Source organism: Bacillales bacterium (assembly GCA_035700025.1).
In the GTDB taxonomy this organism is placed as follows: Bacteria; Bacillota; Bacilli; order Bacillales; family DASSOY01; genus DASSOY01.
In genome coordinates, this window is sequence record DASSOY010000048.1 from 1 (window position 1) to 115,343 (window position 115,343).

The 115,343-nt window shown below is 49.0% G+C and carries 105 protein-coding genes, 1 tRNA gene, 1 pseudogene, 2 riboswitches and 4 other annotated features (1 of these 113 running past the window's edge); of the genes and pseudogenes, 97 read left to right on the forward strand and 10 right to left on the reverse strand.

From position 1 onward, the window contains the following. Positions 1-88: 88 nt before the first annotated feature. The 7 genes from VFK44_07650 (at position 89) to VFK44_07680 (ending at position 8,407) form a co-directional block, all read left to right on the forward strand. The gene (locus tag VFK44_07650; protein ID HET7628248.1) at positions 89-847 is read left to right on the forward strand and encodes an RNA methyltransferase; all 759 of its coding nucleotides are present in this window, start codon (positions 89-91) and stop codon (positions 845-847) included. A 53-nt stretch (positions 848-900) separates the two neighbouring features. Next, positions 901-1,131, forward strand: a binding site (T-box leader). A 44-nt stretch (positions 1,132-1,175) separates the two neighbouring features. Continuing rightward, positions 1,176-2,213: a phenylalanine--tRNA ligase subunit alpha gene (gene pheS, locus VFK44_07655; protein HET7628249.1), complete on the forward strand. Its 1,038-nt coding sequence runs from the start codon at positions 1,176-1,178 to the stop codon at positions 2,211-2,213. 13 nt (positions 2,214-2,226) lie between these two features. Continuing rightward, positions 2,227-4,653, forward strand: coding sequence for a phenylalanine--tRNA ligase subunit beta (gene pheT / locus VFK44_07660; protein HET7628250.1), 2,427 nt, complete (start codon positions 2,227-2,229; stop codon positions 4,651-4,653). A gap of 94 nt (positions 4,654-4,747) precedes the next feature. After that, complete coding sequence (locus VFK44_07665) at positions 4,748-5,140, forward strand: GntR family transcriptional regulator (GenBank protein ID HET7628251.1); 393 nt, start codon at positions 4,748-4,750, stop codon at positions 5,138-5,140. Further along, positions 5,140-6,213 (forward strand): DUF5808 domain-containing protein, encoded by a 1,074-nt coding sequence (locus VFK44_07670; protein ID HET7628252.1) that lies wholly within the window; start codon positions 5,140-5,142, stop codon positions 6,211-6,213. The genes VFK44_07665 and VFK44_07670 overlap by 1 nt, the downstream gene beginning before the upstream one ends. Positions 6,214-6,226: 13 nt before the next feature. Then, entirely contained in the window at positions 6,227-6,997 is a 771-nt protein-coding gene (locus VFK44_07675) for a YhfC family intramembrane metalloprotease (protein HET7628253.1), read from the forward strand. A 228-nt stretch (positions 6,998-7,225) separates the two neighbouring features. Further along, positions 7,226-8,407, forward strand: coding sequence for an IS256 family transposase (locus VFK44_07680; GenBank protein ID HET7628254.1), 1,182 nt, complete (start codon positions 7,226-7,228; stop codon positions 8,405-8,407). A 298-nt stretch (positions 8,408-8,705) separates the two neighbouring features. On the opposite strand, the gene rnhC is transcribed toward VFK44_07680, so the two are convergent. Further along, complete coding sequence (gene rnhC / locus VFK44_07685) at positions 8,706-9,644, reverse strand: ribonuclease HIII (protein HET7628255.1); 939 nt, start codon at positions 9,642-9,644, stop codon at positions 8,706-8,708. A 110-nt stretch (positions 9,645-9,754) separates the two neighbouring features. Here rnhC and VFK44_07690 point away from each other — a divergent pair, with 110 nt between their 5' ends. The 11 genes from VFK44_07690 (at position 9,755) to VFK44_07740 (ending at position 23,478) form a co-directional block, all read left to right on the forward strand. Then, positions 9,755-10,393: a CvpA family protein gene (locus VFK44_07690; protein HET7628256.1), complete on the forward strand. Its 639-nt coding sequence runs from the start codon at positions 9,755-9,757 to the stop codon at positions 10,391-10,393. 40 nt (positions 10,394-10,433) lie between these two features. Then, positions 10,434-12,164, forward strand: coding sequence for a DNA polymerase/3'-5' exonuclease PolX (gene polX, locus VFK44_07695; protein HET7628257.1), 1,731 nt, complete (start codon positions 10,434-10,436; stop codon positions 12,162-12,164). Positions 12,165-12,208: 44 nt separating this feature from the next. Next, the gene (locus VFK44_07700; protein ID HET7628258.1) at positions 12,209-14,572 is read left to right on the forward strand and encodes an endonuclease MutS2; all 2,364 of its coding nucleotides are present in this window, start codon (positions 12,209-12,211) and stop codon (positions 14,570-14,572) included. Positions 14,573-14,586: 14 nt separating this feature from the next. Further along, positions 14,587-14,994 (forward strand): DUF350 domain-containing protein, encoded by a 408-nt coding sequence (locus tag VFK44_07705; protein ID HET7628259.1) that lies wholly within the window; start codon positions 14,587-14,589, stop codon positions 14,992-14,994. A gap of 243 nt (positions 14,995-15,237) precedes the next feature. Further along, the gene (locus VFK44_07710; GenBank protein ID HET7628260.1) at positions 15,238-16,956 is read left to right on the forward strand and encodes an AMP-binding protein; all 1,719 of its coding nucleotides are present in this window, start codon (positions 15,238-15,240) and stop codon (positions 16,954-16,956) included. 107 nt (positions 16,957-17,063) lie between these two features. Then, positions 17,064-17,657 carry a TetR/AcrR family transcriptional regulator gene (locus tag VFK44_07715; GenBank protein ID HET7628261.1) on the forward strand — a complete coding sequence of 198 codons (594 nt, stop codon included), beginning with the start codon at positions 17,064-17,066 and terminating at the stop codon, positions 17,655-17,657. Positions 17,658-17,721: 64 nt separating this feature from the next. Further along, the gene (locus VFK44_07720; protein HET7628262.1) at positions 17,722-18,495 is read left to right on the forward strand and encodes an electron transfer flavoprotein subunit beta/FixA family protein; all 774 of its coding nucleotides are present in this window, start codon (positions 17,722-17,724) and stop codon (positions 18,493-18,495) included. A 102-nt stretch (positions 18,496-18,597) separates the two neighbouring features. Next, complete coding sequence (locus VFK44_07725; protein ID HET7628263.1) at positions 18,598-19,575, forward strand: electron transfer flavoprotein subunit alpha/FixB family protein; 978 nt, start codon at positions 18,598-18,600, stop codon at positions 19,573-19,575. Between the two features lie 102 nt (positions 19,576-19,677). Beyond that, entirely contained in the window at positions 19,678-19,992 is a 315-nt protein-coding gene (trxA, locus tag VFK44_07730) for a thioredoxin (protein HET7628264.1), read from the forward strand. A 124-nt stretch (positions 19,993-20,116) separates the two neighbouring features. Beyond that, a complete protein-coding gene (uvrC, locus tag VFK44_07735; protein ID HET7628265.1) occupies positions 20,117-21,904 on the forward strand; it encodes an excinuclease ABC subunit UvrC in 1,788 nt (595 codons plus the stop codon). A gap of 65 nt (positions 21,905-21,969) precedes the next feature. Then, positions 21,970-22,144: riboswitch (Lysine riboswitch) on the forward strand. 95 nt (positions 22,145-22,239) lie between these two features. Then, positions 22,240-23,478 (forward strand): aspartate kinase, encoded by a 1,239-nt coding sequence (locus VFK44_07740; protein ID HET7628266.1) that lies wholly within the window; start codon positions 22,240-22,242, stop codon positions 23,476-23,478. Here VFK44_07740 and VFK44_07745 read toward each other — a convergent pair. After that, positions 23,475-23,945 carry a YslB family protein gene (locus VFK44_07745; protein ID HET7628267.1) on the reverse strand — a complete coding sequence of 157 codons (471 nt, stop codon included), beginning with the start codon at positions 23,943-23,945 and terminating at the stop codon, positions 23,475-23,477. The two genes, VFK44_07740 and VFK44_07745, sit on opposite strands and share 4 nt — an antisense overlap. Before the next feature lie 197 nt (positions 23,946-24,142). Between VFK44_07745 and VFK44_07750 the strand changes: the two genes are divergently transcribed. From VFK44_07750 to sdhB, 3 genes are read left to right on the forward strand one after another with little or no spacing between them, the layout of a single operon-like run. Then, a complete protein-coding gene (locus VFK44_07750; GenBank protein ID HET7628268.1) occupies positions 24,143-24,775 on the forward strand; it encodes a succinate dehydrogenase cytochrome b558 subunit in 633 nt (210 codons plus the stop codon). A 13-nt stretch (positions 24,776-24,788) separates the two neighbouring features. After that, positions 24,789-26,540: a succinate dehydrogenase flavoprotein subunit gene (sdhA, locus tag VFK44_07755; GenBank protein HET7628269.1), complete on the forward strand. Its 1,752-nt coding sequence runs from the start codon at positions 24,789-24,791 to the stop codon at positions 26,538-26,540. A gap of 14 nt (positions 26,541-26,554) precedes the next feature. Continuing rightward, a complete protein-coding gene (sdhB, locus tag VFK44_07760; protein ID HET7628270.1) occupies positions 26,555-27,322 on the forward strand; it encodes a succinate dehydrogenase iron-sulfur subunit in 768 nt (255 codons plus the stop codon). 85 nt (positions 27,323-27,407) lie between these two features. Here the strand turns inward: sdhB and VFK44_07765 are convergent, their stop codons facing one another. Further along, complete coding sequence (locus VFK44_07765) at positions 27,408-27,632, reverse strand: response regulator transcription factor (protein HET7628271.1); 225 nt, start codon at positions 27,630-27,632, stop codon at positions 27,408-27,410. Between the two features lie 303 nt (positions 27,633-27,935). On the opposite strand from VFK44_07765, the gene VFK44_07770 reads away from it, so the two are divergent. From VFK44_07770 to VFK44_07885, 24 genes are all read left to right on the forward strand, one after another. Further along, positions 27,936-28,322, forward strand: a complete 387-nt coding sequence (locus VFK44_07770; GenBank protein ID HET7628272.1) for a MarR family transcriptional regulator — start codon at positions 27,936-27,938, stop codon at positions 28,320-28,322. 14 nt (positions 28,323-28,336) lie between these two features. After that, positions 28,337-29,161 (forward strand): glutamate racemase, encoded by an 825-nt coding sequence (gene racE / locus VFK44_07775; GenBank protein ID HET7628273.1) that lies wholly within the window; start codon positions 28,337-28,339, stop codon positions 29,159-29,161. A gap of 121 nt (positions 29,162-29,282) precedes the next feature. After that, positions 29,283-30,368 carry a GerMN domain-containing protein gene (locus VFK44_07780; protein HET7628274.1) on the forward strand — a complete coding sequence of 362 codons (1,086 nt, stop codon included), beginning with the start codon at positions 29,283-29,285 and terminating at the stop codon, positions 30,366-30,368. A gap of 102 nt (positions 30,369-30,470) precedes the next feature. Then, on the forward strand, positions 30,471-31,220 hold the full coding sequence (gene rph, locus VFK44_07785; GenBank protein HET7628275.1) for a ribonuclease PH: 750 nt from the start codon (positions 30,471-30,473) through the stop codon (positions 31,218-31,220). Between the two features lie 31 nt (positions 31,221-31,251). Next, positions 31,252-31,851 (forward strand): XTP/dITP diphosphatase, encoded by a 600-nt coding sequence (locus VFK44_07790; GenBank protein HET7628276.1) that lies wholly within the window; start codon positions 31,252-31,254, stop codon positions 31,849-31,851. A gap of 78 nt (positions 31,852-31,929) precedes the next feature. After that, a tRNA-Gly gene (locus VFK44_07795) sits at positions 31,930-32,003 on the forward strand. Positions 32,004-32,051: 48 nt separating this feature from the next. Then, the gene (locus VFK44_07800) at positions 32,052-32,183 is read left to right on the forward strand and encodes a hypothetical protein (GenBank protein HET7628277.1); all 132 of its coding nucleotides are present in this window, start codon (positions 32,052-32,054) and stop codon (positions 32,181-32,183) included. Positions 32,184-33,024: 841 nt separating this feature from the next. Then, positions 33,025-33,924, forward strand: a complete 900-nt coding sequence (ilvE, locus tag VFK44_07805; protein HET7628278.1) for a branched-chain-amino-acid transaminase — start codon at positions 33,025-33,027, stop codon at positions 33,922-33,924. A gap of 21 nt (positions 33,925-33,945) precedes the next feature. After that, positions 33,946-34,215: a binding site (T-box leader), on the forward strand. Between the two features lie 94 nt (positions 34,216-34,309). Next, complete coding sequence (gene ilvB / locus VFK44_07810) at positions 34,310-36,025, forward strand: acetolactate synthase large subunit (protein HET7628279.1); 1,716 nt, start codon at positions 34,310-34,312, stop codon at positions 36,023-36,025. Continuing rightward, entirely contained in the window at positions 36,022-36,543 is a 522-nt protein-coding gene (gene ilvN, locus VFK44_07815; protein ID HET7628280.1) for an acetolactate synthase small subunit, read from the forward strand. The genes ilvB and ilvN overlap by 4 nt, the downstream gene beginning before the upstream one ends. A 27-nt stretch (positions 36,544-36,570) precedes the next feature. Next, positions 36,571-37,593, forward strand: a complete 1,023-nt coding sequence (ilvC, locus tag VFK44_07820) for a ketol-acid reductoisomerase (GenBank protein HET7628281.1) — start codon at positions 36,571-36,573, stop codon at positions 37,591-37,593. Then, positions 37,580-39,112: a 2-isopropylmalate synthase gene (locus tag VFK44_07825; protein ID HET7628282.1), complete on the forward strand. Its 1,533-nt coding sequence runs from the start codon at positions 37,580-37,582 to the stop codon at positions 39,110-39,112. The genes ilvC and VFK44_07825 overlap by 14 nt, the downstream gene beginning before the upstream one ends. An 85-nt stretch (positions 39,113-39,197) precedes the next feature. Then, entirely contained in the window at positions 39,198-40,310 is a 1,113-nt protein-coding gene (gene leuB, locus VFK44_07830) for a 3-isopropylmalate dehydrogenase (protein ID HET7628283.1), read from the forward strand. Positions 40,311-40,324: 14 nt separating this feature from the next. Next, positions 40,325-41,746: a 3-isopropylmalate dehydratase large subunit gene (gene leuC / locus VFK44_07835; protein HET7628284.1), complete on the forward strand. Its 1,422-nt coding sequence runs from the start codon at positions 40,325-40,327 to the stop codon at positions 41,744-41,746. Then, the gene (gene leuD / locus VFK44_07840) at positions 41,746-42,312 is read left to right on the forward strand and encodes a 3-isopropylmalate dehydratase small subunit (protein HET7628285.1); all 567 of its coding nucleotides are present in this window, start codon (positions 41,746-41,748) and stop codon (positions 42,310-42,312) included. The genes leuC and leuD overlap by 1 nt, the downstream gene beginning before the upstream one ends. A 112-nt stretch (positions 42,313-42,424) precedes the next feature. Continuing rightward, complete coding sequence (locus tag VFK44_07845; protein HET7628286.1) at positions 42,425-43,375, forward strand: hypothetical protein; 951 nt, start codon at positions 42,425-42,427, stop codon at positions 43,373-43,375. Positions 43,376-43,497: 122 nt separating this feature from the next. Beyond that, positions 43,498-44,841, forward strand: a complete 1,344-nt coding sequence (gene tig / locus VFK44_07850) for a trigger factor (protein ID HET7628287.1) — start codon at positions 43,498-43,500, stop codon at positions 44,839-44,841. 267 nt (positions 44,842-45,108) lie between these two features. Beyond that, positions 45,109-46,380 (forward strand): ATP-dependent protease ATP-binding subunit ClpX, encoded by a 1,272-nt coding sequence (clpX, locus tag VFK44_07855; GenBank protein ID HET7628288.1) that lies wholly within the window; start codon positions 45,109-45,111, stop codon positions 46,378-46,380. 208 nt (positions 46,381-46,588) lie between these two features. Then, positions 46,589-48,268 carry an ATP-dependent protease LonB gene (lonB, locus tag VFK44_07860; protein ID HET7628289.1) on the forward strand — a complete coding sequence of 560 codons (1,680 nt, stop codon included), beginning with the start codon at positions 46,589-46,591 and terminating at the stop codon, positions 48,266-48,268. Between the two features lie 30 nt (positions 48,269-48,298). Next, the gene (lon, locus tag VFK44_07865; GenBank protein ID HET7628290.1) at positions 48,299-50,632 is read left to right on the forward strand and encodes an endopeptidase La; all 2,334 of its coding nucleotides are present in this window, start codon (positions 48,299-48,301) and stop codon (positions 50,630-50,632) included. A gap of 73 nt (positions 50,633-50,705) precedes the next feature. Next, positions 50,706-51,287 carry a ribosome biogenesis GTP-binding protein YihA/YsxC gene (yihA, locus tag VFK44_07870; protein HET7628291.1) on the forward strand — a complete coding sequence of 194 codons (582 nt, stop codon included), beginning with the start codon at positions 50,706-50,708 and terminating at the stop codon, positions 51,285-51,287. 157 nt (positions 51,288-51,444) lie between these two features. Further along, complete coding sequence (locus VFK44_07875) at positions 51,445-52,260, forward strand: transporter substrate-binding domain-containing protein (GenBank protein HET7628292.1); 816 nt, start codon at positions 51,445-51,447, stop codon at positions 52,258-52,260. 56 nt (positions 52,261-52,316) lie between these two features. Further along, the gene (locus VFK44_07880) at positions 52,317-52,970 is read left to right on the forward strand and encodes an amino acid ABC transporter permease (protein HET7628293.1); all 654 of its coding nucleotides are present in this window, start codon (positions 52,317-52,319) and stop codon (positions 52,968-52,970) included. A gap of 10 nt (positions 52,971-52,980) precedes the next feature. Further along, the gene (locus VFK44_07885; GenBank protein HET7628294.1) at positions 52,981-53,721 is read left to right on the forward strand and encodes an amino acid ABC transporter ATP-binding protein; all 741 of its coding nucleotides are present in this window, start codon (positions 52,981-52,983) and stop codon (positions 53,719-53,721) included. A 49-nt stretch (positions 53,722-53,770) separates the two neighbouring features. On the opposite strand, the gene VFK44_07890 is transcribed toward VFK44_07885, so the two are convergent. Then, complete coding sequence (locus tag VFK44_07890) at positions 53,771-55,084, reverse strand: ArsB/NhaD family transporter (GenBank protein HET7628295.1); 1,314 nt, start codon at positions 55,082-55,084, stop codon at positions 53,771-53,773. A gap of 251 nt (positions 55,085-55,335) precedes the next feature. Further along, positions 55,336-55,537, forward strand: a riboswitch (cobalamin riboswitch). A 127-nt stretch (positions 55,538-55,664) separates the two neighbouring features. On the opposite strand from VFK44_07890, the gene VFK44_07895 reads away from it, so the two are divergent. From VFK44_07895 to VFK44_07940, 10 genes are all read left to right on the forward strand, one after another. Further along, on the forward strand, positions 55,665-57,863 hold the full coding sequence (locus VFK44_07895) for a ribonucleoside-diphosphate reductase subunit alpha (GenBank protein HET7628296.1): 2,199 nt from the start codon (positions 55,665-55,667) through the stop codon (positions 57,861-57,863). A gap of 22 nt (positions 57,864-57,885) precedes the next feature. After that, a complete protein-coding gene (locus tag VFK44_07900) occupies positions 57,886-58,923 on the forward strand; it encodes a ribonucleotide-diphosphate reductase subunit beta (protein HET7628297.1) in 1,038 nt (345 codons plus the stop codon). A gap of 377 nt (positions 58,924-59,300) precedes the next feature. Continuing rightward, the gene (gene hemA / locus VFK44_07905) at positions 59,301-60,668 is read left to right on the forward strand and encodes a glutamyl-tRNA reductase (GenBank protein HET7628298.1); all 1,368 of its coding nucleotides are present in this window, start codon (positions 59,301-59,303) and stop codon (positions 60,666-60,668) included. A 15-nt stretch (positions 60,669-60,683) separates the two neighbouring features. After that, positions 60,684-61,511 (forward strand): cytochrome c biogenesis protein CcsA, encoded by an 828-nt coding sequence (ccsA, locus tag VFK44_07910; GenBank protein HET7628299.1) that lies wholly within the window; start codon positions 60,684-60,686, stop codon positions 61,509-61,511. A gap of 28 nt (positions 61,512-61,539) precedes the next feature. Further along, positions 61,540-62,469, forward strand: a complete 930-nt coding sequence (gene hemC, locus VFK44_07915) for a hydroxymethylbilane synthase (GenBank protein HET7628300.1) — start codon at positions 61,540-61,542, stop codon at positions 62,467-62,469. A gap of 2 nt (positions 62,470-62,471) precedes the next feature. Continuing rightward, on the forward strand, positions 62,472-63,248 hold the full coding sequence (locus VFK44_07920) for a uroporphyrinogen-III synthase (GenBank protein ID HET7628301.1): 777 nt from the start codon (positions 62,472-62,474) through the stop codon (positions 63,246-63,248). Next, a complete protein-coding gene (gene hemB / locus VFK44_07925; protein ID HET7628302.1) occupies positions 63,245-64,234 on the forward strand; it encodes a porphobilinogen synthase in 990 nt (329 codons plus the stop codon). The genes VFK44_07920 and hemB overlap by 4 nt, the downstream gene beginning before the upstream one ends. Beyond that, positions 64,231-65,523, forward strand: coding sequence for a glutamate-1-semialdehyde 2,1-aminomutase (hemL, locus tag VFK44_07930; protein HET7628303.1), 1,293 nt, complete (start codon positions 64,231-64,233; stop codon positions 65,521-65,523). The genes hemB and hemL overlap by 4 nt, the downstream gene beginning before the upstream one ends. A 117-nt stretch (positions 65,524-65,640) precedes the next feature. After that, complete coding sequence (spoVID, locus tag VFK44_07935) at positions 65,641-66,855, forward strand: stage VI sporulation protein D (GenBank protein ID HET7628304.1); 1,215 nt, start codon at positions 65,641-65,643, stop codon at positions 66,853-66,855. Positions 66,856-66,940: 85 nt separating this feature from the next. After that, positions 66,941-67,909 (forward strand): hypothetical protein, encoded by a 969-nt coding sequence (locus tag VFK44_07940; protein HET7628305.1) that lies wholly within the window; start codon positions 66,941-66,943, stop codon positions 67,907-67,909. 19 nt (positions 67,910-67,928) lie between these two features. Here VFK44_07940 and VFK44_07945 read toward each other — a convergent pair whose 3' ends face one another. Next, the gene (locus tag VFK44_07945; GenBank protein ID HET7628306.1) at positions 67,929-68,117 is read right to left on the reverse strand and encodes a hypothetical protein; all 189 of its coding nucleotides are present in this window, start codon (positions 68,115-68,117) and stop codon (positions 67,929-67,931) included. Between the two features lie 138 nt (positions 68,118-68,255). Continuing rightward, positions 68,256-68,480 (forward strand) — a binding site (T-box leader). Positions 68,481-68,525: 45 nt separating this feature from the next. Between VFK44_07945 and VFK44_07950 the strand changes: the two genes are divergently transcribed. The 3 genes from VFK44_07950 (at position 68,526) to VFK44_07960 (ending at position 74,401) form a co-directional block, all read left to right on the forward strand. Next, positions 68,526-71,153 (forward strand): valine--tRNA ligase, encoded by a 2,628-nt coding sequence (locus VFK44_07950; protein HET7628307.1) that lies wholly within the window; start codon positions 68,526-68,528, stop codon positions 71,151-71,153. 58 nt (positions 71,154-71,211) lie between these two features. Next, positions 71,212-72,519, forward strand: coding sequence for a folylpolyglutamate synthase/dihydrofolate synthase family protein (locus tag VFK44_07955; GenBank protein HET7628308.1), 1,308 nt, complete (start codon positions 71,212-71,214; stop codon positions 72,517-72,519). A gap of 181 nt (positions 72,520-72,700) precedes the next feature. Then, on the forward strand, positions 72,701-74,401 hold the full coding sequence (locus VFK44_07960) for a sensor domain-containing diguanylate cyclase (protein HET7628309.1): 1,701 nt from the start codon (positions 72,701-72,703) through the stop codon (positions 74,399-74,401). Positions 74,402-74,441: 40 nt separating this feature from the next. On the opposite strand, the gene VFK44_07965 is transcribed toward VFK44_07960, so the two are convergent. Continuing rightward, positions 74,442-75,170, reverse strand: coding sequence for a Bax inhibitor-1/YccA family protein (locus tag VFK44_07965; protein ID HET7628310.1), 729 nt, complete (start codon positions 75,168-75,170; stop codon positions 74,442-74,444). A 134-nt stretch (positions 75,171-75,304) separates the two neighbouring features. Between VFK44_07965 and VFK44_07970 the strand changes: the two genes are divergently transcribed. The 19 genes from VFK44_07970 to VFK44_08060 all read left to right on the forward strand — a co-directional run bounded on the left by VFK44_07970 (position 75,305) and on the right by VFK44_08060 (position 92,212). Further along, the gene (locus tag VFK44_07970; protein HET7628311.1) at positions 75,305-76,060 is read left to right on the forward strand and encodes a prepilin peptidase; all 756 of its coding nucleotides are present in this window, start codon (positions 75,305-75,307) and stop codon (positions 76,058-76,060) included. A 45-nt stretch (positions 76,061-76,105) separates the two neighbouring features. After that, the gene (locus VFK44_07975; protein HET7628312.1) at positions 76,106-77,200 is read left to right on the forward strand and encodes a hypothetical protein; all 1,095 of its coding nucleotides are present in this window, start codon (positions 76,106-76,108) and stop codon (positions 77,198-77,200) included. A gap of 215 nt (positions 77,201-77,415) precedes the next feature. Next, positions 77,416-78,042: a Maf family protein gene (locus VFK44_07980; GenBank protein ID HET7628313.1), complete on the forward strand. Its 627-nt coding sequence runs from the start codon at positions 77,416-77,418 to the stop codon at positions 78,040-78,042. 194 nt (positions 78,043-78,236) lie between these two features. Then, positions 78,237-78,908, forward strand: coding sequence for a DNA repair protein RadC (radC, locus tag VFK44_07985; protein ID HET7628314.1), 672 nt, complete (start codon positions 78,237-78,239; stop codon positions 78,906-78,908). 101 nt (positions 78,909-79,009) lie between these two features. Next, on the forward strand, positions 79,010-80,041 hold the full coding sequence (locus VFK44_07990; GenBank protein HET7628315.1) for a rod shape-determining protein: 1,032 nt from the start codon (positions 79,010-79,012) through the stop codon (positions 80,039-80,041). A gap of 27 nt (positions 80,042-80,068) precedes the next feature. Beyond that, entirely contained in the window at positions 80,069-80,941 is an 873-nt protein-coding gene (gene mreC / locus VFK44_07995; protein HET7628316.1) for a rod shape-determining protein MreC, read from the forward strand. Beyond that, positions 80,938-81,495, forward strand: a complete 558-nt coding sequence (gene mreD, locus VFK44_08000; protein HET7628317.1) for a rod shape-determining protein MreD — start codon at positions 80,938-80,940, stop codon at positions 81,493-81,495. Before mreC ends, mreD begins: the two co-directional genes overlap by 4 nt. A 57-nt stretch (positions 81,496-81,552) precedes the next feature. Next, positions 81,553-82,221, forward strand: a complete 669-nt coding sequence (locus tag VFK44_08005) for a septum site-determining protein MinC (protein HET7628318.1) — start codon at positions 81,553-81,555, stop codon at positions 82,219-82,221. Positions 82,222-82,241: 20 nt separating this feature from the next. Then, positions 82,242-83,039: a septum site-determining protein MinD gene (minD, locus tag VFK44_08010; GenBank protein HET7628319.1), complete on the forward strand. Its 798-nt coding sequence runs from the start codon at positions 82,242-82,244 to the stop codon at positions 83,037-83,039. Between the two features lie 145 nt (positions 83,040-83,184). Further along, positions 83,185-83,958 (forward strand): M23 family metallopeptidase, encoded by a 774-nt coding sequence (locus VFK44_08015; protein HET7628320.1) that lies wholly within the window; start codon positions 83,185-83,187, stop codon positions 83,956-83,958. Then, on the forward strand, positions 83,951-84,781 hold the full coding sequence (locus VFK44_08020; GenBank protein HET7628321.1) for a site-2 protease family protein: 831 nt from the start codon (positions 83,951-83,953) through the stop codon (positions 84,779-84,781). The genes VFK44_08015 and VFK44_08020 overlap by 8 nt, the downstream gene beginning before the upstream one ends. Positions 84,782-84,842: 61 nt before the next feature. Continuing rightward, positions 84,843-84,937: a sequence feature (ribosomal protein L21 leader region), on the forward strand. 12 nt (positions 84,938-84,949) lie between these two features. Beyond that, on the forward strand, positions 84,950-85,258 hold the full coding sequence (gene rplU, locus VFK44_08025; protein ID HET7628322.1) for a 50S ribosomal protein L21: 309 nt from the start codon (positions 84,950-84,952) through the stop codon (positions 85,256-85,258). Between the two features lie 11 nt (positions 85,259-85,269). Beyond that, on the forward strand, positions 85,270-85,608 hold the full coding sequence (locus VFK44_08030; protein HET7628323.1) for a ribosomal-processing cysteine protease Prp: 339 nt from the start codon (positions 85,270-85,272) through the stop codon (positions 85,606-85,608). A gap of 1 nt (position 85,609) precedes the next feature. Beyond that, positions 85,610-85,906 (forward strand): 50S ribosomal protein L27, encoded by a 297-nt coding sequence (gene rpmA, locus VFK44_08035; GenBank protein ID HET7628324.1) that lies wholly within the window; start codon positions 85,610-85,612, stop codon positions 85,904-85,906. 545 nt (positions 85,907-86,451) lie between these two features. After that, the gene (locus VFK44_08040) at positions 86,452-86,979 is read left to right on the forward strand and encodes an ATP-binding cassette domain-containing protein (protein HET7628325.1); all 528 of its coding nucleotides are present in this window, start codon (positions 86,452-86,454) and stop codon (positions 86,977-86,979) included. Beyond that, complete coding sequence (locus VFK44_08045) at positions 86,976-89,108, forward strand: hypothetical protein (GenBank protein ID HET7628326.1); 2,133 nt, start codon at positions 86,976-86,978, stop codon at positions 89,106-89,108. The genes VFK44_08040 and VFK44_08045 overlap by 4 nt, the downstream gene beginning before the upstream one ends. Before the next feature lie 756 nt (positions 89,109-89,864). Continuing rightward, a complete protein-coding gene (locus VFK44_08050) occupies positions 89,865-90,455 on the forward strand; it encodes a Spo0B C-terminal domain-containing protein (protein HET7628327.1) in 591 nt (196 codons plus the stop codon). A gap of 4 nt (positions 90,456-90,459) precedes the next feature. Beyond that, the gene (gene obgE / locus VFK44_08055) at positions 90,460-91,752 is read left to right on the forward strand and encodes a GTPase ObgE (protein HET7628328.1); all 1,293 of its coding nucleotides are present in this window, start codon (positions 90,460-90,462) and stop codon (positions 91,750-91,752) included. Between the two features lie 13 nt (positions 91,753-91,765). After that, on the forward strand, positions 91,766-92,212 hold the full coding sequence (locus VFK44_08060) for an ACT domain-containing protein (GenBank protein HET7628329.1): 447 nt from the start codon (positions 91,766-91,768) through the stop codon (positions 92,210-92,212). Between the two features lies 1 nt (position 92,213). On the opposite strand, the gene VFK44_08065 is transcribed toward VFK44_08060, so the two are convergent. Further along, a complete protein-coding gene (locus tag VFK44_08065; GenBank protein HET7628330.1) occupies positions 92,214-92,759 on the reverse strand; it encodes a transcription repressor NadR in 546 nt (181 codons plus the stop codon). A gap of 234 nt (positions 92,760-92,993) precedes the next feature. Between VFK44_08065 and VFK44_08070 the strand changes: the two genes are divergently transcribed. From VFK44_08070 to yajC, 11 genes are all read left to right on the forward strand, one after another. Continuing rightward, complete coding sequence (locus VFK44_08070; protein ID HET7628331.1) at positions 92,994-94,226, forward strand: LysM peptidoglycan-binding domain-containing protein; 1,233 nt, start codon at positions 92,994-92,996, stop codon at positions 94,224-94,226. 94 nt (positions 94,227-94,320) lie between these two features. After that, positions 94,321-95,070 carry an NAD(+) synthase gene (nadE, locus tag VFK44_08075; protein HET7628332.1) on the forward strand — a complete coding sequence of 250 codons (750 nt, stop codon included), beginning with the start codon at positions 94,321-94,323 and terminating at the stop codon, positions 95,068-95,070. Between the two features lie 68 nt (positions 95,071-95,138). Then, complete coding sequence (locus VFK44_08080; GenBank protein ID HET7628333.1) at positions 95,139-95,786, forward strand: YhcN/YlaJ family sporulation lipoprotein; 648 nt, start codon at positions 95,139-95,141, stop codon at positions 95,784-95,786. 109 nt (positions 95,787-95,895) lie between these two features. Beyond that, positions 95,896-96,633, forward strand: a complete 738-nt coding sequence (locus VFK44_08085) for a YebC/PmpR family DNA-binding transcriptional regulator (protein HET7628334.1) — start codon at positions 95,896-95,898, stop codon at positions 96,631-96,633. A gap of 64 nt (positions 96,634-96,697) precedes the next feature. Next, a complete protein-coding gene (locus VFK44_08090) occupies positions 96,698-97,228 on the forward strand; it encodes a BofC C-terminal domain-containing protein (protein HET7628335.1) in 531 nt (176 codons plus the stop codon). Positions 97,229-97,322: 94 nt separating this feature from the next. After that, positions 97,323-97,922, forward strand: a complete 600-nt coding sequence (gene ruvA, locus VFK44_08095; protein HET7628336.1) for a Holliday junction branch migration protein RuvA — start codon at positions 97,323-97,325, stop codon at positions 97,920-97,922. Between the two features lie 15 nt (positions 97,923-97,937). Further along, positions 97,938-98,945 (forward strand): Holliday junction branch migration DNA helicase RuvB, encoded by a 1,008-nt coding sequence (gene ruvB, locus VFK44_08100; GenBank protein ID HET7628337.1) that lies wholly within the window; start codon positions 97,938-97,940, stop codon positions 98,943-98,945. Position 98,946: 1 nt separating this feature from the next. Beyond that, a complete protein-coding gene (locus tag VFK44_08105; GenBank protein ID HET7628338.1) occupies positions 98,947-99,138 on the forward strand; it encodes a DUF2905 domain-containing protein in 192 nt (63 codons plus the stop codon). A gap of 14 nt (positions 99,139-99,152) precedes the next feature. After that, entirely contained in the window at positions 99,153-100,199 is a 1,047-nt protein-coding gene (gene queA, locus VFK44_08110) for a tRNA preQ1(34) S-adenosylmethionine ribosyltransferase-isomerase QueA (protein HET7628339.1), read from the forward strand. Then, positions 100,196-101,335 carry a tRNA guanosine(34) transglycosylase Tgt gene (tgt, locus tag VFK44_08115; GenBank protein ID HET7628340.1) on the forward strand — a complete coding sequence of 380 codons (1,140 nt, stop codon included), beginning with the start codon at positions 100,196-100,198 and terminating at the stop codon, positions 101,333-101,335. Before queA ends, tgt begins: the two co-directional genes overlap by 4 nt. Positions 101,336-101,360: 25 nt before the next feature. Further along, on the forward strand, positions 101,361-101,639 hold the full coding sequence (yajC, locus tag VFK44_08120; GenBank protein ID HET7628341.1) for a preprotein translocase subunit YajC: 279 nt from the start codon (positions 101,361-101,363) through the stop codon (positions 101,637-101,639). A 34-nt stretch (positions 101,640-101,673) separates the two neighbouring features. Here the strand turns inward: yajC and VFK44_08125 are convergent, their stop codons facing one another. Continuing rightward, positions 101,674-102,057, reverse strand: coding sequence for a TIGR04086 family membrane protein (locus tag VFK44_08125; protein ID HET7628342.1), 384 nt, complete (start codon positions 102,055-102,057; stop codon positions 101,674-101,676). Between the two features lie 171 nt (positions 102,058-102,228). Between VFK44_08125 and VFK44_08130 the strand changes: the two genes are divergently transcribed. Next, on the forward strand, positions 102,229-103,518 hold the full coding sequence (locus tag VFK44_08130) for an ArsB/NhaD family transporter (GenBank protein HET7628343.1): 1,290 nt from the start codon (positions 102,229-102,231) through the stop codon (positions 103,516-103,518). Positions 103,519-103,599: 81 nt separating this feature from the next. Beyond that, on the forward strand, positions 103,600-104,280 hold the full coding sequence (locus VFK44_08135) for a DUF421 domain-containing protein (protein HET7628344.1): 681 nt from the start codon (positions 103,600-103,602) through the stop codon (positions 104,278-104,280). Between the two features lie 8 nt (positions 104,281-104,288). Here the strand turns inward: VFK44_08135 and spoVB are convergent, their stop codons facing one another. After that, positions 104,289-105,857: a stage V sporulation protein B gene (spoVB, locus tag VFK44_08140; GenBank protein ID HET7628345.1), complete on the reverse strand. Its 1,569-nt coding sequence runs from the start codon at positions 105,855-105,857 to the stop codon at positions 104,289-104,291. A gap of 190 nt (positions 105,858-106,047) precedes the next feature. Between spoVB and VFK44_08145 the strand changes: the two genes are divergently transcribed. From VFK44_08145 to dtd, 7 genes and pseudogenes are all read left to right on the forward strand, one after another. Continuing rightward, positions 106,048-106,359, forward strand: a complete 312-nt coding sequence (locus VFK44_08145) for a post-transcriptional regulator (GenBank protein HET7628346.1) — start codon at positions 106,048-106,050, stop codon at positions 106,357-106,359. A 70-nt stretch (positions 106,360-106,429) separates the two neighbouring features. Further along, a pseudogene (secD, locus tag VFK44_08150) lies at positions 106,430-108,644 on the forward strand (protein translocase subunit SecD). 81 nt (positions 108,645-108,725) lie between these two features. Then, positions 108,726-109,055 (forward strand): lipopolysaccharide assembly protein LapA domain-containing protein, encoded by a 330-nt coding sequence (locus tag VFK44_08155; protein ID HET7628347.1) that lies wholly within the window; start codon positions 108,726-108,728, stop codon positions 109,053-109,055. Between the two features lie 100 nt (positions 109,056-109,155). After that, positions 109,156-111,516, forward strand: a complete 2,361-nt coding sequence (gene recJ / locus VFK44_08160; protein ID HET7628348.1) for a single-stranded-DNA-specific exonuclease RecJ — start codon at positions 109,156-109,158, stop codon at positions 111,514-111,516. After that, complete coding sequence (locus tag VFK44_08165; GenBank protein HET7628349.1) at positions 111,513-112,031, forward strand: adenine phosphoribosyltransferase; 519 nt, start codon at positions 111,513-111,515, stop codon at positions 112,029-112,031. Before recJ ends, VFK44_08165 begins: the two co-directional genes overlap by 4 nt. A gap of 167 nt (positions 112,032-112,198) precedes the next feature. Next, positions 112,199-114,376: a bifunctional (p)ppGpp synthetase/guanosine-3',5'-bis(diphosphate) 3'-pyrophosphohydrolase gene (locus VFK44_08170; protein ID HET7628350.1), complete on the forward strand. Its 2,178-nt coding sequence runs from the start codon at positions 112,199-112,201 to the stop codon at positions 114,374-114,376. Between the two features lie 17 nt (positions 114,377-114,393). Next, positions 114,394-114,831: a D-aminoacyl-tRNA deacylase gene (gene dtd / locus VFK44_08175; protein ID HET7628351.1), complete on the forward strand. Its 438-nt coding sequence runs from the start codon at positions 114,394-114,396 to the stop codon at positions 114,829-114,831. 79 nt (positions 114,832-114,910) lie between these two features. Here the strand turns inward: dtd and VFK44_08180 are convergent, their stop codons facing one another. Next, positions 114,911-115,343 carry the 3' portion of an N-acetylmuramoyl-L-alanine amidase gene (locus VFK44_08180; protein ID HET7628352.1) on the reverse strand. Its footprint extends 659 nt past the window's final position, so only the last 433 of its 1,092 coding nucleotides appear in the window; its start codon lies beyond the right edge, outside the window — the gene reads right to left on this strand; the stop codon is at positions 114,911-114,913.

The following is a 115,343-nucleotide window of genomic DNA, read 5'->3' on the forward strand; positions in this document are numbered from 1 at the left end:
CCTTAAGGATCGTATCCTTATTTTGGTCTCGGCGTGAAATATTATGTATCATACATGTTGGAAGCGAAAGGCTGCAGGAGGTGCCGAGATGAAAATCGAATCGAACAAAAACGCGAAAGTGAAACGATGGAAGAAGCTGCATACGAAAAAAGGGCGAAAAGAAACCGGCCGATTCATGCTTGAAGGTTGGCATTTAATCGAGGAAGCTTTGGCAGCATCGGTGTCGATTGTCGAATTGATTGTTGCCGAAGGCGTGAAACTTCCCGATCATGAAAACATACGGGATCTTCCGCAATACGAGGTTCCTCGGTCAATAATGAATGTGATCACGGAAACGGAGACGCCGCAAGGCATTGCTGCGGTATGCGAGCCAATTGTGGTTGATGCGGAAAACGTTCCGTTAAAAGGCGGATTTTTATTCGTTGATGCTGTGCAAGATCCGGGAAATGTCGGTACGCTCATTCGTACAGCTGACGCTGCAGGATTGACAGCGGTCGTACTCGGTGAAGGGTGTGCCGATTTATATAACGGAAAAGTGATTCGTGCCACGCAAGGTTCCTTGTTTCATTTGCCGGTGTTTGGCGGAGATTTGCGCGAGTGGACGAGCCGGTTTCAAGCGGCTGGCATTCCTGTGTATGGTTCGGCGCTGACAAATGCCGTGAGCTTTGTCGAAGTTGCTCAAACCGCTGATTTTGCACTTATCGTCGGCAATGAAGGGAGCGGTGTGAATCCGAAATTGCTGGAAGCCGCTGATCAAAATTTGTATGTGCCGATCACGGGAAAAGCTGAGTCGTTAAACGTATCTGTGGCGGCAGCGATTTTAATGTACCGACTGAAGCACGGTTAGCACAGTTGCACGAAACAATTTTTTTCCTTATAATGAAACGCAACTGAACATCATGAAACACTGTGAAGGAAAATAGTAAGCTGCCGCTCGCCGGATCAGGGAGAAACGCCGACGACTGAAAGCGTTTTGCGGAAGATGCAGCTGAATTCGCTCCGGAGTGGAGCCCGGGAGCCGGTCGTTGAAATCGGTGAAAGGGTGTACGGGTAATCCGTTAAATGAAATGAAGTGATCGGCTCGCGATTGAGCCGGTAATTTGGGTGGTACCGCGAATCCTCGTCCCTTTATAAGGGGCGGGGTTTTATTTTTTTCTTCGATTGGAGGATTTGACATGCAGGAACGATTGCAGGAATTACAAGAGCAAGCCTTGGCGGAAATTGAATCCGCGGCAGGATTGCGTGAGTTGGAACAAATACGCGTGACGTATTTAGGGAAAAAAGGACCGATAACTGAGATTCTTCGCGGCATGGGGAAATTGCCGAAGGAAGAACGGCCGAAGGTCGGGCAAATGGCGAACGTCGTACGCGAAGCGATCAGCGAGCGGCTCGAAGCGAAGCAGCAAAAGCTTGAGGAAGCTGAAGTGGAACGCCGTTTGGCTGAAGAAACGATTGACGTAACGCTGCCGGGACGGCCGGTCGGCCGCGGTAATGCTCATCCGTTGACGGCGGTCATTGAAGAAATTGAAGATTTGTTTCTCGGCATGGGCTTTCAAATTGCCGAAGGACCGCAGGTCGAAACCGATCATTATAACTTCGAGGCGCTGAACATCCCGAAAAACCATCCGGCGCGCGACATGCAGGACACTTTTTATTTAACGGAAGATTTACTGCTGAGAACGCATACGTCGCCGGTGCAGGCGAGAACGATGGAAGCACATCAAGGCAAAGGTCCGGTGAAAGTTATTTGTCCGGGCAAGACGTATCGCCGCGATACAGACGATGCGACACATTCGCATCAGTTCATGCAAATTGAAGGGCTCGTTGTCGATGAAAACATTCGTTTGAGCGATTTGAAAGGCGTCTTGACCATTTTTGCGAAAAAATTGTTTGGGGATGAACGTGAGATTCGGCTGCGCGCCAACTTCTTTCCGTTCACTGAGCCGTCGGTCGAAATGGACATCTCGTGCTTTAACTGTAAAGGGGAAAAATCTTGCCGCGTTTGCAAAGGTTCCGGTTGGATCGAAATCTTGGGCGCAGGCATGGTGCATCCGAACGTCTTACGTGCTTCTGGCTTTGATCCAGAAAAGTATACCGGATTTGCATTCGGCATGGGTCCCGAACGGATTGCGATGCTGAAATACGGCGTTGAGGATATCCGTCACTTTTACAGCAGTGATGTTCGTTTCTTGAAACAGTTTCAAAGAGTGTAGGGGGTAATCAGTCATGCGTGTTTCTTATAAATGGTTGAATGAATATGTGAATACAGACGGCTATGATGCTGATGTGTTGGCCGATAAAATTACGAATGCCGGGATCGAAGTCGATGCCGTTCATGATTTGAATGACGGTGTGACCGGTGTTGTCGTCGGCCATGTAAAAGTTTGCGAGCCGCATCCAAATGCCGACAAGCTCAATCTATGCCAGGTGGATGTTGGTGAAGAAGAACCGCTGCAAATTGTGTGCGGTGCGCCGAACGTAGCTGCTGGACAGAAGGTGCCTGTGGCGGTGCCGGGAGCGGTTTTGCCTGGAAATTTTAAAATTAAACGGACGAAGCTGCGCGGAGAATCTTCAAACGGTATGATTTGCTCGCTGCAAGAGCTTGGCGTAGACGAAAAACTCGTGCCTCGCGAAGTGAGCGACGGCATTTATGTGTTCGAGGAAGATGCGAAAGTCGGCGAAGATGCGCTCGGGTATTTGAACTTAGACGACCGTGTGCTTGAATTCGACTTGACACCGAACCGTGCCGATGCTTTGAATATGCTCGGCGCCGCTTACGAGACGGCTGCCATTTTGGATCGCAAAGTGCGCTGGCCGGAAGTCACGCTTCAGGAAACGGCGGAACAAGCATCAGATTATGTTTCGATTGCGATAGATGATGAAAAAGACAATCCATACTACGGCGCACGCATCATTAAAAATGTGAAGATTGGACCGTCGCCGCAATGGCTGCAAAACCGTTTGATTGCTGCAGGCATTCGTCCGATCAGCAACGTCGTCGACATTACGAACTTTGTGCTGCTCGAATACGGCCAACCGCTTCATGCGTTCGACTACGACCGTTTTGGTTCGAAGCAAGTGCTGACGCGGCGCGCGCGTGAAGGCGAAGAGATCGTGACGCTCGATGGAGCGAAGCGCAAGCTTTCGGCGGAGCATCTTGTCATTACGAACGGTGAAGAGCCGATGGCGGTTGCCGGCGTAATGGGCGGCGAGAAGTCGGAAGTTCGCGGCGATACAACGACGATTTTGCTTGAGGCCGCATACTTTGCGCCGGCGCGGATCCGGAAGGCGGCGAGTGACCTCGATATTCACAGCGAAGCGAGCCGCCGCTATGAACGCGGCGTCGACCCGAACCGGGTCGCGGCCGCTGCGGATCGCGCGGCACAGCTGATGGCGGAGATTGTCGGAGGTGAAGTGCTCGCCGGTGTGCCGGAAGCGGGCACGCGCGAGGTGGCGCCGAAGCGGGTGAGCGTTGCGACGGAGAAAGTGAATCGTGTGCTCGGCACGGACATTTCGGAAGACGAAATGGTTGCGATTTTCGGACGTCTGCAATTTCCGGTCGAATTGGCAGACGGACAATTGCATGTGACAGTGCCGACGCGGCGCATGGACGTGATGATCCAAGAGGATTTGATAGAGGAGATCGGCCGTATCCACGGCTACGAGCACTTGCCGACGACGCTGCCGTTCGGACCGACGACGCCTGGCCGGTTGACGGAGCGGCAAAGCAAGCGCCGGCAAATCCGCCGCTTCCTGGAAGGTGCCGGATTAAATGAGGCGATTACGTATTCGCTGACGACCGCGGATAAAGCGATGTTGTTTGCAGAAGAGTCCGTTGAGTCCCATCCAGTGACATTGCCGCTGCCGATGAGCGAAGAACATTCGACGCTGCGCTTGAGCCTCGTGCCGCAGCTGTTGGATGCGGTGAATTTTAACTTGAACCGCCGCATCTCCGACGTTGCTTTGTTTGAGATTGGACCGGTATTCCAGTCGGAAGAAGAAAAGCTGACGAAACAGCCGGAAGAGATCGAAAAATTGGCAGGCGTATTCACGGGTACGTGGTTTGAACAGCCGTGGCAAAAAGAGAAAAAGCCGGTCGACTTCTTTGTCGCCAAAGGCGTGATCGAAGGCTTATTCCAAGAACTCGGATATGGTGCGCGCGTGAAGTTTGTGCAAACGCAAAAAGACGGACTCCATCCGGGAAGAACGGCAGCGATCGTGCTTGATCATCGCCCGGTCGGTTACATCGGTCAAATTCACCCGACTTACGAGAAGCTGTTCGATATTGGCGAAACATATGTCTTCGAACTAAATCTCGATGCATTGTTCCAATCGACACCGGCACCGGTCGCATATCGTCCGTTGCCGCGTTATCCATCCGTCACACGCGATATTGCGCTTGTTGTTGACGAAGAAGTCGCCGCAGGCAACATTGAAACGGTGATTCGCACGGCGGGTGGGTCACTCTTGCAAGAAGTGTCGCTCTTTGACGTTTACGACGGCGAGCACATGGAAGCCGGCAAGAAATCCCTCGCTTATTCGCTCACTTATTTCGATCCGGAAAGGACATTGACGGACGAAGAAGTGATGAAAGCTCATGAAGCCGTTTTGAATCAAGTAAAAGAAGTGTTCGGAGCAGAACTGAGAAGCTAACGGAAATCAGCCCCAACGCGGGCTGATTTTTTTATTGCTTTATTGTTTTAACTGTTATATATTATTTATAACAAACGAAAAAGAAGGGTTTCCTATGATCATTGAGCTTGATTTGGAGTCGGAAACGCCGATTTATTTGCAGTTGAAGCAACAAATCATTGAAGGCATCGCGCTCGGGGAGCTGGAGCCGGGAGAGCCGCTTCCTTCGGTACGCGCGTTGGCATCTGACTTAGGCATCAACATGCACACGGTGAACAAGGCGTATCAGCTGCTAAAGCAAGACGGTTACATTCTCATTCACCGGCAAAAGGGCGTCGTCATTCATCCGGATGGCATGCCGGAAGCGGACGAGACTTTCAATGCACATATAAAAAATGGATTGAAGCCGTTGATCACCGAATCGATGTGCCGGCACATGGATGAGAAAGATTTTTTGCAAATGTGCCAAGCGGTTTTTGAAGAACTGAGGGGAAAGGGGCAAGCGTAATGATCTTTTCAATTTTTCTATTCATCCCAATCATGCTGCTCATGGCTGCGATGCCTTATTTAACGCGGAAAACAGAGAGTTTTGGCGTTGGCATTCCTTCGGATGTGTATGACAGCGAAGCTTTGCAAAGGATGAGAAAGCGTTACGGCTGGCAAACGCTCGCACTCGGCATTGTTTTCATCATCATCGCATCATTTTCAACAAAGTCTGCTTTTTACATTGTTTATCCGATCACGTTGTGCGCTTTTATCGTCGGATCTTTTCTTATTTATCTCGCTTACCATCGAAAAATGAAGGCATTGAAGACGGAAAGCCGTTGGACCGAGCAGATGAAAGCTGTCGTTGCCGTAGACACGCGGTTTCGTCATCAAAAAATGACCGTTTCCCACGCATGGTTTTTCATTCCGTTCGCGATTGCTGTCATCACTTTCGTGTTGACGTTTATTTTTTACGATCAGTTTCCAGCGAAGTTCCCGATGCATTATGATTTTGACGGAACAGTGACGACTTGGGCGGATAAATCGTATCGGACGTTGCTGTTGTTTCCTCTTTTGCAATTGTTCATGACGGGCCTGTTTTTGTTTATCAATGTCATCATTGCGAAAAGCAAGCAGTCGCTCGATCCAACCGATCCGAAAGCGTCCGCTTATCAAAACATTACTTTCCGCTATCGCTGGTCGATGTATTCGTTTCTATCCGGCACGATGATCGTCTTGCTGTTCGCGTTTGCGCAACTGTCTTTTGCAATCTCGATGCCTTCCGCGATCGTCATGAGTGTGCCATTTGTTGTCGTTACGTTCATCGTTTGCGGGGCGTTTGTGCTTTCTTTTACGACCGGGCAAGGCGGGAGCCGAGTTCATTCGACTCCAGAGGAAAAGTCAGGCAAGATGCAACGCGATGAAGATCGTTATTGGAAGCTCGGACAATTTTATTTCAACCCGAACGACCCGGCCATTTTTGTCGAAAAAAGATTCGGCATCGGTTGGACAGTCAATTTTGCACATCCTGCTGGCTGGGGTTTTCTTGCGGCTATCATCGTCGTCATTGTTTTGCTGCAAATTTTTGTGAGTTAGGGGGAGTGCTCCGTTGGTCAGTCCTTTAACGATTGTTTTTCTCATTTTAACAGGTATCGTATCGCTCGCTTTGCCGATCGTGGTTCTCATCTATGTGCGGCAAAAATGGGGCGTATCGTGGAGGGCGATGATCGTCGGTGTACTCGTGTTCATCGTTTTTTCGCAAGTGCTTGAGAAAGCGTTGCATGTTTATGTGCTGATGATCAACGACACGACGGCTGAATGGCTGAAAAATCCTTACTGGTATGCGTTGTACGGCGGTTTGGCGGCTGCGCTTTTTGAGGAGTTCGGTCGGCTCGTCGGATTTCGATATTTTTTAAAAAATCAACGCACTTTCACGGATGGACTTTCGTATGGAATCGGCCATGGAGGCATTGAGGCATGGCTCGTCGGTGCTTTGGCGACCGTACAATTCACCGCTTTCGCGATTCTTATCAATACCGGCGGTTTTGCGCCGCTCGTTGCCTCCGCAGGACCTGGCGCCTCACAGCTGCTTGCCGTCAAGGATCAATTGCTTCATACGTCACCGTTTACCGCTTTGCTTGGTGCATTCGAAAGAATTTTCGCGTTCACGCTGCAGCTCGCGCTCTCGTTGCTCGTTTTGAAAGCGGTGCGCACGCGGCGAAAAGTTTATTTTGCGGCAGCTGTCCTCATTCATGCGGCCGTCGATTTCATTGCCGCACTCGGCCAAAAGCTTTCCTTCAGCCTTTGGCTGATCGAAGGTTTTTTGTTCATCGTCGCCGTTGTCGCTGCGCTGTGGATCAACTCCGAAAAAACAAGCTGACAACTAAGAGGTTGTCCCCAAAGCCATATAGGACAACCTCTTTTGATCGTTAACAAATAACATTAATTTCCATTTATTTTTTCTAACGAACATTTAATCAGCTTAGCGCCGCTTTTCACATCGATTTTGATAGAGTCCATATAATTGTGTAAAAAGACAAGACGGGTCATTCCCATTCCCATGTTACAATGTTTTCGACCAAGAAAATACGAACAGGAGGAATGGATAATGACCCAACTCAATCTTACCGTAAGCCTTGAAGATTTAAAAGACCAGGTAGCCAACTCCGAATTAGATGCTGTCATGAAATCATCTCTCGTTCTCGTTCTTAATGAATGCATGAAGAAAGAGCGAGATGAGTACTTGAATGCAAAGGCGTATGAAAGAACAGATCGTCGCTTCGATTACCGGAACGGCTACTATGAGCGTGATTATCTGATCTCCATGGGCAAGATTAAGTTATCTGTGCCACGCACGCGAAATGGCGAATTTTCTCCTTCTGTGTTTGAACGATATAAACGTGCGGATCAGGCCATCGTCCTTTCGATGATGGAAATGGTCGTCAACGGCGTTTCAACACGGAAAATCACTAGAGTCATAGAACAACTATGTGGGGAAAACGTATCAAAATCCTTTGTATCAAACGTCACGAAGAAACTTGATCCGATCGTGAATGAATGGGCGAATCGACCGCTAAACCTCATGTACTATCAATATATTTACACGGATGCGATGTACATAAAAGTCCGAGAACATCAACGCGTAGTTTCAAAGGCGGTTTACGTAGCGATAGGCGTCAATGCTAAACACAAACGGGAGATTATTGGTCTGAATGTCAATCACGGTGAATCGAAAGAAGGGTGGACACAGTTTTTTGATAAGTTAAAGTCCAGAGGGCTTCAATCCCCAAAAATGATCATTTCAGATGCTCATAAAGGCTTGAAAAAGGCGATTCATGAATCGTTTGTCGGAGCCAGTTGGCAACGCTGCACCTTTCACTTCAAACATAATATTGTGAACCAGATGCCGAAGAAAAATACAGAAGAAGCCAGAAATGCGCTGAAACGAATATTTGAGGCACCGAACATGGAGACGGCTCGAGCATTAAAGGATGAATTCATCGAAACGTATGAAGATCAAAAAGGATTCCAAAAGGCGATTGAAATTCTAGATGAGGGATTTGAGGACGCGATACAATTCATGAACGAGCCGATCAGTTATCATGTTCAGTTACGTACGACGAATAATCTGGAGAGATTGAATGCTGAAATTCGGAGAAGGGAAAAAGTGATTCGGATTTTTCCAAATACGCAATCCGCTTTCCGTCTCATTGGGGCTGTGTTGATGGAATATGAAAAAGAGATGGATAAGGGGAATCGAAAATTTTTACAGAGAAGGAATCAAGCTTGATTCCTTCTCTGTAATCCACCTTACCCAATAAATAGGTCGAATTCATTGTAATAGGATTTTACACAAAACTGTGGACTTGACTTCGATTTTTGTTCTAACGAACATTTTCGGCGCTTAGCGCCGTTTTCGCCGTATTTTGGATCGGTTTGGGCGTCTAAGGATCTTTTATGTTCGTTACATTTGGCAGATGCACATTTTTCCCCTCTAAGGGTCTTTCATGTTCGTAAGAATGATTAATGTCTTAAGGCTGACTCGTTCGGTCGTTTTTAACAATCTTTTGAGTCAGCTTCTTTTTCATTCACTGACGCGTTAACTCAAAAGCTTTTTGGGTATTCGCAAAATGCAGCTTGGCGACGTCACGAAGCACATCTTTGCCTTGCTCCCGGATGAGCTGCGCTGCCGCAGCATCGACCTGTGCGCCGGCGCCTTTCGGCAACCCCATGCCGACTTTTTCGCTTAACGCATCCATTTCTTTCACGAATGCTTGGCGCGCGATGATCGAGGCGGCTGCCACCGAAAGGTGAAGCCCCTCCGCTTTCGTCTGGAACCAAACACGATCGTTGATGATCTCCGGCTGTCCTTTTAAATAATTGTAGTAAACGCCGGGTTTTGCAAACTGGTCGATCAGGATGCCGTCATACGGCGTCCCTTCTTCTTTTAACTGATGAATGACGTGGCGGATCGCATGATTATGAAGCATCGCTTTCATTTTTCCTTGGTTCATGCCGCCTTCAAACAATTCATTGTATTTTCGGTTCGCCAGCGTCAGCTGCTTATAAGTAATAAGCGGCTTGATCGTCTCCGCTAGTGCGTCAATTTGCAAATCGGAAAGTTGCTTCGAATCTTTCAATCCGACGCTTTGCAACTCTTTCAGCTGATCACTTGCAATGAATGCGGCTGTCACGGTCATCGGTCCGAAATAATCTCCGGTCCCCACTTCGTCCGAGCCAATCACGGAAAGTGTCGCTAAATTTTTCGGCGGCAGCCATCTCGTATCTCCAGCAGTCGGTGCCTTCTTTTTTGCAGCGGTACTTTCTCCTTGCCAACGTGCAGCTTCCGTTTCACACGTTTTTCCTTGAAACAACACTTTTCCAGATAAATAGGCGGTGACGGCGCACCCGGGCGGTTTGGCGAAAAATAAGCTTGCTCCCGGTTTTTTTGACTGTATGTAAGGCCCGTAATGAGCTTTCATGCGTTCCAACGTCTGTTTCGAACATTTTAATACCGTTTGTCTCACTCGTTCTCCTCCTTTATGCGCCTTCATTATAACGGAGAATCTCCGGCTTGGCGACCTGCATCGGACAAATAAAAATGCGAGATTCCCACGGGGGATGTTTTTTTGTTAAAATGAATGTGCGTATGCCGTCGAAATTTTTGCGAGGGCTCGTGAAACGACAATATCAATACGTGTTCATAAAAAAAGGAAAGTCGAGGAATGTGCAGATGCTGACGTTGATTATTTTGGTTGTCTTGATTGCCGGGTTTTTCATCGGTCTCCGGCGCGGTCTCATTTATGAAATCATCCATTTGACCGGTTTTGTTGCCGCCTTTATTGTCGCTTATCTCTATTTTGACGATATTGCTTCGCGGCTGCGGCTGTGGATTCCGTATCCCGGTTCCGGAGCCGGAGAGGGCGTCGCTTTTTTTTCGGACGCTTTGAATTTGGAAGAAGCGTATTATCGGGGGATCGCTTTTGCGATGTTGTTTTTCGGGACGAAGATCATTCTACATATTCTCGGAACGATGCTTGATTTTCTCGCCGAACTGCCGCTGCTGCGGACGGTGAATCGCTGGCTTGGCGGCGCTTTCGGCTTCGTCGAAGTATACTTGCTCGTATTTTTGCTTCTGTCCTTTGCCGCGTTAGTCCCGCTCGATTTTATCCAAAACGCGGTCGGTCAGTCCGGGCTGGCGCAAACAATTGTCCAACATACACCGATATTCTCGGCGCAAATCAAGGAGCTCTGGATGTCCCCGGGCGGGGTTTAAGGACATGCGAACCCAAGTATGACGAAGGCAGGTGGTTGCCGTGAATAAGAAAGACATCGTGAAAGCGCTCGAAACGATCGCCGTTTATCTTGAGATTCAAGGTGAAAATTCATTTAAAGTGAGTGCTTACCGAAGAGCTGCACAAGCGCTTGAAAGCGATGAACGGAGTCTCGCAGCCATCGGCGACGTATCCCGGCTGAAAGGAATCGGCAGCGGCACCGCTGCGGTGATCGACGAACTGAAGGAAACCGGCCGGTCTTCGCTGCTCGAGCAATTGACGGAAGCCATCCCGAACGGGTTGCTTCCGTTGTTGCATCTTCCCGGACTTGGCGGGAAAAAGATTGCGAGGCTGTATGGGGAGCTCGGCGTGACAGATCTCACGTCGTTGGAGAAAGTTTGCCGGGAAGGCCAAGTGCGCGGGCTTTCCGGTTTCGGGAAGAAATCGGAAGAAAAACTATTGGCGGCGATCGAGGAGGTCGGGAAGCGGCCGGACCGATTGCCGGTGGCGTACATGCTGCGGGCAGCGGAGGAAATCGAGCGGCAATTGCGGGAGATTCCGTCGGTGCAACGATTTTCACGGGCCGGAAGTCTCCGTCGGCTGAGTGAAACGGTGAAAGATTTGGATTTTGTGGTGGCGACCGAAGATCCGCAAGCTTGTCGAGCGGCGATTTTGGCGCTTGCAGGCATATCGGAAATCGTCAATCAAGGCAACACGAAATTAACCGTTGCATTTGCGTTCGATTACGAGGTGCAAGCCGATTTCCGTCTCGTTGAACCCGATGCATATGCGACGGCTCTGCATCATTTTACTGGTTCGAAGGAACATAATGTGAAGATGCGTCAGCTGGCGAAAGCGCGCGGGGAGAAAATCAGCGAATACGGGATCGAAACCATTGAAACAGGAGAAGTGTCAACGTTTACTGACGAAGCCGCGTTCTTTGCCCATTTCGGGTTGAAGGAGATTCCGCCCGAATTACGCGTCGGCGGCGAAGAAATCAACAAGTTTGAGACGGACGTACGATTGATTTCCGAGTCTGATGTTCGGGCTGATCTTCACATGCATACGACATGGAGCGACGGGGCTTACACGATCGAAGAGATGGCCGAGGCCGCGCGGCAGCTCGGTTACGAATACATTGCGATAACGGATCATTCGAAATCGCTCGTCGTCGCTAAAGGGTTGGATGAAGAAAAACTGGCGCGGCAGCGGGAAGAAATTTGCCGGTTAAATGAGAAATATGATGATTTTACGCTATTTTCCGGCACGGAGATGGATATTTTACCGAACGGGCGTCTCGATTTTGAAGACGAAGTGTTGGCGAAACTCGATTTCGTCATCGCCTCGATTCATTCTTCGTTTTCGCAAAGCCGTAAGCAAATTATGGAACGCTTGAAAACCGCGATTTACAATCCGCATGTTGATTTGGTTGCCCACCCGACCGGACGGCTCATCGGGCGCCGGAAAGGGTATGACGTCGATGTGGCGCAGTTGATCGAATGGGCGCGAGAGACGGACACGGCCCTTGAATTGAATGCGAACCCGAACCGTTTCGACTTGGCGGCGAATTGGCTGCGGCTGGCTCAAGAAGCCGGTGTGAGGCTTTCAGTCAATACAGACGCCCATTACAAAGAAAACCTGACTTACATGAAGGTCGGCATTTCCTTTGCGAAAAAAGGCTGGATTCGGCCGGAGACCGTCATCAATACGTATACAAAGCAGCAATTCCTCGCTTTTTTGAATCGAAATCGAGGGGAACCTCGTAGTAGTTGATTAAACCGTTACAGCGGATACCGTTCAGTCAGGAGTGTTTAATTGTGGAACGGGCGATGAGAGTACTTGAATTCAATAAAATGATTGACCGGTTGAAGCGTCACGCGGCGTCTTCGCTCGGTCTCGAAAAAATTGAACAACTCAAGCCTTCAACCGATTTCGAACAGGTGAAACAGTGGCTCGATGAGACGGACGAAGGGGCAAAAGTGCTCCGATTGAAAGGAAGTGTGCCGTTCGGAGGCATTCACGATATCCGGGCGTCGTTGAAACGATCGCTCATCGGCGGGCATTTAAATGCCGCCGAATTGCTGGATATTGCCGAAACGATCTACGGAGGGCGGCGCTTGAAAGCGTTTATCGAAAAAATGGTCGAGGATGACGTCAAATTGCCTCTTTTGCACGGCATCGTTTCGCAATTTAATCCGGCCGGAGAGCTCGAACAGTCGATCAAAGCATGCATCGATGAATTCGGAGAGATTGTCGATTCGGCAAGCTCCGCTTTGCAACGGGTTCGCCGCGAAATTCGGAGCAGCGAAGGAAAAGTGCGCGAGAAACTGGAACAGCTCACGCGTTCCAGCAATACTCGAAAAATGCTCTCGGACGCGGTGATCACCATTCGCAACGACCGTTACGTCATTCCGGTGAAGCAAGAATACCGCGGCAGCTTCGGCGGCATGGTGCACGACCAGTCTTCTTCCGGCGCGACGCTTTTCATTGAGCCGGCTTCGGTCGTGGAAATCAACAACCGCTTGCAAGAAGCGAAAATGAAAGAAGCACGGGAAATTGAAAAAATTCTCGGGGAGTTGAGCGCTGAAACGGCTCAATATGCGGACGATTTGCTCGCCAATGTTGAACGGCTGCAGCATCTGGAATTTATTTTTGCAAAGGCGCATTATTCACGGGAATTGCGAGCCTCGAAACCGAAAATGAACTTGGACGGCATCATCTCGTTCACGAAAGCGCGGCACCCGCTCATTGCTGAGGACGAAGTTGTACCGATCGACATAATGCTCGGAGGCGACTACACGTCGCTGATTATTACCGGACCGAACACGGGCGGCAAAACGGTAACGTTGAAAACCGTCGGTTTGCTTACGTTAATGGCGCAATCCGGGCTCCACATTCCGGCGGAAGACGGCTCATCGGCCGCATTGTTCCAGTCTGTGTTTGCCGACATCGGCGATGAGCAATCGATCGAGCAAAACTTAAGCACGTTTTCGTCGCATATGACGAACATTGTCGATATTTTGAAAAACATCGATCGTCACAGTCTCGTGTTGTTTGACGAGCTTGGCGCAGGGACCGATCCGCAAGAGGGCGCGGCACTGGCGATCTCCATTTTGGATCATGTTCACGCTATCGGCGCCAAGGTTATTGCAACGACGCACTATAGTGAGCTCAAGGCTTATGCGTATGAACGAGAAGGCGTACTGAACGCAAGTGTCGAATTTGATGTCGAGACGTTGAGACCGACGTACCGGTTGCTGATTGGCGTTCCGGGCCGAAGCAACGCATTCGAAATTTCGCGAAGGCTCGGCATGAGAGAAAGCATGATCGATGACGCAAAGCGGCAAATCGCGAGTGATTCGAACAAGGTCGACCGGATGATCGCGTCGCTCGAAGAGAATAAGAAACAAGCGGAACAGGACCGAGCGGCGGCGCAAAGCTTGTTGCGGGAAACAGAACAATTGCAGCAAGAGTTGCAGAGGAAGATTGCGGCGCTGGAGAATGAGAAGCGGAAAGTGCTCGAGGATGCCGAACGGCGCGCGAAGGAAGCGGTGTCAGAAGCGAAAGTTCGCGCGGAGGCGATTATCGAGGAGCTGCGCGAAGCGGCGAAGCGGGAAGGCGGCGCCGTGAAGGAGCACGAATGGATCGCAGCGCGGAAGCGGCTCGAGGAGGCGGCGCCGCAGTTGAGCGGGGAGCGGCCGGCTCGGCCGGCCGAGCGCGGAGGCGAGGCGCAACGGAAATTTGCCGCAGGTGATGAAGTGAAGGTGATCAGCCTAGGGCAGAAAGGGCATATCGTCGAGCAATTGGACGATGATGAATACCTTGTGCAGCTCGGGATCTTGAAGATGAATGTAAATGCGGATGATTTGCGGAAGGTGAAGGCGGAGAAGCCAAAGTACAGCGAGGCCGTGACGACGGTGCGGAGCAGCGATTCACACGTGAAAACGGAGCTGGATTTGCGCGGGAAACGGTATGAGGAAGCGATGCACGAAGTGGAGAAGTATTTGGACGATGCGCTGCTTGCCGGCTACCATCAAGTGTCCATCATACACGGCAAAGGGACGGGCGCATTGCGAAAAGGCGTGACGAAGTGGCTGCAAAACCATCCGAACGTGAAAAGTACGAGGATGGGGGCCGCGGGGGAAGGTGGAAGCGGGGTCACCGTCGCGCAATTAAAATAACGGAGGTCGAGGCGATGGATCATTTCTGGGAGAATCCTTACATTCGTGATGCGGCCGACTACAGCGTAGTGATTTTATGCCTGGTCGTTTTTCTCGCGATTTTCGAGCTGTTGACCCGTTATCGCAATTGGTACGAAATCAAACGAGGCAACTTGTCTGTTGCAATGGCTACGGGCGGAAAAATTTTTGGGATCGCCAACATTTTTCGGTTTTCGATTTTGAACAATGACGACGTGTTGACGATGGTAGGCTGGGGCGCGTTTGGTTTTGCCTTGTTGTTGATCGGCTATTTCATATTTGAGTTTCTTACCCCGACGTTTCGAATCGACGATGAGATCGCAGCCGACAACCGGGCAGTCGGTTTTACGGCGATGATGATTTCGATCGGCCTTTCCTACGTCATCGGCACGGGGATCGGCTAGGAGGACAACACGTGAAAACGTTAGCGAAACTTTTAATTGTCTGCTGTGTCTTGTTTTTTGCGGCGGGGATCGTCTACTTGACATTTTTTTAATAATGGACAGGATAAATCTGTTATAATCAAACTAAATAGGCATTTGTAAGCGGAAACAAGTCCCATTCTGTTGCAGAATCGTCTGGAGCCGTCAAGTTGGATTACGTGACTGGGCGTCCTTTTCAAGGACGAACGTTAAGGAGGCATTGCAATGGCAAATGGTGATCGAAAGCCGTGGTTGAAACTGTATCCCGAAGAAATTCCGGCCCGCCTCGATTATGAAGAACGTCCATTGTTTCATTTTCTGCAACAAGCAGCGATCAAGCATCCCGACAAGACGGCGGTGGATTTCCTCGGAAAAGAACTGAGTTACGCCGAGTTGTACGAAAGTGCGGTGAAAGTCGCCCATTTCTTTCATTCGCTCGGCATTCAAAAAGGCGAACGGGTTTCCGTCATGCTGCCGAATTGTCCACAAGGTGTCATCAGCTATTATGGAGTTCTGTTGGCAGGCGGCATTGTCGTGCAAACGAATCCGTTGTACACCGAACGCGAATTGCACCATCAACTTGCCGATTCAGAAGCGAGGTTTATCATTTGTCTTGATTTGGTCTATCCGAAAGTCTTGAAAGTGATGTCGTCACTGAAACTTGAACATGTCATCGTCACCGGCATACAAGATTTTCTTCCTTTTCCGAAAAACGTGCTGTATCCGCTCGTGCAAAGAAAACAAAAGAAAAGTTTGCTCGTCGACGTAAATTATCGTCATCCGTTCGTCCATTCTTTCCCTTCCATTCTTGAACATACGGAAGCGATCCAACCGGAAATCGACGTCGACCCGAAAGAAGACCTTGCTTTGCTGCAATATACGGGAGGAACGACGGGGCCGGCGAAAGGTGTTATGTTGACGCATTACAATCTTGTCGCCAATACGATGCAATGCCGGGCGTGGATGTACAAAATGAAATACGGGGAAGAACGGGTGCTTGGAATTTTACCATTTTTTCACGTTTACGGCATGACGACAGTAATGAATTTGTCGGTCATGTACGCTGCGGAAATGATTATTTTGCCAAGGTTCGATGTGAAACAAACGTTGAAAACGATCGAGAAAAAACATCCGACATTGTTTCCCGGTGCACCGACGATGTATATCGGACTGTTGCATCATCCTGACATCGAAAAGTATGATTTGTCTTCCATTAACGCTTGCATCAGCGGCTCTGCTCCGCTTCCGGCCGAGGTGCAAAAACAGTTTCAAGAGAAAACGAACGGTAGGCTTGTCGAAGGCTACGGGTTGTCGGAAGCTTCTCCCGTGACGCATGCGAATTTGATTTGGAACGATCGGAAAACCGGGAGCATCGGGTTGCCGTTTCCTGACACGGATGCCGCCTGTCTATCGTTGGAGACCGGTGAGATCGCCGGCGTCAACGAAGTCGGTGAACTGATGGTGAAAGGCCCCCAAGTGATGAAAGGGTATTGGAGGCGTCCGGATGAGACGGCGGCCGTCTTTAAAGACGAATGGTTGTTGACCGGGGATGTCGGGTACATGGACGAGGATGGGTATTTTTATATCATCGACAGGAAAAAGGACATGATCATCGCAGGAGGGTTCAATATTTATCCTCGTGAGGTTGAGGAAGTTCTATACGAGCACGAGGCGGTTCAGGAGGTCGTCGTTGTCGGAGTTCCGGACGCTTATCGTGGGGAAACGGTTAAGGCTTACGTGGTGCTGAAGAAAGGGAAAACATGCGGGGAAAAAGAGTTGGATGACCATTGCCGCCAATCGCTTGCTGCTTTCAAAGTGCCGCACCTGTATGAATTTCGCGACGAGCTGCCGAAGACGACTGTCGGAAAGATATTGCGACGGACGTTGTTGGAGGAAGAGAAGAAAAAAGCGCAGGCTGCCGCAGGGGAATCGCAATCGAATTAATGCCGTCAATGGTCGACGTAACCGGTTGGCGATTTTCGTTGACATGAAAAAAGAAATTTCGATATGATAACAATGAATGAACGATCATTCATTGATGGGAGTCTGACATGACGAAACGAAATCAACCGAAATATGGGAAAATCATCGACGCCGCAGTGGTAGTCATCGCTGAGCACGGATTTGAACGTGCGCAAATCTCGAAAATTGCCAAGCAAGCCGGGGTCGCGGACGGCACGATCTACTTATATTTTAAAAACAAGGAAGATTTGCTGCTTTCCTTGTTCCGTGAAAAAATGGGGCAATTCATTGAAAGCATTGAAAATGAAATCGCCGGCAAAACGCGAGTCCGGGATCGATTGTTTACGCTGATTGACATGCATTTTCGGCAATTGGCCGCGGACTATTCGCTTGCGATTGTCACGCAGCTTGAATTGCGCCAGTCGAATAAAGGTTTGCGAGCCAAAATAGGGGAAGTTCTCAAGAGGTATTTGAAGCTTATTGATGATATACTGGTGGAGGGGATGGACCAGGGCGTGTTCGATGCCGATTTGGATGTGCGTCTGGCGAGACAGATGATTTTTGGAACTTTGGATGAAACCGTTACCAATTGGGTATTGAACGAAGGAAAGTACGATCTGGCGGCTCTTTCTGCCGATGTGAATCGGCTGTTGATTCGCGGGTTGAGCGGCGGCAATTGCTGAACGGCCGGCGAGGACGCAAGCACGAACACGAAACTCGTTATCATTCTTTGGAGGTGGGCATGCAGTGAACTTATTCGTCATTATGAAAAGAACCTTCGATACGGAGGAGAAAATCGTCATCGCGGACGGTCGAATCCAGGATGAAGATGCCGAATTCATCATCAATCCATACGATGAGTACGCGATTGAGGAAGCGATTCAACTTCGAGACGAACATGGAGGAGAAGTGACCGTCGTAACGGTAGGCAGCGAGGACGCTGAGAAAGAATTGCGAACGGCGCTGGCGATGGGCTGTGACAAAGCGGTGTTGATCGACATCGAGGAAGATGTCGACCGACGTGATCAATATACGACTTCGCAAGTGTTGGCTAAGTTTTTCGAAGACAAAGACTACGATTTGATCTTGGGAGGGAATGTCGCCGTTGACAACGGCACAGGCCAAGTCGGTCCGAGGCTAGCAGAATTGTTGGATATTTCTCACGTGGCGACGATTACCGACATCCAGGTCGACGGCGAAACAGTATCGATTGTCCGCGACGCCGAAGGCGACGAAGAGAAAATCGAAACCCATTTGCCGTTGCTCGTGACAACACAGCAAGGGTTGAACGATCCGCGTTATCCGTCTTTGCCGGGCATCATGAAGGCGAAGAAAAAGCCGTTGGCGACGATTGAATTGGACGATCTCGATCTCGAAGAAGAAGACGTAGAAGCGAAAACGGAAACGATCGAACGTTTCTTGCCTCCGAAAAAAGAAGCCGGCCGGATTTTGGAAGGCGAGTTGGACGATCAAGTTAAGGAACTCGTCCGCTTGCTGAAATCCGAAGCCAAGGTCATTTGAGTGCGGCGTAAACAGCCGTAACGGAAATGGCTTTCCCGTATCGACACGGAGGAGAACAGATACCCATGAACATATGTTTATGGAATGAGGAGGAGAATACCAATGGCTGGGAAAACACTCATATTGGCTGAAGCGCGTGAAGGCGAGTTGCGTAACGTTTCTTTCGAAGCGATCGCGGCGGCAGGCCAAATCGCCGACGGCGGCGAGGTCATTGCGGTGCTTTGCGGAAAACATTCGAAGGAAACCGGCGAACTCCTGATTCAACGGGGCGCAAACAAAGTGCTGCTTTTGGAAAACGATCAATTGGAAAACTATACAGCGGTTGCCTATAAACAGGCGCTGTTGCAAGTCATCGAAGCGGAAAATCCCGATGCGGTTGTGTTCGGCCATACGGCAATCGGCAAAGATCTTGCCGCTCGCCTGGCTGCCCGGCTCAACAGCGGTCTCATATCTGATGTGACGGAAATCGAAGGAAGCGGAGACGAAGCGGTTTTTGTTCGTCCGATTTATTCGGGCAAGGCGTTTGAGAAGAAGAAGATTTCCGAAGGCAAGCGGTTCGTTACGATCCGTCCGAACAACATTGCTGCATTGGAGAAAGACGACAGCTTGACAGGCGAAGTTTCGACGTTCGACGTTGAGATTAAAGATTTGCAAACGGTCGTTAAAGAGATCGTTCGGAAATCAAGCGGGGACGGCGTCGATTTGGCGGAGGCGAAAATCGTCGTTTCCGGCGGCCGCGGCGTGAAAAGCGCCGAAGGGTTTGAACCGCTGAAAGAGCTTGCCGAGGTTCTCGGCGGCGCTGTCGGCGCCTCACGCGGCGCTGCGGATGCCGGTTATTGCGAGTATGCGTTGCAAATCGGCCAAACCGGAAAGGTGATCACACCTGATTTGTACATTGCTTGCGGCATATCCGGAGCGATCCAACACTTGGCGGGAATGTCCAACTCGAAAGTGATTGTCGCAATTAACAAAGATCCGGAAGCGAACATTTTCAATGTCGCCGATTACGGAATTGTCGGCGATTTGTTCGAGGTCGTTCCGAAGCTGACAGAAGAGCTGAAGGCAGTGGTCAACGGCTGATCAGCGATCGTTTGAATGAGCATACGGATGGCTTTTTCATAATCGTTCGTGATATACTTCCCGTAAATTGGTTATCATTAAGTATGCAGGGAGGTAAAGGGAATGGCCATTGTAAAAGCTACCGATCAAAATTTCACGGAAGAAACAAGCCAAGGTCTCGTGCTTGCCGATTTTTGGGCAGAATGGTGCGGACCTTGTAAAATGATCGCTCCGGTGCTCGAGGAAATCGATGCCGAACTGAGCGACCAAGTGAAAATTGTTAAACTGGACGTGGATGAAAATCAGGAAACGGCCGGGAACTTCGGCGTCATGAGCATCCCGACCTTGATTCTGTTCAAAGACGGCGAAGTCGTCGACAAAGTCGTCGGTTATCAGCCGAAAGAAGCGCTCGTTGAAGTGATCAATAAACATCAATGACGTTTGCGAAAAAAGCGGCCCTTGCGGGTCGTTTTTTGTTTGCGTTATCGGGGGAGGCGCTTTCCCCTCTTAACGGTATTTTTTATGGTACGATAGAATCAGCAAGTTCAGAGGATGAAGAGCGATGAGCAAACTGAAGGAGAAATTGGCGGTATTGCCGGACCAACCCGGTTGCTATTTAATGAAAAACGATCGCGGCAAAATCATTTATATCGGCAAAGCATCGGTTTTGAAAAACCGCGTGCGTTCCTACTTCAGCGGAAGCCATGATCCGAAAACGGAAAGGCTCGTCAGCGAAATCGCCGATTTTGAATACATTGTGACCTCTTCGGAAATCGAAGCGCTCATTTTGGAAATGAATTTGATCAAGAAACACGATCCGAAGTACAACGTAATGATGCGGGACGATAAAAGCTATCCGTTCTTGAAGATCACAAAAGAACGACACCCGCGGCTGATCATTACCCGGAAAGTCAACCGCAAGACGGGCAAATACTTCGGCCCTTATCCGAACGTCGGTGCGGCAAATGAAACAAAGAAACTGCTTGACCGTCTCTACCCGCTAAGGAAATGCCGAACGCTCCCTGATCGTGTTTGCTTGTACTATCACATCGGTCAATGTTTGGCTCCATGTGTGTACGACATAAGCGAAGAAAAAAACGCCGAGATGGTGGAAGGCATTGAAAAATTTCTCAACGGCGGGTATCGCGAGACGAAACGCGACTTGCAGAAAAAAATGAAAAAAGCGGCGGAAGAACTGAATTTCGAGCATGCAAAAGAACTTCGTGACCAAATTCGTCACATCGAAACGGTCATGGAAAAGCAAAAAATGACCTTGAACGACTATGCCAACCGTGATGTGTTCGGCTACGCATATGATAAAGGCTGGATGTGCGTACAAGTGTTTTTCATGCGCCAAGGGAAACTCATTGAGAGGGATGCGTCGTTGTTTCCTATCTACGGCGATCCGGAATCGTCTTTCTTAACGTTTCTCGGGCAATTTTATTTGCAAAATCAACACATGAAGCCGAAAGAGATCATGATACCGAAAACGATTGACGAAGAAGCCGCGGTTCAATTGCTTGATGTTCCCGTTCACCGCCCGATTCGCGGAAAGAAGAAAGATTTAGTGGAACTCGCCAACAAAAATGCGGCGATTGCGCTGAAAGAAAAGTTCGCATTGATCGAGCGGGACGAGAGAAGGACGATCCACGCAGTCGAAAATCTCGGAAAACAATTGGGCATTGACACACCGCATACGATTGAAGCGTTCGACAATTCTAACATTCAAGGGACGAACCCGGTTTCGGCGATGGTTGTATTTGAAGACGGAAAGCCGCTGAAGAGCGCTTACCGAAAATATAAAATTCGCACCGTTGACGGACCGGATGATTACGATTCGATGAGGGAAGTCATTCGCAGACGCTATGCACGGCTCGTGAAAGAAGGCGGTTCGCTGCCGGATTTGATTATGATCGACGGGGGCAAAGGACAACTGGCCGCTGCCGGGGACGTGCTTGAAAACGAACTCGGCTTGCTCATTCCAGTTTGCGGACTCGCGAAGGACGACCGTCATAAAAGTTCGCAATTGTTAATGGGCGATCCGCCGCAGGTGATTCCGCTGAAACGGAACAGTCAGGAATTTTATTTGCTGCAACGAATTCAAGACGAAGTGCATCGGTTTGCGGTTTCGTTTCACCGGCAAGTGCGCGGGAAATCGATGATTCAATCTTCGTTAGATGGGATTCCGGGCGTAGGGGAGAAAAGAAAACGAAAATTGCTCCGCCATTTCGGATCGGTCAAAAAGATTAAAGAAGCTACGCTTGAACAATTGTGCGGTGCCGACATGCCGCAATCCGTCGCGGAGAATATCATTCGCCATTTTCAAGATTTGGAGGGCGATGTGAAATAGTTGTTTTTTTGATCGTGATTTGATAGACTGCAATAATATAAATCGGTTTTGCCAATTGAATACTTCATAAAGATAGAGGTGCGAAAACCATCAGTACCGGCTGGAGAACATTCGGGTTCTTTGAAAGCACGGGAAAGGGGAATTCGCCGAAGCAGGGGGATGCCGAGGGGTTCCAATGCTGGACTTGCGCCGAACAGGTGTAAGGCTGTCACACATGGCGTGTGGAGGACTATCACCGGTATTTTGGTTTCGTTTGTTTGATCAGCGGTGAGGTCCTCACGGCTGATTTTGTTTTTTTGGGAGAAGCGACAATCTTGCAGAGAGGAATGGAAAATGTGTCTTTGATCGTACAGAAATTCGGAGGAACGTCCGTCGGGACGGTTGAGCGGATCCGGAATGCCGCGAAACGGATCATTCATACGGTGGACGAAGGCCATCAAGTCGTTGTCACCGTTTCGGCAATGGGAAAAACGACGGATGAACTAGCGGCCTTGTCCGCACAAATTCATGCAACGCCTTCAAAACGAGAAACCGATATGTTGTTGTCCGCTGGGGAACAAATTTCGATGTCGCTCTTGTCTATGGCTTTAAATGCGCAAGGGTACGAAGCCGTTTCGTTGACAGGATGGCAAGCCGGAATCATAACCGAACCGGTTCATGGCAATGCTAGAATCGTAAACATTAACACCGATCGCATGCATTCGCTGCTGGAAGAAAAAAAGATTATTATCGTCGCCGGTTTTCAAGGCATTACCGAGCAACAAGAAGTAACGACGCTCGGACGCGGGGGTTCAGATACGACGGCGGTAGCGCTTGCTGCGGCACTGCATGCCGACAAGTGCGAAATTTACACCGATGTTGACGGTGTCTATACTTGTGATCCTCGCTATGTGAAGGATGCTCGAAAGATCGATACGATTTCCTATGATGAAATGTTAGAGCTGGCAACATTAGGTGCGACCGTCCTTCATCCACGCGCCGTAGAATTTGCGAAAAACCATCGGGTCCATTTGGAAGTTCGTTCGAGTTTGATCGATTGCAGCGGTACGAAAATTGAGGGGGATGTACAATTGGAAAACGAAATGGTCGTCAGAGGGCTCGCTTTTGAAACGAATGTAACGAAAATTACGCTGTCGCAATTGCCGAATCGAATGGATACTTTGTCGAATGTATTTTCCACGCTTGCTTCGAGCGGTATCAACGTGGACATCATTATCCAAAACGTCAATGATGAGTCGACCACGAATTTGTCTTTTTCCGTGGATCAAGCCGACCTTGACGAGACGTTGGCCATTCTTCGGAAACATCGGACACGCTTGCAATATGAAAAGGTTTCGTGTGAAAAAGATCTCGCCAAAGTATCCATCGTCGGTTCCGGAATGATTTCCAATCCGGGTGTAGCGGCGAAAATGTTCCATGCATTGACGGAACGAAATGTATTGATCAAAATGGTGAGCACGTCCGAAATTAAAGTTTCCACCGTCATTGCCAAAACTGAACTCGAGACGGCGTTGGCGGCTTTGCACAGCACCTTTCGCCTTCACGAAGAAAAAAAAGTTCTGCAACCGAGTTAACGAGTGCGGGAACGCCTGCGTGACCGAGTCTCTTCGTGTACCGTGTCATTTACTGTATCTTTCAAGTCCCATTCAACCAAAATATGAAGGACGCCGCTTTTGCAGCTGGCATGGGCATCGGCCACCCGGTTTTTCATTCGCTCGTATTGCTGAGCCAGAAAACCGGCCTCCAGGGTGAAAGCGGCTTCGTTTTTCGCTTGTTTCGACAACAGCGGAGAGCGAACGGCAAACATGATTTTGTTCTTTTTTTCTCGTTCAATCGCGAGGTTTCCCCAACCCGCGTCGTGAAAAAAACGACTCAGTTCTTCAATGGATTCGACGGGGTGTTTTCTCGCCAAATTTTTACCTGCCCAATACAGAATCGAAGCTTGCTCCTTTCCGAGCAATTCGGGGATCAATTCGTTGCGAAGCAATTCATAACCAAATCCCGCGGATCGTTCCATTGGTTGATCGTTGATCATTTTCATGGTGTCTCTCCCCAGTTTCTTGTTTCTTTCATTATAACGGAAAGGGTGCGTGTCATCCATACTGTGATTGGTTTTATTGAATCGGGGGACGGGAACTTCTCATACAGGCGCGGTTTCTTGACGGTCGGAAATCGTGGGAGTACAATTAATTTGTTACAGTATGCACCTACTCAATATGCAGAAAAGGAGGCCTTCTCATGGCAGCGAGTCAGAGCTACATAAACAGGAGATTGCATTCACTATTAGGGGTTGTGCCAATCGGCCTGTTTCTTATCATTCATTTCGTCGTAAACCATTATGCAGTCGACGGAGCTCCTGCATTCAATAAGGCCGCAGGCTTTATGGAAAACTTGCCGTTCCTTGTTTACCTCGAATGGATTTTCATTTATTTGCCGCTGTTGTTTCATGGCATTTATGGACTCTACATCGCGTTCCAGACGAGCAGCAATGTCGGATCGAACAGCTTCTTCAGAAATTGGATGTATTTGTTCCAACGGATTTCTGGAGTCTTTCTCGTTATTTTCATCGGGTGGCATGTATGGCAAACACGGATTCAAATGGCGATGGGCGAACCGTTGAACTTTCAAATGATGGCGGATATTTTGAGCAATCCTTTCTTTTTCTGGTTTTACATCATAGGCGTGATTTCCGCGGTCTTTCATTTTTCCAACGGTCTTTGGTCGTTTTGTGTAACATGGGGATTAACGATTACGCCGCGTTCGCAATTGATCGTTACTTACGTCACGCTTGCCATTTTTATTATTTTGTCCGTAATCGGCATCCGTGCGGTGTTGGCATTTACAAATCCACAATACGCAATGTTGTTTTAAGGAGTGAGTTTTCATGAGTGACAAAAACATCATCATCGTCGGAGGCGGCCTCGCGGGATTAATGGCAGCCATTAAAGCAGCGGAATCCGGCGTTCACGTCAATCTGTTCTCGCTTGTGCCCGTAAAACGCTCTCACTCCGTGTGTGCGCAGGGTGGAATGAACGGTGCCGTCAATACGAAAGGGGAAGGCGACTCCCCGTGGGAACATTTCGATGACACCGTTTACGGAGGAGACTTTCTGGCGAACCAACCGCCGGTCAAAGCGATGTGTGAAGCGGCACCGAGCATTATTCACTTGATGGACCGGATGGGTGTCATGTTTAACCGGACATCCGAAGGCCTTCTCGATTTCCGTCGTTTCGGAGGAATGAAGGCGCATCGAACGGCCTATGCCGGCGCAACGACCGGGCAGCAATTATTGTATGCGCTCGACGAGCAAGTCAGGCGCGCCGAAGTGAACGGATTGGTTACAAAGTATGAACATTGGGAGTTTCTTTCGGCGATTCTCGACGACGAAAACACTTGCCGCGGCATTGTGGCGCAAGATCTTCGTTCTATGGAGATCAAGCATTTCAAAGCGGATGCTGTCATTTTGGCGACAGGCGGCCCCGGTATCATTTTCGGCCGGTCGACGAACTCGATGATCAATACGGGAACGGCGGCTTCGGCAGTGTATCAACAAGGGGCTTATTACGCGAACGGCGAATTCATTCAAATTCATCCAACCGCCATTCCCGGCGACGACAAACTTCGTTTGATGAGCGAATCGGCGCGCGGCGAAGGCGGGCGAATCTGGACTTATAAAGACGGGAAACCTTGGTATTTCCTTGAAGAGATGTATCCCGCATACGGCAACCTTGTACCGAGAGATATTGCCACACGGGCCATCTTTGACGTGTGCGTCAACCAAAAACTCGGCATTAACGGTGAGAGAATGGTTTATCTCGATCTTTCGCACAAAGATCCGAAAGAACTGGACGTGAAACTAGGCGGAATTATCGAGATTTACGAGAAATTCACCGGCGACGATCCACGCAAAGTACCGATGAAAATCTTCCCGGCGGTTCATTACTCGATGGGCGGATTATGGGTCGACTACAATCAGATGACGAACATCGAAGGTTTGTTTGCTTGCGGTGAATGCGATTATTCGCAGCACGGCGCCAATCGGTTAGGTGCGAACTCCTTGCTTTCCTCAATTTACGGAGGCATGGTAGCTGGTCCGAACGCTGTGGAGTATGTCGAAAACCTTGATAAGGCAACCGAAGATTTGTCTTCCACACTGTTCGAACAAGCGGCCAAGAAAGAACAAGAGAAATTCGACCACATCATGTCAATGGACGGCGACGAAAATCCGTACAAGCTTCACGAAGAACTTGGCAATGTGATGACTGAGAATGTTACCGTTGTTCGCGAGAACGACAAGTTGAAACAGACGGATTTGAAAATTCAAGAACTGATGGAACGTTATCAACGAATCAATGTCGGAGATTCTTCAAAATGGGCCAACCAGAGCGCTTCCTTCACAAGGCACCTCTGGAACATGCTGCAGCTTTCAAGGGTCATCACTTTAGGTGCACTGGCTCGGGATGAGAGCCGCGGCGCACATTACAAGCCGGAATTCCCGGATCGTAACGACGAAGATTGGCTCAAAACGACGAAAGCAAAGTTCAATCCGGAAAACAACGGACCGGATCTCGACTATGAGGAAGTCGACGTTTCGTTGATTCCGCCGCGTAAACGCGACTATTCGAAAGACAAATAAGGGGGGCAGTGACAATGAGCGACACTAACGCCAACAAGAAAACCGTCAGATTGATCATTACGCGCCAAGACGGACCGGAAGCCGCACCTTATGAAGAACAATTCGACGTCTCTTATTCGGAAAACATGAATGTCATTTCCGCCTTGATGGATATTCGTCGCAACCCCGTCAATGCAAAAGGGGAAACGACGTCACCTGTGCAGTGGGAAATGAACTGTTTGGAAGAAGTATGCGGAGCCTGTTCGATGCTGATCAACGGCAAGCCGCGGCAGGCGTGTACCGCGCTGATTGATCAGTTGGAGCAGCCGATTCGCTTGGCTCCGATGTCTACTTTCCCCGTGATCAGGGATTTGGCCATCGACCGGAGCCGCATGTTCGATGCCTTGAAGAAGGTAAAGGCATGGATTCCAATCGACGGCACGTACGATCTCGGTCCGGGACCGCGCATGCCTGAGAAAAAACGACAATGGGCGTATGAATTGTCGAAATGCATGACTTGCGGCGTTTGTTTGGAAGCCTGTCCGAACGTGAATAATAAAACGGATTTCATGGGTCCGTTCGTGTTCTCGCAAGTGGAATTGAAAAATGCGCATCCGACGGGTGAAATGAATGCTGATGAACGTTTGGATAGTTTTATGGACGAAGGCGGACTTCAAGGATGCGGAAATTCGCAAAACTGCGTGCAGGTTTGCCCGAAAGGGATACCGTTGACGACGTCGATCGCTGCGATCAACCGAAAAGCGACGGTCCAATCGTTCAAGAACTTTTTCGGAAGCCGATAATGCGTAATATGGTCGGGCACCGCCATGGGCCCGGCCGATTTTGATGATGCAAAAGCCGGCTCCTGTAACAGGAAGCCGGCTTTTGCTATAATTCCAATTCCCCGAGTCGAAGAAGTTCCACGACTGCTTGGGAACGCCCTTTGACTCCAAGCTTTTGCATCGTATTGGAGATGTGGTTGCGTACCGTTTTTTCACTGATGAAAAGTTCTTTGGCGATTTCTTTCGTAGTTTTATCTTGGACGAGTAGTTCGAATACTTCTCTCTCTCTTTTTGTTAGCAAGGGCTTCGGCCGATAGTGGTTCTCTTTCAACAATTCCCCCTCCTTGCTCGGACTAAAGAGCTGCCGGTGGAAGGAAGATATTTAGTCAACATATTGTATGACCCCTTGCAAGCTGTCGTGACTTTGACGACGCGGAATTGTCAATTTTCCGCACTCGCCGGACCGGCACTCAATTGTACTTGATTTAGTATAGATTTCCGGAGCGAAAATGTGCCGACGAAACATTTGCTTGAGTTTTTCGAGAAAGAAAGGCACAATAAATAAAAATGAAAAGGAGGGGAACCATTGCTTGATCAAACGACGAAAGTCGCGGAGATCGAGAAATCCTTGCGCATGATTGCGGGCATCATCAAGCAAAAAGGACGGGTGATTTTAAAAGAAGTTGACATCACACCGCCGCAATTTGTCGCCTTGCAATGGCTGCACGAAGAAGGGGATATGACGGTTGGCGTGCTGTCGACGAAAATGTACTTGGCTTGCAGCACGACAACGGACCTCGTCGACCGCATGGAAAACTCCGGTCTTTGCAAACGGCTAAAAGATCCGAACGACCGCCGAATCGTGCGCATACATTTATTAGATAAAGGGACCGACTTAATCCGAAAAGTGATAAGAAAACGACAAAAATACTTAGAAACGGTATTTGCAAATTTCTCGAAGGAAGAAATCGATCAATTGGAACAAAGTTTATTGCGCTTATATGAAGAGATGAATGGATAAAATGAGGGGATTCTTTGGATAAACCAATCGGTGTCATGGATTCAGGAGTGGGTGGATTGACGGTGGTGCGCGAACTGAACCGTCAACTGCCGAAAGAAGAAATTGTTTATTTCGGTGATACGTTAAGATGTCCTTACGGTTCTCGTTCACCGGAGGAAGTAAAAGACTACACATGGGAAATGACGAAATTCTTGCAAAATCTTCACGTGAAAATGCTCGTGATTGCATGCAATACCGCGACTGCTTTTGTGTTGGAAGAAATCAAAACCGAGCTCGACATTCCGGTGGTCGGTGTCATTCATCCGGGAGCCCGTTCGGCTATAAAAGTGACAAAGAACAACCGAGTCGGCGTCATAGGTACGGAAGGGACGATCAACAGCGGCGCCTATTTCGATGCTTTGAAGAACATCAATCCGGACATCGTCGTCGAAAGTGTCGCCTGTCCCTTGTTTGTTCCCATGGTTGAAAACGGCTCGTTGTCCGGACTCGAGACAGAAAAGACCATCCGTTCGTCCCTTTCCGGATTTTCTAATTTCGATATGGATACGTTAATCTTGGGGTGCACTCATTATCCTTTATTACGCGAAGCGATTCAACAGGTCGTCGGTCCCGAGGTGCAACTTATTTGTTCCGGCATTGAGACCGCAAGGGAAGTCAGCACCGTTTTGCATCATAGCAGCCTGTTGTTTACGGGTGAAAGAGAGCCCGCTCATCGGCTCTTTACATCAGGAAGACCGGCATTGTTTGCCCGAATGGCGAAGCAATGGCTTGACGTTCCTTTTCAAATCGAACCGGCCGTCTTAAGTCAATCGATGGTGACCCACGTACACGGCGACTAGAACAACCTGCAGTTTTGGTTGTTCTTTTTTTATCAGATGAATTTCTCTCTCCCTGGTCTAATCGGATGCGGGGCTCGTATAAATAATAGTACATACTTGCAGGGAGGGAGCGACAGTGAGCATGAACTGGAAAACATCCGGAGCGGCGTTGATCATAGGAGTTCCGCTGATTTTGTCGGGTTGCGGGTTCGGGGGCACGTCTCAAACGGGGCAATCGAACGATGGGGGGCAGGACGTCAACTATGTAAGTCCCGGCGAGTCGCTGAAAATGGAAGGCGATGATGCTGAAGATCATCAAACTACGAACGAAACGAAACAACAGAAAACCGCAACCGCAAAACGGACGTTGTTTCTTCTAGATTCACATGGATTGGTCGTACCGCAAACGATCGCGTTGCCAATACCTGAAGGAAAGGAAGTGTTAACACAAGCTTTGCAAGGCCTTGTCAAAGGCGGACCGCTCGCCGGTCAATTGCCGAAAGGGTTCCATGCGTTGCTGCCGGAAGGGACGCAAATCAAAGGTGTAAGCTTAAAGGACGGTACGGCGACGATCAATTTTTCCGAGTCGTTTGCCAACTATGAACCGAAAATGGAAAAAGAAATTTTGCAGGCGGTCACATGGACGGCGACGCAATTCGATAATGTCAAAAGGGTAAAACTACAGATCGAAGGGGTCGAACAGTCGGCGATGCCGGTCAATAACACGCCTATCGGAGAGAACGGAGTCAGCCGCGCAGACGGCATCAACGAACAAATCGGGGAAGTCGGGGATGTCATCGGCACGAGTGCGGCGACGGTTTATTTTCCTGCACAGGCAGGAAATGATTATTATTACGTGCCAGTCACGACAAGAGTGCATGCGGAAAACGGGAAAATTGCAGCGGTGATTGAGCGGCTCATGAAAGGGGCTCCGGAAGCAAACGGTTTGTTGGATGTTTTCGGCAGCGGCGTCAAGTTGAAAGGGAAACCTGCCGTCGAAGATGGAATTGTGACTTTAAATTTCAATGAGGCGATTTATTCGAGCAAGGAATCGCGTGCGATTTCCGAAGAAGCATTAAATGCGCTCGTCTTATCGTTGACTTCTCAGGAAGGCATTAAGAAAGTCGCCATTATGGTAAATGGAAAGGAATCCTTGAAGAGTCCGAAGGGCGAAATCCTTTCCGAACCGGTGTCGAGGCCGGCGAATGTCAATACGGTCGGCTTATAGGAGGAATAGTCTCAGCAAATTATGTTAGTATAGGAAGAGGCGGCTTTTGACCTGCCGTCTCTTTTTTCATAAATTTTCACACGATCAAGGGGGAACAAGGGAATGAGAAAAGATGGTCGAGAGAATGATCAACTGCGGTCGATACATATTGAAACGGAATTCGTGAAACATCCGGAAGGTTCCGTGTTAATCACCGTTGGCGATACGAAGGTCATTTGTTCGGCGACGATCGAAGACCGTGTTCCGCCGTTTATGCGTAACAAAGGGAAAGGTTGGATTACGGCGGAATATTCCATGCTCCCGCGGGCAACGGAACAAAGGAACATTCGCGAATCGAGCAAAGGGAAAGTGTCCGGACGGACGATGGAAATCCAAAGGTTGATCGGTCGCGCACTCCGTTCCGTGATCCGTCTCGACGAGATCGGCGAACGCACGATTTGGGTGGATTGCGACGTGATTCAAGCAGATGGCGGGACGAGAACCGCTTCGATTACCGGAGCATTTGTCGCTGTCGTCTTGGCCTTCAAAAAAGCCTTGGAGAGAAAAATGATTCAAAAGATGCCGGTCAAAGATTTCCTGGCAGCAACTTCGGTTGGCATCGATACGGAAAACGGGGCGATGCTTGATCTTTGTTATGAAGAAGATTCGACGGCTGAGGTTGATATGAACGTAGTCATGACCGGAAGCGGACAATTCGTGGAATTGCAAGGAACGGGTGAAGAATCTACATTTTCTCCCGACGAACTGCAAGCGCTTCTTGGTCTTGCGGAAAAAGGAATCCAAGAACTCGTGCGTTACCAGCAGCAAATTTTGGGAGACATTACGAAAGACGTGATGCAACGCCAATCGTAAAAAATTTGCTGGACAAGGGATGAGTATAAACATGAAACAAGTACTTGTGGCGACAAAAAACGCGGGAAAAGTGAAGGAGTTTCAACAGCTCTTTCAAAGCTTAGGCGTGAAAGTACGTTCTTTGCTTGATGATCATGACGCGGCAGACGTTGAAGAAACGGGGACCACATTTGCAGAAAACGCGATTTTGAAGGCGGAAACGATTAGCCGGAAAATGAGCGTCCCCGTCATTGCTGATGACTCGGGTCTCGTGATCGATGCCCTGAACGGCCGGCCAGGTGTTTATTCGGCTCGTTATGCAGGCAAGGAGAAAAATGATCGCGCCAATATCGATAAAGTGATGGCCGAGCTTGACGGAGTTCCGTTGGAAAAACGCACAGCGCGATTTGTTTGCGTGCTGGCGCTGGCCATTCCCGGCGAACGAACGAAAACGTACCACGGTACGTGTGAAGGATTGATTTCTTTAACGCGATCAGGACAGAACGGCTTCGGTTACGATCCGATTTTTTACGTACCGTCGAAAGGGAAAACGATGGCGGAAATGTCGAAAAAAGAAAAAAACGCAATCAGCCATAGAAGCGAAGCACTCAATCAACTCCTGGAACATTGGCGGGACTCGGCGATCTTGTGACGGTCCCGCCCGATTCCTTAACGCAGTTGACTTTTTCAGCGGAATGAGGTATATTAATAAGCGTCGCGGAAAAAAATTGCGGGTGTAGTTTAGTGGTAAAACAAGAGCCTTCCAAGCTCTGGTCGTGGGTTCGATTCCCATCACCCGCTCCATTATTTTTTTTTTGTAAAGATGTCAGTTGAGGAGTCAATCGTATTTTCATGTCCCAGCAGCTCAGCTGGATAGAGCACGTGGTTCAGCTTCATCCGAACACACGACAAGCGTACCGATGGAGACACAGCATTGAATTGCCTGCCGAGATCGGGACGACGGAGGAATCGATCCAGCGTTAAATCAATATTTTTTTTATGTCCCAGTAGCTCAGCTGGATAGAGCAACGGCCTTCAATTAGGAGCCTTTACAGGGAAACGAAAACCTGTAAAGTGGACGACACTGTATCGGTGGAACCTTAACAGACTTAAGCTGATGGCAACACCGAGGAAACTTGCGATCTTCTTCGTCGTAAGGAGAAGATTTAGGGGGTTTGAAGGCTCATCTTGAGGGTAAAAGCCCCGAAGAAGAATCAGATGCACTTGTTGTTACGTTTTGCATTTGATTATCGTGAGGTTCCGTAGAGACTATACGTGTCGCACCTGAAATGGTGAAGATATAGTCCAGACCACAAACAACACGGTTGGTGGCGAAAGTCATAGTGGTAAGCTAAGCCGTCGGTCGGGAGTTCGAATCTCTCCTGGGACGTCATAGGAAAACAGCCCAAATCTTGATTCAACAAGGTTTAGGCAGATAAGGGATGCTGACACAGATTAAAATACTGTGGGAGCATCCCTTTTTCGGCATTAGAATGAATGTATGGGTTTTAGTCGGTTTTTACCCCGTTGGGGAGTGGAAAGGATCGCCTTCTCGTGCTAACGCGAGAAGGTTTTTTGCATGGAAATCGATGCTATTCCTATCGTTCCGAGGGGAAATGGACGTTATCGGCTTCAGAATGAAAGCGCTTAATAAATATTTACAAATTCGGGGGGTTCTTGCCGGAATACGATTGTAAGCGGATTCAATAAAATCCAATAATCTAAACAGTCAAACATTTTTTAAAATAAGGGTTGATTCTTGCCGAAAAGGCGAGTATGATAATCCACAATATCAATTATTTTCACGGCGAAAGGAGTGAAGGCGATGAGCGAACAATGGATTTTTTTGGACGGGGAATTTGTCCGTAAAGCAGATGCGAAAGTTTCTGTTTATGATCACGGCTTTTTATATGGAGACGGGGTGTTTGAAGGCATTCGCGTGTACGGCGGAAACATCTTTCGTTTGAAGCAGCATCTAAAGCGGCTTTACAATTCCGCAAAGGCGATCATGCTGCAAATTCCGTATACAGTTGAGGAATTGACCGATATTATTGCGAAAACCGTTCAAAAAAACGAGTTTGCCGATGCATATATTCGGCTCGTCGTCTCTCGCGGCGTTGGCGACCTCGGTCTTGATCCATACAAATGCAAGAAACCGAGCGTCATCGTTATTGTCGAACAGCTTGCCATCTATCCGAAACAGTTGTATCAATCAGGCTTAGAGATCGTTTCGGTCGGCAGCCGCCGGAATGCACCGGACGTTTTAAGTCCTAAATTGAAATCATTGAACTATTTAAACAACATTTTGGTAAAAATTGAAGCGCATCTCGCCGGAGTTAGTGAAGCATTGATGATGAACAATCAAGGTTACGTTGCCGAGTGCTCCGCCGATAATATCTTCATCGTGAAGGATGAAAAAATATTAACGCCTCCGGGGTACATCGGCGCATTGGAAGGCATCACGAGAGAAGCGATTATCGAAATCGCCGGCGATCTCGGATACGAAGTGAAAGAGGAGCCGTTCACGAGACATGACGTGTACGTCGCTGACGAAGTCTTTTTGACCGGAACGGCTGCCGAAGTGATTGCGGTCGTGAAAGTCGACGGACGGCAAATCGGGGACGGGACGCCGGGGGAAACAACGCAGACGTTGCTCGAAGCGTTCCGCCGACAAGTAAGAATCGACGGATTGAAGGTATTGACGGAACAAGAACAAGTCAGTTGATTCTCTGTAAATAAATAATCTTAGAAAACGATGACGGGGCAAAAGCAGCAGAAGCGAGTATCTTCAGAGAGCCGGCGGGTGCTGGAAGCCGGTGGTACTGTCTGTTCGCGACATCCCCCCTGAGTGTTTCCCTGAAAAATGAAGGCGTGACTAGGGGAAGCCGAGTGTTTGTTCAATCGTTCGAACACTTGTTATAAAAACGAAACGGCAAAAATGTCGTTTCCGAGGCGCCATTTGCAAGAATGGTGCAAATAAGGGTGGTACCGTGAAATTGGACCTTTCACCCCTTAAGACGGGAGTCTTATGCGGGTGGAAGGTTTTTTTGTTGAGAGAGACAGAGGAAGACCCACATCAATTCTAGGATAGGGAGTAAGGAGGTTCCAACGTGAATGTCGAATTAAAGAGGGAACGCACCGAAAAAGCGAAGATCATGAGCGGCGCCGACATGCTTGTGGAGGCGTTGAAACAGGAGAAGATCGAAATGCTTTTCGGGTATCCCGGAGGAGCGGTATTGCCAATTTACGACGCGTTGTATGACAGCGGAATTCGCCATGTGCTCGCGCGTCATGAACAAGGAGCTGCTCATGCGGCGGAAGGTTACGCGAGGGTTTCGGGAAAGCCGGGCGTGGTGATTGCCACTTCGGGACCGGGAGCAACGAATGTCGTTACTGCGTTGGCGGATGCGATGATGGATTCGCTGCCCGTGGTCGTGTTTACGGGACAAGTAGCCTCGAATGTGATCGGCACGGATGCTTTCCAGGAATCCGACATCATGGGCATTACGATGCCGATTACGAAGCATAATTACCAAATTCGAAATACCGAGGACATACCGAAGGTCGTAAGGGAAGCATTCCACATCGCAACGACGGGACGTCCGGGACCGGTGCTCGTCGATATTCCGAAAGACATTGCTGCCGGCAAAGGAACGTATGAACGGCCGCAAAGCGTGCGTTTGCCCGGGTATGTTCCGAATGTGACGCCGAATCAATTGCAAATTCAAAAATTGGCGGAAGCGTTAAGTCACGCGAAGAAACCGGTCGTTCTCGCAGGCGCAGGCGTCTTGCATGCAAAGGCCCATGAACAGCTTCGGGAATTTGCAACGAGTAACGGCCTGCCTGTCGTTCATACGTTGCTCGGTCTCGGCGGTTTCCCGGGCGACCATGAACAGTTTCTCGGCATGGGCGGCATGCACGGCACTTACGCAGCGAACATGGCTTTATACGAATGCGACTTGCTTATTAATGTCGGTGCACGGTTCGATGACCGATTAACTGGAAACTTGAATCATTTCGCACCGAAGGCGAAAGTCGCACATATCGACATCGATCCGGCCGAAATCGGCAAAAATGTGCCGACGGAAATTCCCGTCGTCTGCGATGCTAAATTAGCACTTGACGCATTGAATGAAACGACACGTGAAGTACCGGACATTGCGGAGTGGATGGACCAATTAAAAAAATACAAAGAAGAATATCCGCTCTGGTACGAGAGACAAGGAACGACGCTGAAGCCGCAAGCGCTCATTGAAATCATCCACAGGCGAACGAACGGGGAGGCGATCGTCGTCACCGACGTTGGCCAGCATCAAATGTGGGCGGCGCAATATTACGCATTTGGCGAGCCGAACCGGTGGGTGACGTCTGGAGGGCTCGGAACGATGGGATTCGGTTTGCCGGCGGCGATCGGCGCCCAGCTGGCCCGTCCGGACCTTCCAGTCGTTGCCGTACTCGGTGACGGTGGAGTGCAAATGACGATCCAAGAGCTAGGCTTGTTGCAAGAAACGCAAATGCCGGTAAAAGTTTTCATCTTTAACAACGGGGCGCTTGGCATGGTGCGGCAATGGCAATCCATTTTTTACAACAAACGTCATTCCGAATCGCTTCTTCCCGTTCAGCCGGATTTCGAAAAACTCGCGCAGGCCTACGGGATCAAAGGGTTGAGTGCTTCAACGCCTTATGAGGCGGAAATAGCCGTACAAGAAGCTTTGAAAACGGACGGACCGGTGCTCGTCAATTTCCAAATTCCGCAGGAGGAGAACGTCTATCCGATGATTGCGCCAGGGAAAGGATTGCATGAGATGACGGGGGTGAAACCGTGAAACGGATCGTAACCGCGAAGGTTAACAATCAGGCCGGTGTTCTTAACCGGGTAACCGGGTTATTTTCGAAGCGGCATTTCAATATCGAAAGCATTACCGTCGGACATACAGAGACGCCAGGCCTATCGAAGATGACGTTTGTCGTTCATGTGGACTCGAAAAGAGACATCGAACAGTTGTTGAAACAGTTGAATAAACAAATCGACGTTTTGAAAGTTTCCGATATTACCGATCAACAAGTGGTTGCGCGTGAACTCGCGCTCATTCAAGTCGTTTCACCGGTTTCGACGAGAAGCGAACTCGTCGGATTGATCGAACCGTTTCGAGCGAGCCTCATCGACGTCAGCCGGGAAAGTGTGACGGTACAAGTGACAGGCGATCACGAAAAAGTGGAAGCGTTGATCGATCTGCTTCGTCCATACGGGATCAAGGAGTTGGCGCGGACCGGGATAACGGCGTTCCCGCGGGCGTCGCAAAAGTCGGTAACGGATATGAAGCCGTTTTCCATCATCAAATAATACAAACAAACAAGGGAGAGGATTCGAGTGGCAAATGTTTATTACAATGGTGACGTAAATGAGAAAGTATTGAGCAATAAAACAATTGCGGTGATCGGTTACGGTTCCCAAGGACATGCGCATGCGCAAAATTTGCGTGAAAGCGGTTTTCAAGTCGTTGTCGGGTTACGCCAAGGCCGGTCGTGGCAAAAAGCTGAAGAAGACGGGTTTCAAGTTTCTTCAGTTGCTGAAGCTGCGGAACAGGCGGATGTAATTTCCGTGCTGCTTCCCGACGAAATGCAACCGAGCGTTTACGAAAATGAAATCAAACCGGGTCTCACGGCCGGAAAAACGCTTGTGTTCGCACATGGGTTCAACATTCATTTTCATCAAATCGTTCCTCCTGAAGACGTCGATGTCATTCTCGTCGCACCGAAAGGTCCGGGTCATATCGTTCGCCGTACTTACGTAGAAGAGGCCGGGGTTCCGGCACTCGTCGGGGTGCATCAAGATGTGAGCGGGCAGGCGAAAGAAACGGGTCTTGCTTACGCGAAAGGTCTCGGTGCGGCGCGGGCCGGCGTGTTGGAAACGACGTTTAAAGAAGAAACGGAAACGGATTTGTTCGGCGAGCAAGCGGTGTTATGCGGCGGACTCACGTCTTTGATCAAAGCAGGATTCGAAACGCTTGTCGAAGCCGGGTATCAACCAGAATCGGCGTACTTTGAATGTTTGCACGAAATGAAATTGATCGTTGATCTCATTTACGAAGGCGGTCTGGAAACGATGCGTTATTCGATTTCCGATACGGCGGAATGGGGGGACTTTCAATCCGGTCCGCGCGTGATCGATGACAGCGTAAAAGCAAACATGAAGAAAGTATTGGAAGATATTCAAAACGGCAAATTTGCGAAAGGCTGGATTCTCGAAAACCAAGCGAACCGTCCGGAATTCATGGCCACTCGCCGCCAGGAAAGCAACCATTTGATCGAAAAGGTGGGTCGTGAACTACGCTCAATGATGCCGTTCGTCAAGCAAAAAGGAAAGGAAGTGGTGATCGATGCGCACCGTTAAGATTTTCGATACGACCTTGCGGGACGGAGAACAATCGGCCGGGATCAATTTAAATTTTACAGAAAAAATGGAGATCGCCAAGCAGCTCGAACGACTTGGGGTCGATGTGATCGAGGCTGGTTTTCCAGCGTCGTCCCCCGGCGATTTTCGCTCGGTTAAAGCCATCGCGGAAACGATGCGGCACTGTTCGGTCACCGGACTTTCCCGTACGAACCGCAACGATATCGATACCACGTGGGAGGCTTTGAAAAACTCCGCGGAACCGCGCCTTCACGTTTTTTTGGCAACATCGCCGGTTCACATGACTTACAAATTGAAACAAACGCCTGAGCAAGTCATTGAACATTCGGTTGACGCCGTTCGATACGCGGCGCAAAAATTTCCGCAAATCGAATGGTCCGCCGAGGACGCCACCCGGTCCGATTTGGACTTTCTCGTCCAGATCATCACGAAAGTGATCGATGCCGGGGCAACAGTGATCAATCTTCCTGATACGGTCGGATACACGACCCCCGAGGAATACGGAAAGATGTTTTCTTACGTTAAACAACGGGTGCCGAACATTGATCGTGTTACGTTGTCCGCCCACTGTCACGATGATCTTGGAATGGCGGTCGCCAATTCGCTCGCGGCCATCGAAAACGGTGTCGAGCAAATCGAAGGATGCATCAACGGAATCGGAGAACGTGCCGGAAATGCTTCTTTGGAAGAAATCGCGGTCGCCTTGAGAATTCGCAAAGATTTTTATCAAGCGGAAACAACTTTGAACCTGCAAGAAATCAAGCGTACGAGCGCTTTGATCAGCAAGCTTACGGGCGTGATGATCCCGCCGAACAAAGCGGTCGTCGGTGACAATGCTTTCGCACATGAATCGGGCATCCATCAAGACGGTGTCCTCAAGGAAAAAACGACTTATGAAATTATATCGCCCGAACTGATCGGGCTGTCGTCGAACCGGATCGTGCTCGGAAAACATTCCGGACGCCACGCTTTTCGCGACAAGTTGAAAGCGCTCGGTTATGAATGGAACGATGAAGAATGCAAACAGTTGTTTAAAAGGTTCAAAGATCTCGCAGACAAGAAAAAGCAAATTACCGATGAAGATTTGTTTGCGCTTATGACCGAGGAACGGGCGGCGGAAAATGGTTACGAAGTACTTGCGGTTCAAGTGCAGTATGGTACGAATCATACGCAAACGGCGACGATGACGCTGAAAACGCCGGATGGCAAGACGATTCAAGAAGCGGCTACCGGGTCCGGCAGCGTTGAAGCGATTTACAATACGATTGAAAGAATGCTCAGTTTTCCGGTCCATTTGGACGATTACCGGATTCAATCCGTCGGTGAAGGAAGGGATGCGCTTGCGGAAGTTTACGTAAAGGTGGTCGTTGACGGGATGGAAGGAAGCGGGAGAGGTACGGCGCAAGATGTTTTGGAAGCTTCAGCAAAGGCGTATGTTAATGCCGTGAACCGGGTAAGCGCGAGGCATCGGCAAAAGATCGCCGCCAGCCATTCGTAAGACGAACGTGAAGGATTGTCGGGCCGTGTAAAAAAGACAAAGACGGGATAAGTGGAGATCATGAGAAACCAGGAGGATGAAGCGCATGATGAAAAGAATCGCTGTATTGCCGGGGGACGGGATTGGTCAAGAAGTGACGAAAAGTGCGGTGCACGTTTTGAAAGCCGTCGGCCGCGAGTTTGGACATGATTTTCATTTTTCGTATGCGCCTGTCGGAGGAGCCGCCATTGACAAGGAAAACGATCCGCTTCCGGAAGCGACGTTACGGCTTTGCCGGTCGAGCGACGCGATTTTGTTCGGTTCTGTCGGCGGTCCGAAATGGGATGGCGTGCCGCGCGAACAACGGCCGGAAAAAGGGTTGCTCACTTTGCGAAAGACGCTCGGGTTGTATGCAAATTTGCGTCCGGTGAAAGTGTTTTCCGGATTGGCCGGTCAATCTTCCTTGAAACCGGAAGTCGTCAGCGGGGTAGATTTCGTCATTGTTCGCGAATTGACCGGCGGGTTGTACTTTGGAAAACCGAGCGAACGCCGGCGAAACGGAAACGACGAAGAAGTCGTCGATACGCTTCATTATCATCGCAAAGAAATCGAACGGATCCTCGAAAAAGCGTTTGAAACGGCTGCGCAAAGAAAAGGAAAAGTGACGTCGGTCGACAAGGCCAATGTGTTGGAATCGAGTCGGATGTGGCGCGAAGTTGCCGAAGAAACGGCAAAGCGTCATCCGGAAGTTACGCTCGAGCACATGCTCGTCGACCGTGCGGCGATGGAACTCATTCACAATCCGAAGTCGTTTGATGTCATCGTAACGGAAAACATGTTTGGGGACATTTTAAGCGATGAAGCCTCAATGTTGACGGGTTCGCTTGGGCTGCTTCCTTCGGCTAGTTTGAGCGAAAACGGACCGGGATTGTTCGAACCGGTACACGGTTCCGCCCCTGAAATTGCCGGTCAAAACGTCGCGAATCCGATGGCCTCGATCTTGTCGGCGGCGATGATGCTGCGCTATTCGTTCGGTTTTGAAAAAGAAGCGCAGGCGGTCGAAAAAGCGATTACGGACGTCATCGACAGCGGACATCGCACCTCAGATCTTGCGGTTCGCGGAGGTCGAACGCTCGGAACGAAACAAATGACGGAAGCCATTACGTCGGTTTTGGAGGAAGATACGACGACGGCAGGAATCATGTCTGCTTATGCGTAACAGGGGGTGGAGAGATGGCAGCCAAGACAATTTTTCAAAAAATATGGGACGGACACATTGTTGCCGCTGAAGAAGGAAAACCGGCCTTGTTGTATATCGATTTGCATCTTGTTCACGAAGTCACTTCCCCGCAAGCTTTTGAAGGCTTGCGGCTTGCCGGCCGCCGGGTGCGGCGTCCCGATTTGACGTTTGCCACGATGGATCACAACATTCCAACGGTGGATCGTTTCAACATTCGTGATGAAATTGCCAAAAAACAAGTCGATACGTTGCAAGAAAACTGCGAACAATTCGGCATTCCGCTCGCCGATTTACGAAGTCCGGAACAAGGGATCGTTCACATTATCGGTCCGGAACTCGGGTTAACGCAACCGGGCAAAACGATTGTGTGCGGGGACAGTCATACGTCGACCCACGGTGCCTTCGGCGCTTTCGCGTTCGGCATCGGAACGAGCGAAGTCGAGCATGTGTTAGCAACGCAAACGCTTTGGCAACAGAAACCGAAAACGTTGCAAGTGAAAATCAACGGCAAGCTCGGCGCTGGAGTCACTGCCAAAGATGTGATTCTTGCTTTGATCGCAGAATACGGGATCAATGTCGGCAACGGTTCCGTCATCGAATTTACCGGGGACGTGATTCGGGCGATGTCGATGGAAGAGCGCATGACGATTTGCAACATGTCGATTGAGGCCGGGGCGCGCGCCGGTTTGATTAGTCCGGACGAAACGACGTTTGAGTATATGCGCGGGAAAAAATATGTGCCGCAAGGCGCGGAATTTGAAAAAGCTGTGGAGAAGTGGCGGGCGCTTGCGACCGATCCCGGCGCGGAATACGACCGGACGGTGGAATTGGATGGAGCGATGATTGAGCCGCGGGTGACGTGGGGGACGAATCCTTCGATGGGCGTTTCAGTGAACGCTTGCGTTCCCGATCCACGGGATTTTCGCGATGACAACGAACGAAAAATGGCGGAACACGCGCTGGATTATATGGGTTTGCAAGCGAACACGAAAATTACCGACATCGAAATTCAACATGTGTTTATCGGATCGTGCACGAATGCGCGCATCAGCGATTTGCGAGCCGCCGCATCGATCATCAAAGGCAGGAAAGTAGCTCCGAACGTTCGAGCGATGGTCGTTCCGGGTTCGCAATCGGTCAAAAAACAGGCTGAAGCGGAAGGATTGGATGAGGTATTTCGCGAAGCCGGTTTCGAATGGCGTGATGCGGGATGCAGCATGTGTCTCGGCATGAATCCGGACATCGTGCCTGAAGGGGAACGATGCGCGTCAACGTCGAATCGGAATTTTGAAGGCAGGCAAGGAAAAGGGGCGAGGACGCATCTCGTCAGCCCTGCAATGGCCGCGGCGGCCGCGGTTGCCGGAAGGTTTGCGGATGTGCGGCAATTTACCATTGCCGAAAGGAGCGGAGCCTAATGCGGAAATTTGCAACATTCACGGGGAAAACGGCCGTATTGGACCGTACAAACATCGACACTGACCAAATCATTCCCAAACAATTTTTGAAACGGGTCGAAAGAACGGGGTTCGGGCAATTTTTATTTTATGATTGGCGGTTTCATCGTGACGGTTCGAAAAACCTTTCCTTTGAGCTGAACCGACCGGAAACGGAACACGCGGAAATTTTACTTGCCGGGGAAAACTTCGGTTGCGGTTCCTCGCGCGAGCATGCGCCGTGGGCGTTAGCGGATTACGGTTTTAAAGTCATTATCGCCCCGAGTTTTGCGGACATTTTTTACAACAATTGTTTAAAAAACGGATTGCTTCCTATTGTAATGCCGCACGATAAGGTGAAACGGCTCATGAGTGAAAGTACGTTGAAGGTCGATTTGCACAATCAAACGATTTTCGACGCGGGCGGGAACGCATACGCATTTGACGTTGACCATTACTGGAAAGACATGCTGCTCAAAGGCAAAGACGAGATCGATATAACGCTTTCCTATGAAAAAGCGATTGCTGCTTACGAACATTCGCGGTAAAATGATTTTGAAGCTTTGACTGAGCAAGAGGGTCAAAGCTTTTTCGTTGCTTGTCCGGGTGGGGAGAACCTGTTAAACTTATGGGGATTCAGTAGGAGACGGAGCGATTGCCTTGGATAACGATAAAACAATTATTCCTATGCCTGGTCTTTACGAAAACTACATTGAACAAGGCACGAGAGCTGTGGAGGAGCAAGAATACGAGGCTGCTGAACAATGCTTCAAAACGGCTCTCTTAGTGGAACCGGACGGCATCCGCGCCCGGTTCGGTTACATTTTGAGCCTGTATCAAAACGGCAAACTCGCGGAAGCGAAAAGTCGCTGCGAATCGTTCATTTGCGATGAAATCGGGGACATCGATGATTATTTTGATGCCTTGCACGTCTATGCCTCGATTTTGAGAGATCTCGGCGAGACCGATCAGGCAGCGGCTATTTTGAAAATGACCTTGCAAAACCAAGACATGCCGAGCGTGGAAACGGCGGAGAAATTTCGCCAATGGCTGCGGTTGTTTTTGGAGAATGCGAAACAAGGAACAACGGCTGGTGAATCAGATCGTGAAACCGTACCCGGCGAAGACGGTTTTTTAGACGAAGAGAAATGGTCGGATGCGAAACAACTTTTGACGGATCCGGATTGCGACCCTTACGTAAAGAGTCTCTTGTTGAAAGACTTGAAGGCAGACGGTTTAAAGAAGGAAGTTTCGGTACACAAGTTGGGCCAAACCTTAACCGTAGATCTCGGGACATTGCCTGATAATGAAGACGACGATTTGTATCAAAGCGTCCGAAGTCGTCTGGAACAGCTGCTTGAGTCCGAAAACCCTACTTTGTACGAGATGGCGTTGCAACTTTGGGACCATTTCACGATGACCTTGTATCCGATCGCGTTATCACCGAGGCGGCCGGAATTGTGGGCCGCGGCCGTCTACGTATATGTGCATGAAATTAACGGCATGCAGCAAGATGCGAACTCGGTTGCAGTGTTGCATGAGGTTTCCGCTTCTGAATTGGCAAAGACGGTCGAATACATCGATACGGTGGAAACGTCGACCTCGTTTTAGCTCTTGTGCCAATGCTTGCCGCCGTTTGTGTTATTGTTGAAAACAGGGCGTCCTATGTTATAATGAGATGGTTGTAAACGAACGGACATCGATTGAATAATTGGTTGGAGGGAAAGGATTTTATGACTGCGAAATGGGAAAAAACGGACAAAAATGTCGGTCAATTGACGGTAGAGGTTGATGCCGAGAAAGTTAATCATGCGCTGGATGAAGCGTTTAAAAAAGTCGTCAAACAAGTAAACGTACCCGGATTTCGTAAAGGAAAAGTACCGCGATTCATTTTCGAACAACGTTTCGGTGTTGAATCGCTTTATCAAGATGCGCTTGATCTTTTGCTTCCGAAAGCTTACACGGAAGCGGTCGACGAAACGGAAATCGAACCGGTGGCTCAGCCGGAGGTCGACATTGAGCAAATCGAGAAAGGCAAGCCGCTTGTCTTTAAGGCGACCGTAACGGTTAAGCCGGAAGTGAAGCTCGGCGAATACAAAGGGTTTGAAGTCGAGGAACAAGAGACGGAAGTGACCGAGGAAGAGATCGAGAGCGAAGTGAAACAGCTTCAGGAACGTTTCGCTGAACTCGTCGTGAAGGAAGAAGGCGAGATCGAAAACGGCGATACGGCGGTCATCGATTTTGAAGGATTCGTCGACGGGGAAGCTTTCGAAGGCGGAAAAGCGGAAAATCACTCGTTGGAAATCGGCTCAGGTTCGTTCATCCCGGGATTCGAGGAGCAGTTGATCGGGCTCAAAGCGGGAGACGAGAAGGATATCAACGTTACGTTTCCGGAAGATTACGAGGCTGAGGACTTGAAAGGCAAAGAAGCCGTTTTCAAAGTGAAGGTTCATGAAGTGAAACAAAAGCAGCTTCCGGAGCTTGACGATGAGTTCGCCAAAGATGCGGACGAAGAAGTGGAAACGCTCGAAGCATTGAAGGAAAAGATCGGCAACCGCTTGAAAGAACAAAAGGAACAACAAGCGGAAAATTACAAGCGTGACACGGTTGTGGAAAAGGCGAGTGAAAACGCCGAAATCGAATTGCCCGAAGCGATGATCGATAACGAGTTGGATCGGATGCTGCAGGAGTTCGAACAAAGGTTGCAAATGCAAGGGGTGTCCCTTGACATGTACTTCCAGTTTTCCGGAACTGACAAAGACGGACTTCGCGAACAGATGAAAGACGACGCCGTGAAACGTTTGCGCGCCAACTTGACGCTTGAAGCGATCGCGAAAGCGGAAGACGTGCAGGTGAGTGATGAAGACGTCGAGAAGGAACTGGAAAAAATGGCCGAGCAATATAAACAATCGGTCGATCAAATCAAAGCGCTGCTTGCCGCGCAAGGAAGCGGCACAGAGGCGATCAAGGAAGACTTGAAGCTTCGCAATACGGTGGAATTCCTTGTCGAGCAAAGCAAAACGGTAAAGAAAGACGAAGCTTCTTCCGATAAAAAAGAGGAAGCGGAAAAACAATAAGCGGCGGATTTTTGCGGGGCACGATTTTTTGCGATCGTGCCTCCTGCCTTATTTATCGATCAGGATGAATCGGTTGTTTGAAAAGAACCCTTTTGAGGAAGAATAATCATTAGGATTTGGATTATACATATAGTATGCCGTCATGCAGCTTGTGGATCGCCGGAAAGGTTATTGTTTTCGTTTCCGTCGTTGTTTATGGTACAATGCGTACATAATCGGATCACATGTTGACCACTGTCTTGGTGATCATAAGTAAGGGGTGATTTCATGTTTAAATTCAACGAAGAAAAAGGACAATTAAAGTGTTCGTTTTGTGGAAAAACACAAGATCAAGTTCGCAAACTGGTCGCTGGACCGGGTGTATATATTTGTGACGAATGCATCGAACTGTGTACGGAAATCGTTGAGGAAGAGCTCGGATCGGAACAGGACGTGGAATTCAAGGAAGTTCCGAAACCCCAGGAGATCCGTGAAATTCTCAACGATTACGTCATCGGCCAGGACCAAGCCAAGAAAAATTTGTCGGTGGCGGTGTACAATCACTACAAACGCATCAACTCCGTTAACAATCATGACGACGTGGAACTCGCGAAAAGCAACATTGTGATGCTTGGACCGACGGGAAGCGGAAAGACGCTGCTCGCCCAGACGCTGGCACGCATTTTAAATGTGCCGTTCGCCATTGCGGACGCGACATCACTGACGGAAGCCGGCTATGTCGGGGAAGATGTCGAAAACATCTTGCTCAAGCTCATTCAAGCTGCCGATTACGACGTCGAGAAAGCCGAAAAAGGCATCATTTACATCGATGAAATCGATAAAATTGCCCGTAAATCGGAAAATCCGTCGATTACGAGGGATGTATCCGGCGAAGGGGTTCAACAAGCCTTGTTGAAAATTCTTGAAGGAACGACGGCGAGCGTGCCGCCGCAAGGCGGAAGGAAGCATCCGCATCAAGAGTTTATCCAAATCGACACGACGAACGTGCTGTTTATTTGCGGCGGTGCCTTTGACGGCATCGAGCAAATCATAAAGCGCCGTCTCGGCAAGAAAGTGATCGGTTTTGGTTCCGACGCGAAATCACCGGAACTCGACCAGTCCGAGTACTTGGAAAAAGTGCTTCCGGAAGACTTGCTTCACTACGGCTTGATTCCGGAATTCATCGGCCGCCTGCCGGTCACCGCAAGTCTTTCGCCGCTCGACGAAGATGCGCTCGTGGAAATCTTGACGAAGCCGAAAAATGCGCTCGTGAAGCAATACAAAAAATTGCTGGAACTCGACCATGTCGAACTCGAATTTACGGACGACGCGCTGCGAGAAATCGCAAAATTGGCGATCAAGCGCAAGACGGGAGCGCGCGGATTGCGTTCGATTATCGAAGGAATCATGTTGGACGTTATGTTCGAACTGCCTTCAAAAAACGACATCGTGAAGTGCACGATTACAAAAGAGACGGTCACGGACAACATGTCGCCGACTTTGATCATGGAAGACGGAACGATCGTCGAAGAGAAGAAAGAGCCGAAAGAAAGCGCCTGAGAACGAATAGCAAACGAAGAGCCGGTTGAAAAACCAGCCGAATGAAATGTTCGGTTGGTTTTTTGTATACGAACGAGCAAAGGCACGATCGGCCAGTGACGAAGGCTTCGGATCAGCGAAGATTTCTTCGCCGATCCTGTTTATCGCAACTCTCACCGGGAGATAATATGCATGGTGCAAAACATTTCCGGGAGGTTGATGAACAACGATGAGTTGGACTTCGATTGCTTTAATCATACAGCTGTTTTTCGGTGTCGTGATCGGTCTTTATTTTTGGAACTTGTTAAAAAACCAGCGTACGCAAAAGGTTTCGATCGATAAAGAATCGCGCAAAGAAATGGAACAATTGCGCAGGATGAGAAGCATTTCCTTATCTGAACCGCTTGCCGAAAAAGTGAGACCGGCTTCCTTCCGCGAAATCGTCGGTCAAGAAGACGGCATTCGCTCGTTGAAAGCCGCTTTATGCGGTCCGAATCCGCAGCATCTCTTAATTTACGGTCCGCCGGGGGTAGGAAAAACGGCTGCCGCCCGGCTCGTATTGGAAGAGGCAAAGAAAAATCCGCAATCGCCCTTCAAGAGAAACGCTGTCTTTGTTGAACTGGACGCCACGACAGCGAGATTCGACGAACGCGGGATTGCCGATCCATTGATTGGCTCCGTGCACGATCCGATTTATCAAGGCGCCGGCGCAATGGGACAAGCTGGTATTCCGCAGCCGAAGCAAGGGGCCGTTTCCCATGCACACGGCGGTGTCCTTTTTATCGATGAAATAGGCGAGCTGCATCCGATTCAAATGAATAAACTGTTAAAGGTGCTCGAGGATCGCAAAGTTTTTCTTGAAAGCGCCTATTACAGCGAGGAAAACACGCAAATCCCGAATCATATTCACGACATTTTCAAAAACGGGCTTCCGGCGGATTTCCGCATGATCGGTGCCACTACTCGGCAGCCGCAGGAGATTCCGCCTGCGATTCGCTCACGGTGTCTCGAAGTATTCTTTCGCGAAATTCGCCCAGACGAAATTCGAAGCATTGCCGAACGTGCCGCCAAAAAAGTAAATTTCACCGTTTCGGACGCGGGAATTGACTTGTTGGCGAAATATGCGCAAAATGGCAGAGAGGCGGTTAATTTGATTCAAATCGCGGCGGGACTCGCGATCGCGGATCAAAAGAAAGAAATCAGCTTATCCGATATTGAATGGGTGCTGCATTCGAGTCAAAGTTCTCCACGACCGCAGAAACGTATTCACGGACACCCGGAAATCGGCGTCGTCAACGGGTTAGCGGTATACGGTCCGAACACGGGCGCGTTGTTGGAGATTGAAGTGACGGCCATTCGCGTACAGCGAAAAGGAACGCTTAACATTACCGGAATTGTGGAAGAGGAAAATATCGGGAATCAAAGCAAGTCGGTCAGACGAAAAAGTCTCGCGAAAGGTTCCGCAGAAAATGTGTTGACGGTTTTAAGGACTCTCGGTTTGCCGACCCATCACTATGACATTCACATTAATTTCCCCGGCGGTATTCCGGTGGACGGGCCGTCGGCTGGTACGGCAATGGCAACAGCCGTCTACTCGGCAATCAAGAAACGTCCGGTTGATCACGTTGTGGCGATGACCGGAGAAATCAGCGTGCGCGGCATGGTGAAACCGGTTGGAGGTGTCGTCGCGAAAGTAGAAGCGGCGAGGCAAGCAGGCGCCGAGCGCGTGTTGATTCCCCGTGAAAACAATCAATCAATTTTACATGAAATTGAAGGGATTGAAGTCGTTCCCGTTGATACGTTTGAGCAAGTATTACATTTTGCGCTCAATTCCACGGATGAGAAAGAACAGAAAGAACTTTCATCAACGCCAGGGGTGGTGTTTCCGTCATCTACCCGTTCGTTATAGAGGTTGATCAATTATTTGGAGGTGTACCCGATGGCAAATGATAAAAATTCAATCATTCCCCTCCTGCCTCTTCGCGGCTTGCTCGTGTATCCTTCCATGGTCGTTCATCTAGACGTCGGCCGCGAAAAGTCCATTAAAGCTCTCGAACAAGTGATGATGAACGATCAACTCATTTTTTTGTCGACGCAGTTAGAAGTGGCTGTCGAAGATCCTTCTCCCGAAGATTTGTACGAAGTGGGTACGATCGTTAAAGTGAATCAAATGTTGAAATTGCCGAACGGCACGATTCGCATTCTTGTTGAAGGGGAGAGACGCGCGAAGATCAAGCAGTTTACGCAGGAAAATGAATATCTTGAAGTCGCGTACGAAGAATTGCAAGAACATCGAGACCCGGGACTCGAGGAGCAAGCACTCGTGCGTTCCGTTTTGCACCTGTTTGAGCAGTATACCTCAATGTCGAAGAAAATTTCCGCAGAAACGTACGCTTCCGTGGCCGATGCCGAAGACCCCGGCTATTTGGCGGACATCGTTGCTTCTCATTTGCCATTAAAAATTAGGCAAAAACAACGGATTTTGGAAACACTCGATATTAAGGAACGTCTTCATAAAATTATTGAAATTTTGAACAATGAAAAAGAAGTGTTAGGTCTCGAAAAGAAAATCGGGCAACGCGTCAAACATTCCATGGAAAAGACACAAAAAGAATATTATTTGCGTGAACAAATGAAGGCGATTCAAAAAGAACTCGGGGAAAAAGAAGGAAAGAACGGCGAAATCGCAGAGTTTAAAGAAAAAATTGAAGAAGCGTCGATGCCGGAAAATATCGAGGAGGCGGCGCTGAAAGAGCTTGACCGCTACGAAAAGGTTCCCGCAAGTTCGGCGGAGAGTTCGGTGATCCGCAATTACATCGAATGGTTGATCCAGCTTCCGTGGAAGGATGAAACGGACGACAATCTTAACATTCGAAATGCGGAAAGAATATTGAACGAAGATCATTACGCGCTCGAGAAAGTGAAAGAGCGGGTATTGGAATATTTGGCGGTGCAACAACTTACCCGTTCGATGAAAGGACCGATCCTCTGTCTTGTCGGCCCGCCGGGCGTCGGAAAAACGTCGCTCGCCCGTTCAGTGGCTAGAGCGTTGAACCGGAAATTCGTCCGCATTTCATTAGGCGGCGTCCGGGACGAAGCGGAAATCCGCGGGCACCGACGCACTTATGTTGGCGCCATGCCGGGAAGAATCATTCAAGGAATGAAAAAGGCGAAAACGATCAACCCGGTGTTTTTGCTTGACGAAATCGACAAGATGGCAAGCGATTTCCGCGGCGATCCTTCATCCGCTTTGCTGGAAGTGCTCGATCCCGAACAAAACCATACGTTCAGCGATCATTTCATTGAAGAACCGTACGATTTATCGAAGGTAATGTTTATCACAACCGCCAATTACGTCGCGGGGATCCCGCAGCCGCTGTTGGACCGAATGGAAATGATTTATATCGCCGGTTATACGGAACTGGAAAAGCTCCACATTGCCGAACGGCATTTGTGGCCGAAACAATTGAAAGAACACGGATTAAGCAAAGATAAAGTACAAATTCGAGAGGGAGCGGTCCGAAAAGTGATCCGCCAGTATACGCGCGAAGCAGGCGTACGCACGTTGGAGCGTCAGTTGGCGGCCGTTTGCCGGAAAGCGGCGAAAATTCTCGTTTCCGGAGACAAGAAGCGTGTGATCGTTACGGAAAACACGATTGAAGAGCTTCTCGGCAAAGCGCGTTTTCGTTACGGCAAAGCCGAAGAAGAAGACCAAATCGGCGCGGCAACAGGGCTTGCGTATACGACAGCAGGCGGAGACACGTTATCGATCGAAGTTTCGCTTTATCCGGGTAAGGGAAGGCTGACGTTGACCGGCCAACTCGGCGATGTCATGAAGGAATCGGCACAAGCGGCTTTTAGTTATATCCGGTCGCGCGCGAAAGAATTCGACATCGATCCTGATTTTCATGAAAAAAATGATATTCACATTCACGTACCAGCCGGAGCAACGCCGAAGGATGGGCCGTCGGCGGGGATAACAATCGCAACGGCATTAGTTTCGGCCTTGACAGGGATGGCCGTGAAAAGGGAAATCGGCATGACGGGCGAAATCACGCTTCGCGGCAGAGTGCTGCCTATCGGCGGGTTGAAAGAAAAGACGTTGAGCGCTCACCGCGCAGGTTTGAAAACGATCGTGTTTCCGAAAGACAACGTAAAAGATTTGGATGACATCCCTGAGAGCGTTCGTAAAGAAATCGACATGGTTCCGGTGACGCATATGGACGAAGTGTTGAAACATGCGCTAGTGGAGGATGTGACAACCGTTCGTTAAGCAGACTGTCGCCGTTTTTTTGCGGCATGCAAATGCGGTTGAAATACGTTTCGAAGATTGCGGAGGAGAAACGATGAAAGTTCACTCGGTAGAATTGTTAATCAGCGCCGTTCACCCGAAGCAGTATCCCTCGGGCGGGCGGCCTGAAATTGCATTGGCGGGACGCTCCAATGTGGGAAAATCCTCGCTCATCAACAAGATTCTCAATCGAAAGAGCATCGCAAGAATCTCTCAAAAACCCGGCAAAACCCAAACGCTGAATTTTTACAAGGTCAATGATTCTTTTATTTTCGTCGACGTTCCCGGTTACGGCTATGCAAAGGTTTCGAAAAAGCAGAAAGAAACGTGGGGACCGATGATTGAAACGTACATGACGAAGCGGCCGTATTTGAAAGCTGTTATTTTAATCGTAGACGCGAGAAGACCGCCGACGAACGACGATCAAATGATGTATGACTGGTTAAAGCATTTTGGAATCCCGGTGATCGTAGCGGCGACGAAAGCGGACAAAATAAAAAAATCGCAGTACAGCAAGGCGCTGCAAGCTGTAAAAACAACGCTCGACATGGAGGAATCGGACCGCTTGATCTTGTTTTCGGCACAATCGGGAACAGGAAAAGACGATCTTTGGAAGGCAATTTTGTCCTATGTGTAAGTGAACACCGAGCAATTTTAAGGAAAGACTAGTCATTCCGCCTTATTTACATAATAATCAAAGCATATGCCTAATTATGCAGACATAGCATGTTTGTCCTCTTATTTGAATATTGTTACTGTAAAGAAGTTGAACAAATCGGAAAGGGGTCAATAACATGATCTTGAAGAAATCCTTCATGCTGTTGCTCATGATGACGGTGCTCGTTGCTCTAGCTGCATGCGGTTCCAGTCAGTCAAACGGCGGCGGTTCGGGCGATGGTGAAAATGCCTCCGAATTTAAGCTCGTTGAACCCGGAAAGTTTACATTTGCGGCTTCCGGCGAATTTAAGCCGTTCAGTTTCATGAAAGACGGCAAAATGGTCGGTTACGACATTGCTGTAGGTCAGGCCATAGCAGAAAAACTCGGCCTTGAACCGAATCAGCAAAAGGTGAAATTTTCCGGAATTGTCTCCGGCGTCCAACATCATCGTTACGATGCGGCTGTAGCCAGCCACACGATTACTCCGGAGCGCAAAGAACATGTCAATTTCTCGCAACCGTATTATTATTCGGGTCCGCAAATCTTCACGCGCCCTGGCAGCGAAATCGAAACAGCCGAAGATTTGAAAGACAAAGAAATATGCGTTTCCCGCGGGTCGACCTATGTAAAAATCGCGAAAAAATATACGGATAACATTTCTCTCGTCGATAGTGACGTCGTTGCTTTGCAAGGGTTGGCTAAAGGTCATTATGACGTGGTTATCACTGATGCGATCACTGGTCAAAAAGCGATCAACAGCGGCGTCAAAATTGAAGGGAAACAAGTGCTTGGCCAAAGCAAGCAAGCGGTAGCGGTTCCGAAAGACCGTCCGAAATTGTTGGAAGCGATCAACGAAGCGTTGACCGAATTGAAGGAAAGCGGAGAACTCAAAGAGATCAGCATGCAGTGGATTCATAAAGATATCACGAAACCGCTCAACGAAAATCAATAATGTTCGGAATGTGCGCGGATTCCGCGCACATTCTTAACCTTCAAGGAGGGATTTGCTTGGCGGGATTTTTCCATGCTTTTTTCGAAAGTTTTGATTTGTTTCTCAACGGATTAAGGATCACACTTGAAATAACGGTAAGTTCCATCTTTTTCGCCTTGATTATCGGGCTCTTGTTTGCCCTTTTTAAAATATCCGGAATCTCTATTTTAAAAGGCATTGCTGACATTTATGTTTGGCTTGTTAGAGGAACGCCGCTCATCGTGCAGATTTTCGTCATTTATTATGGACTTGTTGATATCATTATGGTTCCACAGTTTTGGGCGGGAACCGCTGCGCTTTCTTTTCATATTGGCGCTTACATTACGGAAATCGTCAGAGGCACGATTCAATCGATTGATAAGGGGCAAACTGAAGCCGGACGCTCGCTAGGGATGACCAAAATGCAAACGATGAAAAGAATCGTATTGCCGCAAGCGTTTCGCAGGGCTGTCCCGCCGCTCGGCAATCAATTCATCATCGCCTTGAAAGACTCTTCTCTCGTTTCGTTTATCGGCATGCAGGAATTGTTTGGCGTGGCGAATACGCAAGGGTCGAATCATTACGCTTTTTTGACGTACTATACGATCGTGGCGATTTATTATTTGTTCATCGTTTTGATTCTTACTCTATGCGTGAACTTATTAGAGAAACGCTTATCCGAAAGCGAATAGGAGGTTCGGTATGTCTGAAGGCAAAGTGATGATCGAAGTCGAGCAGTTAAACAAGTCGTTCGGGGATCTCCACGTGTTGAAAGACATCGATATGACGGTGAAAGAAAGCGACGTCGTCGTACTGATCGGCGCGAGCGGTTCAGGAAAAAGCACGCTGCTCCGCTGTCTCAATTTTCTCGAAATGAAGGATAGCGGTAACATTCTTATCGAAGGGGAAAAGATAGAGGCCCATACGCACAATTTGAACGAAGTCCGCCAACGTGTCGGCATGGTGTTTCAGCATTTCAACTTGTTTCCGCACAAAACGGTGCTCGGCAACGTAATCGAAGCTCCGACGCAAGTTAAGAAAGTGCCGAAAGAACAAGCGATCAAGGAAGGTAAAAAGCTCTTGGACAAAGTTGGACTCGGCGATAAATATGACGTTTATCCTTCGAAATTATCCGGCGGGCAGAAACAGCGCGTTGCGATCGCCCGTGCGTTAGCAATGAAACCGGACATCATGCTGTTCGACGAACCGACGTCTGCGCTTGATCCGGAGCTTGTCGGAGAGGTGCTGGCGACCATGAAGCAGCTCGCGAACGAAGGCATGACGATGGTCGTCGTCACTCACGAAATGGGGTTTGCCCGTGAAGTCGGCGATTGGCTCGTTTACATGCATGACGGTCGTATCGTTGAACGCGGCGATCCGAAAAAAGTGTTTGAACATCCGCAGGAAGAAAGAACGAAAGAGTTTTTAAGCACGATCTTGTAAAACAAGAAGGACAATGCTCCGCGGCTGCCGGGCATTGTCCTTTTTGCGATTAAACAAAATAGACGACGTAAATGTAAAGGCTTGACAAGATCAAGGAAAGAAACGTGAGCGGCGCGCCAATTTTTAAAAAGTCGAGGTAAGTGAATCCTTGCCCTTCTTTTGTTGCCATGCCGGCGACGATGACGTTCGCCGAAGCGCCGATAAGTGTCCCGTTTCCGCCGAGGCAAGCCCCGAGTGCGAGCGACCACCATAAAACGTTGGCTTTCTCTTGATGGCCGTCCAAACCAAGACCGGCGATCATGTCTTGAATTAACGGAATCATGGTTGCCACATATGGAATGTTGTCAATCGTAGCAGACGCGACTCCCGAGACCCAAAGAATGAGCATTGAGGCGACCGTCAAGTCTCCGCCGGTAATTTCCAAAGCACCGGAAGCGAGATATTCAATCACACCGACGTCGACGAGTCCTCCGACAAGCGTAAATAACCCGACGAAGAAAAAGATCGTTCCCCATTCGACATCGTGAAACACTTCCTCGAAATCTTCGTCCTTAACCCCGATCAACATGAGCAGCGTCGCCCCGCTCATCGCGATAACCGGGGCTTCGACGTGAATGATCGAATGCAGCACGAAGCCGAGAATCGTCAATCCGAGGACGACCATGCTTTTTTTCATTAATCTTTCATTTTTGATAAAGGCTTTTTCGTCCAATTCCATTAATTCTTCCCGTTTAGACGTCTCGACGACCATTTGTTTTCGATAAATGAAATACAAAACGAATGCGGAAACGAATCCGATGACAACGACAATCGGGGCTAAATTCACAAGAAACGCGTTGAAAGAAAGTCCGGTCGCCGCGCCGATCATAATGTTCGGCGGGTCGCCAATCAATGTCGCCGTTCCGCCGATGTTGGAAAACAATATTTCCGAAATGAGAAACGGAACGGGGTTGACCCCGAGAATTCGCGTAATCGAAAACGTGATCGGAACGATGAGCAGAACCGTCGTCACGTTATCCAAAAAGGCGGAGCCGACGCCAGTTAAAGCGCATAGAATAAGCAAAATTTTCATCGGTTCGCCTTTCACTTTTTTCGCTGCCCAAACCGCTGCATATTGGAAAACGCCGGTTTTGTTCGTGATTCCGACAAGGATCATCATGCCGACGAGCAAAACGATCGTGCCCCATTCAATATGTTCCGTAAACGCGGCATGCATCTCGACGATTCCGAAAATGACGATGAGCCCTGCTCCGGCAAGTGCTACGACGGTGCGGTTCAGCTTCTCGGAAATGATGAACACATAAGCAAGGACAAAGACGGCGACGGCAATAATGATTTGCATGGTTGAAGCTTCGGTTTCCATGGCTTTCCCCCTTGTAAATTCTTCCATAAAAACAAAAGAGGAGCCCGTCGGTGACAGGCTCCTCCAATAAAACAAACAATCTTTTTTATTCGGTTGCTCTTACTATAAACGATTTTTCTGTTGGGATCAAGCAGAACCTTTTTGTCAAAATTGATTACGAGATCGGCTTGCTTTTTTTCTTCGTATCTTGTAAACTAGCATCAAAACTCATGATATAGTATGTGATCTCTTGATCGGATACTATATATGGTATATCGTGTCACGTTTCAGGTGTCATTTGGAGACTTAATAGGGAATCCGGTGAAATGCCGGAGCTGTCCCCGCAACTGTAAATGCCGACGAAATGAGAACATCCACTGGAAAGAGAAGAGCTGTCCAGAGCTCTTCGCCGGGAAGGACTCAGAGTAGGAAGAAGCATGAGCCAGTAGACCTGCCGAAACGTGCATGTTTCCAATCTTCGGGGACTGAGATTGAGAGACGGCACATCCTGCTTCGCCATCCAAGGCTTGTCTTTTTGTGCCGTTTTTCACCTCATCCCGCAAAAGGATGAGTTTTTTTCATTTTATAAGGAGGTTTGTGAATGTCTATTGCATTGGAAAGCGAAGCATTGAACATGTGGATGGCCGAAGCGTGTGCCGGACTGAGGAAATGTGATCCGGAAAAATTGCAATACAGGTTTGAAAAGCAAGTTCACGATCGAATGGAAGCGGATGAAAAAAGGGATTTGTTGATTCGCACAGCCTGTGAAATGACGACCGCAGAAGAGCCGGACTGGCAATATGCGGCTGCTCGTCTCCATTTGAAACGCCTGTATGCGGTCGCAGCAGCTCATCGCGGCAATGAAGGCGGCTATGGTTCTTTGTACGCATTGATGGAACAGTTGACTGCAAAAGGGTGGTACGGAACTTATCTGTTGGAGGCGTACACGCGCGAGGAAGTCGAAACTTTGGAAGCTTACATGAAACCAGAACGGGATCAATTGTTTCATTATGCCGGTGTCAAAACGTTGTCCGATCGTTACTTGATCAAGGGATTGAACGGGGAAGTGCTTGAACTGCCGCAAGAATTATTCATGGGTGTTGCCATGCACTTGGCCATGCGCGAGAAGGACAAATTAGGATGGGCAAAACAGTTTTATGATGTGTTGTCGAGACTTGAGGTAACGGTGGCTACGCCGACGCTCAATACCGCCCGAAAACCCGAACCGCAATTGTCGAGCTGCTTTATCGATACTGTGGAAGACGATTTATGGAACCTTTACAACGTCAATCAAAGTTTCGCACAGGTGTCGAAGCGCGGAGGCGGACAAGGGATTTACATAGGCAAAGTAAGAAGCCGCGGATCCGATATTAACGGGTTTAAAGGAGTCGCAGGAGGTGTTGTCCCGTGGATCAAAAACTACAACAACACGGCGCTGGCGGTCGACCAGCTCGGCGTTCGGCGGGGAGCGGCGGCGATTTATCTCGACGTCTGGCACGCGGACATTTTCGACTTCCTTAATTTGAAAACAAATAACGGTGACGACCGAATGAAGGCGCACGACATTTTTCCGGGTGTTTGCGTTCCCGATTTGTTCATGAGGACTGTAAAGGAGCGCGGGAAATGGTATTTGTTTGATCCGCACGAAGTACGGAAGCGTATGGGCTTTCGCTTGGAGGACTTTTACGGCAAGGCGTTTGAGGAGAACTATACCGCATGTGTCCGCCACCCTGCATTACGGAAAAAGGAAGTCGAAGCGATCGACATTATGAAACGATTGCTGGCCAGCTGTTTTGAAACCGGGACGCCGTTTTTGTTTTTCCGCGATCATGTGAATCACGCTAACCCGAACAAACATCGCGGGATGATTTACAGCTCGAACCTTTGCACGGAAATATGTCAAAACATGAGTGCGACGACACTCGAAGAGACCGATCATAAAGGTGATCGGATCACGATGACAATGAAAAGCGGTGATTTCGTCGTATGCAATCTTTCGTCGATCAATCTCGGGAGCGTTCGGACGAAAGAGGATATCGAGCGCGTCGTTACTTGCCAAATCCGAATGATGGACAACGTCATCGATTTGAATACGTATCCGGTGAAACAGGCGGAAATTACAAATCAAAACTATCGCGCGCTCGGACTCGGTACTTCCGGTTATCATCAAATGTTGGCGCAATCGGGAATCGCCTGGGAGTCCGAAAACCATTTACGAAAAGCGGACGAGTGGTTTGAATGGATCAATTATTGCGCGGTAAAAGCGTCCGCCGAACTCGCGGAGGAAAAAGGGGCTTACCCGTTGTTCCGCGGCAGCGAATGGGAAACCGGGGAATATTTTGAACGGCGCGGCTACAAAGATGAAAAATGGCAAGCATTGCGGAAAAAAATCAAAGCGACCGGAATACGTAACGCCTATTTGTTGGCGGTTGCGCCGACGAGTTCGACGTCGTTGATCGCAGGCACAACCGCCGGGATTGATCCGGTCTTCCGGAAATTTTATATCGAAGAGAAGAAAAACGCGCTCATCCCGCAGACAGCACCGGGATTGAACGAGAAAACGACGTGGTATTACAAGGAAGCGCATTTGATCGACCAGCATTGGAGTATTCGCGCGGCAGGTGTCAGACAGCGCCACATTGACCAGTCGCAGTCGTTCAATTTGTACATTACACCGCAAATTACGGCTAAGGAAATGCTCGGGCTCATTGTTTCGGCATGGGAAAACGGCTTGAAAACCGTTTACTACGTGAGGAACCAAAGTCTCGAAGTGGACGAGTGCACGAGTTGTTCATCATAATTGACGAAACGGAGGATAAACGATGCAACGGGTGAAAAACAAACTATTTAACGAACACGGAGACCGTGATTGGGGAAAACGAAGAATCATTGGCGGCAACACAACGCATCTTATTGAATTGAACAATGTGAAATACGACTGGGCGTACAAGTTGTACCGCGGAATGATGAATAATTTTTGGATCCCGGAAGAAATTCCGCTCGCTCAGGATGCCAAAGATTATTCGGAATTAACCGATGCGGAAAGGGAAAGTTACGACAAAATCATCAGTTTTCTCATCTTTCTCGATTCGCTGTTGACGACGAACCTGCCGAATATTAATGATTACATTACCGCACCCGAAGTGAATATGGTCTTGACGGTTCATACGTTCCAGGAGGCGGTTCACTCGCAAAGCTACGGCTACATTCTCGAGAGTGTTTGCGATGCGCAAACGCGCGACAAGATTTACAACGAATGGCGGGAGGATCAGCAGTTATTGCGGCGCAACCGCTATATAACCGATCAATTCGAGCGCTTCATCGATGAACCGAACGACGAAAATTTCCTGCGGACGGTGATGGCCAATTATATCCTTGAGGGCATTTATTTTTATTCCGGTTTTTCGTTTTTCTATTCGCTTGCAAGAAGAGGGAAGATGAGCGGAACGGCCACGGAAATCAAATACATCCAACGCGATGAATTTACTCACCTCGCCTTGTTTCAAAACATCTTTCACGAATTGCGAAGAGAAAATCCGTCGTTGTTTACCGCCGGGATGGTCGAAGAATTGCGAGAGATGATGAGGAAAGGCGTGGAACATGAGATTGCTTGGGGGAATTATATTGTCGGGAATCGGATCAGCGGGTTAAGCAAAGGAATGATCGATGCCTACATCAAATATCTCTCTAACCAACGGTTGAAGCGGCTGAATTTGGACGTATTGTTTCCGGAAATTCGTGAACACCCGCTTCCTTGGGTGGAAGGGTTCGGAAACTTGAATGAGACGAAAACCGACTTTTTCGAACAAAAGGTGACGAATTACTCGAAGGCGTCCAATTTAAATTGGGATGAATTGTAAGGAAAACGGGCCGGCAACGCCGGTCCTCTATTTTATCGTTTTCGCCATGCCCGCCTTTCGGCATATGAAACGCATTTTCGGCAGACCGGAACTTTCTTCCCGGCATCGCTGAAATAATAACGGGCGTTTTTTGCCGGTTTCCTGCAAATTTCGCATTTTTCGAGGCCGAACCATTTTTTTATCGCTGGGAACAAACCTTTCACCTTCCTGTACGAATTGTTGTACGAGTTGCCAAGATTGAAACGGGTGTCGTTTTTTGATACTTTAAGAGAGGACTTCGGCACAAAGATTCAAATTCCCATCACAATTTATACATAGCGTTTGAACGTGCCGTGTTATAATAAGATTAGCATACGTACGGTTTTGGAGTGACATACATGCATATTTTAGTGGTCGGACTCAACCATCATACGGCACCGGTCGACATCCGGGAAAAATTCGCGTTCACCGAAGACAGCTTTGAGCAAGCGTTAAAGCAGTTGCGCGCCCAAAAGAGCATTCTCGAAGCGGTTGTCTTGTCGACGTGCAATCGTACGGAGATTTATGTCGTCGCTGATCAATCCCATACCGGACGTTATTATACGAAAGCTTTTCTGGCCGAATGGTTCGGAACCGATCGTGAAGTTTTCGCGCCGTATTTGGACATCCGCGAAGATGAACACGCCGTTGAGCATTTATTCAGGGTCTCTTGCGGGCTCGATTCGATGATTCTCGGCGAAACGCAGATTCTCGGACAAGTTCGTGAAGCTTTCTTTGCCGCACAACAGGCAAACACTACTGGGACATTGTTCAACCATGTTTTTAAACAAGCGTTGACGATCGCGAAGAAAGCACAAACGGAGACCAATATTAACGAGAATGCCGTATCCGTCAGCTACGCGGCGGTCGAATTGGCGAAGCAAATTTTCGGCAGCTTGGAAAGGAAGAACGTACTCATCGTCGGCGCGGGGAAAATGAGCGAATTGACGGCGAAACATTTGCATGCATGCGGGGTTTCCCACGTGACGGTTGCCAATCGCACGCATGCCCGTGCCGAACAGTTGGCGGACAAATTTTCCGGGAAGCCGATCGCCATGGAGGAAATCGGTCGATCTCTCGTGAAGGCGGACATCTTGATCAGTTCGACGGGTTCCGACGGGGTCGTCATAACGAAAGAGCGCGTCGCTGCGGCGGTGAAGAAGCGAAGGGGACGTCCGCTGTTCATGGTCGATATTGCTGTGCCGCGCGATATCGATCCGGCTTTGCATGAAATGGACGGTGTTTTCTTGTACGACATCGACGATTTGAATGAAATCGTGCAAACGAACCTTGCGGAGCGGAAAAAAGAAGCCGAGAAAATCGAGTTGATGATTGAGCGAGAATTGGCCGCATATCGCGACTGGCTGAATACGCTCGGCGTCGTTCCGATCATCACCGCTTTGCGGCAAAAAGCACTTGCGATTCAGGCGGAAACGATGGAAAGCATCGAGCGGAAACTGCCGGATCTTGACGAGCGTGAAAAAAAAGTGCTTCGAAAGCATACGAAAAGCATCGTCAACCAGTTGCTTCGTGATCCGATCACGGGCATAAAGGATTTGGCCGGAGAGCCAAACAGTGAACACGCTTTGCAATGGTTTACGAAACTGTTTGCGATCGAGGAAGAAGTGAAGGCGGAAATGGAAAAACAGGCGGCCACACAGCGCGCGGTGTCGACGCACGCTCCTTCGCCTTCCGTATCCGTTCAGGATGCGCCGGCACGCTCGTAAGAGGGTGGTGATACCTTGAATTACACGGGATGGCTCTATGAATATACGGTCATTCTTTACGCGCTGGCCGTTTTAGGATATTTCATAGATTTTTTGCAAAACAACCGGAAGGTAAACCGAACTGCCTTCTGGTTGCTTTCTATTGTATGGATTTTGCAAACGGTTTATTTCGTGGAAGAATTGCTGAGGATCGGGGAGTTTCCGATATTGACGCCGTCGAAAGGCTTGTTTTTTTACGCCTGGGTGTTGGTGACATTGTCGCTCGTCGTCAATCGTTTGTTCCGCGTCGACGTATTCGTTTTTTTCGTCAATGTCATCGGCTTTATGATCATGGCCGTTTATTTGTTCGCGCCATCGCCGCGCGTATCCGATGTGTTGACGAGTCATTTAATGTCCGGACTGCTTGTCATTCATGTCACGATCGCTTTTCTCGCTTACGGGGCGTTCACGCTGTCCTTTATTTTTTCGGCGATGTATTTCATCGAGCATCACATGTTGAAACGGAAAAAGTGGAACAAAAGGATGATTCGCTTCGGCAGTCTCTCTCAATTGGAACGGTGGTCGTTTCTTTGCAACATGGTCGGCGTTCCATTATTGTTGATCAGCCTTATTCTCGGCATGATTTGGGCCAGTCTCAGACTGCGGCATTTTTTCTGGTTCGATCCGAAAGTCATTTTATCTTTCGTAGTATTTCTCGCCTACAGCGCTTTTTTGTATCAAAAGGTGGCCAAAGGCAAGCACGGCAAAACGCTCGTTTACTGGAATACGGCGGCTTTTCTCGTTATACTCATCAACTATTTTCTGTCGGAAACATTAACGCATTTTCATTTATGGTCACAATGACGAGTTCAATAAATTAGGGGGTCTTCTCATGCGGACGATTACGGTCGGTTCGAGAAAAAGCAATTTGGCGCTCGTCCAAAGCCGTTGGGTTATCGAGCAATTAGCTGAAATCACTGATCGCTTCACGTTCGAAGTGAAAAAAATCAGCACGAAAGGGGATCGTATTCTCGACGTTACGCTTTCGAAAATTGGTGGCAAAGGGTTATTCGTTAAGGAAATTGAAAGAGCTTTATATGAACGCGAGATTGACATGGCGGTGCACAGCATGAAAGACATGCCTTCGGAAATGCCGGACGGGCTCGTGATCGCCTGCATCCCGGCGAGGGTGGATCCTCGCGACGTTCTCATTACCCGCGGAAATCAAAAATTGTCGGAATTGCCCTCAGGAGCGGTCGTTGGCACGAGCAGTTTGCGCCGCGGCGCGCAAGTGCTTGCCCATCGCCCCGATTTGCAAGTGGAACCGGTGCGCGGCAACATCGATACGCGTATAAGAAAATTGAAAGACGGTCAGTTCGACGCGATTGTTCTCGCTGCTGCCGGGCTCGTCCGGATGGGATGGACGGATGACATTGTCACAGAGTTTCTCGAGCCATCCATCTGCCTTCCTGCGGTCGGGCAAGGGGCGCTCGCGATCGAATGCCGCGAAGATGACCATGAGCTTTTGGCTCTACTCGGCGAAATCAACGATGAAGCTACGTTTCGGACAGTATCGGCCGAGCGGGCGTTTTTGCGCACGCTGGACGGCAGCTGCCAAACGCCGATTGCTGCATTTGCCGAAGAGCAAGACAACAACCGGGTAAAGTTGACCGGGCTCGTTTCCAGCATCGATGGAAAAACGCGGTTTCGCGGAGAGAAGATTGGCGTCGATCCGGAGGAAATCGGAGTCTCATTAGCGGAGGAACTGCTGGCGCAAGGAGCGAGAGACGTGCTGGCCGAAGTGAAAGAGGAGCTTGACTAAAGATGAAGCGGCCATTGGAGGGGAAGCGGATTCTCGTAACACGGGCGAAAGAGCAGGCCGAATCGTTGTCGGCACTCATTAAAGAACGTGGCGGGAAGCCGGTCGAACTTCCGCTCATCGCCGTCCGGAAAGCAACTGTTGCCGGAGACATCTTCAAGCAATTGCTGGCGTTCCAGTGGATCGTGTTTACAAGCGCGAACGGCGTTCGCTTCTTTTTCGAGCATTTGCGGGAACGGCATGTCCAGCTGCCGGAGGAAGTGAACGTGGCCGTAGTCGGGGAGAAGACGCGTGAAGTGTTGTCGGATTACGGTCGTGAAGCGGATTACGTACCGGACAATTTCGTTGCCGAAAGCTTGGCGGAGCGGCTGAAACCAGAAATCCAGGCTGGCGCGCGCGTGTTGCTGCCGCGCGGCAATTTGGCGCGCGATGTGCTGTTGGACAAGTTGAAGTCGTTTGGCGCGCAGGTGACGGCGCTTACCGTTTACGAAACCGTTCCGGAAACTGCGGGCCGCGAAACGTTGATTCGTTTGCTCCAAGAAAGAGCGATCGATGTCGTGACGTTCACGAGTTCGTCGACCGTGAATCATTTTTTCATGTTGATCGAGGAAGTGTTCGACTCCCTGCAACTGAAAGATTTCGCTTTCGCATGCATCGGCCCGGTAACGGCCCAAACGTTGCGAAAACATGGGATTGCCGCTGACATTTTGCCTGAGCGTTATCACATACGCGCGTTAGTGGAATCCATTGAAGATCACTATTTGAAGGAGGGTTTCCGATGAAACCATTTGCGCGTCACCGCCGTCTGCGCAGGAACGAGAACATGCGCCGTCTTGTATCGGAATCAAGGCTGACGAAGGACGACATGATTTATCCGATTTTCGTCGCCGATGGCAATGATATAAAACGGCCGGTACCCTCGATGCCGGGCGTGTTTCAATGGTCGCTCGACCGGCTCGACGAAGAATTGACTGCCGTAAGCGAAGCGGGCCTTTCGGCTGTACTTTTGTTCGGCGTGCCTGAAAAGAAAGATGCTGTCGGATCGGAGGCGTACTCAGATCAAGGCATCGTCCAAAGGGCGACGGTGTATATCAAGGAACATTACCCGCAGCTGCTCGTGGTTGCCGATACGTGCCTCTGTGAATTTACCGACCATGGGCATTGCGGCATGATTGAAAACGGCGAGATCGTGAATGACGAAAGTCTCGAAGTGCTGGCGAAATCGGCCGTATCACAGGCAAAAGCGGGTGCGGACATTATCGCGCCTTCCAACATGATGGACGGATTTGTCACGGCTATCCGTGAACAATTGGATGAAGCTGGCTTCGAACATATTCCGATCATGTCGTATTCGGTCAAATACGCGTCGGCTTTTTACGGGCCGTTTCGTGACGCGGCGGGAAGTGCCCCCGCCTTCGGCGACCGAAAAACGTACCAAATGGATCCGGCCAACCGGCTTGAGGCTTTTCGTGAGGCGGCTTCCGATGTTGAACAAGGAGCTGATTTCTTAATGGTGAAACCGGGCTTGCCGTATCTTGACATTGTTCGCGATTTAAAGGAACGGTTCGATTTGCCGCTTGTCACGTATAACGTGAGCGGCGAATATTCGATGGTGAAAGCGGCCGCGAAAAACGGGTGGATCGACGAAAAGAACGTCGTTATGGAAATGCTCGTCGGCATGAAACGAGCGGGAGCGGACTTGATCATCACTTATTTTGCGAAAGACGCGGCCGCTTGGCTCGATGAAGGAAACGGGGGGAGACGATGAGAAGTTTTGCGAAGTCGGAGGCGGCCTTTGCTGAAGCGAAAAAGAAAATGCCCGGCGGGGTGAACAGCCCTGCTCGAGCGTTTCAATCGGTTGGTCGGACGCCGGTTTTCATGGAGCGCGGCAAAGGTTCACGCATTTACGATATTGATGGAAACGAATATATCGATTACGTGCTGTCGTTCGGTCCGTTAATTCTCGGGCACGCGGATGAAGAGGTCGTCGCGGCGATCAAAGCGGCTGCGGAAAAAGGGACGAGCTTTGGAGCGCCGAACGAATGGGAGACGAAACTGGCTAATCTCGTCATTGACCGGGTGCCTTCCATCGAAGTCGTAAGGATGGTGAATTCGGGCACGGAAGCGACAATGAGCGCGGTTCGCCTCGCCAGAGGGTACACGGGACGCGACAAAATCCTCAAATTTGAAGGCTGTTATCACGGGCACGTCAATTCGCTGCTCATCAAAGCCGGATCCGGCATTGCGACGCTCGGGTTGCCGGACAGTCCCGGCGTTCCGGCCAACCTCGCCGAACATACGATTACGGTTCCGTATAACGATTTGGCGAGCGTTCGCGAGGCATTCCGCCGTTTCGGCAGCGAAATTGCCGGCGTGATCGTGGAGCCGGTCGCAGGCAATATGGGCGTCGTGCCGCCGCTGCCTGAATTTTTACAAGGATTAAGAGACCTCACGAGCGAATACGAATCGTTGCTTATCTTCGATGAAGTCATGACCGGTTTCCGCGTCGATTATGGCTGCGCGCAAGAACATTTCGGAGTCACTCCTGATTTGACTTGCCTTGGCAAAGTCATCGGAGGCGGCCTTCCAGTCGGCGCGTACGGCGGAAAGCGTGAAATTATGGCTCACATTGCCCCTGACGGACCGATTTACCAGGCGGGCACGCTCTCGGGCAACCCGTTGGCGATGGCAGCTGGATACGCCACGTTGCGGCAACTGGATCGATCGGTTTACGAAGAATTGTCTCGCAAAGCGAAACAACTTGAGAAAGGATTGCACGAAGCGGCCGAGGAATACGAGATTCCTCATACGATTAATCGGGCGGGATCGATGCTTGGCTTCTTTTTCACGGATGAACACGTCGTGAACTACGAAACGGCAAGCGGTTCTGATTTGGAACGTTTCAAATCTTATTTTTCGACGATGTTGGAAGCGGGCGTATCGCTGCCGCCGTCGCAGTTCGAAGGACTGTTCTTGTCGACGGCTCATGATGATAATGATCTTGAGCAAACGGTGGAAGCGGCCCGCCTTGCTTTTTCCAAACTGAATAAAGGTTAGAAACGCAGCTGCCGGCGGATCAACCGCCGGTTTTTTTTATGGGACCGGGTTCATATTCGAATGTTTTCGTTCATAAACATTTGTAAGGAATGAATCTTTTCAAGGAGGTCAGCGCCTATGTCGGAAAAATCCCCGGATCATCTTCGGTTTTCTATCGAAGAGTCACTCTGGTTGGAAAACGGGCATGATGTGGACGAAGTCGTTTCCTTGTCCCTGGAACCCGACATTTCCATCATCGAAAATAAACATTATGTGTCCGTAAGAGGTTCTTTGCGGCTGAACGGTGAATACCGTCCGCTTTCGTCGGAAACTTTGGAGACGGAATCCGCTTTTGAAGACAAGGAAGATCGCGTGCTGCGCAACCAGTCGATGCGGCCGATCGACAAATTGAGAGAAGGCGAAAACGGCTTGAACGAGCTTGAACACCGGTTTCCTGTTGACATCACGATTCCGTTGAGCCGGATTGACCGTCTCGACGACATTTATGTCGACGTCGAAACGTTTGATTACACGGTGCCGGAAAGCAATTGTCTGCGATTGTTTGCCGATCTTTCGATCGTCGGGATGGTCGGAGAACAAGAAGCCGGAAAAGAAGAAGAAAGATCGGAACGGGTGGAACGTGCGGCAATGCAGGCAGAAGAAACGCAGGCTCGCCAAGGCGAGGAAGCGGAACGCGAAGAAGAGCAGCGCACGGCGGTCGCGAGCGGCAACGCTGAGAGCGAGCGTCAGCGGGAACTGGAATCGGCGAGCGTTGCGGAGGAGAGGGAAGTGCAGCGTGAGCTGGGAGGTTCGGCTGAGCGGGATGAAGCGGTCAGCGAGAGGGGCGTGCAGGAGGAAGCGCGTGAAGAAGGGAACGCGGATGCGGGAGTGTATGAGCCGTTTCGTTACGAGGCGCACCGGGAGCCGACGGACGAGGAAAGAGCGGTCGTCGATCCTGCGCGGGATGCGGAAGCGGAGCGGATGCCGCACGTGGAGATGAAATCGCGGATTGAAGAAGAGGGCGAGGCGCACGGGTCCGAGCAGGAGGCGCAGCCGGATCGAGAGCCGGTCGGCGGTGAAGGGTTAGTGGAGGATGAAAGTTCGGAGGATAAAAGTGAGTCCCATTCGGCAGGCTCGCGCGAAGAAGAGAATGCGTTGTATTTGACGAAAATGATGACGAATGAAGAGGAAGCGTTTTCGAGGTTGAAGATGTGTATCATTCAACAGGGGGACTCGTTACAATCGATCGCTGAACGGTATCAATTGCCGTTGTCGCAGTTGCTTCGGGTGAACGGGTTGGAAAGCGAAACCGTTTCTGAAGGACAGATCTTATACATCCCGATCTCGTCATGATGGTTTTCGCAGGCAGCGCTGACGTGAAGTTTGCCGCCGGAAGCAACATGGCAGGTTTCAGGTTAAGGAAAGCGGGGGTGACGGCGTGAGCGGGAATATAGCCCCGGTCTTGTCGCATTATCAACTGTATCCAAACGTGATCGAATCGTTTGGAAATGTTCATAAAATTTCCGGGCTGAATGGGGTTTTCGCCTTAAAGCAGACAATGTTGACGCAGGAACAGAGGGCGTGGTTCGCCCACATCATTGATCGGTTAAAGGGGTTGTCCTTGGATTCCCTCCTTTTGCCGCTTCCGACGAAAACCGGACAACCTTTTGTAATGGAAGAGGGGATGACTTATTATTTGACGACGTGGTGCGCTGCACGAAACGACGGAATCGTGAGCGAAGAAGAACGAGCGCTGGAGACGGCGGCCGTTTTGCACCAATTGACCGAAAAAGAACAATCTTATTCAGCTGACATCGTCGAATCATCCTCCCGTCTATTGCTGGATCGCTGGTCAAAACAACAGGACGTTCTCGAAACGTTTGCCGCCGAGACAGAGAACCGTTTAACCTTCACGGCTTTTGAACGGTCTTTTCTTTCGGCTCGCGACCGAATTTTTACGGCCGTGGACCGTTCGAAGCAAAGATTGAGCGCCTGGAAAACAACAACGAACCGAAACCGACGGTTCCGAGTCGTGCTTTGTCACGGACAATTGACCCCGGCACATGCCATCGACGGGCATTTGGTGAATTTTGAACGCGCGTTGCTCGACGCTCCTTCCCGCGATCTGGCTCAATTTTTCAGGAGTGCGGTCTTGAGGGCGAACACGCAACGTTCGGATGCTGCGCCTTATGATTGGCTGCTGCGTTACGAAGAAATATTTCCGCTTCGCGTCGAAGAACGTCAGCTGCTCGCTGCTTATTTGTCTTTTCCGGACGCGGTTTATCAAGTCGTTCGCCGATTTATCGATCAGGAACCTCGAAACAACAGTGAGTTTGCGGCGATCTTTGACCAGCGCTGGCAGCGGTTTTTACAATTGGAGCAGTTGGCAGACAAATTGAGCGAATAGCTTTAAGCGAATCGTCCGGTCAAATCATTTTTTTCGAATATAAAATGTACAAGCAAACGAGAATTACGAGCAATAGCAAATCGAACATCGTCGGGTGCAAAATCGTGCGCACCATTTGAAAGACGACGATCGGAAGACAAAATGGTTCGAACGCATCACGAAGTTTTCGCAGCCGCGTCGGAAGTTTGTACTTGTTGTAACGTCTCATGACGATCCCTCCGTTGATCGTACGGTTAGAATTAGTTTATGACACGGCTCCCGCTGCGTGCCCATCGTTTAAAACGTTCGGTTTTTGTCCATCCTTGTTGACGAAACGAGCGAAACGGGGTACACTACAAACAAATGAAGAAATGTGATGATGGGGAGCAGTACATCGCCCGCCTGTCCAGAGAGGGAAATCCGCAGGCTGCAAGATTTCTCGAGGTTCGAGCGGTGGAACGTCGCCCCGGAACTGCCTTTCCGAACGCAAGTAAGAAAGGCCGGCATGAAAAGCCGTTATCTCGTTTGAGTGTACAGAGATCGATCTGTAAATTAAGGTGGTACCGCGAAACTAACTTCTTTCGTCCTTACGGCGAAGGAAGTTTTTTATTTTGATTAAAAGTCGGGAGGCGATCCAATGGAGTTACCGAAAAAATATGATTCGCAACACACGGAAAGCAATAGGTACAAGTTTTGGCTGGACGGAGGTTTCTTTAAAGCGACCGGAGATGAGTCGAAAGAACCGTTCACGATTGTCATTCCGCCGCCAAACGTCACCGGAAAACTGCATCTGGGTCATGCGATGGAAAATACGATGCAAGATTTGCTTATTCGGTACAAGCGTATGAAAGGTTACGACGCATTGTATTTGCCGGGCATGGACCATGCAGGCATTGCAACACAGGCGAAAGTGGACGCTAAGCTGCGGGAGGAAGGAATCAGCCGCCATGATCTCGGACGGGACAAGTTTCTTGAAAAAGCTTGGGAATGGAAACACGACTATGCCAAGTTCATTCACGAACAATGGGCGAAAATTGGCATTTCCGTCGACTATTCCCGCGAGCGGTTCACGCTTGACGAAGGTTTATCGAAAGCCGTTCGCAAAGTTTTCGTTCATTTGTACGAAAAAGGATGGATTTACCGCGGGGAATACATCATTAACTGGGATCCTGCGACGAGAACGGCACTTTCAGACATTGAAGTGATTTATAAGGAAGTCAAAGGTGCTTTCTATCATATGGAATATCCGCTTGCCGACGGCTCGGGGACGATTGAAATCGCAACGACTCGTCCGGAAACGATGCTTGGGGATACGGCGATCGCCGTTCATCCGAATGACGAACGTTACCAACATTTGATTGGCAAAAAAGCGATTTTGCCGATCATCGGAAGAGAGCTGGAAATCGTTGCCGACGATTATGTCGACATGGAATTTGGTTCCGGTGCGGTAAAAATTACCCCGGCGCACGATCCGAACGATTTTGAGATCGGCAACCGCCACCATTTGAAGCGAATTCTCGTCATGAACGAAGACGGCACGATGAACGAAAATGCCGGCAAATACGCAGGACTCGATCGCTTTGAATGCCGCAAACAAATCGTTCGCGATTTGCAGGAGAGCGGCGTGTTGAAGCGAATTGAAGAGCATACGCATTCAGTCGGACATTCCGAAAGGTCGGGAGCTGTCGTTGAACCGTATTTGTCCACGCAATGGTTCGTTCGGATGAAACCGCTCGCCGATCGGGCGATCGAATTGCAACATTCCGAAGACAAAGTGCGGTTTGTACCCGAGCGATTCGAAAATACGTATTTGCATTGGATGGAAAACATTAGGGACTGGTGCATTTCCCGACAATTATGGTGGGGGCATCGGATTCCCGCTTGGTATCATAAAGACACTGGTGAAATGTATGTCGGGATGGATGCCCCTGCGGATACAGAAAACTGGCGTCAAGATGAAGACGTGCTTGATACGTGGTTCAGTTCTGCGCTGTGGCCGTTTTCGACCTTAGGCTGGCCGAATGAAGAAGCATCAGATTACAAGCGTTACTACCCGACGAACGTGCTGAACACGGGGTATGACATCATTTTCTTCTGGGTGGCGCGCATGATTTTTCAAGGTCTCGAATTTACCGGCCAAAAGCCGTTCGATGATGTTCTCATTCATGGACTTGTTCGTGACGCAAAAGGCAGAAAAATGAGCAAGTCGCTCGGCAACGGCGTCGATCCGATGGAAGTCATCGATCAATACGGTGCCGATGCGCTGCGCTATTTCTTGGCAACCGGCGCTTCTCCCGGGAATGATTTGCGTTTTTATTGGGAAAAAGTTGAAGCGGCTTGGAACTTCGCTAATAAAATTTGGAATGCATCCCGTTTTGCACTCATGAACATGGAAGACATGTCGTATGAAGACATCGATCTTTCCGGAAGCAAATCATTGGCCGATCGCTGGATTTTATCGCGCCTGAATGAAACGATTCGCGAAGTTTCCCGTTATTTCGACGTGTATGATTTCGGTGAAGCCAGCAAGTATTTGTATTCTTTCATTTGGGATGACGTATGCGATTGGTACATTGAAATGGCGAAGCTGCCGCTGTATGGGGATGACGCGAAAGCGAAGCAAACGACGCGCTCTGTGCTTGCGCATGTGTTGGATACGACGATGAGGCTCCTGCACCCGTTAATGCCTTTTATTACCGAGGAAATATGGCAGCACTTGCCTCATAAAGGCAAGTCGATTACGATCGCGGACTGGCCGGAAGTCGATAAGGCTTTCAATGACAAGGAAGCGATGAAAGACTTTCAACAATTGAAAGAAGTGATCCGGAGCGTTAGAAACATTCGCGCGGAAGTGAATGTTCCGCTTTCAAAAAAAATCGAGCTGCAAATCAAGACGGAAAATGACGAGTATCGTCGGCGTCTCGAGCAAAATCGCTCCTATATAGAAAATTTCTGTAATCCAGAAACATTGACGATTTCCACAGATGTGAAACCATCCGGGAAATCGATGTCGGCGCATTTGACGGGAGTGACATTGTATTTGCCGCTTGCCGGTTTGATTGACATCGATGAAGAAGTCAAACGGCTTGAAAAAGAACGGGAAAAATTGAATAATGAAGTCGAACGCGTACGCAAGAAACTTGCTAACGAAAATTTTGTAAAAAAAGCGCCCGAGCATGTTGTTAACGAAGAACGTGAGAAAGAAAAGGATTATTTACAAAAACGACAAAAAGTCGAAGAACGCATTGCGGAATTAAAAGCATAATACGGGCGATAACGGCGAACCGCAAGGTTCGCCGTTTTTACCGACTGGAGGGTCAGCGATGTTGAACACTTACGAAGAAGCAATTGAATGGATACACGGTCTGCTGCCGCATGGGGTGAAGCCGGGGTTGAAACGGGTCGAATGGATGCTCAGCCGGCTCGGACATCCCGAGAGGAAGCTGCGTTCCATTCATGTAGGAGGGACGAACGGCAAGGGTTCGACGGTGACGTTTTTGCGAAGCATGATGCAGGAAGGCGGATACCGGATTGGAACGTTCACGTCGCCTTATGTAGAAGAGTTTAATGAACGAATCGCGGTGAACGGGGAGAGCATCAGCAATGAAGATTTCTTGCGGGCGGCGAACCGTGTGAAGCCGTTGGCGGATGAGCTGTCCGAAAGCAAATTCGGCTCGCCGACCGAATTTGAGGCGATTACGGTCATCGCCATGCTTTTTTTTGCGGAAACGGCTTATCCGGACTTCGTCATTTTCGAAGTCGGGCTCGGCGGGAGACTCGATTCGACAAACGTCATCTATCCGATGCTGAGCGTGATAACGAATGTCGGATATGATCATACGGAAATTCTCGGCGATTCGCTGACTAGCATCGCGAAAGAAAAAGCCGGCATCATCAAGGCGGGAACGGGTGTCGTCAGTGGTTGCGAGCAACCTGAGGTCATCGATCAAATCCGGAAGGTTTGCGCCGAGAAAAAGGCAAAATTGTATTTGCCGGGAAACGGGTTTTCGTTTGCGCACGAGTCATCGAACACGGAAGGTGAAACCTTTTCGTATCAATCGGTATTTGCCAAACGCGAACAACTGTCGATCCGTTTAAAAGGGGCCCACCAAGTGAAAAACGCCGCAATTGCCTTAATGGCCGTGGATTACTTGAACAAGTATTTTGCGCTTGTGCTTGAGGAAAACGACATTCGCGAAGGGTTAAAAAAAGCGTTTTGGCCGGGGCGGTTCGAAGCCATCTCCTCAAAACCGTGCGTCATTGTCGACGGCGCCCATAATCCGGAAGGCATACGCACGCTGATTGAAACGGTGCGTGTTACTTTTCCCGGAAACCGAGTAAAAATTTTATTCGCGGCGGCAACAAACAAAAACACAAAGGAAATGCTCCGTCTCCTGAATACGTTGTCGTCTGAAATTGCCTTGACGTCGTTTTCGTTCGAAAAGGCACAAACCGCTGAATATTTGCGGCACGAAGCGGATTTTACGCCAGTGATCTCAACGGATGACTGGAATAAAGCATTTGATCATTTGCTTCAAGGCGCGGATGAACAAACAGTGATCCTAGTGACCGGTTCTTTGTACTTCATTTCGGAAGTTCGAAAGGAGCGGCGATGTGTAAGCCGAAAATGACGCAACGAGTGTGAGGAATATCGGCCGAAAAGCCCGTTGGACCCGCGCTTTCCATTCTTTCCAACATTATACAATCAAAACTTTTTCAGATTTTTTGAAAAAACTTGTTAAAAAGTCCTCGGTTCTTTCCGATATTGTAGTAAAATGGGACTAAAGTAATGCGCTTGAGGAGGGACAGCGGATGACGGCCAGGATAAAAGCCTGGATTTGGGTCGTTTGGGCTATTACATGGCCCATTCTGTTGTATTCAGTCTATGTTCAGTACGGCTTCCATATTGAAGGGGAAGTTTTCCAGTATTTGTTGTTTGTGTTGCTTGCCGTCATTGTTGCACTCATGCCGATTCAAGTGAAAGGTACCGACCTTGTAGTCACTCAAGGCGTGCTGCTTGCGATTTTTCTCGAATTCGGATTGTTTGCGGAAGTCATTGCCCAACAAATCGCGATGGTCGCCTTTTTAATCTTTTTGCGCGTGGACAAGAAAGACTTGTACCGCTATCCGCTGAATTTGTTAATGTTTTTCTTTATTTCTTACTTTTCCGGCATTGCCTTTTTCGCGGCGGGAGGGGACATAGGTTCGATTGACGTGACTTCGCCGATTGCCATCGTGCCGATTCTCGTATATGTAACGGCGGTATTTATGATCAATCAGTTATTGTTGACCGCCGTTCGCCGATTTTTGATGCGGCAGCGCTACATGTTTTTAGGGAAAGACGTTCTTTGGGAAGCGGTGATGACCTTGCTCATGCTCCCAATTGCGCTGGCTTTGTTTTCGTTGTATTCCGAACTCAAAGCTACGGCGATCTTGTTCGTCGGCGCACCGTTCATCAGTTTGTCAGTCATGCTTCGTATGTATCATTCAAGCGAGAAGATTAACGACTTGCTGCAAAAAACGACCGGCATCGGACGTGAGTTGACTGAACGTCTTGAGGTTAAAGGGACATTAACGATTTTCATCGAAAAGATTACCGAGATTTTCCCCGTTGATATCGCCTACATTCTTGATGTGAATGGGGATGATGACGAGAACATGAAAATTTTGCGCGTGTTTGAGAAAAACAAAGGTCACTTGACTGCCCAAACCCATTTGAGCAAAACTTCGGGCGTCAGCGGCAGGGTATATACGACGGGTGCCGGAGTTCTTTATTTTTCTAGAAAACAGTGGTACCACCTTTCTAAAGGGTTCTTGCCGAAAACGATGCAGTCCATCATTTCTGTTCCGATGCGGAGAAATCAGGAGATCACCGGCATCATCACGCTCGCCGCTAAGCAAAAACACGCATTCGCACGTCACCATTTGATGGTGCTTGAAATTCTCGCTAACTATCTTGCAGTAGCTGTTGAAAACGCGAGAAACTATGAAGAAACGAAGAATCGCAGTGAACGCGATCCGCTCACGAATTTATACAACTACCGTTTTTTCATGGACAAACTCGATTCGATGTTTGCGACGCCTGCGCCGGCATTTCCGTTCAGCATTTTGCTCATTGACCTTGACCATTTCAAGTCCATTAACGATACATACGGCCATGATGCCGGAAACCAGGTGCTTTGCCAATTCTCAGAAAGGCTCGTTCATTTGGTCGAAGAAAAAGGAACAGTGGCTCGTTACGGCGGCGAAGAGTTTGTTGTCATCTTGCATCGGTCGGACGAACGCGAGTGTTTGGCCTTTGCCGAAGAGGTGTGCCGCAAAACCGCAGACCAGCCGTTTTTCTCGAAAGAAGGCTTTCGTGAACAAAAAATTCGCGTAACAGCGAGCATCGGCGTTGCAACGGCACCCCTTCACGGAGAAGATGCGATGTCTTTGATTCGCAATGCCGACCGAGCGATGTTTACAGGGGCGAAGCAGCAAGGAAGAAACCGCGTAGCCGCTTATACCGGATGACGTAAAAAGAAACAGCTTTCCGAAGAAAGCTGTTTCCTCATCAATCGCGCAGTTTTGCAATCAGCCGCAACGTTTCCAAGTAGAGCCAAACGAGGGTTACCATCAATCCGAATGCCCCGTACCATTCCATATACTTAGGAGCCCCGTACCGTACCCCGTTTTCGATAAAATCGAAATCAAGAACTAAATTCAGCGAAGCGACAATGACGATAAAAACGCTTATGCCAATGCCGACAATCCCGCTGCTATGCAAATAAGGGATTTGCATTCCGAAAAAACCGAGGACAAATTGAAACAAATAGACGAGCATGATTCCGAAAGTAGCAGCAGCGACGCCGAGTTTGAAATTTTCCGTAGCCCGGATGATTCGAGTTTTGTAAAGAAACAGCAAAGCAAACAATATCGCGAAAGTAAGACTAACGGCCTGGATGACAATGCCGGAGTACGCAGATGCGAACATCGCCGATATGCCTCCGAGAAACAGGCCTTCGAGCAGGGCATACAACGGTGCCGTGACCGGGGCTGCTTTTTTTGCAAAGATCGTAATGAGCGCTGCAATAAAGCCTCCAATCGCACCAACTGCCAACCAAGGAACGACTGAAGCTTCTGAATGAAAATACAAGTTCCACGTCCAGACGGATGCTGCGATGGTCAACGCCAACAGCATGAACGTTTTGTTGACTGTTCCTCCCAATGTCATCGGCTCGGCCGAGCGCTCACCAGCGCTTCGAAATGCTTTTTCTCCCAATGCCGGATTTCCGCTTCTCATGTTTATCCCTCCAACCTTTATATCCTGCGTCTCTATTTTACTACAAGACGAGATCTTTCCCTCAATAGTATTACGTTCCAAACGCCTGCAAAGTTTCAATCTTTCAAACTTCATTGCATCGGAGGTGATTTTCATTGTCTTTGTGGTTCTCATTTGTTGTCGGGACCATTCTCGGATCATTTTATAACGTTGCAGGGCTTCGCCTGCCGAAGGGAGAACCGATTTTCTTTGCGCGTTCCCGGTGTTCCGGCTGCCGCCGTGCGCTCTCATGGCATGAGCTCGTTCCCGTCGTTTCATTTTTTCTTTTACAAGGACGGTGCCGCAAATGCGGCTGTAAACTGTCATGGCTTTATCCGTTTGTGGAGGCAGCTACGGGTTGTTTGTTTTCTCTTATCGTTTTCGTTTTCCATTCGGACGGTTCCGTTTTGTTTGGTTTGTTGGTCGTTTCCTTGCTTGCAATCGTATTCGTTTCCGATCTTACGTACATGATCATTCCCAATCGTGTGCTTTTGGTTTTTCTGTTGATCTTCGTAAGCAGTAAAAGTTTCGGCTTGCTATCCGCGGCGTTTCCTTTGTCATGGACAGGAGCGTTGACGGGGTTCCTCGTTCCTATGGCGGCAGCGTGGCTGAGTTCCGGTAAAATCGGGGGCGGCGACGTGAAATTGCTTACACTTCTCGGATTCATGCTCGGTTTGCCAGGTGTGTTGACGACGTTGTTTTTTGCATGTTTGAGCGGACTGTTGTATTCGTGTGTTCGGATCGGTATCGGGTGGATGAAAAACGATGAACCGATCGCTTTCGGTCCGTTCATTGCACTCGGCGCTGTGATTTGCTTGTTTTGCGGCAAACCGCTCTTGTCGTTGTACTTCTCTTTATATGAAAGGTTCTAATTGATCGCGTGATTCATAGACTATTGATAGAGAGGTGCTGCGACAATGGGACAAAATAATCGCATATCCGTTCGCATTAACGGACAGGAAAAATTCATCGACCGGGAACCGGAGACGCGCATGGCTGCGGCGAGCGCGAATGAAAAATCATTTCAATGGGTGTTGCCGGATACCGACGAAACTGCCCAACCAAGAGGCAGCCAAACCGAGCACGCATCGGTGAATCGTCCGTTCGAAAGAAAGGCGCGGAGTTCGGTACAACAAACCGATTGGCGAAACGTGAAGGGACAAGCTCCCGGCATTCCGCGGCAGCGCCGCAAGAAGAAAAGCGCCTTAAAAAGGAAGCAAGGAGCGGCGGGTCATTCTTTTGCGAAGAAAAAAATGAATAAAAAGAAACTGCCGAAGACACAGTGGTTTTCCGGCTTATCCGCAGTGGCGGTCGGCATTCTCATGGGATGGGTCGTGCTGTCGATGTTTGCTGGTCATGATCGCCAGGATGCCGACAAGGCAGCGGTTCCCTCAACGAACAGCCAATTAGGAGGGACGAGCGATTCCGAGAAAACGATCACGAACTTGGATCTCTCGCTTTCGATCGTGCAAGGCGGCGTATTTTCGAGCGCAAGCCACGGGAACACGGCAGTTGAAGCGTTGCGAAGCAACGGTTATGCCGCGGTATTGCAAGAAAATAACGGGAAATTTTATATGTATATCGGCGTCGGCACAAGCCAACAAGAAGCGGAAAAACTTGGCCGGTTCTACAAAAGTATCGGACAAGAGGTATGGGTTAAACCGCTGAAGACTTCAGTCGAGGCGGAACAACTAAATGGAACGGTTCGAAAGCAGCTGGAGACGGCGAAAGGGTTGCTTGAACAGTTGATTCCGGAAGCCGTTGAGCGGTTATCGGCTGATACAACTGGTAATCAAGCGGGTAGTGAAATGTCAAAGGTCAACGAAATGCTTGCCTCGCTTGAAAAAAGCGGCACAGCAGAGGTTAAGCCGCTAGTGAATCAACTTCAGTCATCGGTGGCTTTGTTGGAAAATTACGCGGAATCCGACGCGAAAAACGAGTTATGGAAGGCGGAGCAACATTTGCTGCAAGCAGTGATGAAATATAATGCCCTTGCAACGGCGGAACAATGATCAACGGGGAGTCAGGCGATGACTCTCCGTTACCCGAGTCTCTTTTTGGATTCGTTTGGATTCCCTAGCTTTTCACAGGGAATTGTCATAAATCCCTCGGCTTTGTCGAATGCTTCTAATAAGGGGTACATCACGCGTTTGGAGGATTCGATTGTATTGGGGAACGGGTTTTGGTATGCTTAATGAAACCCTTGTTATTTAATGTCATTCGGCAGATGTGCAGGCGTGATGCCTCACTTCGCAAAAGGGTGGTTAGTTTGGAACGCCTCATCTTGGCCTCGGCTTCACCTCGAAGACAACAACTTCTCTCCCGAATTTACAACTCTTTTGACAGTGTACCGAGCGGCATTGACGAATTGACGCCGAGCGGCATGTCTCCCGCAGAAACCGTCGAATGCCTCGCTTTTCAAAAAGCGATGGCGGTATGGCAACGATTTCCGAATGCAGTCGTATTGGGCGCAGACACGGTCATAGCGATTGACGGTGAAACGTTAGGAAAACCGGAAAATCGATCGCATGCGCAAAAGATGTTAAGGCGATTGTCCGGAAGAAGTCATGACGTGTATACCGGTGTGGCGATTGTATCGAAGCATAAATCGGATGTCTTCCATTGTAAAGCGGCGGTAGATTTTTGGGAATTGCGGGAAACGGAAATCGCCTGGTACGTTCAAAGCGATGAACCGATGGACAAGGCAGGTGCTTACGGGATTCAAGGCATCGGTGCGATTCTCGTCAAGCGGATTACAGGCGATTTTTTCACAATTGTCGGGTTGCCGATTTCGCAGACGGTGAGGGCGTTGGAGAATTTCGCTGTTTACCCAAGTTATGCCGAAGACAAATGATCACCGGATTCGACGAAGTCAATCCTCCGTGTATCGACGACAGTTCCGTTGAGTCGGCGTGAGGGCCATCCGTGGAATGTATCATCTCCGCGTATGCTTTCGGTTGGCCGTATCAAGGTGGAAATCTTCATGGCATGAACTTCATGCGATGAATACATTACGAGGAGGAGAAGGTATTGGAACGTCGTCCACTAATGATTCGAGATGTCCCTGAACAGGAAAGACCTCGGGAAAGAATGTTGAATGAAGGATCGGCCGTCATGTCTAATCAGGAGCTGTTGGCGATCGTGCTCGGAAGCGGTACGAGGCAAGAGTCGGTTTTGCAGTTGGCGCAGCGCGTGCTGCATCATTTTCAAGGATTGCGAAGGCTGCACGATGTTTCGGTGGAAGAATTGACGGCAATTAACGGAATCGGTCCGAGCAAGGCGGCGCAAATCATCGCGGCACTCGAACTCGGCAAACGTGTGTATGCAAGCGGCACGGAAGAGAGGTTGGCGGTGCATTCGCCGGAAAGCGGGGCGAAACTCGTCATGGATGAAATGCGATTTTTGACCCAAGAGCATTTTGTTTGCCTGTATTTGAATACGAAAAATCAAGTATTGCACAAGAAGACGGTGTTTGTCGGAAGCTTGAACGCGTCGATCGTTCACCCTCGCGAAGTGTTCAAGGAAGCGTTTCGGCATTCGGCGGCTTCGATCATTTGCTTTCACAACCATCCGAGCGGCGATCCGAGTCCGAGCCGCGAAGACGTTGCGATCACGCAAAGACTCGTCGAATGCGGGAAAATGATCGGGATCGAAATGTTGGACCATATTATCATTGGAGACCGGAAATACGTCAGCTTAAAAGAAAAAGGGTATGTTTAGTACTATTCATGGAAAGCAATTTCAAGTATAATTTGAACTGCAGGTTTTTGAAGGAACATAACTAAATGGAATGCTTGATGGAATGAAGGGAGAATACATAGATGTTTGGCGGATTTACGAGAGATTTGGGCATAGATTTAGGGACAGCAAATACGCTTGTCTATGTAAAAGGCAAAGGTGTGATCGTTCGCGAACCTTCCGTCGTGGCCACGCGTACGGATACAGGAACGATCGAAGCCGTCGGAAATCAAGCGAAGAACATGATCGGGCGCACGCCGGGCAACATCGTTGCCATTCGGCCGATGAAAGACGGGGTGATCGCCGATTTCGAGACGACGGCAACGATGATGAAATATTTCATTCGACAAGCGCAGCGTTCAAAAGGATTTTTCGGAAGAAAACCGAATGTTATGGTAGCGGTACCTTCCGGAATTACGGCCGTCGAAAAGCGGGCGGTTGAGGACGCGACGAAACAGGCGGGCGCTAGAGACGCTTACACGATTGAAGAACCTTTTGCTGCCGCTATCGGCGCAGACCTCCCCGTATGGGAGCCGACAGGCAGCATGGTCGTTGACATCGGCGGCGGTACGACGGAGGTGGCGATCATCTCCCTCGGCGGCATCGTAACGAGCGAATCGATTCGAATCGCCGGTGACGAAATGGACGAGGCCATCGTTCAATATATTAAGAAGACTTACAATTTGATGATCGGCGAACGCACGTCCGAAGCATTGAAGCTTGAAATCGGATCCGCCGGTGCGCCGGAAAACGTTGAAAACATGGAAATTCGCGGCCGCGATTTGTTGACGGGGCTGCCGAAAACGATTGAAATTACGGCTGAGGAAGTGGCCAATGCTTTGAAAGATACGGTGAATAACATTATCGAGGCCGTGAAAATCACGTTGGAGAAGACTCCGCCCGAACTGGCTGCAGACATCATGGATCGCGGCATCGTACTCACGGGCGGCGGTGCGCTTCTTCGCAATTTGGACCGGGTGATCAGCGACGAAACAAAAATGCCTGTCCTCGTTTCCGAAAATGCTTTGGACTGTGTGGCGGTCGGCACCGGAAGAGCACTTGAAAATCTTCATTTATTCAAGTCGAAAGCCGGGATCACGAGCCGTCCGAAGTAGAAGTCCAATCCGTAAGAAGGTGTAAGTGTGTCTCCTTTTTTTTCGAACAAGAGACTGATTGTGTTGCTCGTTAGTTTAATTATTTTAGTGGCTTTGATCGGTTACTCGATGAGGGATCGGCAGCGAACGTTTTGGCCGGAACAGTTTCTGAGAGACACCGTCGGATGGTTTCAGTCCGTATTGTACAAACCCGCTCATTTCGCAGCGGGTTTCTTTGAGAACGTCGAAGACATGGCGCATGTGTACGAGCAAAACAAAGTGTTGAAATCTCATTTGAGCCGGTTTGGCGAGATGAGTCAAGAACTTATGAGGCTGCGGCAACGAAACGAACAATTGGAAAAAATGCTAGAAAAAACGAAAGATGCCGATCTCGCGGATTATACCGTCATCCAAGCCAACATCATCGCGCGTTCTCCGGACGAGTGGAACAAACAAATCATCATTAATAAAGGTTCGCAAGACGGTGTAAAAGTAAACAATGCCGTGATTACGAATGATGGATTGATCGGCAAAATCGATTCCGTCAATCCGTTTTCGTCGACGGTCCAACTGATCAGCGACTTGAATCGGACGAATCTGATTTCTGCCGTCGTTAGAGGAAAAGAGAACAATATTTACGGCATGGTTGCCGGTTACAATGTGAAAAAAGAAGCTTTGTTGTATAAGTTTATTCCGCACGATGCGGAGATCAAAAAAGGACAGACGGTAACGACTTCAGGACTTGGCGGCGTGTTTCCAAGCGGGTTGATCATCGGAACGGTCCAAGAAGTTACCCCCGATCCGCAAGGGTTGACGAAAATCGCTTATTTGAAGCCGGCTGCCGACTTGTACGACATTTATGACGTGATGGTCGTTGACCGCGAAGCTCGGACGCCGCCGAAAGAGGAGGATGACCGTTGATCCGTCCTTGGCTGCCGCTCGTGACATTTTTCTTTTTCATCTTTGACGGCACGGTGATGCAAGTCTTTTCCGCTCACTGGTTCGGGGCGGACATTCACTTGATCCCGCGTTTCGCGATGATCCTCGTCTTGTTCACAGCCGTTTTTTACAAACGTTCGACATCTCTTGCTTACGGTCTAATTTTCGGATTTATGCAAGACATCATATATACGGACATTATCGGTGTTTATTCTTTTACGATGGCGTTCACGGCTTATTTAATTGCTTCATTCGCGGCGCTGTTCCGAAAAAATGTATTTTCTGCGTTCGCGCTTGTCCTTTTTGGCGTCGTTTTGCTGGAGTTCCAAGTGTACGGCTTGTATTCGATTATCGGAGTCTCAAACGCATCCCTCCACCAGTTTTTGTATGAGCGTTTGTTTCCTTCCTTGGTTTTGAACGGGGGATTTTTCATCTGTGCCTATTACCCGGTGAGAAAAGGCTTCGACGGAATTGCCGACTTTTCTTTGCGCGATTCGGAAAAGATTCGCTCCAGTGAGTCGATGAAATCAAAATAAATGCAGGAAATCCGTGCGACGATGTTGAATAATACTACGTTGAGGTGAGTGCTCGAAATGCCGCAAAAAAAACCAGCCGTGACGATAAGGGGAACAAAAGACGGCCTCGTGTTCATTTTGGATGACGCGTGTTCGTTTCAAGATATTGTAACCGAATTGCAGGAGAAGTTATCGGCGAACGAAAACCGAATCGCATCCGGACGAAAGATGGGAGTCAAGTTGAAAACGGGAAACCGGTACTTGTCCGATTCCCAGAAACAGCAAATTCGCGAAATGATCTTAAATAAGAAAAATTTGCTCGTGGAATCGTTCGATGCGAATGTCGTTACAAAAGCGGAGGCGAAGGAAATCGCGGAACAAGAAAAAATGACGACATTTCAGCAAATCATCCGTTCGGGACAGCACGTCAACGTGAACGGGGATTTGCTCATCGTCGGCGACGTGAATTCTGCTGCGAAAGTTCAAGCGACTGGAGACATTTTCGTGCTGGGGGCTTTGAAGGGAAGCGCATGGGCAGGCAGCAACGGCAACAATAAAGCGATTATTGCCGCATCCGTATTAGTACCTACCCATCTTCGGATCGCCGGTCTCATCATTCCGGGTTCGGAGATAGAACATACGGAAGGTCAAGCGAAATGTGCGTACATAAATCATTCAAGTGAAACGGTTGTTGTCGATCGAATTCAGTCATTGTATCAAGTGAGAAGAACTTTACAGACATCGTAACAGTGAAAGGGGTATGCAGCGTGGGAGAGGCAATTGTCATCACATCCGGAAAAGGAGGCGTCGGAAAGTCGACGACGACAGCCAATATCGGAACAGTTCTTGCCCTTTCAGGGAAGAAAGTTTGTTTGGTTGACAGCGATATCGGACTGCGGAACTTGGACGTCTTGATGGGGCTCGACAACCGGATTATTTACGATCTTGTCGACGTTGCCGACGGTCGTTGCCGTTTGGAGCAAGCGTTGATCAAAGACAAGCGGTTCGATTGCTTGTACTTGTTGCCTGCCGCCCAGACGAAAGACAAATCTTCGGTGAAACCGGTTCAAATGAAGAAAATGATCGATGCTTTGCGGCAAGATTACGATTATGTCATTATCGACTGCCCGGCCGGCATCGAACAAGGCTTTCAAAACGCCATTGCCGGTGCGACGCAATCGATCGTCGTAACGACGCCTGAAAAGTCAGCCGTTCGCGACGCCGATCGCATCATCGGCTTGTTGGAGCAGGAAGACCATATCGAGAGTCCGAAGTTGATCATCAACCGCATTCGCAGCCAAATGATGAAAGACGGCGACATGCTCGATGTCGACGAAATCGTCAACATTTTGGCGATCGACTTGCTCGGCATTGTGCTCGATGACGAATCGGTCATATCCGCTTCAAACCGAGGCGAACCCGTTTCGCTTGAGCCGAACAAAAAAGCGGCGATTGCCTATCGGAACATCGGACGCCGAATTCTCGGAGAGTCGGTGCCCCTGCAGTCGCTTGACGAAAAAAGCGGCCTCTTTTCGCGAATGAAACAATTTCTCGGCATTCGCTGAACCACTTAAGGGAACTTAAGTGGTTTTTTGCGTTTTGTCTCGGATGGAGCGTTACGCCGTTTTTTTGTGCGTGCCAAGGAGCTTGTCATAACCTTTCCTGCTCATTCATAAGTTTGTACAAAGAGACGGGAAAGGGGGATGTTCGGTGGCGAATCGAGCCGAGGAAATTCGAAAGCGTCACGAAGAGAGGAAAAGAAAAAGAAACTATGCCGCGTCCCATCGGCAACGTCCGGCGGCGCGTGATTTCGAGGAACCCGGTTTTTCCAGATGGCGCGATGAAAACGACCGGCCTTCCGGCGGCAATTCCCCGCTCGTTCGAAAAGAGGGGATCGTCTTCCGGGTCTTGTTGGCCGCGATTCTCTTTTTGGCTGTCGGGGTGCTGTTCAAGCAGCCTCCGGACACCTTCGTGACCGCCAAGCATTACGTGAAACGCACATTTTCCAACGAATTTCAATTTGCGGCTGTTTCCGAATGGTATGAAAACCGGTTCGGCCATCCGCTCGCCTTGTTTCCCAATCCGGAAACGAACGAGATGAAAGCGAATGGAGACCAACAATCGCTTCCTTATGCAAAGCCTGTCAACGGGAAGATTAAAGCGTCTTTCTCGGAAACGGGGACCGGCATCTTGATGGAAACCGACGATAAAGCCCAGGTAAGAGCAGTGGAAGAAGGGTTTGTCACGTTCGTCGGAGACAAAGAAGGCATCGGAAAAACAGTCATTGTCCAATTGACGAACGGGGAACAAGCATGGTATGGCAAACTTGCCAACGTTCATGTGAAATTGTACGACTACGTCGAGCGAGGGGAGAAGATCGGAGAAGTTAAGCCAGCGGCTCAGGGGGAAGGCGGTACTTTTTACTTTGCGATCAAAAAAGAAGACGGTTTTATCGATCCGCTAAAGGTGATTTCTTTTGAGTAAGCTGAAGATTCACCCGTTTTTTTGGCTCGTATTGGCGTCAGGCGTATTTACGGGTCATTTTTATGAGGTGTTGATGGTGTTTTCGATCGTCTTCGTGCATGAAATGGGCCATGTCGGTGCGGCGGTATTCTTTCGCTGGAAGATTGAACAAGTCGAATTGCTTCCATTTGGCGGGGTAGCGAAGACGGATGAACACGGAAACCGTCCATTGTTCGAGGAAACGATTGTCATCTTGGCCGGCCCCGCACAGCATTTGCTTCTGTCGGGACTGGCGTATTTTTTTTATCGCACCTCTTTTTTCGACACGGGGGATTTCCGAACGTTCATGTTGTACAACTTAACGTTGTTGTTTTTTAATTTATTGCCCGTTTTGCCGCTGGACGGCGGACGTTTGCTTAGAGTCGTCTGTTACGCCTGTTTTCCTTACAGGACGGCGATTGATCACTCGCTTCTCATTTCTTCGGCGTTGTTGACCGGCTTATTTATATGGAGTTTTTATTTCTACCCGACCCACCTGAATTTATGGGTCGTGCTCGTCTTTCTTGCGTTCTCCCACTACCGAGAGTGGAAACAACGGCGTTTCATATACATGCGGTTCTTGTTAGCTCGTTATTATGACAAAACCTCGCGTTCGCTTCGATTGCAACCGATTGTCGTCGGGAAGGACACAAGGATTTCGGACGTGCTTGAAAAATTCCGCCGCGGCGTGACCCATCAAGTGATCGTTCGTCATTGTGAAGCCCGGCATGTTTACGAGGAAACGGATTTGTTGTATGCTTTTTTTGTGGAGAAAAAGGTCGTCGACCCGATCGGAGAGCTTTGACAAAGGCACATTTGCATGGTAATATTGAATAGTTAGTCTGGAGTTAAGTGTGTTTTATAGCACCGTACTCCAACCGCTCAGCGCAGGTTTGAAACGCTGTCGGGCGAATGATTGTTATCGTCCGGGCTGCCTGTAATGGCGAGTCTGAGAACGCAAGGAGGTGCTTGCATGTACGCGATTATTGAAACAGGCGGAAAGCAGCTGAAGGTGGAAGAAGGACAAACCATCTACGTTGAAAAATTGGATGCTCCCGCCGGTGAGACGGTTACATTCGACCGCGTTGTATTCGTCGGCGGAGACGACGTGAAAGTGGGGAGTCCCCTCGTCGAAGGCGCAACGGTAACAGCCAAGGTCGAAGAACACGGACGCGGCAAGAAAGTGACGGTGTTCAAAATGAAACGCCGCAAAGGCTATCGCAAAAAACAAGGCCATCGTCAGCCGTATACGAAATTGTCCGTTGACAAAATTAATGCTTAAGAAGGGATTCGATGGTAGAGGTTGAAATCGTACGTAGGAACGGAAGGATCGTTTCCTTTTCGTTGCGCGGACATGCAGACGCAGGACCTCACGGCCACGATCTCGTTTGTGCCGCGGTATCCGCGCTTTCCATTGGGGCGGAAAATGCCGTCGGTGAGTTATGCGGCGTTCAGCTTGAGTGCGATGCCGGAGAAGGCGGCGGATATCTTCATTGTGCCGTTCCGGACGGTTTAGACCGAAGGACGGACGAGAAGGTTCAACTGCTTCTTGAAGGCATGGTCGTATCGATCAAGTCGATCGAACGCCAATATGGAGCGTATATTCGCTTAAACCATAGAGGAGGTGAGTAGCATGCTGCAAATGAACTTGCAATTTTTCTCTCAGAAAAAAGGTGTCGGCAGTACGAAAAACGGCCGTGATTCCATCGCTAAACGCCTTGGCGCAAAACGGGCCGACGGACAATTCGTATCCGGCGGAAGCATCTTGTACCGCCAGCGCGGCACGAAAATTCACCCGGGTGAAAACGTCGGGCGCGGCGGCGACGATACGTTGTTCGCAAAAGTCGACGGCGTTGTGAAATTCGAACGGATGGGACGCGACCGCAAGCGCGTGAGCGTTTATCCGCAACCGGTAGCACAAGAAGCATAAGAAATGATAAGCATGCCCTTTCGGCGAACAAACGCCGGAGGGGCATTTTTTAATCGTTCAAGTGGTCAAAAAACTTCATGCCTATGGATTTTTTTATAAAATCCCAAATTTCCGCAAAAGCGAATGGACTATTTTTCATAATGTTCCAAATTTCAGATTTCAACACATGTAAAAAGATGGTATTGTTAAGATGATTCAGCAAATTTATACAAATAATCCTAAAAATCAACCATAAGGTCTTTTTCATAAAAAGCGGAGAATAGAGAAATTGTCGGAAGGCGATTGCATCGGGATTTTCTCATTGTTGGAGATCGTGTTGAACCTTTATGAATTCCTTTTGTATATTGTAATGCTGTTGGGTTGGGCAGTTTGTTATATTTTTTTGGGGGGCAATGATGATTCGATTACGGCATGTAAGTAAGTTATTTCAACACGACTCTATCAAGCTGGAGATTCTTCGTGGTATTGACTTATACGTACGAAAAGAATCATGGGTTTCTATTGTGGGACCCTCCGGTTCCGGAAAAACCACCTTATAAAATTGTATGTCGGGGTTGTTGGAACCGAATTCAGGTGAAATTTTTTATGGGGATGTGAATTTGTATCAATTAAACGAGAAGAACAGGAGCGATTTTCGTCTCAGAAACATTGGTTTTGTCTTTCAGGATTTTAAGTTGTTACCCTATTATTCCGTTTTGGACAACGTCATTTTGCCATTCCTTAATCGCGGTTCAAAAAAAGAACTGTATAAGCGTGCAAAGCTATTATTGGGAAAAGTGGGGATTGAAGAAAAACTCTTTACCCGTTTGCCGGAAAGGCTTTCAGGAGGGGAAAAACAGCGAGTTGCGATAGCCCGGGCATTAATTGCAGATCCAAACGTCTTGATTTGTGACGAGCCTACTGGAAATATTGATCAAGCAAACAGAGACAATATCATCAAGCTTTTTCTGAGTTTACAAAAACAAGGGAAAACCATCATTTTGGTCACTCATGATATGAATGTTGCTAAGCACGGCAACCAGGTTTACCATTTAACGGCTGGTCATCTCACCTCAAATGAGGTGAGGGAATGATTCGAATGGTTTGGAATCGCATCATTCATCGGAAAGCTGCTGCTTTGACCCTTTTGTTTGCACTTGTTTCATTATATGTCCTTATTCCTTATGCTTTCCATCAATCCAGGGAGGTAAAGGCCACTGTCAATGATACGATTGAACAATATGGAAGGGGAAGTTATGATATTTTGGTACGTCCCCCGTCTTCCCGGACACAGATTGAAAAAACGTTTGGGATGGTCGAAGACAATTACATTGTCGATAGTGCGGGCGGCATATCCATTAAAGCATGGAGGGACATGCAGGCAAACCCGGATATTGAGGTTGCCGCACCTGTTGCTTCCTTGGGTTACTATCGGGGGATGCGGCTTTCCATTGCCCTTCCGGTCCTAGATCAATCGACACGGTTCACCTTTCAGTTCTTTACCTCCAATGGTAAGGAAAAATTCCCGATCACCGATCAAGGGACCTTAACGTTTTTTAAAAAAATAAAGCCCGGTTTTATTCAGTATTTGACTGGAATTCAACAACAAGAACTCGTCAGCTCCTATATGGATATTATTATGCCGCCAAGTTATTACCCGATGGTTGCGATAGATGCGAAAAGTGAGGAAAGATTAACGGGTATTGACTTTCCGGCCAAATTTAAACACGCGCATTATTCAGAAAACTTTAAATCCATGTTAAAAAACTTTGGGAACCTACCGGTTGTGAAGGTTTTACAAAGAGACGACTTGCCTATTCCTGTGTATTTAAAATTAAAGATGGATACGGTTGATCTGAATCTAAAACATTATCTTCATGAGTTAGGTTTAAATGAAGACAATTGGATCATGCAGGGAGGAAATTCAGATCATTTTGATTCCGTTCTAAAGGAAGTAAAGAGTGAAAAGGCTTTGGCCACCCGAACAACCTGGATTGATTTGTCGAATTTTCTTCATCCGTTCAACGGAACTGCCTTGGAATTAAACTCTCAATTGCAACCTTCTGTTTCAAGTCAACACCTTGGTGCTATGGACACGTCTGTTTATTATACAGCTTCAAAGCTTACTTACAAAAACCTAGAGGGTATGCCAAGAGTTGAGATTGTAAAGGAAGGGTCTCCGCCTTCTTATAAACTGATTGAAAAACATGATATCGGGGATCTACACAAATTGCCTTTTTTGGTGTACCAAATAGGAACCTTTTCCGCAAAATCCCAAACCAAATCCAAACTGGCTGCCAGTCCATTGGGGATTTATGGGGATCTGAAAGCGAAAACCGTTGACGGGGAAACACTGACGCCCACTATTCTTCCCGGCAGTTTTATTGCTAGTCCAGCAAGTGGTGTCACCACCATGAAAGCAGCAAAATTGTTAAAAGGAAAGAACCCGATTGATGCCATTCGTGTGAAGGTTGCCGGGATAGACAGCTATAATAAAGCGGCACAAAGAAAAATTGAAAAAGTGGCAACTCACTTATTAAAAAAAGGATATGAAGTGGATGTTGTTGCGGGGTCCTCTTTCAAGAAAATGATCTTTGATGTGGAAGGGATCGGAAAGGTCATAGACCAATGGACAACATTAGGCATTGCGCAAGAATTAACGAGTACATGGAATGTTCTAACCGTGTTAACGTCCATTTTATTTATCACTTTTGGTATCTTGTGGTTGGTGGTTCGTTTAACTTTCGAAAAAAATACATGGGCCGGAGAAAATGACATTCTTTCTACGATTGGGTGGAGGCAGAGTAGAATCAACATGCGTAACTGTATTGAACACTATTTTCTCATTACGGCGGCTTTGATTGTATCGATCGTTGTATTATTTTTTGGTAACGCTACGGCTGGCATGTACTGGATTTCTATAGGTTTATGGGCATTCGCAGTTGCTATGTCAACCTATTTGGTCAATCAGAAGAAGATAACGAAAGTTAGCACCCGACCTTATAAATATTTTCCGGCTATTTTTCATCAAATGAGAATCATTTTCCCGTCAATGTTGATCCTGATTCTTTCGACCGTTTTAACCAGCTTGCAAATCGCCAGTATGGCTGAGGCTTTTCAGGAAGCATCTTTGACGAGAATGGGAGCGTACACTAACAATGTTACGTTTTGGGTGCAATCCTCAATTGTTTTTCAACTTTCATTCTGGCCATTGTCGGCATAAGTGAATGTATGAACGCTTTGTTAAGGGAAAGAAGAAATGAATTTTATATGTACCATGTGATAGGCTGGAGAAAACAGAGAATCTTGCTTCATTTGCTTAAAGAAGTTGCGGTTTGGGCCGTCTCCGCCCTTGTTGCAGGCCTGGTATTCGGCGGGGTACTGCTTTTTTACTTAAAGGTTTCTCTCATTTGGGTGATTTTAGGGTTGGGAAGTTCTTTTATATTGTCAGGCTTTGCGATTGCGGTCATAGTGTTCACCCGGCGTTTGTACACTCAACCTTCCTAATGAATGCATCTTGTTTTAACCGGAAATGAATGGTTGGATCGAATATTTACTTTAGGATATCGACTTGTCTACGGTTCACCTTATTTTTTTGCATTAAAGGGGTGCCTCATAACAGGGCACCCTTAATTGTTATTTCAGTTTCCTTTCCCTTGAAAAGTTCTTCGCCCATGCTGAACGTGATGGTATCTGTTCCTGAAGTCGATTTGTTTTTTGCCGGCTTGATCATAAATGCTGTTTGTGAAATAGCCATGCCGCAAGGATACCAGCTGTTTCCGCATGCCCTCTTGTCTGCTATAATAACGATGACCCTATAATGAGGAGAACCCAAGCGTCACATTAGGGAGTCCACAGTACTGACATTCCGATGCTGAGCTAGAGATGATGATGTTTCCAGATGTTAGACACCGTCTATTCGACAAAACCTTGTTGAGCGCAACGGCGAACCGGAAGCCTATCCCTCATCGAACAAGTTGTGGATTGGCGTGCCTTTAGCGATCCTGATAAGCGAATTGAAGAAGGAGAGTGGGGAGTGGATAAACCGTTGAAACCGGTGGAGTTGCTGCGTCATGTCCGTCATGATTGGCTGAACCAGATCCAGTTGATCAAAGCGAACCTTTCGTTGAACCGAATTGAACGCGCCAAGGAAATCATTGAAGACATCACGGCCCGGTCCCGCAATGAATCAAAATTGACAAATTTACATATGCCGCGGGTGGCGGAGTTGCTTTTGACCTTTAATTGGTACGAACATTCCTATCGCCTCCAAACCGAAGTGATTGGACGAGAACAGGATTTATCGGATTACGAAGACGATCTGGCGGCTTTTCTTTCTGAGTGGCTCGAACGATTGGATGATTGTGCCGAATTAGGTGCGGAAAATGATGTGTTGGTGAGTTTCCAGCTGGGGGACGACGGTGTATTTGCCACGATGGATTTCTCGGGATCCCTAAAGGAAACAAAAACATTGGGACAGGCTGTTCGTCTACATAAGGGGTTCCAGGTCATGGAAGACTATATAAGTAAAGAAGCGTTTGTTTTGACTTTAAAAATTGCGCCGAGGTGAAGGCATGTTTGTAGATTACGTAACAGTAGAAGTGAAAGGCGGCGACGGCGGCAATGGGATCGTTGCATTCCGCCGTGAAAAATATGAGCCGAAAGGCGGGCCGGCCGGCGGCGACGGAGGCAAAGGCGGCGACGTCCTATTTGAAGTCGACGAAGGATTGCGAACGTTGATGGATTTCCGCTATCAACGACATTTCCGGGCGCCGAAAGGGGAAAACGGCCGTTCGAAGAAACAGCACGGAAAAAACGGGGAAGATTTGGTCGTGAAAGTTCCGCCCGGTACGACGGTGTCCGATAAAGCGACCGGACAAGTGATTGCCGATTTGACGCGAAACGGGGAGCGGGCCGTGATTGCCAAAGGCGGACGCGGCGGGAGAGGCAATACGCGGTTTGCGACGCCTTCCAATCCGGCACCGAGGTTATCGGAGAATGGCGAGCCTGGTGAGGAGCGGACGATCAGCGTTGAATTGAAGCTGCTGGCTGACGTTGGACTGGTAGGGTTTCCGAGTGTCGGCAAATCCACGTTGTTGTCCGTCGTTACGGCAGCGAAACCAAAGATTGCGGATTACCATTTTACGACGATTCAGCCGAACTTGGGCGTCGTCGACGTCGAGGACGGACGCAGTTTCGTCATCGCCGATTTGCCCGGACTCATTGAAGGCGCGCACGAAGGAACCGGTTTGGGTCATGAATTTTTGCGGCACATTGAGCGAACCCGGGTCATCATTCATGTAGTCGACATGTCGGCGTCCGAAGGACGAGACCCGTATGAAGATTACGTGAAGATCAACGAAGAATTGCGCCGTTACCAGTTAAAATTGACCGAGCGGCCGCAAATCGTCGCAGCTAATAAAATGGACTTGCCGGGCGCTGAAGAAAATCTCGAGCAGTTTCGAAAGCAAATCGGCGATTCTGTGGAAGTGTTTCCAATTTCGGCGGCCACGAAGTCAGGCGTCAGGGAATTGTTGTTCGCAGCGGCCGACATGCTTGAGACCGCACCAGCGTTCCCGATGGAGAGTGTCGAAGAGGATCAAGGAAACGAAGAAGTCGTTTATCGATTCGAAGCGGAAAAACCAGCGTTCGAAATTTCCCGCAACGATGATGGAACGTTTGTGGTCAGCGGAAGCAAAGTCGAGAAACTGTTGAAAATGACGAACTTTCAAACCGAGGAAGGCGTGCGACGGTTCGCGAGACAACTACGCGGCATGGGTGTCGATGAGGCGCTGCGGCAAAAAGGCATCGAAGATGGGGATACCGTAAGCATTTTGGATTACGAATTTGAATACACCGATTCGTAAAGGGGATTGTCCGATGAAAAAACGGGAACAATTTTATTTGGTGTCGGAAGAAGTGTTGCCGGAAGCGATGGTGAAAGTGCTTCAAGCGAAGGAATTGTTGGAAAGGGAAAAAGCGGATACGATCTATGAAGCGGTCCAATCCGTCGGCTTAAGCCGGAGTGCCTTTTACAAATACAAGGATAAAATTTTTCCGTTTCAAAAAGTTGTCAAAGAACGGATCATTACGCTCTTCCTTCATCTTGAAGATCATTCGGGCACCTTGTCGAAACTGCTTGCGGAAGTCGCAGCGGCAGGCTGCAACGTATTGACGATCCACCAGTCGATTCCGCTGCAAGGACGGGCAAACGTGTCATTGTCGATCGACATTTCCGATCTTTCGGTCGACATGGATGCGTTCCTCGACAAACTTCGGCGCCTGCCGGAAGTACTGCGGGTAGAGTTGATCGGAACCGGCGCTTGATTTAGGACTGCTTCAACAGAAATCCTGCATTTTCCAACGCATCACATGCCGATTCGAGCTCGGCCTCGGAATCGGCTTCAATTTCATGCAAATGAACGCCGTCCGTCAAGGACAACAGCAGCGGTGCCCCGGTGTTCTCCAGTTGTTTCATAAACGCATCCACTTCTTTCCGATTGCTTAACATGAGGGAACCGGTCAAATCGCCGTAAATCGGGTGCTCAACCGTGACACTTTTTACCGTTACGCCGTGGTCGACGAGCAAATACAATTCGTCGCGCGTTTGTTCGCGCCGGTGTTTCGATGCGATAATTTTTACAGCTTTCGTGTTTTTTTCTTGTTCGTTCATATAAAGATATCCGCGAGCCGTGGCAATAATCGGCTCGTTTCTCGCTTTCAACAAAGAAATGTCTTGCACGATCACTTGTCGGCTTACGTTCGTTTGCTGTGCCATCTCTTTTCCCGTCAAAGGTTTGCTGCTCTGTTTCAACAGGCGCAAGAGGAGTTGACGACGTTCTTCCCCGAGCACTTTTTCTTCTTCCCCGGCCATTTTTCATACCTCCATTCATATGACATACCGAAACGATCATTTTTATTCATTATACCGAAAATGTGAATCCGCTGCAGTTCAAAGCTCAATCGGAGGGTTGCTTTGGAAACGACAATTCATCCGCATGCAGGCTGCAATTGAAAGAAGGATTTTCGTGTTTTTCGGCAAACAGTGGCAAAACGCCCAGATCGGCATATAATGTAGCGAAGCACGTGTCAGGAGGGAGTTTTTGACGTGAAAATCCATGTGGTTCAACAAGGGGATACCTTGTATACGATTGCCAAAAAGTACGGGATCGAGCACGCGAAATTGAAAGATACCAACCAGCAATTGACGAATCCGGATGCTTTGCAACCCGGCATGAAAGTCAAAATACCTACGGGCGGCGTCGCTGTAAAGAAACAGAAAACGAAAAAGGAACCGTCCAAAATGAAGCCGGCCAAGAAAGAGATAAAAAAAATGGGGGAAAAGGCGCCTGAACAAGAAAAAGGGAAAAAAGGGAATGAAAAAGGAACAAAAGGTGCAGGGAAACCGCAGACGCAATCCGGAAGCGGAAGTACAGGCGGAGACGGAACGATGGGTGGAAGCGGAAGCACGGGAAGCAATGGAAGCGGATCGGGACAACAATCGTCCGGTGTACCACAGCCTCATCATACAATCGGTGAATGGTCCGGCACCCGTCCGCAACAAACTTCCGGCAATCAAAACGCGTCAGCAGGTGGTGGTTCGGGCAGCGGTGCTGCTGAAAGCGAAGAAATGAATGCGGTTCATCCGCAACAAACAGCACCGGGATACGAGGCAGGACAATGGATTTGGCCGGATCCGCAGCAAGTGTCGCCAACGTATGAGCAGCCGAATGCGAACGTTGCGGCCCCGCAGCAAGTGTCGCCGACGTATGAGCAACCGAACGCGAACATGATGGCCCCGCAGCAAGTGTCGCCGACATACGAGCAACCGAACGCGAACATGATTGCCCCGCAGCAAGTGTCACCGATGTATGGACAGCCGAACGCAAACATGATGGCCCCGCAGCAAGTGTCGCCGACGTATGAGCAACCGAACGCGAATATGTTCGCTCCGCAGCAAGTGTCGCCGACATACGAGCAACCGAATGCGAATATGTTCGCTCCGCAGCAAGTGTCACCAATGTTCGAGCAGCCAAATGCGAACATGATGGCTCCACAGCAAGTGTCGCCGATGTTCGAGCAGCCGAATGCGAACATGATGGCCCCGCAGCAAACGTCACCGATGTTTACGCAGTACCCGTATGCACCGCATATGATGGGACCATCGCAAATGTCCGCTTATGCACCGCAACCGATGCAAGCAATGTGGGGAACGACCGCTCAAGGCTTTCAGCCGTCGTATTGGGAACCAAGTAACGACGGTACGGCATTCGGGATGGCGCCGGCAGGCCGGCCGGGACATCACTCGTTTCAAGAACGGAACAGCGAGACGTCCAGTTAAGACGATTTTTCCATAAAATCGTCTTTTTTTTTCGGATTCGAAAATTGTGATAAACTTAATGGCGAAACGGATGACTTGAAAGGAAGTATCGACAATGGAAAAGCAAATTGAACATATCGTTGCTTGGCTGCAGGAACAAGTGAGGACGAGTAAGACGAAAGGATTGTTGGTCGGTGTGAGCGGCGGAATCGATTCCGCTGTCGTAACCCATTTGATCAAACGCGCTTTTCCGGATCGTTCTCTTGGAGTAATCATGCCGTGCAAAAGCAATCCAGACGACAAAAAAGATGCGTTAGCTGTAATCGAAAGCGCAGGAATCGAACATGTTGAAGTTGATTTGAGCGAGGCTCATGAAGCGCTTTTTTTAAAAATCAAGACCGGCCTGCAACATAAAGGCGACTGGAATGAGCAAGCGGCGAAGCTCGGAGACGGGAATTTGCGGGCGCGCCTCAGGATGAGCACACTGTATGCGATCGCCAACAATTACAATTATCTCGTTGCCGGAACCGATAACGCTGCCGAATGGTATACCGGGTATTTCACGAAATACGGTGACGGCGGAGTTGATCTTGTACCTATCGTTCAATTTACGAAAGGCGAAGTGTATGAAATGGCGAAAGTTCTTCGGGTACCGCAACAAATTTTGGATAAACAACCGAGCGCCGGCCTTTGGGAAGGCCAAACAGACGAAAACGAAATGGGTACCACCTATCGCCGGATCGATGCATATTTGCGCGGCGAAACCATACCAGAGAAGGACCGTGTTATCATTGAGGAAATGCACAAGAAGAGCGAACATAAACGGCGCTTAGCATCCGCGCCTCCTTCGATTGAGACGCACTGATTACCTATAACTAACATGGGTAAGAACGACCTCCTTTCGCCACCATAAGAGTGAAAGGAGGTTTCTCAATGAAAAGTACAGTACTTTCATTATCGGCTGCTTTACTGCTAAGCGGAACACTTGTCGGATGCGGCGCCAACAACAATGCCGGAAACGATAATGGTGCAGTTGGAAACAACGACAATGGCACCGCTCGTCCGATCGGATATTATTCCGGGCAAAACAATAATAACAACAACGCTGATCGGTTCGGTTACAACAATCGCCTGAATAACGATAGAGACAACGACCTCGGTCTTGGCAACGGCGTGATGAATAACGACGATCGTAACGACGATAACGGACCGAACGCAATGGGGAGAAATACCGTTTATTCCAGACAAGCCCAAGCCATCGCGAATCGGGTTTCGACGTTGAAAAATGTTCAAAACACGAGCGTTATCGTTACGAGAAACGACGTGATCGTCGGCATTAAAACCCATGATCATGGGGTAACCCGCAACATGAAAAGCAATGTTCGCCGAACCGTTCAAAATGTTGTTCAAGGGAAAAACATTCATGTGACGACGAACCGGAAAATGTATAACCGCATTCAGAACGTCAACAACAATTTGCAAGACGGAGACGGCATGAATGAAGTCAGTTCCGACATTCGCGGCATCATTGATGATATTGCCAACGCTGCCAAACGTCCTTTCCAAAACAACAATCGATAGATAATTGAGTCTTCAGGGACGGGCATTGATGCCTGTCCCTGTTTTTGACGCTGCCGCACGCGGGTGCTATTATAAAAACGATGATTTTTAAGGCGGGAGGAGATTGGTTATGGCCGGACATTCCAAATGGAAAAACATTCAACATAGAAAAAATGCGCAAGACGCTAAGCGCGGAAAACTTTTTATGAAATTGTCGAAAGAATTGTACGTCAACGCCAAGCAAGGCGGCGGTGATCCAGACACGAACCCGAACCTGCGGCTCGCGATTGAAAAGGCACGGCAAGCGAACATGCCGAATGACAATATAGAGCGCGCCATTAAAAAAGCGACCGGAGACCTCGAAGGCGTACACTACGAGGAAATTACTTATGAAGGATACGGACCGGGCGGGGCTGCTGTCATGGTCGAAGTGCTGACCGATAATAAAAACCGTTCGGCGGCCGAAATTCGTCACTTGTTCTCGAAGCATGACGGGAATTTAGGCGAAAGCGGCTGTGTTGCATTCATGTTCCAAAGGAAGGGCCTGATTGCGATTGAGCGAAACGACGAAAGCAAAGATGATGACATCATGCTTGAAGCCATTGAAGCGGGAGCAGAGGACGTGAAAACGGAAGAAGGTGCATATGAAATTTATACGACACCGGAAGAATTTACGGACGTCCGAGATCAACTTTCCGAATCGTATGATTTTCTGTCCGCTGAAGTAACAATGATTCCCGAAACGACAACGAAACTGGATGGCGCCGAAGCCCAACAAGCGTTGAAACTAATTGACGCGCTTGAAGATCAAGACGACGTGCAAGAAGTTTATCATAATCTAGACGTCGATTCCGATTGGCTTCAATGAAGGATAAAAGCTTTTTTTTTCGGATATACTGAGAAAAAAGCTTTTCTTATCGGAGCGTGATTGTATGAGACGTTTAGCTTCAATGGTTCTCATGTTTCTCATTTGTTTCGGATCAACTGCGGGATTTTTACAGATCCACGCGAAGGCAAAGCAAAGTTCCGTCCGTTTCTATGAACATCAAACGGATGCACCAAAGACGGTCAACGTTTACTTGAAACGGATTTATGTGGATGGCAGGAAGACTTTGAACGTAAAACCGGTTACGATTTGGTCGATGGAGGATTTCTGGGCGCGCTTCGCTGACTGGGAATTGGTCGATCAAAGCGCACATGTCATTCGGTTCCAAAAGCATGTCAACGATATTTCGCCGATGTTGAAAGCGGACGGCTATTTCGGATTGTCCCCGGAAAATCTGTTGCAAATTTATAAAGGAACACCTTCGGGCAATGAAGCGATTCATTCGTTTTTTCACATTGATGTCGACGAGCTTGAGAGTGGACTTCGCCAACAATTGAAACGAGGCATTCCGATCAAATCAAAGGACCGTTATGAACAAGTGCTGCAATGTTTGGAAAAATACGCCCAGAAACAATGAGCCCCGTGGACAAACGGCGATGGCAGCCGGTTGTCCACTTTTTGGTGGTCCTATGATAAAATGAATGGAAGTGCGACATAGGGGAGAGAGTCGGTTGATTGCTTATTTGTATGGTAAAATCGTTGAAGTGCAAGTGGACGCGATCATCATCGACGTCAACGGTATCGGATATTTGGTTTATTGCCCGGATGCGATGCGTTTTGAGCGCAAGAAAAACGAATGGGTAAAAGTATTTACTTATCATTACGTGAGAGAAGACATCATCTCGCTTTACGGATTCACGACAGAACAAGAAAGAGCATTGTTCGTTCATCTGTTAGCCGTTTCCGGCATCGGACCGAAAGGGGCGCTCGGCATTCTCGCCGCTTGCCGGCCTGCAGATGTGGCGGCCGCCGTTGAACGGGAAGATGAGAAATACTTAACCAAGTTTCCAGGTGTCGGCAAGAAAACGGCCAGGCAAATGATTCTCGATTTAAAAGGGAAATTGTCTGAGCTCGGGCTGTTGCCTGCAGGTGGAGGCGATGAACTTGCACAGGCACCTCGATCGACGGCTTTGAATGAAGCGGTTGAAGCATTGGAGTCGCTCGGATATGGGGACAAGGAAATTCAAAAAGTGATTCGGCAAATCACAGGGGAAAACTTGAGTGCCAACGAATATGTCAAACAAGCGTTACGGTTGATCGCAGCACAATAGGAAGGAGGGGATGTAATGGAGGAGCGTATCGTTTCTGCGGAAGCAACGGATGAAGATGTGTCTGTTGAAGGCCGTCTGCGTCCGCAGTCATTGGCGCAATACATTGGGCAGGAGCAAGTGAAAGCGAATTTGAAAGTGTTCATTGAAGCGGCGAAGTTAAGGAATGAGCCGCTCGACCATGTGCTCTTGTACGGACCTCCGGGGCTTGGGAAAACGACGTTGTCAATGATCATCGCCAACGAGATGGGTGTTCAACTGCGCACCACCTCCGGACCGGCGATCGAAAGACCAGGTGATTTGGCGGCGATTTTGACCGCACTAGAACCAGGAGACGTGCTTTTTATTGACGAAATTCATCGTCTTCATCGCAATGTAGAGGAAGTGCTTTATCCAGCGATGGAAGATTTTTGTTTGGACATCGTCGTTGGTAAAGGCGAAACGGCGCATTCGATTCGCCTTGATTTGCCTCCGTTTACGCTCGTCGGAGCGACGACGCGAGCCGGCTATTTGTCGCCTCCGCTGCGTGACCGATTCGGTGTCATCAATCGGCTCGAGTATTATACGGAAGCTGAACTGAAGCACATTATTACGAGAACAGCAGGCGTCTTGAATGTGCCGATTGAACCGGTCGCCGCAGGCGAGCTGTCGAGCCGTTCGCGCGGGACACCGCGGGTTGCGAATCGATTATTGAAGCGGGTTCGTGATTTTGCGCAAGTGGATGGGGACGGTTCAATTACGGCGGAGATTGCCGCGCGAGCGCTTGAACGACTGCAAGTGGACCGTTTAGGATTGGATGAAATTGACCATAAATTGTTAAAGACCATCATTCATAAATTTCGCGGCGGTCCCGTTGGGCTCGATACGCTGGCGGCGGCGATCGGCGAGGAATCGCATACGATCGAAGACGTGTACGAGCCGTATTTGTTGCAAATCGGCTTTTTGCAACGTACACCCAGGGGGAGAGCGGTAACGGCCGCGGTGTACGATCATTTTCATTTGGAGGTGCCGGATTTTCTTGGGTGACATCGGTAAATTTATGATTGGCGCGGGCATCGTGCTTGTCGTTATCGGATTCGTATGGCAACTAATCGGCAAACTTCCCGGTGACATCGTTATCAAACGGGGGAATTTCACTTTTTATTTTCCTATCGTCACCAGCATTGTCATTAGTATTGTTTTGTCATTGATTTTTTATATTTTCGGTAAGTTTCGTTAAGGGTGAGGACAACAATGGATGTGGAACAGTTTGATTTTGAATTGCCGGAGCGGCTGATCGCGCAGACGCCGATCAAGGATCGAAGTGCATCACGGTTACTTGCGCTCGACCCCGTATCCGGAGCTATCGAACACGGAACCTTTAAAGAGGTCGGCCGTTTTTTAAAAAAAGGCGATTGTCTCGTATTAAATGATACGAAAGTACTTCCGGCACGGTTATTCGGAACGAAAACGGAAACTGGCGCGCAAGTCGAAGTGCTTTTGTTGAAAAATTTGCAAGGACAGCGCTGGGAAACGCTCGTTAAACCAGCCAAGCGAATCAAAGAAGGCACCATCGTCTCGTTCGGCGAAGGAACGTTAACGGCCACTTGCACGGCCGTGAAGGACGAAGGCTTGCGTGATTTTGAATTTCACGCGGATCGTCCGTTTTACGAAGTGCTCGACGAGCTCGGCGACATGCCGCTGCCTCCGTACATTCATGAAAAACTTGAAGATCGTGAAAGGTATCAAACGGTATTCGCTCGTCATCGCGGATCGGCGGCCGCGCCGACGGCGGGTCTTCATTTTACCGAGCCGTTATTGGACGAATTGCGTTCAAAAGGCATTGAAACGGCGTTCATTACCCTCCATGTCGGGCTCGGCACTTTTCGTCCGGTGAAAGTGGACAATGTCGAAGATCATAAGATGCACGGCGAATTTTACATGATGTCCGAGTCTACGGCCGAGCAATTGAACCGTGTGCGAGAAAACGGCGGTCGTATCATTGCCGTTGGAACCACGGCAGTGCGGACGCTCGAAACGATTGCAAGTCAATCGGACGGCCGATTTCAAGAAGCATCGGGTTGGACAGACATTTTTATTTATCCGGGTTACCGTTTTCGCGGGCTCGATGGATTGATTACGAATTTTCATTTGCCGAAATCGACGTTGATCATGCTTGTCAGCGCTTTGGCCGGAAGGGAAAACATTTTACACGCTTATCGGGAAGCGGTTCGCCGCGAATACCGCTTTTTCAGCTTCGGGGACGCCATGCTCATTTTGGAAAGGAAGGGTCGCGATTGACCGCAGTCACCTATGAATTCATCAAGTCATGCAAGCAGACCGGTGCGCGTTTAGGCAAACTTCACACCCCTCACGGTACGTTCGACACACCGATGTTCATGCCGGTCGGCACGCTGGCAACAGTGAAAACGATGAGCCCGGAAGAATTGAAAGAGATGGGCGCCGGCATCATTTTAAGCAACACGTATCATTTATGGCTTCGCCCAGGAGAAGATATTGTTGAGGCATCCGGCGGTTTGCATTCATTCATGAACTGGGACCGCGGAATATTAACCGATTCCGGCGGCTTTCAAGTATTCAGTCTCAGCGATATGCGGGAGATTCAGGAAGAGGGCGTTCATTTCCGGAATCATTTGAACGGCGACCGTTTGTTTTTGTCTCCTGAGAAATCGATCGGGATTCAGCAGGCGCTCGGTGCAGACGTGATCATGGCGCTGGATGAATGTCCGCCGTATCCAGCGTCATATGAATACATGAAAGAGTCGGTCGAACGGACGAGTCGCTGGGCGGAGCGTTGTTTAACGGCTCACAATCAAACGGAACGTCAATCGCTGTTCGGAATCGTTCAAGGCGGAGAGTATAAAGCCTTGCGAGAGCAAAGCGCCGCTGATCTCAGTTCGCTTGATTTTTCCGGTTATGCGGTCGGCGGATTGTCCGTCGGAGAACCGAAGGATGTCATGAACGAGGTGTTGGAGTGGACAACCCCGCTGTTGCCTGCCGACAAGCCGCGCTATTTGATGGGCGTTGGGTCCCCGGATTCGTTGATTGACGGCGTGATTCGCGGAATCGACATGTTCGATTGCGTATTGCCGACTCGGATTGCCCGCAACGGCACTTGCATGACGTCGAGCGGTCGTCTTGTCGTCCGCAACGCGAAATACGCCAAAGATTTTCGGCCTTTGGACGAGGCTTGCGACTGTTATACGTGCCGGAACTACTCACGTGCTTACATTCGTCATCTCGTGAAAACGAACGAAACGTTCGGATTCCGTCTTACGACTTACCATAACCTTTATTTTTTGTTAAACTTAATGAGGCGCGTCAGACAAGCGATTCACGAAGATCGTTTGCTTGATTTCCGCGAACGGTTTTTCGAACAATACGGTTTCCATCGACCGAACGCGAAAAACTTTTAACACGAGGGAAAGGGGGTACATACTAATGGGCAATTCACTTCTTACGACAGTAGGGCCGCTGATTTTGTTCTTCGCGATCTTTTATTTTCTTGCCATTCGTCCGCAACAAAAGAGGCAAAAACAAACGCGGGAAATGCAGGCGGCTTTGAAAAAAGGAGATAAGATCGTTACAATCGGAGGTTTTCACGGTACAGTGGACGCGATTGACGAAGACCGCATCGTCATTCGTTCGAACGACGGCAGCAAGCTGACGTTCGATCGTCAAGCGGTAAGAGAAATTACGGAATCAAAAGAAAAAGAGTAAAGAAAAAAAGAGCCCGCGCTCAACGCCGGGCTCTTTATTTTTTCGCGTGTGACGAGGAAAGGTTGACGCCGATCACGCCGCCAAGCGCCGAAACTAAAACATACATGAGGAAGTACAACAATTGCTGAGGAGTGAAGCTCGTTTCAAATCCTAAAAATTGAATGAGGGAAAGCAGGATCGTGTACAGAAAACCTGCGCCGGCCCCAATGAACCATCCCCGTTCGCCAGCTTTCCTTCCCGCCATAATTCCGCCTGCCAACAAAGCCAATAAAGAAATTACGATCGTCGCCGTGGCAAATGATGCTTCGCTTAAGTTTGTAAACTGAAGCAATAGTGATATGACAAAGCTTGCTAAAACAATAACGACGACGACCATGCCGAGTCCAAGAAACATGCCGGTCATTTTTCCGTCTCTCATTTGTCATTCCTCCCGTCTGTTGTCCTAGTACAACTTATTCATCAAGCCGGACATTTAGAATCATTTTGCGTCTTCAAGCGAGGTGGTTTTACACATGAATTCAACATGTTCTCCTTTGTCCGTTCATACGATGTACAAACCATGACAGCGAACGAGAAGGAGACGGAACCGTTGGCTACTATCGTTGCTTTGTCTATTTTCTTGATTTCCTACACGGCGATCATTACCGAAAAAATGAATCGCGCTTTTGCGGCTTGCGTCGGCGGTCTGCTCATGACGCTGACAGGTATCGTCGATGTCGATGACATGTTGTTTCGGTACATCGACTGGGAAACGATCGTATTATTGTTTTCGATGATGGTCATCGTTTCCATCACGAGCGCCAACGGTGTCTTCGAGTTTGCGGCGGTAGTTCTTGCCCAAAAGGTGTTGGGAAAGCCGCTGCCCTTGCTTTTCATGTTTGCTTCTTTGACGGCGCTCGGATCCGCGTTTCTTGATAATGTGACGACGGTGCTTCTTCTCGTCCCGATTGTTTTAACGATTACGGACATCCTCGCCCTCCCGGCAGTTCCTTATTTAACGGCGATCATCGTTTTTTCCAATATTGGCGGGACCGCCACGCTCATCGGCGACCCGCCGAACATTATGATCGGTCAAAAAGTCGAGCACCTCGGGTTCAACGATTTTCTCGTCAACTTGGCTCCTGTCGTCATCCTCATATACGCCATTGTAATTGTTTTGTTTTTATTGATCTACCGCCGTTCGTTAAAAACATCCAAAACGAACCGTTTGCGCCTAATGAACGTTGATCCTGCATCGTATTTGCGCAAAGGCCCCGCTTTAATGCGGTCGGTGACCGTATTGTTGTTGACGATTTGCGGGTTTCTTTTCCATCCGTTTTTTCATGTTGAATTGGTCACCGTGGCCATGGCCGGCGCGTTGTTGCTTGTCTTGCTTACATACGGACGGATGAACTTGGAATCCGTTTTTCGTTCCGTGGAGTGGATGACGCTTTTGTTCTTCGCGGGGTTGTTCATGTTGGTCGGAGGTTTGCAGGAAGCGGGTGTGATCGATGAGATGGCGAAAAGCATTTTATTTTATACGGAAGGAGACATTCAAAAAACCGCTCTTTTTATTTTATGGGGATCGGGACTGATTTCCGGTTTCGTCGACAACATTCCTTTTGTGGCTGCAATGATTCCGGTCATTCTCGAGTTTCGTGATTACGGCATGATGAATGTGGATCCGCTCTGGTGGGCCCTTTCTCTCGGATCATGTCTCGGCGGCAACGCCACGCTCATCGGTGCCTCGGCAAATGTCATCGTCGCCGGATTGGCAAGCAAACATCGGCAACCGCTGCCATTTTTCCAATTTATGAAAACGGGTTTGCTCGTTGTGTTGTTATCGTTAGTCATATCAAGCATTTACTTGTATTTTCGTTATCTGGTCGATTTTCATTGAGCGCATTTCCATATCCTGCGTAACATGAACTCCCTATCGAGCGGTCACACTAAGGTAAGCGGATCGAAGGGAGGTTTTTTTGTGGACGGCATTTGGACCGTTGTCTTGCGCATCGTTTTCTTGTATTTTTTATTGTTGATCGTGTTTCGCGTCATGGGAAAACGTGAGATCGGGCAGCTGAGTATATTGGATTTCGTCATCTTGATCATGATTGGTGAACTCGCCGTTTTTTCCATCGAAGATCCGAAGACGCCCATGTTGCGATCCATCCTCTCGATCGGCGTTCTCGGCGCTTTGCAAGTCGCGCTGTCCTATCTGTCGTTGAAAAACCAAAAAATCCGCCGCTATACGGACGGAACCCCGACAACGATCATCGACAAAGGAAAAATCGACGAGGAAGAAATGCGAAGGCAACGCTACAATTTCAATGATTTGCTCGTACAGTTGAGGGAGAACAAAGTCCGCGACATCTCGGATGTCGAATTCGCGGTGCTTGAGCCGACGGGAAAGCTTTCCGTATATCAATACAAAGATACGAAAACCGACGACGGCTTGCCTTCGCCTGAGCAAGACGTCGACTTGCCGATGCCGCTCATTTTGGACGGAGAAGTGCAGGAGCAAAATCTGCAAAGATTGCGAAAAACGCCTTTATGGCTCCGCCAGCAATTGCGAGATCTAGGCTATAAAGACGTGAAGGCGATTTCGTATTGCTCAATGCAGCGGGACGGATCTTTGTTCATCGACATGAAGGACGAAAAGTGACCGGTCCGTTACGCCTTGAAGAATTTCGTGCCCCATTTGCCGATGAGAGGAAGCTGGGCAACGTCGTCTTTTCGAATGACGCCGAAGAGAACGATGAGCAAAAAGTAAACGATCGTCACGACGAAGATGAGCGTAAGTGTTCTCGGCAGCAATTCGACGCCCGTGAGGGCGTAATGCCGCAAATAATAGGCGGTGAAAGCGGTAATGGCAATGCAAATCAGTCCTTTGGCAAAATCGGCAGCGACGAGTGTGTAGCCGACCGACTTAACGACGGTGACGAAATGAAGAAGGGTAACAAGGATGACGTTTACGACATAACCCATCGCAGCTCCGAAGATTTGAAATTCCGGCTGTGAGGCGAGGACGAAAATGGTTGCCATTTTCACTGTTGATCCGAAAACCGTGTTCATCATGGCTGCCTTTGCGTGATTTAACGCTTGTAATGCCGCCTGCAACGGTTGCTGAAAGAAATAAATAAAGAAAAACGGGGCCATCCAGCGCACATAAACGGCAACGTGGGGCACGTCGTACATGAGTTTCATTAACGGTGCCGCAAATTCATACGTAATGACGACAGCCAGTCCTCCGGTAATCATTGACACTTTCATCGCCTGGTGTAAACGGTAGTGAATCTGGTCATACCTATGATGGGCGGCGGCTTCGCTGATCGTCGGCACAAGCGAAACGGACAATGAATACGTGATAAACGTCGGAAGCGTCAAAAAAGAGAGAGCCAGGCCGGCGATTTCCCCGTACAATTTTGTCGCCATCGCTGCTGACACTCCGGCAATCGCTAGACTTTGCGTAATGATGATCGGTTCGAAAAAATGGCCGACTGACCCGATCAAGCGGCTCCCAGTCGCGGGAAGAGCGATGTTCATTAACTCTTTGAACTCTTTGCGTCCGCCTTTTACATAGGACCAAAACCCTTTGCGGATCGGGATTTTCTTCGAGGTTTTGAACATCGTAAACATATAAAATAACGAACCGATTTCGCCGATGACATTGGCGGAAATCGCGCCGGCAGCCGCATAAGCGACGCCGTAAGGCAACAAAGCCGTAGCCAGGATGGCTGAAAAACATACACGAAGCACTTGTTCGATGATTTGCGAGATCCCGAGCGGACTCATGTGACGCCGCCCTTGAAAGTAGCCGCGAAGTACCGAAGATACGGCGACGACAGGAACGATCGGCGATATGGCGAGCAACGGAATCATCACTCGTTCGTCGACAAACACCGTTTTTGCGAGCATCGGCGCGAACAAGATCATCATGCCGGTGAATAACAGGCTGAGCGTTCCTGTCGTTGACAGAGACACGACGAGAATGCGTTTGATCTTGCGGCGGTCGTTGAGCGCTTCCGCTTCGGAAACGAGTTTCGATATCGCAACCGGAAGTCCGATTTGTGTCAACGTCACCGTAAGCAGCAGCGTCGGGAACGCCATTGTAAAGAGGCCGTATCCTTCTTCGCCGATGATGCGCACGATGACAATTTTATTAATGAAGCCGATGATCTTGACGACGATCCCCGCCAGAATGAGGACGAGGGTTCCTTTCAAAAACGATTGTTTCGTCATGAGAGTGATGCCTCCGTCTGAATGATTGCGCCGTTGAAATGTGAAGCCGGTCCACTTCACGGTCTGTAGCATGTATATGCAAAAATGTGGACAAAGCATGACAAGGAATTGCCGGACTTTAATAGAAATCGAATGACAAACGGCAACAAGTTGTCTTATCATGGTAAAATAAACAAGCGGAGGTGTCGGGATGCCTGAATCAGGAGCTTATGATCATTGGAAAGAAAAGTTGGACCCGATCATCAATTTGAAAGTGGATGAGTTCGTGCTGCTCGGCTATGATGAACCGGATCGGGATGAAATTTGGAAATGCGCGGTCGAACGCGTCCATCGGAAACATGGCAAGGAACCGGTCCGGCTGCACGTGTTCGTGAACGAATTCATGGGATTATCGGTGAACGATTACATGAACCGTTTGCGGAAGGAAAGTTTTTTCGGTCCGGATTGGTTTGAAGGGGACAAGCCATTGAAACTGAGTGAATTTGACGAGGCCGGCCGCTGAAAATATAATGGGAATATGTGAGTTTTTGCGGAAAAAAGGGGTTTTGGCAACATGAAAGGGGAACATACGAATGAAAAATAGAAAAGGGAATCTCGTTGCCTTTTTCGTGATTCTTGTATTGCTTGCGGGTATGATCGGCTATACCGCCAATGGAATCATACATGACATTCGGCTCGGACTTGATTTGCAAGGCGGGTTTGAAGTGCTTTACGAAGTGCAACCGGCAGAAAAAGGTCAAAAAATCGACAACGACGTCTTGCAAAGTACGGTAGCTGCCTTAAGGAAACGGATCGACGTGCTTGGCGTGGCCGAGCCGAACATCGATATTGAGGGACGCAACCATATACGGGTCCAGCTTGCGGGCGTAAAGGACCCGGACAAAGCCCGTGAACTGCTGTCCACGGGCGCCCGTATAAGTTTTCGCAACGAACAAGGGAAAAAAGTATTGGACGGTTCCGACCTCGTGCCAGGGAGCGCGAAGGTAAGCTTTGAAAATGGACAGCCCGTTGTCGAGATGAAGATCAAACATCCCGATAAGTTTCAACGGGTTACGAAAAAGCTTTACGGTAAACGTATGGCGATCTGGATGGATTACCAGGAAGGCGATTCGCTTGAGGAAGCGCTGCAAAAGAAACAAAACAACCCGAATGCCGACACACATTTAATTTCGGCACCTGTCGTGCGAGCCGTCTTGAGCAGCACCGCAGTCATTTCGGGTGATTTCAAACTCGATGAAGCGAAGACGCTGGCGCAATTGCTGAATGCGGGCTCGCTGCCGGTGAAACTAAAAGAAATTTATTCGACTTCTGTCGGCGCCGCTTTCGGAAAGAACGCATTGCACCAAACGGTTGTATCTGGGTTGATCGGCATCTTGCTCATCTTTCTTTTCATGTTGTTGTTTTATCGTTTTCCCGGAATCATTGCGGTTATCACGTTATGCGCTTACATGTATCTCGTACTTCTTGTTTATGATTGGATGAATGCCGTGTTAACTTTATCCGGCATTGCCGCATTCGTTCTCGGCGTCGGCATGGCGGTCGATGCAAACGTCATCACGTATGAGAGAATCAAGGAGGAGATCCGTACCGGCAAATCGATTTTGTCTTCGTTCAAGTCCGGGGTGAGACGGTCATTCGTAACGATTCTTGACGCCAACTTGACGACCATCTTGGCGGGAGCGGTTCTGTTTGCCTTTGGGACAAGCTCGGTGAAAGGTTTTGCGGTCATGTTGATCGTCAGCATCCTCGCCAGTTTTATAACCGCGGTATACGGAACACGGTTGTTGCTCGGTTTTTGGGTGAAGAGCCGTGTGTTAGATAAAAAACCGGGGTATTTCGGCGTAAAGGAGAAGGATATCAGTGAGCTTTAAATATGAAAAAGGCAAATTCGATTTCGTCGAACAACGGAACAAGTTTTTCATCTTTTCGGCCGTGCTCATTGTGATCGGCTTTGCGGTATTGGCCGCTAAAGGTTTGAATCTCGGCATCGATTTCACAAGCGGAACGCGAATCGAAATACGAGCGGATCATCCGATTTCCGTAGATAAGATTGAACAGCAATTTCACGAGATGGGGGTTGACCCGGTCAAAATCGTCCCCGCGGGAAAGAACCACAACATTGGATCGGCCCGTTTCGATAAAGTATTGTCGCAAGACAAAGAATTAGAAATTCAAAAGAAATTTCGGGCTATTTACGGATCCGACATTACTGTAAGCAAAGTATCGCCACAAGTTGGGAGAACGCTGGCAAAGAATGCGATGCTTGCCGTCGCGATCGCCTCGATCGGGATTATTATTTATGTGTGGATTCGCTTTGAAATTCTTCAAGGCCTTGCGGCCATCGTCGCTTTGCTGCACGATTCATTTTTTATCGTCGCGGTTTTCAGTTTGTTGCAACTGCAAGTGAATGTCGAGTTTGTCGCGGCGGTGTTGACGATCGTCGGTTATTCGATTAACGACACGATTGTAACGTTCGACCGGATCCGCGAAAACATGCAGAAGGCGAAACGGGTCAAGGGATATAAGGATTTGGCATACATCGTGAATGCGAGCATTTATCAAACGTTGACACGTTCCATTAATACTGTTTTGACCGTTGTCTTGGCGGCAGTTGCGTTGTTGATTTTCGGGAGCGCGGAAATTCGCAACTTTGCATTCGCATTGATGGTCGGTCTCGTCGCGGGAACGTATTCATCTATCTTTATTGCTTCACAGCTTTGGGTCATTTGGAAATCAAAGGCGATGAAACGGAAACACAAAGCTCAACCAAATGAACAGCATGCTTAATCGATCGCCTGCGGATGGTGCCGCAGGTTTTCGTTTCTCTTCGGCGGACGAAGGGAAAACCGATAGGGAGGAGGAGATGCAATGAAAGGTCAATGGGGACTATTGTTTGCTTTGCTGTTTGCTCTTATCGTAGCCGTGTTTGCAGTCATCAACGTCGATGACGTGACGGTCGATTATTTGTTCGGCACTGCTCGCTGGCCGCTCGTCATCGTCATTCTTGCTTCGGCGTTGTCCGGTGCACTTGTTGTCGGAGGATTTGGCATTTACCGCGTGATTCGACTGCAAATGGAAAATCGCAGGCTGAGAAGACAATATGAACAACTTCTTAACGAACGCGAGACGAGAGTAGAGCCATCATTAACCACCGACACTGGCGAGTCTCATTCGAGCGACGATTCAACAAACTCTTAAAAGGAACCTCTTGGCTGTTTTCCAATGCTTCCAACGGACGAAATCTCTTTTGATCATTCGACAAGTTGAAGGTATAATGGAACGGTCAAGAGGTGATTGTATGTTAAAGCCGAAAACGAAATGGCGGACGGTTTCGGAGATGACGAATGAAGCTGAATCGTTAGCAACGACGCTCGGAATCGCTCCGCTCGTGGCACAATTATTGATCAATCGCAGCATGAACACGATTGAACGCGCCGAACGGTTTCTCAACGTGAACGATCAACCGTTCAATGATCCTTTCCTCATGAAAGGAATGCGCGAAACGGTCGACCGCATTCAACAAGCAATCACGAATCAAGAAAAAATTTTGGTATTTGGCGACTATGATGCCGACGGTGTGACGAGCACCGCCATCTTGATGAGCGTTTTGCGTGAAATCGGGGCAAACGCGGACTACTATGTCCCTAATCGATTTACGGAAGGGTACGGTCCGAACGTGCCTGCTTTACATAATGCGAAAGAGGAGCATCAGACACTAGTCATTACGGTGGACACTGGAATATCAGCGATTGATGAAGCCGAAGCCGCGCGTGAACTCGGCCTCGATTTCATCATCACCGATCATCACCAGCCGCCTACGCGGTTGCCAAACGCGTTCAGCATCGTGAATCCTCATCAAGAGGATTGTTTGTATCCATTCAAAGGGCTTTCAGGTGCCGGAGTTGCGTTTAAGCTTGCACACGCGCTGCTCGGACGCGTCCCTGAGCATCTTCTCGATCTAACCGTGGCGGGAACGATCGCCGATCTCGTTCCCCTTGTCGAAGAGAACCGGCTCATTGCCGTTCGCGGGCTTACCCAGCTTGAACATACCGAGCGCCCCGGATTGAGAGCCCTGTTGGACGTGAGCGGGATCGCAGGAAAGAAACTTACCGCAGAAGACGTCGGATTTACGATCGGTCCTCGTTTGAACGCCGTCGGCAGACTGGATTCCGCGACCCCTGCGGTTCGGCTGTTGTTGACCGATAAGGAGGAAGAAGCGGACGAACTGGCGAACGTGCTCGAGGAAACGAACCGGGCAAGAAAAAGGCTCGTCGATGAAATCGCCGATGAGACAATGGAACAAATCGAACGGGAATTTCCGCCCGAGGATCATTGGTTTCTCTTGGCCGCCAAGGAAGGTTGGAATCCTGGCGTAATCGGTATTGTTGCCTCGCGGCTCGTTGAACGCTACCATCGCCCTGCGATTGTCATGAGCATCGATGAAAAGACAGGTTTGGCAAAAGGGTCGGCGCGAAGTATCGAAGGATTCGACATGTATCGCCATTTGGCGCAATGCAGTGATTGTCTTGATGCATTCGGCGGACATCCGATGGCTGCCGGCATGACCGTAAAAAACGACAGGATCGGCGAATTGCGGCGAAGATTGAATGAATTGGCGCGTGAGGGATTGACCGAGGCAGATTTGGTTCCCACAAAACATGTGGATGTCGTTTGCTCGGTCGATGACGTGTCCCTTTCATTGATCGAGCAAATGTCTCGGCTTGAGCCGTTTGGGACAGACAATCCGCCGCCAACAGTATGGATCGAAAATGCGCGGCTGACGCAAATCAAAAAAGTCGGAAGTGACGCCAACCATTTAAAAGCGGTATTAAGCGGGAGCGAAACATCCGTTGACGCGATCGGATTTCAATGGGGTTCAATCGGTGACGAATTGTCAATAAATGCGAAGACATCGGTCGTCGGACGGCTGCAAGTGAACGAGTGGAACGGGTTCCGCAAACCGCAAATCGTTCTTGAGGACGTTTCTGTCGACCATTGGCAGTTGTTTGATTTTCGCAATGAACGCAATGCGGCCAGTAAATTGGCAATGCTGCCCGAAGAAAAAAGATTGTATGTGGCGTTTCGATCAGATACGCGGGATCAAAAGCGGTTTGAAACGTTAGGAAAACCATTCTTTTGTTTGCAAGAGCAAACCGTGACGGCGGAGCAATTATGCGGACGTTACGTCGTTCTCCTTGACGTACCCCATAATGTCGAAGCGATGAAGAAACTTTTTCAAAACGCTGCTCCTGATCGTATTTATGCTGTGTTTCATCACGATGCGACGAATTTCTTTTCTACGCTGCCGACCCGCGACCATTTTAAATGGTTATACGGGCTGTTGCTTCAGCGAAAAACGTTGAATTTGGGCCATCATGCTGAATCGTTGGCAAAACAAAAAGGATGGTCGATAGAAACGGTATTGTTCATGGCGGAAGTCTTCGAAGAATTGGAATTCGCGACATGGAAAAACGGGATTTTGACCGCCGCTGACCGCCCGCAAAAACGGGAATTGTCAGAATCGCAGCTCGTGAAAGAAAGGAAACGGCAAGCGGAAGTTGAGCACTTATTTTGTTATGCATCATCTTCGTCTTTGAAAAATTGGTTTGAAACGATCTTGGACGAATCGGAAATGCTTGAGGAGGCTGTACAAAAATGAACTACAAAGATTACATCGCAATCGTTGACGGATTTCCGAAACCGGGCGTCAGCTTCAAAGATCTGACTCCGCTCATGCAAAACGGCGAAGTATTTCAAAAAGCGATTGCCGAACTGGTGGAATTCGCCAAAGACAAACGGATTGACATTATTGCGGGGCCGGAAGCGCGCGGATTCATTGTCGGCTGCCCGCTTTCCTATGCGCTCGGCGTTGGGTTCGTTCCGGTCCGTAAGCAAGGCAAGCTTCCTCGGGAAGTGATTCAGACGGATTACGGCTTGGAATACGGAAAAAATGTTCTCACGATGCATAAGGACGCGATTCGTCCAGGGCAACGCGTGTTGGTCGTCGACGACTTGCTGGCAACGGGCGGTACTGCCGGGGCGACGATCAAACTCGTTGAACAGCTCGGAGGAACGGTCGTCGGTTCGGCATTCATGATTGAATTGACGTATTTGCAAGGTCGGAAACAAATCGACGAGTACGAACTGTTTACGTTAATGAAATACGACGAATAAGAAGTGCCCGCACGGGCGCTTTTTTGTTCACGGGTCTCCCGTTTGGCGTCGATTCCAGTCTTCCCGACAATTTTCGCAAATTCCTTTACATCTTTACACAGATTCAACATAATAGAACCAAGCTGTTTTCAGCCGGATTTACCAATACACTACATTCAGGTGATTGTATGGCCATTGAGCATTTGCTCGAAAAAGCGAAAGGTTACTTATCGGAAAATGACCTTTCTTTATTGGATAAAGCCTATCGTTACGCAAAAAAAGCCCATGAAGGACAATACCGGCGTTCGGGAGCACCGTACATTACGCATCCGGTCGAGGTCGCGGGAATCTTGGTTGATCTTGAAATGGATGCAACATCGGTCGCTGCCGGTTTTTTGCATGATGTCGTCGAAGATACAAACGTGACGATCGACGATTTGAGAAACGACTTTAATGAAGAGGTAGCGCTGCTCGTTGACGGCGTGACAAAGCTGCGAAAGTTTGAGTTCAAGTCAAAAGAAGAACAACAGGCGGAAAATCACCGAAAAATGTTTGTCGCAATGGCGCAAGACATTCGCTGTATTTTGATTAAGCTTGCCGACAGGCTTCACAATATGCGCACGTTGAAACATATGCCGAAAGACAAACAAATTCAAAAGGCGAATGAAACGCTGGAAATTTTCGCGCCGTTGGCGCACCGTCTCGGGATTTCCACGATCAAATGGGAACTCGAAGACATTTCACTTCGCTATTTGAATCCGCAGCAATACTACCGCATCGTTAATTTAATGAAAAAAAAGCGCACCGAACGCGAGGAATACATTGACGATGTCATCGAAGAAATCAAAAGCCGTTTACGGGACGTCAACATCAATGCCGAAATTTACGGGCGACCGAAACATTTGTACAGCATATACCGAAAGATGGTCCTGCAAAACAAGCAATTCAACGAAATTTACGATTTGCTTGCCGTGCGGATCATTGTCGACAGCATTAAAGACTGTTATGCGGTACTTGGCATTATTCATACGCGCTGGAAACCAATGCCCGGCCGTTTTAAAGATTATATTGCCATGCCAAAGCAAAATATGTACCAGTCTCTTCATACGACGGTTGTCGGACCGAAAGGCGATCCGCTTGAAGTGCAAATCCGCACGAGGGACATGCACAAAGTAGCGGAATACGGGATCGCCGCGCACTGGGCTTACAAAGAAGGCAAAACCTTGAACGCGAAAATGCCGTTTGAAGAAAAAATGGCCTGGTTCCGGGAAATTCTTGAATGGCAAAACGATACCGACGATGCAAAAGAATTCATGGAAACGTTGAAAGTCGATTTGTTTTCCGACATGGTGTTCGTCTTTTCGCCAAAGGGAGACGTCATCGAGTTGCCGGCAGGCTCGGTTCCGATCGATTTTGCTTACCGCATTCACACCGAAATCGGAAACAAGACGGTTGGCGCGAAAGTAAACGGCAAAATGGTGCCGCTCGACTATAAATTGAAAACGGGCGACATTGTGGAAATCTTGACTTCGAAGCATTCGTACGGCCCGAGCCAAGATTGGTTGAAAATCACGCAAAGTTCACAAGCAAAAAACAAAATCCGTCAATGGTTCAAAAAGCAAAAACGAGAAGAAAACGTAGATAAAGGCAAAGAACTTGTGGAACAGGAATTACGGAATCAGAAATACAATCCGAAGGAAGTTTTGACGCCGGAAAATCTCGAAAACGTTGCGAAAAAGTACAACTTTTCCAATGAGGAAGAAATTTATACTGCCGTCGGTTATAACGGCATTACGGCGAAGCAAGTCGTCACAAGACTGACCGAGAAAATCCGCAAACAGCAAAGCCAGGAAGAAGAAACAAAACGGCTTCTCGAAGCGATGGCCGACGGCTCGAATGCGTCCGTGAGCCGAAAACCGGTTTCCGGGGTGCGCGTGAAAGGGGCGGACAATTTACTCATTCGCTTGTCGAAATGTTGCAATCCGGTTCCAGGGGACGATATTATCGGCTTTATAACGAAAGGGCGCGGTGTATCGATTCATCGGCAAGATTGTCCGAACGTTCGTAACGTGGAACAACCCGAACGGTTGCTTGATGTGGAATGGGAAGGCGGACTTGAATCGAAGAGTTATAACGTGTACATCGAAGTTCACGGATTTGATCGAAGCGGACTGCTTAACGAGGTTTTGCACGCCGTAACGGACACAAAGACCGTCATTAACGGTGTATCTGCCAACGCCGACCGCAACAAGATGGCGACGATTCACATGACGATCGCGATTAACAACGTGAATCATTTGCAGCGAGTGGTCGAGAAGATCAAGCAAATTCCCGATATTTATACCGTGCGGCGTGTCACGCAATAACAGGAGGGAGTGTCTGGATGAGAGTCGTATTGCAACGGTCGAAAGCCGCCGCGGTTGAAGTCGCCGGCAAAACGATAGGTGAAATTGATCACGGGCTTGTGCTGCTTGTTGGTATTAAACAGAATGACGGAGTCGATGAAATTCAATATGTCGCCGATAAAATAGCAAACTTAAGAATTTTTGAAGATGAAGAAGGGAAAATGAACCGCTCTTTGCTTGACGTCGGCGGCGCTGTCTTATCGGTATCTCAATTTACGTTATACGGCGATACGAAGAAAGGGCGGCGCCCGAGTTTCGTCGATGCGGCGCGCCCGGCAGTGGCTGAAAAGCTGTACGATTTGTTTAACGATACCTTGCGGCAAAAAGGCTTGCAGGTCGAAACCGGTCAGTTCGGGGCGATGATGGACGTTCGGCTCACGAATGATGGACCGGTCACGTTGATTGTGGAAAAATAACCGAACGATCAAGGGCTGCTGACGAAGAAGCGGTCTTTTTTTGAATGTCCCCGCCCGAAGGGCGGGGACATTCATCGCTTCATTCCTGTTGAAAATACGTTTCCAACCCCTCGGTTATCGCCGTTGTTACTTTATTTCTATAGACAGTTGTTCGGACGACACCTTCCTCACCGTCATTTGTCAAAAAGCCAAGTTCCAGCAAGGTGGCTGGCTGTCGGTTTTCGCGCAAGACATGGTAATTGGCAAATCGCACTCCGCGGTCGCGAAGACGGGTTTCCTTGACGAGCATTTTTTGAATGGCTTCAGCCAGCGGCTTGTCCTTTTCTTTTGTATAATAATAACTGGCGATGCCGTGCGCGCTCGTGTACAAAGACGCGTTGAAATGAATGCTGATGAAAGCGTCGGCACCGGATCGTTCGGCGGTATTCACGCGGTTTGCTAAGGAGACGTATGTATCTCCGCTTCGCGTCAAAATCACGTGCGCGCCTGCTTTTCTCAACTTCCGGCTCAAT

Coding starts and splice junctions, on each gene's coding strand:
- VFK44_07650 (HET7628248.1), top strand. CDS start 89: ATGAAAATCGAATCGAACAAAAACGCGAAAGTGAAACGATGGAAGAAG.
- pheS (HET7628249.1), top strand. CDS start 1,176: ATGCAGGAACGATTGCAGGAATTACAAGAGCAAGCCTTGGCGGAAATT.
- pheT (HET7628250.1), top strand. CDS start 2,227: ATGCGTGTTTCTTATAAATGGTTGAATGAATATGTGAATACAGACGGC.
- VFK44_07665 (HET7628251.1), top strand. CDS start 4,748: ATGATCATTGAGCTTGATTTGGAGTCGGAAACGCCGATTTATTTGCAG.
- VFK44_07670 (HET7628252.1), top strand. CDS start 5,140: ATGATCTTTTCAATTTTTCTATTCATCCCAATCATGCTGCTCATGGCT.
- VFK44_07680 (HET7628254.1), top strand. CDS start 7,226: ATGACCCAACTCAATCTTACCGTAAGCCTTGAAGATTTAAAAGACCAG.
- VFK44_07690 (HET7628256.1), top strand. CDS start 9,755: ATGAATGTGCGTATGCCGTCGAAATTTTTGCGAGGGCTCGTGAAACGA.
- VFK44_07705 (HET7628259.1), top strand. CDS start 14,587: ATGGATCATTTCTGGGAGAATCCTTACATTCGTGATGCGGCCGACTAC.
- VFK44_07710 (HET7628260.1), top strand. CDS start 15,238: ATGGCAAATGGTGATCGAAAGCCGTGGTTGAAACTGTATCCCGAAGAA.
- VFK44_07715 (HET7628261.1), top strand. CDS start 17,064: ATGACGAAACGAAATCAACCGAAATATGGGAAAATCATCGACGCCGCA.
- VFK44_07725 (HET7628263.1), top strand. CDS start 18,598: ATGGCTGGGAAAACACTCATATTGGCTGAAGCGCGTGAAGGCGAGTTG.
- trxA (HET7628264.1), top strand. CDS start 19,678: ATGGCCATTGTAAAAGCTACCGATCAAAATTTCACGGAAGAAACAAGC.
- uvrC (HET7628265.1), top strand. CDS start 20,117: ATGAGCAAACTGAAGGAGAAATTGGCGGTATTGCCGGACCAACCCGGT.
- VFK44_07745 (HET7628267.1), bottom strand. CDS start 23,945: ATGAAAATGATCAACGATCAACCAATGGAACGATCCGCGGGATTTGGT.
- VFK44_07750 (HET7628268.1), top strand. CDS start 24,143: ATGGCAGCGAGTCAGAGCTACATAAACAGGAGATTGCATTCACTATTA.
- sdhA (HET7628269.1), top strand. CDS start 24,789: ATGAGTGACAAAAACATCATCATCGTCGGAGGCGGCCTCGCGGGATTA.
- sdhB (HET7628270.1), top strand. CDS start 26,555: ATGAGCGACACTAACGCCAACAAGAAAACCGTCAGATTGATCATTACG.
- VFK44_07770 (HET7628272.1), top strand. CDS start 27,936: ATGATTGCGGGCATCATCAAGCAAAAAGGACGGGTGATTTTAAAAGAA.
- VFK44_07780 (HET7628274.1), top strand. CDS start 29,283: ATGAACTGGAAAACATCCGGAGCGGCGTTGATCATAGGAGTTCCGCTG.
- rph (HET7628275.1), top strand. CDS start 30,471: ATGAGAAAAGATGGTCGAGAGAATGATCAACTGCGGTCGATACATATT.
- VFK44_07790 (HET7628276.1), top strand. CDS start 31,252: ATGAAACAAGTACTTGTGGCGACAAAAAACGCGGGAAAAGTGAAGGAG.
- VFK44_07800 (HET7628277.1), top strand. CDS start 32,052: ATGTCCCAGCAGCTCAGCTGGATAGAGCACGTGGTTCAGCTTCATCCG.
- ilvE (HET7628278.1), top strand. CDS start 33,025: ATGAGCGAACAATGGATTTTTTTGGACGGGGAATTTGTCCGTAAAGCA.
- VFK44_07825 (HET7628282.1), top strand. CDS start 37,580: ATGCGCACCGTTAAGATTTTCGATACGACCTTGCGGGACGGAGAACAA.
- leuB (HET7628283.1), top strand. CDS start 39,198: ATGATGAAAAGAATCGCTGTATTGCCGGGGGACGGGATTGGTCAAGAA.
- leuC (HET7628284.1), top strand. CDS start 40,325: ATGGCAGCCAAGACAATTTTTCAAAAAATATGGGACGGACACATTGTT.
- leuD (HET7628285.1), top strand. CDS start 41,746: ATGCGGAAATTTGCAACATTCACGGGGAAAACGGCCGTATTGGACCGT.
- tig (HET7628287.1), top strand. CDS start 43,498: ATGACTGCGAAATGGGAAAAAACGGACAAAAATGTCGGTCAATTGACG.
- clpX (HET7628288.1), top strand. CDS start 45,109: ATGTTTAAATTCAACGAAGAAAAAGGACAATTAAAGTGTTCGTTTTGT.
- lonB (HET7628289.1), top strand. CDS start 46,589: ATGAGTTGGACTTCGATTGCTTTAATCATACAGCTGTTTTTCGGTGTC.
- lon (HET7628290.1), top strand. CDS start 48,299: ATGGCAAATGATAAAAATTCAATCATTCCCCTCCTGCCTCTTCGCGGC.
- yihA (HET7628291.1), top strand. CDS start 50,706: ATGAAAGTTCACTCGGTAGAATTGTTAATCAGCGCCGTTCACCCGAAG.
- VFK44_07875 (HET7628292.1), top strand. CDS start 51,445: ATGATCTTGAAGAAATCCTTCATGCTGTTGCTCATGATGACGGTGCTC.
- VFK44_07885 (HET7628294.1), top strand. CDS start 52,981: ATGTCTGAAGGCAAAGTGATGATCGAAGTCGAGCAGTTAAACAAGTCG.
- VFK44_07890 (HET7628295.1), bottom strand. CDS start 55,084: ATGGAAACCGAAGCTTCAACCATGCAAATCATTATTGCCGTCGCCGTC.
- VFK44_07895 (HET7628296.1), top strand. CDS start 55,665: ATGTCTATTGCATTGGAAAGCGAAGCATTGAACATGTGGATGGCCGAA.
- VFK44_07900 (HET7628297.1), top strand. CDS start 57,886: ATGCAACGGGTGAAAAACAAACTATTTAACGAACACGGAGACCGTGAT.
- hemA (HET7628298.1), top strand. CDS start 59,301: ATGCATATTTTAGTGGTCGGACTCAACCATCATACGGCACCGGTCGAC.
- hemC (HET7628300.1), top strand. CDS start 61,540: ATGCGGACGATTACGGTCGGTTCGAGAAAAAGCAATTTGGCGCTCGTC.
- VFK44_07920 (HET7628301.1), top strand. CDS start 62,472: ATGAAGCGGCCATTGGAGGGGAAGCGGATTCTCGTAACACGGGCGAAA.
- hemB (HET7628302.1), top strand. CDS start 63,245: ATGAAACCATTTGCGCGTCACCGCCGTCTGCGCAGGAACGAGAACATG.
- hemL (HET7628303.1), top strand. CDS start 64,231: ATGAGAAGTTTTGCGAAGTCGGAGGCGGCCTTTGCTGAAGCGAAAAAG.
- spoVID (HET7628304.1), top strand. CDS start 65,641: ATGTCGGAAAAATCCCCGGATCATCTTCGGTTTTCTATCGAAGAGTCA.
- VFK44_07945 (HET7628306.1), bottom strand. CDS start 68,117: ATGAGACGTTACAACAAGTACAAACTTCCGACGCGGCTGCGAAAACTT.
- VFK44_07950 (HET7628307.1), top strand. CDS start 68,526: ATGGAGTTACCGAAAAAATATGATTCGCAACACACGGAAAGCAATAGG.
- VFK44_07955 (HET7628308.1), top strand. CDS start 71,212: ATGTTGAACACTTACGAAGAAGCAATTGAATGGATACACGGTCTGCTG.
- VFK44_07960 (HET7628309.1), top strand. CDS start 72,701: ATGACGGCCAGGATAAAAGCCTGGATTTGGGTCGTTTGGGCTATTACA.
- VFK44_07965 (HET7628310.1), bottom strand. CDS start 75,170: ATGAGAAGCGGAAATCCGGCATTGGGAGAAAAAGCATTTCGAAGCGCT.
- VFK44_07975 (HET7628312.1), top strand. CDS start 76,106: ATGGGACAAAATAATCGCATATCCGTTCGCATTAACGGACAGGAAAAA.
- VFK44_07980 (HET7628313.1), top strand. CDS start 77,416: ATGTGCAGGCGTGATGCCTCACTTCGCAAAAGGGTGGTTAGTTTGGAA.
- radC (HET7628314.1), top strand. CDS start 78,237: ATGATTCGAGATGTCCCTGAACAGGAAAGACCTCGGGAAAGAATGTTG.
- VFK44_07990 (HET7628315.1), top strand. CDS start 79,010: ATGTTTGGCGGATTTACGAGAGATTTGGGCATAGATTTAGGGACAGCA.
- VFK44_08005 (HET7628318.1), top strand. CDS start 81,553: ATGCCGCAAAAAAAACCAGCCGTGACGATAAGGGGAACAAAAGACGGC.
- rplU (HET7628322.1), top strand. CDS start 84,950: ATGTACGCGATTATTGAAACAGGCGGAAAGCAGCTGAAGGTGGAAGAA.
- VFK44_08030 (HET7628323.1), top strand. CDS start 85,270: ATGGTAGAGGTTGAAATCGTACGTAGGAACGGAAGGATCGTTTCCTTT.
- rpmA (HET7628324.1), top strand. CDS start 85,610: ATGCTGCAAATGAACTTGCAATTTTTCTCTCAGAAAAAAGGTGTCGGC.
- VFK44_08040 (HET7628325.1), top strand. CDS start 86,452: ATGTCGGGGTTGTTGGAACCGAATTCAGGTGAAATTTTTTATGGGGAT.
- VFK44_08045 (HET7628326.1), top strand. CDS start 86,976: ATGATTCGAATGGTTTGGAATCGCATCATTCATCGGAAAGCTGCTGCT.
- obgE (HET7628328.1), top strand. CDS start 90,460: ATGTTTGTAGATTACGTAACAGTAGAAGTGAAAGGCGGCGACGGCGGC.
- VFK44_08060 (HET7628329.1), top strand. CDS start 91,766: ATGAAAAAACGGGAACAATTTTATTTGGTGTCGGAAGAAGTGTTGCCG.
- VFK44_08065 (HET7628330.1), bottom strand. CDS start 92,759: ATGGCCGGGGAAGAAGAAAAAGTGCTCGGGGAAGAACGTCGTCAACTC.
- nadE (HET7628332.1), top strand. CDS start 94,321: ATGGAAAAGCAAATTGAACATATCGTTGCTTGGCTGCAGGAACAAGTG.
- VFK44_08080 (HET7628333.1), top strand. CDS start 95,139: ATGAAAAGTACAGTACTTTCATTATCGGCTGCTTTACTGCTAAGCGGA.
- VFK44_08085 (HET7628334.1), top strand. CDS start 95,896: ATGGCCGGACATTCCAAATGGAAAAACATTCAACATAGAAAAAATGCG.
- VFK44_08090 (HET7628335.1), top strand. CDS start 96,698: ATGAGACGTTTAGCTTCAATGGTTCTCATGTTTCTCATTTGTTTCGGA.
- ruvB (HET7628337.1), top strand. CDS start 97,938: ATGGAGGAGCGTATCGTTTCTGCGGAAGCAACGGATGAAGATGTGTCT.
- queA (HET7628339.1), top strand. CDS start 99,153: ATGGATGTGGAACAGTTTGATTTTGAATTGCCGGAGCGGCTGATCGCG.
- yajC (HET7628341.1), top strand. CDS start 101,361: ATGGGCAATTCACTTCTTACGACAGTAGGGCCGCTGATTTTGTTCTTC.
- VFK44_08125 (HET7628342.1), bottom strand. CDS start 102,057: ATGAGAGACGGAAAAATGACCGGCATGTTTCTTGGACTCGGCATGGTC.
- spoVB (HET7628345.1), bottom strand. CDS start 105,857: ATGACGAAACAATCGTTTTTGAAAGGAACCCTCGTCCTCATTCTGGCG.
- VFK44_08145 (HET7628346.1), top strand. CDS start 106,048: ATGCCTGAATCAGGAGCTTATGATCATTGGAAAGAAAAGTTGGACCCG.
- VFK44_08155 (HET7628347.1), top strand. CDS start 108,726: ATGAAAGGTCAATGGGGACTATTGTTTGCTTTGCTGTTTGCTCTTATC.
- recJ (HET7628348.1), top strand. CDS start 109,156: ATGTTAAAGCCGAAAACGAAATGGCGGACGGTTTCGGAGATGACGAAT.
- VFK44_08165 (HET7628349.1), top strand. CDS start 111,513: ATGAACTACAAAGATTACATCGCAATCGTTGACGGATTTCCGAAACCG.
- VFK44_08170 (HET7628350.1), top strand. CDS start 112,199: ATGGCCATTGAGCATTTGCTCGAAAAAGCGAAAGGTTACTTATCGGAA.
- dtd (HET7628351.1), top strand. CDS start 114,394: ATGAGAGTCGTATTGCAACGGTCGAAAGCCGCCGCGGTTGAAGTCGCC.